Origin of the sequence: Citricoccus sp. NR2 (assembly GCF_027594385.1) — a bacterium.
In the GTDB taxonomy this organism is placed as follows: Bacteria; Actinomycetota; Actinomycetes; order Actinomycetales; family Micrococcaceae; genus CmP2.
In genome coordinates this window covers 2,281,857-2,397,199 of record NZ_CP115154.1, presented here as the reverse complement: position 1 = coordinate 2,397,199, position 115,343 = coordinate 2,281,857, and the positions used below count along the sequence as shown (strand labels likewise).

The 115,343-nt window shown below is 62.4% G+C and carries 103 protein-coding genes and 1 tRNA gene (2 of these 104 cut by a window edge); 67 read left to right on the top strand and 37 right to left on the bottom strand.

Translation table 11 applies throughout. From position 1 onward, the window contains the following. Window positions 1-1,251: the 5' portion of a DEAD/DEAH box helicase gene (locus O1A05_RS11180; protein ID WP_270105286.1), read on the bottom strand. 1,392 nt of this gene lie to the left of the window's left edge; 1,251 of the gene's 2,643 nt are visible here — the first part of the coding sequence; its start codon is at window positions 1,249-1,251; its stop codon lies beyond the left edge, outside the window. Window positions 1,252-1,342: 91 nt separating this feature from the next. On the opposite strand from O1A05_RS11180, the gene O1A05_RS11175 reads away from it, so the two are divergent. Further along, window positions 1,343-2,188, top strand: a complete 846-nt coding sequence (locus tag O1A05_RS11175) for a methyltransferase domain-containing protein (RefSeq protein WP_270105285.1) — start codon at window positions 1,343-1,345, stop codon at window positions 2,186-2,188. Window positions 2,189-2,211: 23 nt separating this feature from the next. Here the strand turns inward: O1A05_RS11175 and O1A05_RS11170 are convergent, their stop codons facing one another. Then, window positions 2,212-2,907, bottom strand: a complete 696-nt coding sequence (locus O1A05_RS11170; RefSeq protein ID WP_270105284.1) for an MBL fold metallo-hydrolase — start codon at window positions 2,905-2,907, stop codon at window positions 2,212-2,214. 217 nt (window positions 2,908-3,124) lie between these two features. Here O1A05_RS11170 and uvrA point away from each other — a divergent pair, with 217 nt between their 5' ends. From uvrA to secG, 11 genes are all read left to right on the top strand, one after another. After that, on the top strand, window positions 3,125-6,064 hold the full coding sequence (gene uvrA / locus O1A05_RS11165) for an excinuclease ABC subunit UvrA (protein WP_270107572.1): 2,940 nt from the start codon (window positions 3,125-3,127) through the stop codon (window positions 6,062-6,064). Between the two features lie 78 nt (window positions 6,065-6,142). After that, on the top strand, window positions 6,143-6,820 hold the full coding sequence (locus O1A05_RS11160) for a lysophospholipid acyltransferase family protein (RefSeq protein WP_431521092.1): 678 nt from the start codon (window positions 6,143-6,145) through the stop codon (window positions 6,818-6,820). A gap of 38 nt (window positions 6,821-6,858) precedes the next feature. Then, window positions 6,859-8,802, top strand: coding sequence for an excinuclease ABC subunit UvrC (uvrC, locus tag O1A05_RS11155; RefSeq protein WP_270105282.1), 1,944 nt, complete (start codon window positions 6,859-6,861; stop codon window positions 8,800-8,802). A gap of 4 nt (window positions 8,803-8,806) precedes the next feature. Continuing rightward, on the top strand, window positions 8,807-9,700 hold the full coding sequence (rapZ, locus tag O1A05_RS11150; RefSeq protein WP_270105281.1) for an RNase adapter RapZ: 894 nt from the start codon (window positions 8,807-8,809) through the stop codon (window positions 9,698-9,700). Beyond that, complete coding sequence (locus tag O1A05_RS11145; RefSeq protein ID WP_270105280.1) at window positions 9,697-10,737, top strand: gluconeogenesis factor YvcK family protein; 1,041 nt, start codon at window positions 9,697-9,699, stop codon at window positions 10,735-10,737. The genes rapZ and O1A05_RS11145 overlap by 4 nt, the downstream gene beginning before the upstream one ends. Before the next feature lie 52 nt (window positions 10,738-10,789). Beyond that, on the top strand, window positions 10,790-11,773 hold the full coding sequence (gene whiA, locus O1A05_RS11140; RefSeq protein WP_270105279.1) for a DNA-binding protein WhiA: 984 nt from the start codon (window positions 10,790-10,792) through the stop codon (window positions 11,771-11,773). A 150-nt stretch (window positions 11,774-11,923) separates the two neighbouring features. Continuing rightward, window positions 11,924-12,541: a superoxide dismutase gene (locus tag O1A05_RS11135; RefSeq protein WP_270105278.1), complete on the top strand. Its 618-nt coding sequence runs from the start codon at window positions 11,924-11,926 to the stop codon at window positions 12,539-12,541. Between the two features lie 192 nt (window positions 12,542-12,733). Beyond that, entirely contained in the window at window positions 12,734-13,741 is a 1,008-nt protein-coding gene (gene gap, locus O1A05_RS11130) for a type I glyceraldehyde-3-phosphate dehydrogenase (RefSeq protein WP_270105277.1), read from the top strand. Window positions 13,742-13,854: 113 nt separating this feature from the next. Beyond that, complete coding sequence (locus O1A05_RS11125; protein ID WP_270105276.1) at window positions 13,855-15,078, top strand: phosphoglycerate kinase; 1,224 nt, start codon at window positions 13,855-13,857, stop codon at window positions 15,076-15,078. A 12-nt stretch (window positions 15,079-15,090) separates the two neighbouring features. Beyond that, complete coding sequence (tpiA, locus tag O1A05_RS11120) at window positions 15,091-15,906, top strand: triose-phosphate isomerase (RefSeq protein WP_270105275.1); 816 nt, start codon at window positions 15,091-15,093, stop codon at window positions 15,904-15,906. 46 nt (window positions 15,907-15,952) lie between these two features. Then, the gene (gene secG, locus O1A05_RS11115) at window positions 15,953-16,204 is read left to right on the top strand and encodes a preprotein translocase subunit SecG (protein WP_270105274.1); all 252 of its coding nucleotides are present in this window, start codon (window positions 15,953-15,955) and stop codon (window positions 16,202-16,204) included. Between the two features lie 104 nt (window positions 16,205-16,308). On the opposite strand, the gene pgl is transcribed toward secG, so the two are convergent. The 6 genes from pgl to tkt form a co-directional block, all read right to left on the bottom strand. Beyond that, window positions 16,309-17,085 carry a 6-phosphogluconolactonase gene (gene pgl / locus O1A05_RS11110; RefSeq protein WP_270105273.1) on the bottom strand — a complete coding sequence of 259 codons (777 nt, stop codon included), beginning with the start codon at window positions 17,083-17,085 and terminating at the stop codon, window positions 16,309-16,311. Further along, a complete protein-coding gene (locus O1A05_RS11105) occupies window positions 17,075-18,016 on the bottom strand; it encodes a glucose-6-phosphate dehydrogenase assembly protein OpcA (protein ID WP_270105272.1) in 942 nt (313 codons plus the stop codon). Before O1A05_RS11105 ends, pgl begins: the two co-directional genes overlap by 11 nt. Beyond that, the gene (gene zwf / locus O1A05_RS11100) at window positions 18,016-19,560 is read right to left on the bottom strand and encodes a glucose-6-phosphate dehydrogenase (RefSeq protein WP_270105271.1); all 1,545 of its coding nucleotides are present in this window, start codon (window positions 19,558-19,560) and stop codon (window positions 18,016-18,018) included. Before zwf ends, O1A05_RS11105 begins: the two co-directional genes overlap by 1 nt. A 23-nt stretch (window positions 19,561-19,583) precedes the next feature. Further along, window positions 19,584-21,269 carry a glucose-6-phosphate isomerase gene (locus tag O1A05_RS11095; protein ID WP_270105270.1) on the bottom strand — a complete coding sequence of 562 codons (1,686 nt, stop codon included), beginning with the start codon at window positions 21,267-21,269 and terminating at the stop codon, window positions 19,584-19,586. Between the two features lie 61 nt (window positions 21,270-21,330). Next, entirely contained in the window at window positions 21,331-22,449 is a 1,119-nt protein-coding gene (gene tal, locus O1A05_RS11090) for a transaldolase (RefSeq protein WP_270105269.1), read from the bottom strand. Window positions 22,450-22,451: 2 nt separating this feature from the next. Next, window positions 22,452-24,590, bottom strand: a complete 2,139-nt coding sequence (gene tkt, locus O1A05_RS11085) for a transketolase (RefSeq protein WP_270107571.1) — start codon at window positions 24,588-24,590, stop codon at window positions 22,452-22,454. 215 nt (window positions 24,591-24,805) lie between these two features. Here tkt and O1A05_RS11080 point away from each other — a divergent pair, with 215 nt between their 5' ends. Next, window positions 24,806-25,786, top strand: coding sequence for a heme o synthase (locus O1A05_RS11080; RefSeq protein WP_270105268.1), 981 nt, complete (start codon window positions 24,806-24,808; stop codon window positions 25,784-25,786). Between the two features lie 211 nt (window positions 25,787-25,997). Here O1A05_RS11080 and O1A05_RS11075 read toward each other — a convergent pair whose 3' ends face one another. Genes O1A05_RS11075 through O1A05_RS11065 form a run of 3 tightly spaced genes read right to left on the bottom strand, consistent with a single transcriptional unit; the run spans window position 25,998 to window position 28,715 of the window. Continuing rightward, entirely contained in the window at window positions 25,998-27,041 is a 1,044-nt protein-coding gene (locus tag O1A05_RS11075; RefSeq protein WP_270105267.1) for a COX15/CtaA family protein, read from the bottom strand. A gap of 40 nt (window positions 27,042-27,081) precedes the next feature. Further along, on the bottom strand, window positions 27,082-27,861 hold the full coding sequence (locus O1A05_RS11070; RefSeq protein ID WP_333481982.1) for an ABC transporter permease: 780 nt from the start codon (window positions 27,859-27,861) through the stop codon (window positions 27,082-27,084). Continuing rightward, window positions 27,858-28,715: an ABC transporter ATP-binding protein gene (locus O1A05_RS11065; protein ID WP_333482018.1), complete on the bottom strand. Its 858-nt coding sequence runs from the start codon at window positions 28,713-28,715 to the stop codon at window positions 27,858-27,860. Before O1A05_RS11065 ends, O1A05_RS11070 begins: the two co-directional genes overlap by 4 nt. A gap of 267 nt (window positions 28,716-28,982) precedes the next feature. Between O1A05_RS11065 and O1A05_RS11060 the strand changes: the two genes are divergently transcribed. From O1A05_RS11060 to O1A05_RS11035, 6 genes are all read left to right on the top strand, one after another. Further along, the gene (locus tag O1A05_RS11060) at window positions 28,983-29,729 is read left to right on the top strand and encodes a helix-turn-helix transcriptional regulator (RefSeq protein ID WP_270105265.1); all 747 of its coding nucleotides are present in this window, start codon (window positions 28,983-28,985) and stop codon (window positions 29,727-29,729) included. 51 nt (window positions 29,730-29,780) lie between these two features. After that, window positions 29,781-31,241 (top strand): Fe-S cluster assembly protein SufB, encoded by a 1,461-nt coding sequence (gene sufB, locus O1A05_RS11055; RefSeq protein WP_270105264.1) that lies wholly within the window; start codon window positions 29,781-29,783, stop codon window positions 31,239-31,241. Between the two features lie 60 nt (window positions 31,242-31,301). Beyond that, window positions 31,302-32,522: a Fe-S cluster assembly protein SufD gene (gene sufD / locus O1A05_RS11050; RefSeq protein WP_270107569.1), complete on the top strand. Its 1,221-nt coding sequence runs from the start codon at window positions 31,302-31,304 to the stop codon at window positions 32,520-32,522. A gap of 58 nt (window positions 32,523-32,580) precedes the next feature. Further along, a complete protein-coding gene (gene sufC, locus O1A05_RS11045; RefSeq protein ID WP_270105263.1) occupies window positions 32,581-33,345 on the top strand; it encodes a Fe-S cluster assembly ATPase SufC in 765 nt (254 codons plus the stop codon). Between the two features lie 13 nt (window positions 33,346-33,358). Then, window positions 33,359-33,682, top strand: coding sequence for a metal-sulfur cluster assembly factor (locus O1A05_RS11040; RefSeq protein ID WP_270105262.1), 324 nt, complete (start codon window positions 33,359-33,361; stop codon window positions 33,680-33,682). Window positions 33,683-33,775: 93 nt separating this feature from the next. After that, window positions 33,776-35,374, top strand: coding sequence for an ABC-F family ATP-binding cassette domain-containing protein (locus O1A05_RS11035; RefSeq protein ID WP_270105261.1), 1,599 nt, complete (start codon window positions 33,776-33,778; stop codon window positions 35,372-35,374). A 6-nt stretch (window positions 35,375-35,380) separates the two neighbouring features. Here the strand turns inward: O1A05_RS11035 and O1A05_RS11030 are convergent, their stop codons facing one another. Further along, window positions 35,381-36,307 carry an SURF1 family cytochrome oxidase biogenesis protein gene (locus tag O1A05_RS11030; RefSeq protein WP_270105260.1) on the bottom strand — a complete coding sequence of 309 codons (927 nt, stop codon included), beginning with the start codon at window positions 36,305-36,307 and terminating at the stop codon, window positions 35,381-35,383. Window positions 36,308-36,578: 271 nt separating this feature from the next. Continuing rightward, entirely contained in the window at window positions 36,579-37,001 is a 423-nt protein-coding gene (locus O1A05_RS11020) for a DUF3099 domain-containing protein (protein WP_270105258.1), read from the bottom strand. A gap of 127 nt (window positions 37,002-37,128) precedes the next feature. Here O1A05_RS11020 and O1A05_RS11015 point away from each other — a divergent pair, with 127 nt between their 5' ends. After that, complete coding sequence (locus tag O1A05_RS11015; RefSeq protein WP_270105257.1) at window positions 37,129-37,860, top strand: beta-ketoacyl-ACP reductase; 732 nt, start codon at window positions 37,129-37,131, stop codon at window positions 37,858-37,860. Window positions 37,861-37,864: 4 nt separating this feature from the next. Further along, window positions 37,865-38,647, top strand: a complete 783-nt coding sequence (locus tag O1A05_RS11010) for an SDR family oxidoreductase (protein WP_270105256.1) — start codon at window positions 37,865-37,867, stop codon at window positions 38,645-38,647. Window positions 38,648-38,720: 73 nt separating this feature from the next. Here the strand turns inward: O1A05_RS11010 and serB are convergent, their stop codons facing one another. Next, the gene (gene serB, locus O1A05_RS11005; protein WP_270105255.1) at window positions 38,721-39,641 is read right to left on the bottom strand and encodes a phosphoserine phosphatase SerB; all 921 of its coding nucleotides are present in this window, start codon (window positions 39,639-39,641) and stop codon (window positions 38,721-38,723) included. A gap of 50 nt (window positions 39,642-39,691) precedes the next feature. Here serB and O1A05_RS11000 point away from each other — a divergent pair, with 50 nt between their 5' ends. The 6 genes from O1A05_RS11000 (at window position 39,692) to O1A05_RS10975 (ending at window position 44,057) form a co-directional block, all read left to right on the top strand. Beyond that, on the top strand, window positions 39,692-40,543 hold the full coding sequence (locus tag O1A05_RS11000; RefSeq protein WP_270105254.1) for an ABC transporter ATP-binding protein: 852 nt from the start codon (window positions 39,692-39,694) through the stop codon (window positions 40,541-40,543). 1 nt (window position 40,544) lies between these two features. Then, window positions 40,545-41,357, top strand: coding sequence for a sulfite exporter TauE/SafE family protein (locus O1A05_RS10995; protein ID WP_270105253.1), 813 nt, complete (start codon window positions 40,545-40,547; stop codon window positions 41,355-41,357). Further along, window positions 41,354-42,268 carry a TrmH family RNA methyltransferase gene (locus O1A05_RS10990; RefSeq protein ID WP_270105252.1) on the top strand — a complete coding sequence of 305 codons (915 nt, stop codon included), beginning with the start codon at window positions 41,354-41,356 and terminating at the stop codon, window positions 42,266-42,268. The genes O1A05_RS10995 and O1A05_RS10990 overlap by 4 nt, the downstream gene beginning before the upstream one ends. Before the next feature lie 139 nt (window positions 42,269-42,407). Then, window positions 42,408-42,779 (top strand): TIR domain-containing protein, encoded by a 372-nt coding sequence (locus O1A05_RS10985; RefSeq protein WP_270105251.1) that lies wholly within the window; start codon window positions 42,408-42,410, stop codon window positions 42,777-42,779. Between the two features lie 10 nt (window positions 42,780-42,789). Next, entirely contained in the window at window positions 42,790-43,776 is a 987-nt protein-coding gene (locus O1A05_RS10980) for a caspase family protein (protein ID WP_270105250.1), read from the top strand. Further along, window positions 43,776-44,057: a hypothetical protein gene (locus O1A05_RS10975; protein ID WP_270105249.1), complete on the top strand. Its 282-nt coding sequence runs from the start codon at window positions 43,776-43,778 to the stop codon at window positions 44,055-44,057. The genes O1A05_RS10980 and O1A05_RS10975 overlap by 1 nt, the downstream gene beginning before the upstream one ends. 144 nt (window positions 44,058-44,201) lie before the next feature. On the opposite strand, the gene O1A05_RS10970 is transcribed toward O1A05_RS10975, so the two are convergent. Genes O1A05_RS10970 through O1A05_RS15755 form a run of 5 tightly spaced genes read right to left on the bottom strand, consistent with a single transcriptional unit; the run spans window position 44,202 to window position 51,989 of the window. Next, on the bottom strand, window positions 44,202-47,138 hold the full coding sequence (locus O1A05_RS10970; protein WP_270105248.1) for a type I restriction endonuclease subunit R: 2,937 nt from the start codon (window positions 47,136-47,138) through the stop codon (window positions 44,202-44,204). Beyond that, window positions 47,138-48,313, bottom strand: coding sequence for a restriction endonuclease subunit S (locus O1A05_RS10965; RefSeq protein ID WP_270105247.1), 1,176 nt, complete (start codon window positions 48,311-48,313; stop codon window positions 47,138-47,140). Before O1A05_RS10965 ends, O1A05_RS10970 begins: the two co-directional genes overlap by 1 nt. Then, complete coding sequence (locus O1A05_RS10960; RefSeq protein ID WP_270105246.1) at window positions 48,310-49,803, bottom strand: type I restriction-modification system subunit M; 1,494 nt, start codon at window positions 49,801-49,803, stop codon at window positions 48,310-48,312. Before O1A05_RS10960 ends, O1A05_RS10965 begins: the two co-directional genes overlap by 4 nt. After that, on the bottom strand, window positions 49,800-51,350 hold the full coding sequence (locus O1A05_RS10955; RefSeq protein WP_270105245.1) for a type I restriction-modification system subunit M: 1,551 nt from the start codon (window positions 51,348-51,350) through the stop codon (window positions 49,800-49,802). The genes O1A05_RS10960 and O1A05_RS10955 overlap by 4 nt, the downstream gene beginning before the upstream one ends. A gap of 51 nt (window positions 51,351-51,401) precedes the next feature. Further along, on the bottom strand, window positions 51,402-51,989 hold the full coding sequence (locus O1A05_RS15755) for a recombinase family protein (protein ID WP_442867632.1): 588 nt from the start codon (window positions 51,987-51,989) through the stop codon (window positions 51,402-51,404). Window positions 51,990-52,202: 213 nt separating this feature from the next. On the opposite strand from O1A05_RS15755, the gene O1A05_RS10945 reads away from it, so the two are divergent. Together O1A05_RS10945 and O1A05_RS10940 are read left to right on the top strand one after the other, a co-directional pair. Next, entirely contained in the window at window positions 52,203-52,628 is a 426-nt protein-coding gene (locus O1A05_RS10945; RefSeq protein WP_270105243.1) for a TrmH family RNA methyltransferase, read from the top strand. Window positions 52,629-52,719: 91 nt separating this feature from the next. Next, window positions 52,720-52,977 carry a type B 50S ribosomal protein L31 gene (locus tag O1A05_RS10940; RefSeq protein ID WP_270105242.1) on the top strand — a complete coding sequence of 86 codons (258 nt, stop codon included), beginning with the start codon at window positions 52,720-52,722 and terminating at the stop codon, window positions 52,975-52,977. 128 nt (window positions 52,978-53,105) lie between these two features. Here O1A05_RS10940 and O1A05_RS10935 read toward each other — a convergent pair whose 3' ends face one another. Beyond that, window positions 53,106-53,606 carry a hypothetical protein gene (locus O1A05_RS10935; protein WP_270105241.1) on the bottom strand — a complete coding sequence of 167 codons (501 nt, stop codon included), beginning with the start codon at window positions 53,604-53,606 and terminating at the stop codon, window positions 53,106-53,108. Between the two features lie 94 nt (window positions 53,607-53,700). Between O1A05_RS10935 and O1A05_RS10930 the strand changes: the two genes are divergently transcribed. Next, a complete protein-coding gene (locus O1A05_RS10930; protein ID WP_270107568.1) occupies window positions 53,701-54,765 on the top strand; it encodes a lipoate--protein ligase family protein in 1,065 nt (354 codons plus the stop codon). Here the strand turns inward: O1A05_RS10930 and pepN are convergent. Then, window positions 54,731-57,394 carry an aminopeptidase N gene (gene pepN, locus O1A05_RS10925; RefSeq protein WP_270105240.1) on the bottom strand — a complete coding sequence of 888 codons (2,664 nt, stop codon included), beginning with the start codon at window positions 57,392-57,394 and terminating at the stop codon, window positions 54,731-54,733. The two genes, O1A05_RS10930 and pepN, sit on opposite strands and share 35 nt — an antisense overlap. Window positions 57,395-57,427: 33 nt before the next feature. Continuing rightward, window positions 57,428-58,621, bottom strand: a complete 1,194-nt coding sequence (gene glgC / locus O1A05_RS10920) for a glucose-1-phosphate adenylyltransferase (protein WP_270107567.1) — start codon at window positions 58,619-58,621, stop codon at window positions 57,428-57,430. A gap of 221 nt (window positions 58,622-58,842) precedes the next feature. Here glgC and glgA point away from each other — a divergent pair, with 221 nt between their 5' ends. Continuing rightward, window positions 58,843-60,048, top strand: coding sequence for a glycogen synthase (glgA, locus tag O1A05_RS10915; protein ID WP_270105239.1), 1,206 nt, complete (start codon window positions 58,843-58,845; stop codon window positions 60,046-60,048). 40 nt (window positions 60,049-60,088) lie between these two features. On the opposite strand, the gene O1A05_RS10910 is transcribed toward glgA, so the two are convergent. Then, window positions 60,089-62,167 carry an acyl-CoA dehydrogenase family protein gene (locus O1A05_RS10910; RefSeq protein WP_270105238.1) on the bottom strand — a complete coding sequence of 693 codons (2,079 nt, stop codon included), beginning with the start codon at window positions 62,165-62,167 and terminating at the stop codon, window positions 60,089-60,091. 28 nt (window positions 62,168-62,195) lie between these two features. Continuing rightward, the gene (locus O1A05_RS10905; RefSeq protein ID WP_270105237.1) at window positions 62,196-62,864 is read right to left on the bottom strand and encodes a TetR/AcrR family transcriptional regulator; all 669 of its coding nucleotides are present in this window, start codon (window positions 62,862-62,864) and stop codon (window positions 62,196-62,198) included. Window positions 62,865-62,944: 80 nt separating this feature from the next. Here O1A05_RS10905 and O1A05_RS10900 point away from each other — a divergent pair, with 80 nt between their 5' ends. The 3 genes from O1A05_RS10900 to O1A05_RS10890 all read left to right on the top strand — a co-directional run bounded on the left by O1A05_RS10900 (window position 62,945) and on the right by O1A05_RS10890 (window position 66,641). Then, window positions 62,945-64,273 carry an acetyl-CoA C-acetyltransferase gene (locus O1A05_RS10900; protein ID WP_270105236.1) on the top strand — a complete coding sequence of 443 codons (1,329 nt, stop codon included), beginning with the start codon at window positions 62,945-62,947 and terminating at the stop codon, window positions 64,271-64,273. Between the two features lie 72 nt (window positions 64,274-64,345). After that, a complete protein-coding gene (locus O1A05_RS10895) occupies window positions 64,346-65,704 on the top strand; it encodes a 3-oxoacyl-ACP reductase (RefSeq protein ID WP_270105235.1) in 1,359 nt (452 codons plus the stop codon). Window position 65,705: 1 nt separating this feature from the next. Next, window positions 65,706-66,641, top strand: coding sequence for a MaoC/PaaZ C-terminal domain-containing protein (locus O1A05_RS10890; RefSeq protein WP_270105234.1), 936 nt, complete (start codon window positions 65,706-65,708; stop codon window positions 66,639-66,641). Here O1A05_RS10890 and O1A05_RS10885 read toward each other — a convergent pair. From O1A05_RS10885 to O1A05_RS10870, 4 genes are read right to left on the bottom strand one after another with little or no spacing between them, the layout of a single operon-like run. Further along, window positions 66,628-67,863, bottom strand: coding sequence for a glycosyltransferase (locus O1A05_RS10885; protein ID WP_270105233.1), 1,236 nt, complete (start codon window positions 67,861-67,863; stop codon window positions 66,628-66,630). The two genes, O1A05_RS10890 and O1A05_RS10885, sit on opposite strands and share 14 nt — an antisense overlap. Further along, the gene (gene malQ / locus O1A05_RS10880; RefSeq protein WP_270105231.1) at window positions 67,860-70,028 is read right to left on the bottom strand and encodes a 4-alpha-glucanotransferase; all 2,169 of its coding nucleotides are present in this window, start codon (window positions 70,026-70,028) and stop codon (window positions 67,860-67,862) included. Before malQ ends, O1A05_RS10885 begins: the two co-directional genes overlap by 4 nt. A 45-nt stretch (window positions 70,029-70,073) precedes the next feature. Further along, complete coding sequence (locus O1A05_RS10875) at window positions 70,074-71,261, bottom strand: acyl-CoA dehydrogenase family protein (protein ID WP_270105230.1); 1,188 nt, start codon at window positions 71,259-71,261, stop codon at window positions 70,074-70,076. A 30-nt stretch (window positions 71,262-71,291) separates the two neighbouring features. Further along, on the bottom strand, window positions 71,292-72,629 hold the full coding sequence (locus O1A05_RS10870) for a M20/M25/M40 family metallo-hydrolase (RefSeq protein WP_270105229.1): 1,338 nt from the start codon (window positions 72,627-72,629) through the stop codon (window positions 71,292-71,294). Window positions 72,630-72,765: 136 nt separating this feature from the next. Between O1A05_RS10870 and O1A05_RS10865 the strand changes: the two genes are divergently transcribed. Further along, window positions 72,766-72,849: transfer RNA gene (locus tag O1A05_RS10865), tRNA-Leu, on the top strand. A gap of 176 nt (window positions 72,850-73,025) precedes the next feature. On the opposite strand, the gene O1A05_RS10860 is transcribed toward O1A05_RS10865, so the two are convergent. From O1A05_RS10860 to O1A05_RS10850, 3 genes are all read right to left on the bottom strand, one after another. After that, complete coding sequence (locus tag O1A05_RS10860; protein WP_270105228.1) at window positions 73,026-74,042, bottom strand: ABC transporter ATP-binding protein; 1,017 nt, start codon at window positions 74,040-74,042, stop codon at window positions 73,026-73,028. Beyond that, the gene (locus tag O1A05_RS10855; RefSeq protein WP_270105227.1) at window positions 74,026-75,495 is read right to left on the bottom strand and encodes an ABC transporter permease; all 1,470 of its coding nucleotides are present in this window, start codon (window positions 75,493-75,495) and stop codon (window positions 74,026-74,028) included. Before O1A05_RS10855 ends, O1A05_RS10860 begins: the two co-directional genes overlap by 17 nt. Before the next feature lie 86 nt (window positions 75,496-75,581). After that, on the bottom strand, window positions 75,582-76,628 hold the full coding sequence (locus O1A05_RS10850) for an iron ABC transporter substrate-binding protein (RefSeq protein WP_270105226.1): 1,047 nt from the start codon (window positions 76,626-76,628) through the stop codon (window positions 75,582-75,584). Window positions 76,629-76,729: 101 nt separating this feature from the next. Here O1A05_RS10850 and O1A05_RS10845 point away from each other — a divergent pair, with 101 nt between their 5' ends. Both O1A05_RS10845 and O1A05_RS10840 read left to right on the top strand, forming a co-directional pair. Beyond that, window positions 76,730-77,320: a response regulator transcription factor gene (locus O1A05_RS10845; protein ID WP_270105225.1), complete on the top strand. Its 591-nt coding sequence runs from the start codon at window positions 76,730-76,732 to the stop codon at window positions 77,318-77,320. Beyond that, a complete protein-coding gene (locus O1A05_RS10840) occupies window positions 77,317-78,645 on the top strand; it encodes a sensor histidine kinase (protein WP_270105224.1) in 1,329 nt (442 codons plus the stop codon). The genes O1A05_RS10845 and O1A05_RS10840 overlap by 4 nt, the downstream gene beginning before the upstream one ends. Here O1A05_RS10840 and O1A05_RS10835 read toward each other — a convergent pair. Further along, entirely contained in the window at window positions 78,642-78,881 is a 240-nt protein-coding gene (locus O1A05_RS10835; protein WP_270105223.1) for a DUF5703 family protein, read from the bottom strand. The genes O1A05_RS10840 and O1A05_RS10835 overlap by 4 nt on opposite strands. A 126-nt stretch (window positions 78,882-79,007) precedes the next feature. On the opposite strand from O1A05_RS10835, the gene O1A05_RS10830 reads away from it, so the two are divergent. The 3 genes from O1A05_RS10830 (at window position 79,008) to mshC (ending at window position 81,657) form a co-directional block, all read left to right on the top strand. After that, a complete protein-coding gene (locus O1A05_RS10830; RefSeq protein ID WP_270105222.1) occupies window positions 79,008-79,355 on the top strand; it encodes a hypothetical protein in 348 nt (115 codons plus the stop codon). Between the two features lie 83 nt (window positions 79,356-79,438). After that, entirely contained in the window at window positions 79,439-80,272 is an 834-nt protein-coding gene (locus O1A05_RS10825) for an undecaprenyl-diphosphate phosphatase (RefSeq protein WP_270105221.1), read from the top strand. 95 nt (window positions 80,273-80,367) lie between these two features. After that, a complete protein-coding gene (gene mshC, locus O1A05_RS10820) occupies window positions 80,368-81,657 on the top strand; it encodes a cysteine--1-D-myo-inosityl 2-amino-2-deoxy-alpha-D-glucopyranoside ligase (protein ID WP_270105220.1) in 1,290 nt (429 codons plus the stop codon). Window position 81,658: 1 nt separating this feature from the next. Here mshC and O1A05_RS10815 read toward each other — a convergent pair whose 3' ends face one another. Continuing rightward, on the bottom strand, window positions 81,659-82,555 hold the full coding sequence (locus O1A05_RS10815; protein ID WP_270105219.1) for a proteasome assembly chaperone family protein: 897 nt from the start codon (window positions 82,553-82,555) through the stop codon (window positions 81,659-81,661). Window positions 82,556-82,719: 164 nt separating this feature from the next. On the opposite strand from O1A05_RS10815, the gene O1A05_RS10810 reads away from it, so the two are divergent. The 16 genes from O1A05_RS10810 (at window position 82,720) to O1A05_RS10735 (ending at window position 101,188) form a co-directional block, all read left to right on the top strand. Continuing rightward, window positions 82,720-83,859, top strand: a complete 1,140-nt coding sequence (locus tag O1A05_RS10810) for a site-2 protease family protein (protein WP_270105218.1) — start codon at window positions 82,720-82,722, stop codon at window positions 83,857-83,859. Between the two features lie 40 nt (window positions 83,860-83,899). Next, window positions 83,900-84,976 carry a tRNA (adenine-N1)-methyltransferase gene (locus tag O1A05_RS10805; protein WP_270105217.1) on the top strand — a complete coding sequence of 359 codons (1,077 nt, stop codon included), beginning with the start codon at window positions 83,900-83,902 and terminating at the stop codon, window positions 84,974-84,976. 42 nt (window positions 84,977-85,018) lie between these two features. Further along, window positions 85,019-86,779, top strand: coding sequence for a proteasome ATPase (gene arc / locus O1A05_RS10800; RefSeq protein ID WP_270105216.1), 1,761 nt, complete (start codon window positions 85,019-85,021; stop codon window positions 86,777-86,779). Continuing rightward, window positions 86,776-88,491 carry a depupylase/deamidase Dop gene (dop, locus tag O1A05_RS10795; protein ID WP_270105215.1) on the top strand — a complete coding sequence of 572 codons (1,716 nt, stop codon included), beginning with the start codon at window positions 86,776-86,778 and terminating at the stop codon, window positions 88,489-88,491. The genes arc and dop overlap by 4 nt, the downstream gene beginning before the upstream one ends. A gap of 16 nt (window positions 88,492-88,507) precedes the next feature. Beyond that, window positions 88,508-88,696 carry a ubiquitin-like protein Pup gene (locus O1A05_RS10790; protein ID WP_270105214.1) on the top strand — a complete coding sequence of 63 codons (189 nt, stop codon included), beginning with the start codon at window positions 88,508-88,510 and terminating at the stop codon, window positions 88,694-88,696. Next, on the top strand, window positions 88,693-89,490 hold the full coding sequence (prcB, locus tag O1A05_RS10785) for a proteasome subunit beta (RefSeq protein ID WP_270105213.1): 798 nt from the start codon (window positions 88,693-88,695) through the stop codon (window positions 89,488-89,490). Before O1A05_RS10790 ends, prcB begins: the two co-directional genes overlap by 4 nt. Continuing rightward, the gene (prcA, locus tag O1A05_RS10780) at window positions 89,487-90,152 is read left to right on the top strand and encodes a proteasome subunit alpha (protein ID WP_270105212.1); all 666 of its coding nucleotides are present in this window, start codon (window positions 89,487-89,489) and stop codon (window positions 90,150-90,152) included. The genes prcB and prcA overlap by 4 nt, the downstream gene beginning before the upstream one ends. 33 nt (window positions 90,153-90,185) lie before the next feature. Further along, the gene (gene pafA, locus O1A05_RS10775; RefSeq protein WP_270105211.1) at window positions 90,186-91,607 is read left to right on the top strand and encodes a Pup--protein ligase; all 1,422 of its coding nucleotides are present in this window, start codon (window positions 90,186-90,188) and stop codon (window positions 91,605-91,607) included. 67 nt (window positions 91,608-91,674) lie between these two features. Then, on the top strand, window positions 91,675-92,727 hold the full coding sequence (locus tag O1A05_RS10770) for an FKBP-type peptidyl-prolyl cis-trans isomerase (protein WP_270105210.1): 1,053 nt from the start codon (window positions 91,675-91,677) through the stop codon (window positions 92,725-92,727). Between the two features lie 2 nt (window positions 92,728-92,729). Further along, window positions 92,730-93,125 (top strand): FKBP-type peptidyl-prolyl cis-trans isomerase, encoded by a 396-nt coding sequence (locus tag O1A05_RS10765; RefSeq protein WP_270105209.1) that lies wholly within the window; start codon window positions 92,730-92,732, stop codon window positions 93,123-93,125. A 62-nt stretch (window positions 93,126-93,187) separates the two neighbouring features. Beyond that, window positions 93,188-95,218 (top strand): helix-turn-helix transcriptional regulator, encoded by a 2,031-nt coding sequence (locus O1A05_RS10760; protein ID WP_270105208.1) that lies wholly within the window; start codon window positions 93,188-93,190, stop codon window positions 95,216-95,218. Window positions 95,219-95,301: 83 nt separating this feature from the next. Next, on the top strand, window positions 95,302-95,577 hold the full coding sequence (locus O1A05_RS10755) for a twin-arginine translocase TatA/TatE family subunit (RefSeq protein WP_270105207.1): 276 nt from the start codon (window positions 95,302-95,304) through the stop codon (window positions 95,575-95,577). Between the two features lie 45 nt (window positions 95,578-95,622). Next, on the top strand, window positions 95,623-96,471 hold the full coding sequence (tatC, locus tag O1A05_RS10750; RefSeq protein WP_270105206.1) for a twin-arginine translocase subunit TatC: 849 nt from the start codon (window positions 95,623-95,625) through the stop codon (window positions 96,469-96,471). A gap of 36 nt (window positions 96,472-96,507) precedes the next feature. Further along, on the top strand, window positions 96,508-99,393 hold the full coding sequence (locus O1A05_RS10745; RefSeq protein WP_270105205.1) for a DEAD/DEAH box helicase: 2,886 nt from the start codon (window positions 96,508-96,510) through the stop codon (window positions 99,391-99,393). Then, a complete protein-coding gene (locus tag O1A05_RS10740) occupies window positions 99,390-100,406 on the top strand; it encodes an amidohydrolase family protein (RefSeq protein ID WP_270105204.1) in 1,017 nt (338 codons plus the stop codon). The genes O1A05_RS10745 and O1A05_RS10740 overlap by 4 nt, the downstream gene beginning before the upstream one ends. 47 nt (window positions 100,407-100,453) lie before the next feature. After that, window positions 100,454-101,188 (top strand): polyprenol monophosphomannose synthase, encoded by a 735-nt coding sequence (locus O1A05_RS10735; protein ID WP_270105203.1) that lies wholly within the window; start codon window positions 100,454-100,456, stop codon window positions 101,186-101,188. 109 nt (window positions 101,189-101,297) lie between these two features. Here O1A05_RS10735 and O1A05_RS10730 read toward each other — a convergent pair whose 3' ends face one another. Genes O1A05_RS10730 through O1A05_RS10720 form a run of 3 tightly spaced genes read right to left on the bottom strand, consistent with a single transcriptional unit; the run spans window position 101,298 to window position 103,310 of the window. Then, on the bottom strand, window positions 101,298-101,642 hold the full coding sequence (locus O1A05_RS10730; RefSeq protein WP_270105202.1) for an RNA polymerase-binding protein RbpA: 345 nt from the start codon (window positions 101,640-101,642) through the stop codon (window positions 101,298-101,300). A gap of 57 nt (window positions 101,643-101,699) precedes the next feature. Further along, entirely contained in the window at window positions 101,700-102,788 is a 1,089-nt protein-coding gene (locus tag O1A05_RS10725; protein ID WP_333482017.1) for an SPFH domain-containing protein, read from the bottom strand. Between the two features lie 60 nt (window positions 102,789-102,848). Then, a complete protein-coding gene (locus tag O1A05_RS10720) occupies window positions 102,849-103,310 on the bottom strand; it encodes an NfeD family protein (protein ID WP_270105200.1) in 462 nt (153 codons plus the stop codon). A 100-nt stretch (window positions 103,311-103,410) separates the two neighbouring features. Between O1A05_RS10720 and O1A05_RS10715 the strand changes: the two genes are divergently transcribed. The 5 genes from O1A05_RS10715 (at window position 103,411) to O1A05_RS10695 (ending at window position 107,816) form a co-directional block, all read left to right on the top strand. Next, entirely contained in the window at window positions 103,411-105,483 is a 2,073-nt protein-coding gene (locus O1A05_RS10715; protein WP_270105199.1) for an oxidoreductase, read from the top strand. Between the two features lie 47 nt (window positions 105,484-105,530). After that, window positions 105,531-106,100: a maltokinase N-terminal cap-like domain-containing protein gene (locus tag O1A05_RS10710; protein WP_270105197.1), complete on the top strand. Its 570-nt coding sequence runs from the start codon at window positions 105,531-105,533 to the stop codon at window positions 106,098-106,100. Window positions 106,101-106,317: 217 nt separating this feature from the next. Further along, window positions 106,318-107,082, top strand: a complete 765-nt coding sequence (aroD, locus tag O1A05_RS10705; protein ID WP_270105196.1) for a type I 3-dehydroquinate dehydratase — start codon at window positions 106,318-106,320, stop codon at window positions 107,080-107,082. Then, window positions 107,075-107,464, top strand: coding sequence for a DUF3054 domain-containing protein (locus tag O1A05_RS10700; RefSeq protein ID WP_270105195.1), 390 nt, complete (start codon window positions 107,075-107,077; stop codon window positions 107,462-107,464). The genes aroD and O1A05_RS10700 overlap by 8 nt, the downstream gene beginning before the upstream one ends. A 70-nt stretch (window positions 107,465-107,534) precedes the next feature. Next, window positions 107,535-107,816 carry an Lrp/AsnC family transcriptional regulator gene (locus O1A05_RS10695; protein ID WP_270105194.1) on the top strand — a complete coding sequence of 94 codons (282 nt, stop codon included), beginning with the start codon at window positions 107,535-107,537 and terminating at the stop codon, window positions 107,814-107,816. Window positions 107,817-107,823: 7 nt separating this feature from the next. Here O1A05_RS10695 and trpD read toward each other — a convergent pair whose 3' ends face one another. Then, a complete protein-coding gene (gene trpD, locus O1A05_RS10690) occupies window positions 107,824-108,876 on the bottom strand; it encodes an anthranilate phosphoribosyltransferase (RefSeq protein ID WP_270105193.1) in 1,053 nt (350 codons plus the stop codon). A gap of 299 nt (window positions 108,877-109,175) precedes the next feature. Between trpD and ctaE the strand changes: the two genes are divergently transcribed. The 6 genes from ctaE to O1A05_RS10655 all read left to right on the top strand — a co-directional run. Next, window positions 109,176-109,814, top strand: coding sequence for an aa3-type cytochrome oxidase subunit III (ctaE, locus tag O1A05_RS10685; RefSeq protein ID WP_431521093.1), 639 nt, complete (start codon window positions 109,176-109,178; stop codon window positions 109,812-109,814). A 94-nt stretch (window positions 109,815-109,908) separates the two neighbouring features. Continuing rightward, on the top strand, window positions 109,909-110,709 hold the full coding sequence (gene qcrC, locus O1A05_RS10680; RefSeq protein ID WP_270105192.1) for a cytochrome bc1 complex diheme cytochrome c subunit: 801 nt from the start codon (window positions 109,909-109,911) through the stop codon (window positions 110,707-110,709). 70 nt (window positions 110,710-110,779) lie between these two features. Then, complete coding sequence (gene qcrA / locus O1A05_RS10675; RefSeq protein WP_270105191.1) at window positions 110,780-111,865, top strand: cytochrome bc1 complex Rieske iron-sulfur subunit; 1,086 nt, start codon at window positions 110,780-110,782, stop codon at window positions 111,863-111,865. Then, window positions 111,862-113,535, top strand: coding sequence for a cytochrome bc1 complex cytochrome b subunit (gene qcrB, locus O1A05_RS10670; RefSeq protein WP_270105190.1), 1,674 nt, complete (start codon window positions 111,862-111,864; stop codon window positions 113,533-113,535). Before qcrA ends, qcrB begins: the two co-directional genes overlap by 4 nt. Window positions 113,536-114,202: 667 nt before the next feature. Beyond that, window positions 114,203-114,391 (top strand): hypothetical protein, encoded by a 189-nt coding sequence (locus tag O1A05_RS15750; protein WP_442867631.1) that lies wholly within the window; start codon window positions 114,203-114,205, stop codon window positions 114,389-114,391. A gap of 184 nt (window positions 114,392-114,575) precedes the next feature. Then, window positions 114,576-115,343 (top strand): IS3 family transposase gene (locus tag O1A05_RS10655; protein ID WP_270105189.1). Its coding sequence is split into 2 segments (ribosomal slippage): window positions 114,576-114,849 and window positions 114,849-115,343, totalling 1,290 coding nucleotides; it runs 521 nt beyond the window's last position; the frame shifts between segments, so codons are not numbered across the junction.

Genomic DNA, 115,343 nt, shown 5'->3' with positions numbered 1-115,343 from the left:
CGTCGACTGCTTGATCCGTTTGTTGCGCTCCGCCTCATCCTTAATGTTGGCGAATTTCGCGGCCGCCTTCTTTTGGGCCTGAAGATTCTCGATGACGTGCTCGGGAGCTTGGACCACCACCGTGCCGGAGGTATCGAAACCGGCGCGTCCGGCTCGACCGGCAATTTGATGAAATTCCCGGGCGTTGAGGTGCCGCGTCCGCGTGCCATCAAACTTACTCAGTGCGGTGATCACCACCGTGCGGATGGGCACGTTGATCCCCACCCCCAGAGTGTCGGTCCCGCAGATCACTTTAAGCAAGCCATCTTGGGCCAAACGCTCCACGAGGCGCCGATATTTCGGCAGCATCCCGGCGTGGTGCACACCAATTCCAGCGCGGACCAGACGATTCAGAGTCTTTCCGAATCCAGCGGAAAACGGGAAGCCGGCGATTCTTTCAGCGATCGCGTCCTTCTCAGCCCGAGTCGTCACATCAACCGAGGACAAGGCCGAGGCACGTTCGATAGCGTCCAGTTGCGAAAAGTGCACAATATAAACCGGTGCCTGCTTCGTGCTCACCAGTTCCGCGATCTTGTCCTGAACTGGTTCCTCCGAATACTCAAAACTCAGCGGAATCGGACGTTCAGCGTGGGCAACGGTCACCGTCTCTCGACCGGTACGTTCCGTCAGGTCTTTCTCGAACCGGCTGGTATCACCGAGTGTGGCACTCATCAGCAGGAACTGTGACTGAGGCAATTCTAGTAAGGGCACCTGCCACGCCCAGCCACGCTGCGGATCCGCATAGAAATGGAACTCGTCCATCACGACCGCGCCAACGTCGAGACCGGATCCTTCCCGCAATGCTCCGTTCGCAAGAATCTCGGCAGTGCAGCAAATAATCGGAGCATCGCCGTTCACGGAAGAATCGCCCGTCACCATGCCCACGTTATCCGCACCGAAGACATCGACCAGGGCGAAGAACTTCTCCGACACCAGCGCTTTGATGGGTGCGGTGTAGTAACTGCGCCGTCCGTAAGACAGTGCGTGGAAGTGGGCGCCGAGCGCCACCATGGACTTACCAGACCCGGTCGGGGTTGCCAGGATGACGTTGTCCTCTTCCACCAGGTGAAGCATTGCTTCTTCCTGGGCCGGGTAGAGCGATATTCCGCGGGACTGCGTCCATTCGACAAATCGGCCGTAGATCAGGTCGCTACCGCTGGAAGCTGCATCGCGGAGTTCATCGGCGTCGGGAAGATAATCGAGGAGTCTCATCGCCACCCAGCTTATCCGGCACCGCGACTCCGTGTGACCTCGAGTGTCGCGGTCATCGGCAGGTAGCTGAAGACCGATATAGCGTGGTCCCATGCACGATTTCAACTGGGATCCGGCTCAGTACGCGAAGTTCTCCGACCACCGCGCCCGCCCGTTTAAGGACCTGACGTCCGTGATCGACGCGCCTAGTCCCAAGGTGGTCATCGACTTGGGCTGTGGACCCGGCACCATGACCCGCACCCTGGCTGAGCGCTGGCCAGACGCCGAGGTGATCGGATTTGATTCGTCGGAAGATATGGTTCTGGCCGCCCGCCGGATGCAGTCCGATGATCCTCAGGCCCCGAAGAATCTCCGTTTCGAGCACGCCAACGCCACAGAATGGATGCCAGACCATTCGGTCGACGTCGTCGTCTCAAACGCGATGCTGCAGTGGATCCCTCAGCACCGTCAGCTGATGAGCTCCTGGCTCAAGGCCCTGAAGCCGGGGGCATGGTTCGGGATGCAGGTCCCCGGAAACTATGCCGCGACCTCGCACGCCATGATCAGCGAATTGGCGCGACGCCCGGAGTACGCGGACGCCTCGCGCGGCACCTATACCCGCGAATCGATCTACACGCCGTTGGAATACACCGAGACCCTGATCGACGCCGGACTACGCCCCAATGTCTGGGAGACCACCTATTTGCAGTCGCTGCTGGGGGAGGAACCAGTCTACGCCTGGGTTCGTGGTGCTGCATTGCGCCCCGTCCTCCAAGGGCTCGCTGCCGCAGATGAACGCGACGGAACTCGGCTCGAAGAGCAGTACACACGGGAATACCGGGAAGCGATGTTGCGGGCTTATCCGCCCTATGAGGCACCCGACGGAACCACGCTCACGGTCTTCTCAATGCGTCGCGTCTTCGTGGTCGGTCAGAAAGTGCTCGACTACCAGATCTGAGACGAGAGTGGTTGGCGGGCGACCTACCAGCCGCGGGCCCGCCATTCGTCTAAGTGTGGCCGTTCTTGGCCGAGCGTGGTGCTCGCGCCGTGGCCGGGCAGCACGATGGTGTCGTCGTCATAGACGTCGAAAATCCGGGACGTGACATCGTCGAAGAGCTGCGTGAACCGCACTGAATCGTTCTGCGTATTACCTACACCACCGGGAAACAGCGAGTCGCCCGTGAACAGCACGGTAGGTGCATCGGCGTCGGGAACAAAGGCCAAGGCGACCGAACCGGGAGTGTGGCCCCGAAGCCCGATGATGTCTAACGAGATCCCATCAAAATGGGCGGCGTCGCCGTGATTCAACAGCACCTTCGGCGTCACCGATGTTTGTTCCTGAATTGCATCCGCGTCCGCGGTTCCCGCGGCCGTTGAGGTCTGGGTCTGTTCGGACACCTCGGCCAGCGCACGCACATGGTCCCAGTGCTGGTGAGTGGTGATGATGACGGCCAGGGTGGTGTGGCAGGGCGTGTCCACCGCTGCCGAGGCAAGGAGTTCCATGATGGCGGCCGGGTCGTCCGCAGCATCAATCAGCACCTGGGTTCCCGAGGTCTTCGACGTGATCAGATAGACGTTGTTGTCCATCGACGACACCGAACGTGTCCGGATCGTTACTTCAGGAAGATCCTGGACGACAGTGATGGGACCGGCGGTGCTGTGGGCTGACGAAGACATGAGACTCAGTGTAGAGATGGATCAGCCGCCCTGACTAGCTGGCCTGCGCTCCGTCCGGCGGTGTGCTGTTAGCGAACGACAGCACCACAGCACGTGCTCGAATGTGCGTTCGAAGTCTTGCTGGCATACAGTAGATGTTGTTCCACTTCTTTATCGATGCGAGGATCACGCTGTGACTGTCTCAACCACTCCATCACTTGATACCGACTCAGCGGCCCTGGCTTCCCGCCCGGAGGGTGCGCCTGCGAGTCGTCGGGGGAGTGCCACGCACGACCGGATCGTCGTCCAAGGGGCACGCGAACACAACTTGAAGAACGTCAACCTAGATATTCCACGCGACTCCATGGTCGTTTTTACCGGCCTATCCGGTTCCGGAAAATCATCATTGGCTTTCGACACGATTTTCGCCGAAGGCCAGCGGCGCTATGTGGAATCGCTGTCGTCGTATGCGCGTATGTTTTTGGGCCGGGTAGACAAGCCGGCCGTCGACTTCATCGAGGGCTTGTCTCCGGCAGTCTCGATCGACCAAAAATCGACCAACCGCAACCCGCGTTCAACCGTCGGCACGATTACCGAGGTTTTCGACTATATGCGTCTGCTGTGGGCGCGTATCGGCGTACCGCATTGTCCCGAATGCGGGGAACCTGCGAAACGCCAGTCGCCACAGCAGATCGTTGATCAGCTTTCTGAGTTGCCCACGAAAACTCGATTCCAGGTGCTCGCGCCGGTGGTGCGCGGTCGTAAGGGCGAGTTCGTGGACCTGTTCTCCAGCCTGTCTACGCAAGGCTTTTCCCGTGCCATTGTCGACGGCGAGATCGTGCAACTCACGGATCCGCCGAAGCTGAAGAAGCAGATCAAACACACCATTGCTGTGGTCATCGACCGTTTGGCAATGAAGGACGGTATCCGTCAGCGGCTCACCGATTCGATTGAGACGGCGCTGAAGCTGGCCGAGGGGCTCGTCGTCGTGGATTTCGTGGACATCGAAGCCACCGTCGACCCAGATCGTGCCAATGCGGGAGAGTTCCACGCCGTTGATGCCGACGGCCAACCCAAGTACCGCTCATTCTCGGAGAACCTGTCTTGCCCGAATGGACACGAACAGACCATTGACGAGATTGAACCGCGCTCGTTCTCCTTCAACAACCCGTTTGGCGCTTGCTCAACCTGCACGGGTATTGGCTCTCAGCTCCAGGTGGATGAGGAACTCGTCATTCCGGACGAAGACCTCTCTCTGGAAGGCGGGGCCATCGCCCCGTGGTCCATCGGCAAGTCAACCGCCGAATACTGGCAGCGCCTGATGGCCGGGCTAGCGGACGAACTGGACTTCTCGCTCAAAACCCCGTGGAAAGATTTGCCCGCTAAAGCCCGTAAGGCACTTTTGCACGGCAAGGACTACAAGGTCGTGGTCCAATACCGCAACAGATTTGGCCGCGAACGAAAGTACAGCACCGGTTTCGAAGGTGTCATCGACTACATCAAGCGCAAGCATCTCGAGACAGAGTCGGATCACGCACGTGACCGCTACGAGGCGTACATGCGCGAGATTCCTTGCCCTGCTTGCAAGGGCGCACGACTTAACCCCACCGCGCTTTCCGTGCTCGTGGGCGATAAGTCGATTGCCGAGGTATCGCGTCTTCCCATGGAAGAAGCCATTGCCTTCATGAATGATCTGGAACTCACCGATCGCGATCTTCGCATCGCGGACCAGGTCCTCAAGGAAATCAAAGCACGGTTGCGCTTCCTCATCGACGTGGGTCTCGACTACCTGAATCTCGAACGTCCTGCAGGAACCTTGTCGGGCGGCGAAGCCCAGCGGATTCGTCTCGCCACGCAGATCGGCTCAGGGTTGGTGGGCGTCCTGTACGTGCTCGATGAACCGTCCATTGGATTGCACCAACGTGACAACCGCCGCCTGATTGAGACCCTGATCCGATTGCGGGACTTGGGCAACACTCTGATCGTTGTTGAGCACGATGAAGACACGATTGCTGAGGCGGACTGGATCGTCGACATTGGTCCCCGCGCCGGCGAACAGGGCGGTGAAATCGTCCATTCAGGTTCGTTGGAAGGACTCAAAGCCAACGAACGCTCCGTCACTGGTGATTACCTTTCCGGACGCCGCAGCATTGCCGTTCCGGAGACCCGACGTCCCCTTGATCCACAGCGTCAGCTCACTGTGGTGGGGGCCCGCGAGAATAATCTCCAAAACGTCAGCGTCGATTTCCCGCTAGGTGTGTTCACGGCCGTCACCGGTGTGTCCGGCTCGGGCAAGTCGACTCTAGTCAATGAGATTCTCTACAAGGTTCTCGCCAATCAGCTCAATGGCGCTCGACATGTTCCCGGCCGCCACAAGCGCGTCACCGGTGTGGACCTGCTCGACAAGGTGATTCACGTTGACCAGTCACCGATCGGGCGCACCCCACGCTCCAACCCGGCCACCTACACCGGAGTCTTCGACGCGATCCGCAAGCTATTCGCGGACACCCCGGAAGCGAAAGTCCGTGGTTATCAGGCCGGCCGGTTCTCGTTCAACATTAAGGGCGGTCGCTGTGAGGCCTGTTCCGGTGACGGAACCCTGAAGATCGAGATGAACTTCCTCCCGGACGTCTACGTGCCCTGTGAGGTGTGCCAGGGGTCGCGCTACAACCGTGAGACGCTCGAGGTTCAGTACAAGGGCAAGACCATCGCCGAGGTACTCGATATGCCGATCTCGGAAGCAGCGGAGTTCTTCTCCGCATACACAAAGATCTCCCGGTATCTCGACACGCTGGTGGATGTCGGTCTCGGCTACGTGCGACTGGGACAACCCGCAACCACCCTGTCGGGTGGCGAGGCCCAGCGCGTGAAACTTGCCACGGAACTGCAGCGCCGATCCAACGGGCGCAGCATCTATGTGCTGGATGAGCCCACCACCGGGCTGCATTTCGAAGACATCCGTCGCTTGCTCGGTGTGCTCAATCGCCTTGTCGAGAAGGGCAACACTGTGGTCACCATCGAGCACAATCTGGATGTCATCAAGTCGGCCGACTATGTGATCGACTTAGGTCCAGAAGGCGGCTCCGGTGGCGGAACGATCGTCACCACCGGTACCCCTGAGGAAGTAGCCACGGTGGCTGAGAGCTACACGGGTCAGTTCCTCGCCGAAGTGCTCTGAGCTGCGCGGACCGAAACCATCCTCGGCGTGAGGCCGATAGGATGTAGTTGCACAAGATGAAGCGAGGAAAGGCCAGACGTGGCTCCTAGCAACGCCGTGCGGACTAGCGTGCGCACCATGTTGAAGACGACCTGCCGCCCCGAGGTGACGGGTCTCGAGAACGTGCCCGAGTCCGGGGGATTCATCGTCGCTTCCAATCACCTTTCGTTCTTCGATTCCGTGATCATCCAGGCCATGAGCCCGCGCATGGTGCACTTTTTCGCTAAGGCAGAGTACTTCAATCGCACCGGGATCCGCGGCCGAATGATGAAGGGGTTTTTCGAGTCTGTCGGCTCGATTCCTGTTGAACGTGGTGAGCAGGCCGCATCCGTTGCAGCGTTGGAAGAACTCGTTCAGCTCGTCGAATCAGGTCACGGGGTGGGCATCTATCCGGAAGGCACCCGCTCCCGCGACGGTCGTCTCTATCGTGGTCGCACCGGAGTTGGTTGGTTGGCACTCGCTACAGGTGCTCCTGTCGTGCCGGTGGGTCTAGCGGACACTGATCGTCTGCAGCCCCCAGGGCGGACCATGGCTCTGCCGCATAAATTCACGATGACCATTGGCAAGCCCATCCAGGTGGAGCAGTTGGGCCGCAAACACTCCTTGCCGGTCCGCCGACAAACCACGGAACGGATCATGGACGCAATCGCCGCGATTACCGGACAAGAACGCGTCGACCAATATAATTCGACTTCCCATCCCGATTCTTCGCGCTAGGCGGCGCCAACAGGGCCTCACAGCATTCCAGGAGCAGAGTGGCTGATCCAGCAACGTACCGTCCCGCAACGGGGGAGATTCCCACCCGGCCCGGTGTGTACCGCTTCAAGGACGATCAAAGTCGCGTAATCTATGTCGGCAAGGCGAAAAACCTTCGGTCACGACTGACCTCATACTTCGCTCGTCCGGAGACACTGCACGCCAAAACTCGCGCCATGGTTCACACGGCCGCCGGGGTTGAATGGACCGTCGTCGGCTCAGAGCTAGAGGCCATCCAGCTTGAATACACCTGGATCAAGCAATACACGCCGCGATTCAACATCATGTATCGCGACGACAAGTCATATCCGTACCTCGCGGTGACGATGGATGAAAAGTATCCGCGCGTGATGGTGATGCGCGGCGATCGTCGCAAAGGGGTGAAATATTTCGGCCCCTTCCACCCGGCCAAGGCTATTCGGGAGACCGTTGACCGTATGCTCCGCGTCTTTCCGGTCCGTACTTGCTCGGCTGGAGTCTTCCGTCGCGCAGAAATGTCAGGGCGTCCCTGTCTGATGGGCTACATCGACAAGTGCTCGGCGCCCTGTGTGGGCCGCATTTCTGTCGAAGACCACTACCGACTGGCTGAAGACTTCTGCAATTTCATGACGGGAAATGTCTCTGGATACCTGCGTGAACTTGAGGCCGAAATGAAGTCGGCCGTTGACGAACTGCGCTATGAAGATGCTGCACGCCGTCGCGATGACATCGCCGCATTGAAGCGCGTCTTCGAGCGCAACGCCGTCGTACTATCGGAGAATACCGAAGCGGATGTTTTCGCCTTCGCCGAAGACGAACTCGAGGCAGCAGTCCAGGTATTCCACATTCGCGGCGGAAGAATCCGTGGGCAACGCGGCTGGGTGGTCGAGAAGGTCGAAGAAACCACGAGTGAACAGCTCGTTCAGCAGCTGATCCAGCAGGTCTATGGTGATCTCGACGATGTCTCCCGCATTCCAGCAGAGGTCTTGGTCCCGGCCCTACCTTCAGAGCCAGAGGAGCTCTCCGAGTGGCTTACCGAACGGCGGGGGAGCCGAGTCGACTTGCGAGTTCCGCGACGCGGTGACAAAAAAGCTCTGTTGGAGACTGTGGCCGAAAACGCGGATTTGGCCCTCCGATCTCACAAGACCAAACGTTCCGGGGATATCACCACGCGCTCGGCTGCTCTGCGGGAACTCCAGGACGCGCTGGAACTCCCGGAACCCCTGCTGCGTATCGAGTGCTACGACATCTCCCATGTGCAGGGGACCAATGTGGTTGGCTCCATGGTCGTGGTGGAAGACGGCCTCCCACAGAAGTCTGCTTACCGAAAATTCGCTGTTACAGGTGATGCGGCCCGCGATGACACCACGGCCATGCATGACGTCCTCACAAGACGCTTCAAGAGCTATCTCCGGGAGCAAACAGAAACCCCCGAAGTAGTCAGCGGCGAGATCGACGAGGACGACACCAGCGAGAAGAAGAGATTTTCTTACCCACCATCACTCGTCGTCGTGGACGGTGGGCCCGCGCAGGTTTCGTCCGCCCAATCGGCCCTCATTGAACTTGGCGTCACGGATATTCCGGTCGTCGGCCTGGCGAAGCGCCTCGAAGAGCTGTGGCTGCCCGGAGAGGAGTTCCCGGTGGTGCTTCCACGCACCTCAGAAGGGCTCTACCTGCTGCAGCGGATCCGCGACGAATCCCACCGTTTCGCGATTTCGTTCCACCGTGACAAACGCTCAAAATCCATGGTTCAGTCCGCTTTGGACGAGATCCCTGGGTTGGGGCCAGCGAAACGAAAACTCTTGCTGAAGCAGTTCGGATCGATCAAGCGTCTGCGTGCAGCAAGCATCGACGAGCTCACGGCCGTCAAAGGAATCGGACCTCAATTGGCGCAAGCCATTCGAGAAAATCTCGGCACCAAAGACTCGGCGAAGAGCAAGGACTCGGCAGAGTCGGTAGGCTGACGGTATGACTGAAGAGCTGACACCGGTCAAACCGCCCACCAAGGAAGTCTTAATCGTCACCGGCATGTCCGGTGCCGGCCGAACGACGGCCGCGCACGCTTTGGAAGACCAGGGTTGGTACGTCGTCGAAAACCTACCACCCCAGCTGTTCAGCACCCTCGCCGCATTATTGGGCAAGAGCCCGGAGTCCGAGCTTAAGCTGGCACTGGTTGTCGACGTACGCACCAAAGAATTCTTCTACGACCTCCAGGAATCCCTGGCACAGCTCTCCACCGACGGCGTCGAATATCGAATTTTGTTCCTCGATGCCGCCGACGATGTGCTCGTCCGCAGGTTCGAATCCGGGCGACGGCCCCACCCCCTGCAGAGCGGGGGACGGATCTCTGACGGCATCGCTGTGGAACGCCGGGTACTCGCCGAGCTCAAGGAACAGGCCGAGCTCGTCGTCGACACCACGGAGATGAACGTCCATGCGCTTGCCAAATCCATGGTGGAGTTGTTCTCCGAGAACGGCCCGGTGGTGCTGCGGCTCAACGTGATGAGTTTCGGGTTCAAGTACGGCATTCCGCAGGACACGAACTTCCTGGCGGACGTCCGATTCATCACGAATCCTCATTGGGTGCCCGAGTTGCGTCACCTCACCGGTCAGGATGCTGCTGTTTCCGAATTTGTTCTGGTCCAAGAAGGGGCGGAGACGTTCGTTGATCGGTACGTGCATGCGCTCCAGCCCGTGCTGGAAGGCTACCGTCGCGAGAACAAGCACTACGCTACCTTCGCCATCGGCTGCACGGGCGGCAAGCACCGCTCTGTCGCGATCGCCGAAGCACTGGCCCACCGTCTGGGCCAGCAACCACGCGTCATGGTGAAGACTCACCATCGGGACCTGGGGCGCGAATGAGTCTGCATTTCACCGGGCAGCTGCCGCTGACCCCACTTCCGACCCCGGTGACTCGGCAAAGAAGCCACTACGACCCGGCCTTGTCCGTCACCGCACTGGGAGGCGGGCACGGGCTCTACGCGACCCTGTCTGCACTGCGACTCATTGCGGGTGAAATCACAGCCATTGTGACGGTGGCCGACGATGGGGGATCCTCCGGGACCATCCGTCAGGAGATGGACGTGTTGCCACCGGGCGACCTGCGCATGGCACTGGCTGCCCTCTGCGACGACACAGACTGGGGCCGCACCTGGCACGACACCCTCCAGTACCGGTTCAGCACCCGACCAGATTCGGAAGGAACCCTGAACAATCATGCCCTGGGCAATCTCCTGATCGTGGCCCTGTGGGAACAGCTGGGCAATCCGGTGGATGGGTTGCGCTGGGCCGGAGCTTTGTTAGGTGCTCGCGGATCCGTTTTACCGATGTCGACCGTGCCGTTGACGATCTCCGGCACGGTGCTGGCGGACCATGACAACGGCGGACTCACGACCCGAACCGTTTCTGGACAGGTCGCCCTCGCCACCGCAGCGGCTCAGGGTCGGGTAAGTCATATCTCGCTTTTCCCAGCGGATGCACCGGCCACACCCGAATCACTTGAGGCGATGGAGCTGGCAGACTGGGTCATACTCGGTCCCGGCTCCTGGTACACCTCCGTGCTTCCGCACCTGTTGCTCCCGCAGCAGCGTGATGCGGTATGCTCCACTCCGGCCCGTCGCGCCCTGGTGATGAACCTAGAATCGGATACCTCCGAAACCACTGGGATGTCTCCGGCCGACCACCTCAATGTTCTGCAAAGCTACGCACCCAATCTCACGCTCGACGTAATCATCGCCGACCCGGATGTGATCACCCAGCGTGACGAGTTCCGGGCCGCCGCTGAGGCGCTGAAGGCCGAGGTTGTCTTTAGTAGAGTGATGAGCAAGCAAAGCCCGGGCGTCCACGATCCACTACGACTGGCTGTTGCACTTCACGAAGCGTTTGACCGCTTCGACTGATCCTCCGGATTCAACTGGGTCCACGTCCATCGCAAGGAAAGCAGGCACAGGTATGGCATTGACCGCCGCCGTCAAGGAAGAGCTCGCGCACGTCAAGGCTCTGCGCAGCTCAGAACGACGAGCAGAGGTCGCTTCGACCCTGCGCTTCGCGGGCGGACTGTACCTGGTCAACAATCGGATCGTGATCGAGGCTGAACTCGATTACGAGGCCGCCGCAAAACGACTGCGGACGGCAATCTCCGAGGTATACGGCAACACCTCCGACATGGTGGTCGTCTCCGGTGGCAATCTGCGACGCGGATCCCGCTATGTCATTCGCGTGATTAAAGATGGTGCTGCCCTGGCGCGTCAGACCGGACTCGTGGACGCTCGTGGACGCCAGGTGCTGGGTCTTCCCGCGACCGTGGTGAACGGATCGGTGGCCGATGCCGAAGCTGTGTGGCGCGGAGCGTTCCTCGCTCACGGATCGCTGACGGAACCAGGGCGCTCTTCCGCACTTGAGATCACTTGCCCCGGTCCGGAGGCCGCGCTGGCTTTGGTCGGCTCGGCACGCCGGCTCGGAGTCATCGCCAAGGCCCGCGAGGTGCGGCAGGTGGATCGTGTGGTCATTCGTGACGGCGACGCCATCGCCACCATGCTGCGCCGGATGGGGGCCACGGACACCGTGAACATTTGGGAAGAACGCCGCACGCGCAAAGAGGTGCGCGCCGGAGCGAATCGTCTGGCCAACTTCGACGACGCCAATCTGCGCCGGTCCGCTCAGGCCGCCGTTGCCGCTGGCGCCCGCGTTTCTCGCGCGCTGGAGATTCTCGGGGATGACGTCCCTGACCACCTCAAGTACGCCGGTGAGTTGCGCATTGAGCACAAACAGGCTTCTCTCGATGAGCTGGGCCGCCTGGCGCAGCCCCCGATGACGAAAGATGCTGTGGCGGGCCGGATTCGTCGACTGCTGGCGATGGCCGACAAGCGTGCCGCGGAAGAGGGCATTCCGAACACCGACGACGCGGTCACCGCGGAGCTGCTCGACGACGAGTAATCTGCCCTGAATGCGCAGTGAGTTCAGTGTCACACCGCGACATTCAGCGTCGCTGAGAGCTGAACTCTTGACGACCCTCCCGGGGCAAGTGCCTAGTATGGGATAGACGCCTCTTCACAGGCATCAATCAATTCTCAACAAGGAGGAATTGTGGCTGAATTTACTCTGCCCGAACTGCCCTACGACTACGCAGCACTCGAGCCGCACATCTCGGCTCGCATCATGGAGCTACATCACGACAAGCACCACGCGACCTACGTGAAGGGCGCCAATACCGCTCTCGAAAAGCTCGCCGCTGCTCGTGAGGCCGAGGACTTTGGTGCTATCAACCAGCTGTCGAAGGACCTCGCCTTCAACCTGGGGGGTCACACCAACCACTCGATCTTCTGGAAGAACCTCTCCCCGGAGGGTGGCGACAAGCCGGAAGGCGAGCTGGCCGCCGCCATCGACGAGTACTTTGGCTCCTTCGACAAGTTCCGTGCCCACTTCAAGGCCGCAGCGCTGGGCATCCAGGGCTCCGGTTGGGCCATCCTGGCCTACGAGCCGGTGGGGGGGAACCTGGTCATCGAGCAGTTCTACGACCAGCAGAACGGTGTGCCGGTCGCGACCATTCCGCTGTTCCAGCTGGACATGTGGGAGCACGCTTTCTACCTCGACTACCAGAACGTCAAGGCTGACTATGTCGACGCCATCTGGAACATCGTGAACTGGGCCGATGTGGCCGAGCGCTTCGCAGCAGCTCGCTCCGGCGCTCAGAAGCTGGTCTGACACCCATGACCACCGAGCCCGGCCGACCTCCTTTCCACAGGCGGTCGGCCGGGCTCGCTTCATGACCGGCTACGCTGTCACCTGGGTCGCAGTACCCGGTCCTCTTGTATTTCCCTTCCTATCGTCTTCGGTCAACCGACCGCTGGACACCGCTGAGTATCACCCCGGAATCTTGCTGGAAAGGCTTTACACATGACAAAGATCGCCATCAACGGATTCGGTCGCATCGGTCGCAACGCACTCCGTGTGATCCAAGAGCGCCACCCCGAACTCGAGCTCGTCGCCGTCAACGACCTGGCCGCCCCCGAGGACCTGCTGTACCTCGTCAAGTACGACACGATTCTGGGCCGCTACCCCGGAGAGATTTCACTGGAAGAGCGACGCCTGAAAGTCGGGGACCGGAGCATCGCGCTCTTCCAGCAGAAGGACCCCGCACAGCTACCCTGGGCGGAGCTGGAGGTCGACATCGTCGTCGAGTGCACCGGCCGGTTCAACAAGGGACCAGAGGCGCACAAGCACATCGAAGCTGGAGCCCGCAAGGTCGTGCTCTCAGCACCCGGCAAGGAGGTTGATGGCACCTTCGTGATGGGTATCAACCACGAGACCTACGACGGCGCCAGCATGGACGTCGTGTCCTCGGCGTCCTGCACCACCAATTGCCTGGCGCCCCTGGTGAAGGTGCTGCACGACAACTTCGGCATCGTCGACGGCATCATGACCACGATCCATGCCTACACCGGGGATCAGAACCTGCACGACAACCCGCACCCCAAGGACCGTCGTCGCGCCCGTGCCGCCGCGCAGAATATGGTGCCCACCTCGACCGGCGCGGCCAAAGCCATCGGCGAGGTCATCCCCGAGCTCAGCGGCAAACTCGACGGCTTCGCCATGCGCGTTCCGACCGTTACCGGTTCCGCCACTGACTTGACGGTTGAATTGTCGCGCCACGCTGAGGTAGAAGAAATCAACGAGGCGTTCCGTCTGGCCTCGGAGTCGGCTGGCCTCAAGGGTCGCCTGGTGTACTCCGAAGATCCGATCGTCTCCACCGACATCATCACTTCGCCAGCGGCGTGTACCTTTGACGCGCCGTTGACGAAGAGCATCGGCAAGACCGTCAAGGTGATCGGCTGGTATGACAACGAATACGGTTACACCGTCCAGCTGATCGACCTGGTGGAATACGTCGCCGAGAAGCTCTGATCCTCGACACGAAGACAGCCCGGCTCCGCGCAGAGGCGCCGGGCTGTCTAGTATGGAGCAGGGATTCACCGCTTGGTACTCTGACCCCACATCACCTTATGGAGGACACCAGTATGCCCGCACAGACGCTCGACGACCTGATCGCATCCGGTGTCTCCGGACGCGCCGTGTTGATTCGGTCTGATCTCAACGTTCCGCTCGATGCAGAGCGCGTCACCGACGACGGACGCATCCGTGCTTCGCTGCCCGCCATTACCGCTTTGGCCGAGGCCGGTGCCCGCGTCATCGTGATGGCCCACCTGGGTCGACCGAAGGGCGCCCCCGAACCGCAGTACTCCTTGGCCCCCGTGGCCGCCCGCATGCGCGAGCTGTCCTCTCGCGAGGTCGCCCTGGCCGAAGACGTCACCGGGCCCTCCGCTCAGCAGCTGGCCGCTGGCCTCAGCGACGGCGAGATCCTGTTGTTGGAGAACGTGCGCTTCGACGCCCGCGAGACCTCCAAGGACGACGCAGCGCGCGCCGAACTGGCTGCGGAGATGGCGGCGCTCGCTCCAGGAGGCGCCTACGTGGGGGACGCTTTCGGCGCTGTGCATCGCAAGCACGCCTCCGTGTTCGATGTGGCCGCGTTGCTTCCGGCCGTACAAGGCCCGCTGGTCGCCACCGAGCTGACCGTGCTGAACCGGCTGACCGAAACCCCGGAGCGTCCCTACGTGGTCGCTCTGGGTGGTTCCAAGGTCTCCGACAAGCTCGCCGTCATCGACAATCTGATGGACCGTGCCGACACGCTCTTGATCGGAGGCGGCATGGTGTTCACCTTCCTGAAGGCACAGGGATACAACGTCGGGTCCTCACTCCTGGAAGAGGATCAGATTCCTGTCGTCACGGCATACCTCGAGCGGGCAAAGCAGGGCGGCTGCCAGATCGTATTGCCCACCGATATCGTGATGGCTGCTTCTTTCGCCGCCGACGCTGATCACAGCGTGCTGCCCGTGGATAGGCTGGAATCCGGGACGCACGGCGTGGACGCCCTGGGCCTGGATATTGGTCCCGAATCCGCACGCGCTTTCGCGGAGATCATCGCTTCGGCTTCCACCGTCTTCTGGAACGGTCCCATGGGCGTCTTCGAAATGGAGGCGTTCGCGTCCGGCACTCGTACGGTGGCCGAGGCACTGACCCAGGTGTCCGGTCTCAGCGTGGTCGGCGGCGGTGACTCCGCAGCAGCCGTGCGCGCACTGGGCTTCGCGGATGACCAGTTCGGACACATCTCCACGGGTGGCGGCGCCTCGCTGGAGTACCTGGAGGGCAAGCAGCTCCCGGGCGTACAGGCGCTGCAGGACTGAGCTGGAGGCAGAATGACGACGAAGAATAATGGCGCCTACGTGCGCACCCCGCTGATTGCCGGTAACTGGAAGATGAACCTGGATCACCAGCAAGCGGTGACCCTGGTGCAGAAGCTGTCGTGGACACTGAACGATGCCCGCCACGACTTCGACGAGGTGGAAGTGGCGATCTTTCCACCGTTCACCGATCTGCGCAGCGTCCAGACCCTGGTGATGGGGGACAAGCTTCCCCTGCGCTACGGAGCCCAGGATCTGTCCCCGGAAGATTCCGGCGCGTACACGGGCGACATCTCGGGCGCCTTCCTGGCCAAGCTGGGCTGCAGCTACGTGTTGGTCGGCCATTCGGAGCGGCGTAGCATCCACGGTGAGGACGACGCCCTCGTCCAGCGCAAGACGCAGGCCGCCCTCAAGCACGGTCTCACCCCGATCATCTGCATCGGTGAGGGGCTCGAGACGCGTCAGACCGGTGACCACATTGAGTTCACGCTGAGCCAACTGACGGCGGCGCTCAACGGGATTGAGGCCAAGGACGTGGCCGAAGCGGTCATCGCCTACGAACCGGTGTGGGCTATCGGCACCGGTGAAGTCGCCGGGCCGGAGGACGCACAGGAAATGTGTGCCGCCCTGCGTGCCCGCATTAAAGAACTGTATGACGCCGAGACCGCAAAGTCGGTGCGCCTGCTCTACGGCGGATCGGTGAAGGCTGCCAACATCGCCAGCATCCTGCGGGGACGTGACGTCGACGGTGCACTCGTGGGTGGGGCCAGCCTCGATGAGGCGGAATTTGCTAACATTGTTAGGTTCGAGCATCACCTGTTGACTGACTGACCGGCCTCAACAGTACCTGAGTCGGCAAAGGACGGAAGAATACTTCGTGGACATTCTCAAGCTAGTTCTGCAGATCGCACTGATCCTGATCAGTTTCTTGCTGGTCGTGCTCGTGCTCCTGCACAAGGGACGCGGCGGCGGCATGTCGGACATGTTCGGTGGGGGCGTTTCCTCCTCACTCGGATCCTCCGGCGTCGCTGAGCGGAACCTCACCCGGCTGACTGTGACCCTGGGCGTGCTCTGGGGCGGCATCATCGTCGTGCTCGGACTCATGATGCGCTTCTCGGGAGACTTCTAGGCTCAGCCTCGTCGTCCGCCCACCACGCGACAGACCCCGGGACCACTATGGTCCCGGGGTCTGTGCGTGTTCAGTGACCTTCAGCGGATTATCAGAGATGTCTGTCAGAGACCGGCCGCGGCGTCGTCAAGCCACCAGACGGTTTCCTGACGGCCTTGCACCAGGCTCGCGGGCAGACGCTGCGCATCACGTTCCCCGGCCTGCTGTGCTGCTCTGACGGATCCGACAGCATCGGCTTTATCGGCTCCCGCGACCACGAACCACACCCGGTCCGCGGTATTGATGGCCTCCACGGTCAACGAGACGCGCAACGATGGTGGTTTGGGGGAGTTCTCGACGGGGATGACGGTGGCGCCGAGTTCTGTGGGGCCGGAACGATCGGGGAACAGGCTGGCCACATGGGCATCAGGACCCACCCCGAGCAACAACACATCAAACCGGGGGAGCCGGGCGTCTGGGCCCGGACTCGTCGAGGCCGCCTCGGCCAGCGCCTCGGAGTAGCGACGGGCGGCATCTGCGATGTCTTTGGAGGCGTCAGGACCAGCCACACGATGTACCTGGGCCTGCCCGATCAGTCCTTCGGCCACCAGTTCATTCAGGACGCTCTGGTCGGCCTGCAGCGAATTGCGATCGCCATCGTTTTCCGGAAGATAGCGTTCATCCCCGAACCAGAAGTGCACGTTCGACCAGTCCAATGCGGTGCGGGCCCGCCGACGTTCGCTGAGAGCGGTGAGAATACCGATGCCGGTGGAACCACCCGTCAACACCACATGGGCGATGCCGCGTTGCTGGAGGGCGGATGTCACCACGTCGAGGAGAGACTCCGCTGCCTGGAAGCAGAGCTCGGCACGATCGGGGAACTGCTGCACGTCAACGTTCACTGGGGGCCACTACTTTCAGGTCGGTTCGGGGCAGTCCGCGCTGGAGCACTTCACCGAAAATGTCGTCGGGCCCCATGCGTCGCAGTTCCTCGGTCAGGCAGTCCTGGGCGGAACGGCGTGGCAGGGAGATCCGCTGCACCGGACGGTTCTGTTGATACAGCGACGCGACTGCTTGACCGGCGGGGCGTGCCAACACGATATCGCCTTCGGCGCGCACGAATCGCACGGACCGAATGCCTTGCCCCGGGGTGCGAGCCATCGTGACCGGCACCTGGAAACGATAGGTCAGCCAAGCGGCCAGCAGGATCGTGGAGGCGGAGTCCACGGCACCTTCCACGGTCACGGAACGCACGGTGCTGGCGTCGACGTCGTCGAAAATAGCGGCCAGCTGGATGCGCCAACCGGTGAGTCGTGTCCACGCCAGGTCGGTGTCCCCGGCCGAGTAGCCCTTCCGGAGCATGCGCAGGGACCCCACGACGTCGTGTCCCACGCTGGTATCCATGATGCGCCGGTGGGCAATGCGGCCCAGGGGAGAGGCGGCCGGCTCCTCGGGAATCTGATGGGTCCACCACACCACGATGGGAGCGTCCGGGAGCAACAGGGCGCTGACCAAGGATTCGGATTCAGTAGCGTTGGCCCCATGACCATAGAGCACCACCACGTCGGAGGCACCGGCGTCGCCGCCCACCCGAATCTGCGCGTCGAGGGTGGTCACGGCGTTCGGGTCACCGGCGGCGTAGACGATGACGCGGCAGGGGTGCTCGCGGGAGGCGGCGTTGGCTGCCTGGATGACCGATTCGGCGCGGTCAGCATCGGTCGAGACAATCAGGGTGAGAACCCGTCCCAGGGCGACTACGCCGCCGACTTCACGCAATCGGTCCATTTCCTTGACCAGCGTGGCGGTGGTGGTGTTCTGAAGATCCACAAGCATCAGGGCCTCCTCCAGACGCGTCCGTCACGTTCTAGCAGCGCGTCGGCGCTGGCGGGACCCCAACTACCGGGGGTATAGGGTTCCGGTTGATCCGGTAGGGAAGCCCAGTATTCTTCGAAGGGATCCAGAATCCGCCAGGACAGCTCCACTTCCTCGTGCCGGGGGAACAGCGGCGGTTCGCCGAGCAACACATCCAGGATGAGTCGCTCATAAGCTTCCGGAGAGTCTTCCGTGAATGCGTGGCCGTAGCCGAAGTCCATCGTGACGTCGCGGATCTCCAGCTGGGTGCCCGGCACCTTGGAAGCGAAGCGGATGGTCACACCCTCATCCGGCTGGACGCGGATCACCACGGTGTTTTGTCCCAGGTTTTCGGCATCGTGCTCTGAGAACAGCAGATTCGGTGCCTTTTTGAAGACGACGGCGATTTCGGTGACGCGGCGGCCGAGTCGTTTGCCGGCACGCAGGTAGAACGGCACACCATCCCAGCGCCGGTTCTTGATGTCGAGCTTCAGCGCGGCGTAGGTCTCGGTGGTGGATTCGGGGTTGAACCCCTCCTCTTCGAGGAAGCCCACGACCTTTTCGCCGCCCTGCCACCCTCCGGTGTACTGACCCCGGGCACAGGCGAGACTGAGATCCTCTGGCAGGGTGACCGCGGCGAGGGCCTTCTCTTTTTCGGCTCGCAGATGGTGCGCCTCGTACGACAGTGGCTCCTCCATGGCAGTGAGGGCGAGCAACTGGAGCAGGTGGTTCTGGATGACGTCGCGGGCCGCCCCCACCCCATCGTAGTAGCCGGCGCGCCCACCGATACCGATGTTCTCTGCCATGGTGATCTGCACATGGTCCACGTGCTGGGAGTTCCAAAGTGGCTCGAACAGGCGGTTCGCGAAGCGCAGCGCCAGCAGGTTCTGTACGGTTTCTTTGCCCAGATAGTGATCGATCCGGAATACGGCGTCGGGCTCGAAGACCTGCTCAATGACGTCATTGAGTTCGCGGGCACTGGCCAGATCGTGGCCGAAGGGCTTCTCGATGACAACCCGGCGCCAGGGGCGGTCGGCGGCGGGGCGGTCACTGGCCAGATCACGGCCAGCGAGCTCGTGGTCTACCAGCTGTTGGGAGACCTCGGCGAACCAGTCCGGCGGGATGGACAAGTAAAACGCGGTGTTGCCGCCGGTGCCGCGGCTGGATTCCAGCTCGGTGAGCACTTCGCCTAGTTTTTCGTAGGCGGCTGCGTCGTCGAACCCACCGGAGACGAAGCGGAATCCGCCGCGCAGCTGGTCCCATACGGTCTGGTTCCATTCGGTGCGTGCGGAGGCCTCTACGGAGGACCGCACCTGCTCGGTGAAGGCGTCGTCGTCCCAGTCGCGGCGGCCGAATCCGACCAGGGAGAACCCCGGCGGTAAGAGCCCGCGGTTGGCGAGGTCATAAATGGCGGGGAGCAGTTTCTTGCGCGCCAGGTCGCCGGTTACTCCGAACAGGACCAGGGCCGACGGCCCGGCGATCCTCGTGAGTCGACGATCGGCGGTGTCACGCAGGGGATTGATCACCGGTCAAGCCTACAATCCGCTACTCAGCCCTGAGAAATCCGCTGGGCCGCTTCCAGCACCTGCTGCAAACCGCGTTGCCGGTCTTGCACGTGCAGGCGCACCACGGTCATTCCGTGGTCGCTGAGCACGCGAGCATCACCGGCGGCTTGGGCGGTAATCAGCTGGCCGAAGCTGAAGGGTCGGCCCGGTACCTCAAGGTCGGCGAATGAGTCTCCGGTGATCTGGAGGAAGACACCGACCTTCGGTCCGCCTTTGTGGAACTGACCGGTCGAGTGCAGGAAGCGGGGTCCCCAGCCGAAGGTCACCGGACGATCTGTCGCGCTGGCGAGTTGGCCGCGCATCGCGGCCAACTCGCTGTTGTTGAGCCTGTCGAGGTAGGCCTGCACGCTGAGATATCCGTGTTCCGGAATCAGTTCCAGGGTGGCGCTGAGGACGTCGGCCAGCGCGGCCACCGTGCCGGCGGGCTCGCCCTGGGCCGGGGCAGTCACGGACCCGGGACCGAAGATCTCGATGCCGTTGACCTGGGCCTGGGCCACCTCCGGCTCCGGGGTTGCGTCAAGCAGCGCGCGGGCAGCCACCTTGGCGGACTCGACATCCGGCTGGTCAAAGGGGTTGACCTGCAGCAGGCGCCCGGCGATCGCTGTGGCGAATTCCCAGAGCAAGAACTGGGCCCCCAACGGACCGTAGACCTGGACTCCGTGCTCTGGAGCCTGGCGCTGAGCGGGGTCGACGTCGAAGAGTTCGGTCTGACCGTCCAGCGGGTGGTCGACGTCTGGAATGATCTCGACCTGCAGCAGATCGGCAGCCGACGAGGAGATCTCCGGGGCACCAGTCTCGACCACGACTGGAAGCAGGCCCGTGTCGTTTTTACCGGTGGATTCAGCGATGAGCTGCTCAGCCCAGTCACCGAATCCGGGTAGGCCCTGGTCAAGCACGGAGATGACGAGTTTGTCTCGCAACGGTGCCGTGCCGCCAATGGCCGCGCCGAGCCGCAGTCCGATGTTGTCGGTGTCGTCGGTGAGGAGCAGGTCGAGGACTTCTTCGGCCTCCTCGAGGAGCTTCTCGACGTCGACGCCGGCCAGGGCTGTCGGAACGATTCCGAACGCGGTGAGGGCCGAATAGCGTCCACCCACGGACGGGTCGGCATGGAACACCGCACGGTACCCTTCAGCGCGGCCCAGCTCATCGAGTGGAGAGCCGGGATCCGTGACCACGATGATGTGCCGGTTGGGTTGCAGGCCGGCGTCTTCGCACGCGCGGGCAAAGGCGCGACGCTGGGAGTCGGTCTCCACCGTGGAGCCCGATTTGGAGGCCACCACGAGCACGGCGTCCTTGACTCCGGCGGCCAGCACGTTGCCAATCATCTCTGGATCGGTGGAATCCAACACCGTGAGCTCGGCCCCGGCCGCCGCAGCAATCACTTCGGGAGCCAGCGAGGACCCGCCCATTCCGGCGAGGATGACCCGATGAATGTTCTCGGCGTGCAGGTCCGCGCGCATCTCGAACAGCTCGGGCAGGATGGCACGGGTTGCTTCAAACGGGTCCACCCAGCCCAGACGACGCGAGGCTTCCGATTCGGCCTCGGCGCCCCAGAGGGTGGCGTCCTGCTCGCCCAGCCGGGAGGCCACACGATCATTGACCAGGGTGGCGACGTGACGGTCGATCGCATCGGCGGCCGCGCCGGTGGCGTTAATACCCAGGGAGTTCATTGTCTGTCCTTTGTCGTTCAATCGGTCGAACGGTCTGCGGTCTCGGCGGGAAGGTCAGGGTCTAGCGGGCGGCGTCGAGTGACTGGGACAGTCGTCCAAGCAGTTCGTTCCAGGCGTCAACGAACTTCTGCAGGCCCTCGGTCTCCAGCACGGTGACGACGTCCTGGTAGTCAATGCCGAGACGGCCGAGCTCATCGAGAAGCTCATCGGCGTCGTCGTAGCCGTCCTGCACGGTGTCGCCCACCACCTCGCCGTGGTCCGCCAGTGCCTCGAGGGTCTTCTCCGGCATGGTGTTCACCGTGTTGGGTGCGACCAGGCCGACGACGTATAGAGTGTCGGGCAGCTGCGGGTCTTTGGTTCCGGTCGAGGCCCACAGCGGGCGCTGGACTGGAGCTCCTGCTGCCGCCAATAGCCGCCACCGCTCGGTGTCCAGGGCGTCGGTGAAGATCCGGTAGGCCAGGCGTGCGTTGGCCAGACCGGCCCTGCTGCGCAGGGCGGCCCGACGGTCGGCGTCGAGGTCAAGTTCATCAAGGCGGCGGTCGATCTCGGTGTCCACTCGGGAGACGAAGAAGGACGCCACGGAGTGAATGGTGCTCAGGTCGTATCCGGCGTCCCGGGCGCGCTCGAGTCCGATCATCCAGGCGTTGATCACTTCACGGTATCGGTTGAGCGAAAAAATCAGGGTGACGTTGACACTGATTCCGGCGGCGATCACCCCCGAAATCGCGGGGAGGCCTTCCTTGGTTGCAGGAATCTTGATCAGCACATTCTCGCGTCCCACCGTCTCCGCCAGACGCTTGGCCTCCTCTACGGTGGCTTCGGTTTCACGAGCCAGGCGAGGATCAACCTCGATCGACACCCGGCCATCGACGCCAGCGGTCTGCTGGTAGAGCGGGGCCATGACGTCGCAGGCGGCGCGCACGTCGTCCGTCGTCAGTCGGACCACCGCTTCATCTACGGTGGCGCCCTTCTGGGCCAGCTCCGCGATATCCGCGTCATAGCTGGTGCCCTGAGATAGGGCCGCCGCGAATATCGCCGGGTTCGTGGTCACGCCCGTGATGGTGCGGGTGTCGATGAGCTCCTGCAGGTTGCCGGAAGTGATGCGGTCGCGGGAGAGGTCGTCCAACCACAGGGACACGCCCGCATCGTGCAGGGCCTGGGTCCGGGAATTCTGCGTCATGTTCAGTTCTCCTTCTGAGCATCGGTGCTGTCGACAGTGAGATCACGTACAGCCTCCACAACAGCCTCAGCGGTAATGCCGAATTCGTCGAAGAGCCGCTGGTAGTCGGCGGAAGCACCGAAGTGTTCCAGGGACACGTTGGCGCCGCGGGCACCTGTGTATTTCTGCCAGCCCTGGCTGACGCCGGCTTCGATGGAGACACGAGCGGTACCGGCGGCGCCGAGCACGGACTCACGGTAGTCGGCGTCTTGTGCGTCGAACCATTCGAGACAGGGAGCGGAGACAACGCGGGTGGCGATGCCCTGAGCCTGAAGCTGCTCTCGGGCGGAGATCGCGAGCTGAACCTCGGATCCGGTGGCGATCACCACGGCATCCGGAGTCACAGCCGCACCGCTGGCGTCCTGAGCTTCGAGCAGCACGTAAGCGCCACGAGCAGTGCCGGAAGCTTCAGCGAAGCCATCCGTGCCGCGCGGGAAGATCGGCAGATTCTGGCGCGAGAGCACCAGTCCAGCCGGGCGGTCCGTGTGTTCCAGGATCGTCTTCCAGGCCCAGGCGGTTTCGTTGGCGTCGGCAGGACGCACGACATCGAGGCCGGGGATCGCACGCAGGCTGGCCAGCTGCTCCACCGGCTGGTGAGTGGGGCCATCCTCGCCCAAGCCGATCGAGTCGTGGGTCCACACGAAGATCGAGGGGACCTGCATCAGCGCGGCCAGACGCACCGCAGGTCGCTGGTAGTCGGAGAAAATCAGGAACGTTCCGGCGTAGGCCCGGGTCAGCATACCCAAAGAGATGCCGTTCACGATGGCGGCGGCAGCATGCTCGCGAATACCGAAGTGCAGGGTACGACCGTAGGGGCTGCCCGACCAAGTGTCGGTCTGACGCGCGGCGGGGATGAATGACGGCTCGCCCGCCATGGTGGTGTTATTCGAACCGGCCAGGTCAGCGGAACCGCCCCAGAGTTCCGGCATGACGCCGGCCAGCGCGTTCAACACCTTCCCGGAGGCGGCGCGGGTGGCCAGACCCTTCGCGCCGTCGCCGAAATCAGCCTCGAAACTCGGGAACGCCTCCGCGAAACCTGCGGGCAGGTCGCGGTTCCGCAGCCGATCGAACAGCTCAGCCCTTTCCGGGTTCTCGGCTCGCCAGCGCTGCAGGGACTGCTCCCATGCGGCACGGTAGTCCGCGGAACGGGCGCCCAGCTTACGGGCTTGCTCCAGCAGCCGGGGGTCAACATCGAAGTGTTTCTCGGGGTCGAAGCCTAGCGCGTTCTTCAGACCAGCGAGTTCTTCGGCGCCCAGCTTGGAACCGTGGATGCCCCCGGTGTTCTGTTTGGTGGGGGAGGGCCAGCCAATCACCGTGCGCAATACGATGAGCGACGGGCGCGTAGTCTCCTTCTTGGCAGCAACCACAGCGTCGTAGAGCTCGCGAGTGTCTTCGACGTAGGCGCCAGAAGCGGTCCAGTCCACTTCCTGCACGTCCCAGCCGTAAGCGCGGTACCGTGCGGCTACGTCTTCCGAGAAGGCCACATTGGTGTCGTCTTCGATGGAGATCTTGTTGTCGTCGTAGATGACAATCAGGTTGCCCAGTTCCTGAGTACCGGCTAGCGAGGAGGCTTCCGAGGTCACGCCCTCCTGCAGGTCTCCATCCGAGGCAATCACAAAAACGTGGTGGTCGAAGGGCGAGGTTCCCGCCGGTGCATCAGGATCGAGCAGACCGCGGACCCGCCGCTGCTCGTAGGCGAAGCCCACCGCCGAAGCGAGACCCTGGCCCAGTGGGCCGGTGGTGATTTCCACACCCTTGGTGTGGCCGTATTCGGGGTGGCCCGGGGTCAGTGAGCCCCAGGTTCGCAGTGCCTCAATATCGTCGATTTCCAGACCGTAGCCGGCAGCAAACAACTGCAGGTACAGGGTCAACGAGGTGTGGCCGGGGGAGAGGATGAAACGGTCACGTCCTGCCCAGGCGTCGTCCTGCGGATCAATGTGCATCAGGTTCTGGAACAGCTGCCAGGCCACCGGAGCCAGGGAGATGGCGGTACCGGGGTGACCGTGCCCGGCCCGCTCGACGGCGTCGCCGGCCAGGACTCGCAACGTGTCGACGAACCGGGCTTCGTCTTCGGTGTAGGAATACTCCCGAGCCGGAACCAAGCGATTCAACTGCTGCTGAGCGGACTGTTCGGGAGTCGAAGACGTCGTCACGAAGTTCCTCCTGTGGAGATGTTTGCGAACGGGTACGGGAACAGCTTATCGCTCTAACGGCTTCAGCACCCGAGTTATTCGACGTATCGTCGAGAAAGACGGCTACACTGGATAAGGCACGCGCGTCGTGCCTACTCACCTGCCACCTGCCCCGCGAGTTGTACATGTCTTCCTCTGTTGAATCCCCGCTGAATGAGACCCCGGTTGAGGCACCGGTTGGTCATCACGTCCAGAAGATCGGATTCAAGCGAAAGTTCGCCGCCTACGTCGCCCTGACGAAGCCACGCGTGATGGAACTGCTGCTGGTGACGACGCTGCCGACGATGATTTTCGCACAGCGTGGGTTCCCGGATGTCTGGGTGATGATCGCCACCATGATCGGCGGTGCGATGTCTGCGGGCTCAGCCAGTGCTTTCAACTGCTACATCGACCGCGACATTGACAAGGTGATGAAGCGTACGGAGAACCGTCCGCTGGTGACCGGCGACGTCACCCCGCGTGAAGCACTCATTTTCTCCTGGCTCATGGGCATCGCCTCGCTGTTCATCCTCGGATTTGGCGCAAACCTGCTGGCTGCCGCTTTGGGCGCTCTGGCCATCTTCTTCTACGTAGTGATCTACTCATTGATCCTCAAGCGCCGCACCGAGCAGAACATTGTGTGGGGCGGGATCGCTGGTTGCTTCCCGGTGTTGATCGCCTGGGCCGCTGTGCGTGACACCGTGGAATGGCCGGCCATTGTGCTGTTCCTCATCATCTTCCTCTGGACGCCGCCGCACTACTGGCCGCTGTCGCTGAAGTATAAGACTGACTACCAGAATGCGTCCGTCCCGATGCTGGGTGCAGTCGCCTCGGCGCGCGTCGTTTCCAGCCAGGTCGTGCTCTACGCGTGGGCCACCATTGCGTGTTCCCTGTTGCTGGTGCCCATGGGCTGGGCTGGGATCACCTACACCGCGGTCGCAGTGGTCGCCGGTGGCTGGTTCCTCTACGAATCGCACGTGCTCCACCGCGATGCCCAGCGCCCCGGGTTTACAGAGAAGAAGGCTATGAAGGTCTTCCACCTCTCCATCACCTACTTGACGCTGCTCTTCATCGCACTAGCCATCGACCCGTTCGTCGGTGAGCCCCTCATGCGCATCGGCGCCTGAGATTCCCGCTCTCCTTTGATCGCTGGGGTTTCCCTGGTGACGGATGGGCCGTTCTGAAGCTCCTCGGATACCCGTTGAACAGCCCATTGGCACCGCTGAGGCACGGTCACGTTGCCCGCCCACTGATGGTGGCCACGCCACGATATTCCTCAACTCAAAGCAAAAGACCACCTCGTTGATACGAGGTGGTCTTTGCTGTTGCTTATGCGCCCTATCGGGTAGACCGCACGTCCCCGGTGCCGCGATTTGCTACATAAGATGATCGTTGCCGATCCCACACCAGCGTCATCGCCCAGACGACGAGTCCCGAGCCCAGCATGTGCAGCAGCACGAGTCCAATAGGAAGCCCAGTGAAGTGCTGGATATAGCCGATGACGCCCTGCAGGATGACCGCGGCGAACATCAGCCAGGCGCTGCGTCGTTGGCTCGCCGAAGAGTTCATCCGTAGCACCAGGATGAGGAACAGCACCGTTGCTGCCACCATGAGGTAAACTGGGAAAGCGTGCATCCGGGTCACGATCAGGGGGTCGAATCCGTGGCGCGGAGCATCCGCGTCTCCGCCATGTGGTCCGGTGCCAGTAACAATGGTGCCCAAGTACAGCACCACCCAGCCGATAACGAAGATGGCCCAAGCTAGGCCCCGGCTCCACGTGGTGGTCTCCCCATCAACCACAGGGAGGTTGACGCGTCCCTCGCGTTGAGCTCGGACTTCGAGCGAAACCCGGTTCAACATCAGCGTCGCGAAACTGACCATGACCGTAGAAAGCAGGAAGTGGAAGGCCACGACCCAGGGATTCAACTGCGTTAACACGGTAATACCGCCGATGATGGCCTGCCCCGGAATACCGAGCAGCAGGCCCACTGCGATCCAGAAGACCTGCGGATGACTACGGCGTCGGTTCCACAGCACCATGACCATCGCCAGCGCAATCGCTGCCAGGACAAAAGTCAGCGTGCGATTACCGAACTCGATGATGCCGTGAATACCCATTTCGGGGGTGTTGGTGAACGATTCTGGGGTGCATCGTGGCCAGGTAGGGCAACCGAGACCGGACTGAGTGAGTCGGACGGCACCACCCGTAACGATGATGCCAATCTCGGAGATTAGCGAGGCCACCGCCAACCCGAGGGTCAGTTTTGTGAACGAGTGCGGCATGAACCGATCGGCCGTCTGGTCCACGGCGTTAATCACGCGACGCCACGGGCTAGGGCGTTCCACCAGTGCGTCTTTCAGAGGACCGGGTGTGTTGCTCACGGTGCGAATCACTGCTTTCTTGAAAAAGGGTTCGTGGCGCTCAACGCCACTTGAACCAGCGTACTGTTCCCGCCACGGCCACGGCGCCCCACAACACCAAGACCAACAGCGGCGTGAGGGCAAGTTCCCCATCGATCAATGCCGTCCGCAGACCGTTGCCCAGAGCAGTCGAGGGCAACAAGTGCAGAATGAAGGTGGCCGGGCCCATAGAAATGGGGAAGATGATTCCGCCGGCGGCGCCCAATACAACCCAAAGTAGGTTCGTCAGCGCCAGGGTTGCTTCTGGACGCACGGTACCGGCAATGAAGAGTCCGATGCCTGTGAAGGCGACCGCGCCGATGAGGATAAAGATCAGTGCGAAAACCGTGCCTCGCCATTCTGGCGACCAGCCCAAGAATCCGCCTATAGATCCCAGCACGATGAGCTGCACGACCAGCACCATCATCACGGCGAGAATCTTGCCGAGCAAAAGCCCCAGGGATCCCAGCGGCGTGGTCGACAGGTACGTGAGCACCCCGTAGCGACGGTCGAACCCTGTGGCGATGCCCTGGCCCGTCAGACCGGAAGACAACACGGCAAGGGCGAAAATTCCAGGAACCGCAACATCGACGCTGGAATGTCCCTGACCGTCGTCGAGCACACCCGTCACGGACAGTGCCACGAGGGCCATGATCGGGAGGATCAGCGCGACCAGTAGTTGCTCCCCGTTCGAGAGCGTGGTCCGCGTTTCGTAAGCACCTTGAGCCATAATCCGGCGTCCGGCGCTGGCTTGGTTGGGCCCCTCCGCTGGGGTGAAATCGGTCAGGGGAGTTTCCGTCACGGTCCCACCTCCCAGAAGACATCTTCCAAGGAACGTTCGGACATGGTCAGTCGTTCAGGCATCAGGCCTCGCTCGTGCCACCATTGCGCCAGGGCCACTAGATCTCGGGTACCCTGCACGCCAGATACACGGACCCTGGGCTCAGATCCGGCCGAGACCTGAGAGTCGACTACGGTCAGGGTTAGCCCCTGAGGCACCGTGGCCTCATCGTCTGGAGTGAGTCGCCGATCGATGGTGAATTCCACGGGGTTCTTTTCGCCGTTCGACGTCAGTTCGGCGACGGAACCAGCACGTTCAACAACACCGTGCTTAAGCAAGATGACCTCATCAGCGAGACGCTGAGCATCATCAAGCAAATGGGTCGTAAGAATGAGCGCCAGTCCCGCCTGCTTGAGCTCCTCGATGATGTCGAAGACGATCTTGCGGGAGATCGGGTCCAATCCCGCACTGGGCTCATCCAGGAAAACCACTGCGGGGCGGCCGGTCAGCGCAGCGGCCAGGGCCACGCGTTGCTTTTGCCCGCCCGAAAGTCGACGGATCGTCCGGTCGGCGAAGTCATCGATCCCGAGGCGTTCACTGAGGGCCCGAATATCTGCGGGGTGGCGGTACAAAGCGGCTATGTGACGCAGGAGTCGAGCCGGAGTAGCCGACGGCGGTAATCCGCCCTCCTGAAGCATGACACCCACCCGGCTACGCAACGCGGACGGAGCCCGCCAGGGATCTTCCCCAAGAAGGCGGACCGAACCGTGGCTGGGGCGATCAAGACCTTGGGAGATATTGAGCGTGGTGGTTTTTCCGGCGCCGTTGGGACCCAGCAACGCGGTGACACAGCCAGCGCGAGCTGTCAAGCTCACTCCGCGCAGAATTTCCACCCGGCCCGTGCGCGAATGAACCGACTTGTGTACATCGTCGAGATGCAGCAAAGCGGTACCAGGCGCCGGTAGGCGCAGATCAGCGGAGGTGGGTTGTCCGAGCACCCCCTTATGCTACCTACTCGCCGGCCAGCGATAGCGACAGTGAAGCCGTGACGTCGCCCATGTAGTTCGTCAACCGCATGGAAACAAGCCAGTATAGGTGGTCCTTACTTGGAACTGCTCGATTAATTAGAGAAGATAGGAGGCATGTATTCCCCTCATGTGCAGCCTGCGGTATCCGGGGCGTCGTCGGGATCTCGGGAGAGCACGCGCGACAACGTACTCAACTCGGTCTTGACGCACGGTCCCGTCAGTGCTGCCACGATTGGGGACCAGCTCCAGCTCACCGCGGCTGCGGTTCGGCGTCATCTGGACTCACTTGAGAAAGATGGCCTCGTCGAAGTTAAATCCGTGGCCGGGAGCAGGGGAGCCGGGCGACCGTCGCGTCGATATGTCGTCACTCAGCAGGGCCAGTCCCACCTGGGCGACGACTACCTAGACCTTGCTTCCGAAGCTGTGCGCCTCCTCCAGGAAATTTCTGGCGACGAGGCTATTCGCTCGTTGGCGCGCAAGCACTTCGCCTCGCTGGAGCAGCGGTTTAGCGAGCTCGTCCCCGAGGACGCAGATCTCACGGATCGCATTCGTGCCCTCACTCGCACTCTCGATGAAGCCGGATTCGCCGCTTCCACGCGTCGTGCCGGTCGTGGCGGCAAGGTGACCACCCTCCGGGCGGCACAGATTTGCCAAGGTCACTGCCCGATTCAAGAGATGGCCGGCGAGTTCCCCGAGTTCTGCGAGGAAGAAACCGAGCTCTTCGCACGTTTACTAGAGGTGGATGTGCGCAGGCTGTCCACCCTCCCCACAGGTGGCCACGTGTGCACGACACACGTCCCGCTGGGTCGCCGTGCCCATGCCAGCCTGATAGCACACACGGCTCAGCGCGCTGAAAAATAGCGCGCCCATCAGTTTCCCGACCACCTACGTTCGTTATCAAAGAGGTTGATTATGACTGATCAAGTCGCTCGCGAAACCGCCGATCCCGGCGTGATTCACGAGATTCTCGAGAAGAACCCCGAACTCAATGCCATCGGCGCCTATGAATACGGCTGGGCCGACAGCGACGCTGCTGGTGAGAACGCACGTCGTGGTCTCAACGACGAAGTCGTGCGTGACATCTCGGGTAAGAAAGACGAACCCGAGTGGATGCTGAAGACCCGCATGAAGGGCCTGAAGTACTTCGATCGCAAGCCCATGCCGACCTGGGGTGCTGACCTGTCGGGCATTGACTTCGACAACATCAAGTACTTCGTGCGCTCCACCGAGGGCCAGGCTCGCACCTGGGAAGACCTTCCTGAAGACATCCGTAACACCTATGAGCGTCTGGGCATCCCTGAGGCCGAGCGCGAGCGTCTCGTGGCCGGCGTGGCCGCCCAGTACGAGTCCGAGGTCGTTTACCACCAGATCCGTGAGGATCTGGAGCAGCAGGGAGTCATCTTCCTGGACACCGATACCGGCCTGAAGGAACACCCGGAGATCTTCCAGGAGTTCTTCGGCTCGGTGATCCCGGTGGGCGACAACAAGTTCGCCGCATTGAACACCGCCGTCTGGTCCGGTGGTTCCTTCGTTTACGTCCCGAAGGGCGTTCACGTTGAGATCCCACTGCAGGCTTACTTCCGTATCAACACGGAGAACATGGGCCAGTTCGAGCGCACTCTGATCATCGCGGATGAAGATTCCTACGTGCACTACATCGAGGGTTGCACCGCACCGATCTACCAGTCGGACTCCCTGCACTCCGCCGTCGTGGAAATCATCGTCAAGAAGAATGCTCGTGTGCGCTACACGACCATTCAGAACTGGTCAACCAACGTCTACAACCTGGTGACCAAGCGTGCCGTCGTTGAAGAGGGTGGCACCATGGAATGGATCGATGGCAACATCGGCTCCAAGGTCACCATGAAGTACCCTGCGGTCTACCTCACCGGTGAACACGCCAAGGGTGAGACGCTGTCCATTGCCTTCGCCGGCCAGGACCAGCACCAGGACACCGGATCCAAGATGGTCCACCTGGCACCGAACACTTCAAGCTCCATCGTGGCAAAATCCGTGGCCCGTGGGGGCGGCCGTTCCGCGTACCGCGGTCTGGTTCAGGTTGTCGAAGGCGCGAAGAACTCCGCCAACTCGGTGGTGTGTGACGCCCTCTTGGTGGACACCATTTCCCGCTCCGACACCTACCCCTACATCGACATCCGCGAGGACGATGTGACGCTGGGCCATGAAGCGACAGTGTCCCGGGTTTCCGAGGAGCAACTCTTCTACCTAATGTCCCGTGGGCTGGCTGAGGATGAGGCCATGGCCATGATCGTGCGCGGCTTCATCGAGCCCATTGCGCGCGAATTGCCTATGGAATACGCCCTCGAGCTGAACAAGCTGATCGAACTGCAAATGGAAGGATCGGTGGGCTAAACAGTGTCCCAGACGACCAACGACCTTGAGACCGGTGGCGCTGCGCCCTTGATCCCCGGGATGGGCGAAGAAGGCGAGCAGCTTTCCGCAGAAATCGCCGCCGCAACCCAGTCCGAGCACGCAGACCACTCCGTGAAAGAGAAGAAGCAGAAGTTCGGCACCTCGCGAGCTGATCGCCCGACCAGTTTCCACCTGGCCGACTTCCCGGTTCTGACCGGTCGCGAAGAAGACTGGCGCTTTACACCGCTAGAGCGCCTAGGCGGACTTGACCTGCCCGAGGGCGACGAGCAGCGCCTGCAGGGTGCCGCTCCGACCGTTGAGGTGTCCTCGTTGGAAGGGCTCACCGTCGAGACGGTGAGCCGCGATGATGCACGCCTGGGCCAGGCCATGACGCCGGAAGACCGTACCTCGGCCGCAGCCTGGGCATCGTTCTCGGAAGCTACCGTGATCACGCTGGGCGACGGCGTCGAAGCCGAGGAGCCGATCCGGATTCAGATCACCGGGACGGATGCCACTCCAGCTGCACAGCACATCCTGATCATCGCCGGGGACAACGCCAAGGCCGATTTCCTGATCACCCATCGTGGCAACGCGGTGCTGGCTCAGAACATCGAGTACGACGTGCGGGAAGGTGCCAGCATCAACGTCACCTCCGTGCACGCCTGGGATGCTGGAGCGGTCCAGACTTCCTCGCAGCAGGCTTCGCTGGCGAAGGACTCCGCCTACAAGCACATCGCCATCAGCTATGGCGGTTCCCTGGTGCGTCTGACCCCGACAGCTCGCTTCACGCAGCCCGGAGGCGAGGCCGAGATGTATGGTCTCTACTTCGCCGACGCCGGTCAGCACCTGGAGCAGCGACTGTTCGTGGATCATGCAGTCCCGAACTGCACCTCAAACGTGCTGTACAAGGGTGCCCTGCAGGGTCGTGACGCTCACACCGTGTGGGTGGGCGATGTGCTCATCCGAAAGGCGGCTGAAGGCACCGACTCCTACGAGAAGAACCAGAACCTCGTGCTCACCGATGGGGCTCGCGCCGATTCGATCCCGAACCTGGAGATCGAGACTGGTGTCATCGACGGCGCAGGCCACGCTTCCTCCACGGGTCGCTTCGATGAAGAGCAGCTCTTCTACCTCATGGCTCGCGGCATCACCGAGAAGGAAGCCCGCAAACTCATCGTGCGCGGCTTCCTGAACGAGATCATTCAGCGCATCGGCATCGACGACGTCGAAGCCGAACTCACCCAGGTCATGGAATCCGAACTCAAGATGTTCGACCGCTGACCGTCCTCGACACCCCCACACTTCCCGCGCTGGCTGCGCGGATCGACAAGGAGAACACATGTCAACCCTGGAGATCAAAGATCTGCACGTCTCGATCGAGACGGAAAATGGCGCCAAGGAGATCCTGAAGGGCGTGTCCCTCACCGTCAACTCCGGTGAGACCCACGCCATCATGGGCCCCAACGGCTCCGGTAAGTCCACCCTGGCCGCCTCCATCGCAGGCCACCCCCGCTATGAGGTCACCAGTGGATCCATCACCCTCGACGGCGAAGATGTCCTGGAGATGGGCCCCGATGAGCGCGCTCAGGCAGGCCTGTTCTTGGCCATGCAGTACCCGGTGGAGATCCCCGGCGTCACCATGACCAATTTCCTGCGCACCGCCAAGACCGCCATCGACGGTGAAGCACCGTCGCTGCGCCACTGGACCAAGGACGTCAAGACCGCCATGGAACAGCTGCGCATCGACCCCGCCTTCGCTGCCCGTAACGTCAACGAAGGCTTTTCCGGCGGTGAGAAGAAGCGCGTCGAGATTCTCCAGCTCGAGCTGTTCAAGCCGAAGATCGCCATCCTCGACGAGACCGACTCCGGCCTCGACGTCGATGCTCTGCGCGTCGTCTCCGAGGGCGTCAACCGCGCTCAGGACACCAACGGCATGGGCACGCTCCTCATCACCCACTACACCCGCATTCTCCGCTACATCAAGCCGGACTTCGTGCACGTGTTCGTGGATGGCCACGTGGCCGATTCCGGTGGCCCCGAGCTGGCAGATAAGCTGGAAGAGGAAGGCTACGTAGCTTACGAGAAGGCCGCAGCCAGCGCCTGATCTGGAGGACATCATGACTACAGCAGCACAAACTCCGATTGAGGATCTCGAAGAGGCCCTCAAGGACGTGATCGATCCGGAGCTCGGCGTCAACGTGGTTGACCTCGGCCTGCTCTACGGGCTGCACTACGCCGACGACGGCGCACTGCTGGTCGACATGACTCTCACCACCGCCGCCTGCCCGCTGACCGACGAGATCGAAGATCAGGTCTCCCGGGCCATCAGCACCATGGTGGACGAATGGCGCCTGAACTGGGTTTGGATGCCGCCGTGGGGTCCCGAACGCATCACGGAAGATGGTCGTGAGCAGATGCGGGCCCTCGGCTTCAACATCTGATCCGCACTAAGTCCGCACCACTCGGCAGGGCCGGTCCGCTCTCGGACCGGCCCTGCCGATGCCTTGAACACCACCAACGCTGAAGGAGTCACCGTGATCACGGTCTCAAACCTCGAACTTCGCGCCGGCGCGCGCGTCCTGATGGACGAGGTCAACTTCCGCGTCGACAAAGGCGACAAAATCGGTCTTGTTGGACGCAACGGGGCCGGCAAGACCACACTGACCAAGGTGCTCGCCGGATTCGCGCTCCCGGCTGCAGGTGATGTCAGTCGTAGCGGATCCATCGGCTACCTACCTCAGGACCCGGTGGTCGAGGACATGGAGCAAACCGCTCGCTCCCGCATTCTCTCCGCCCGCGAGCTCGACCAGGTGACTGAGAAGATGCGTCGCGCCGAACAAGACATGGCTCAGGGAACCGATGCCCAGCGGTCCAAGGCCATGGACCGCTACGCGAAACTCGAAGCCCGATTCACCGCCGCCGGTGGCTACGCCGCCGAATCCGAGGCAGCGACCATCTGTGCCAACCTCGCCCTACCAGATCGCGTCCTCAGCCAGCCGCTCCACACCCTCTCCGGCGGTCAGCGACGCCGGGTGGAACTGGCTCGGATCCTCTTCGGCAATGCCGACACGATGCTCCTGGACGAGCCGACCAACCACCTCGATCACGACTCAATCGTGTGGCTCCGCGACTTCCTTAAGTCCTACTCGGGTGGTCTGCTCGTGATCAGCCACGACGTGGCTCTGATGGAAATGACCGTCAACAAGGTGCTCTATTTGGATGCGATGCGCCAGACCATCGACGTCTACAACATGAACTGGAAGAACTACCAGTCCCAGCGTGAGCAAGATCAGGCGCGCAGGAAGCGTGAATTCGCCAATGCCCAAAAGAAGGCGTCCGCTCTTGTCGATCAGGCCAACAAGATGCGCGCCAAGGCCACGAAAGCGGTGGCTGCGCAGAACATGCTCAAGCGCGCCGAACGGCTGATGCGCGGCGTGGAAGGCGAACGTGCCCAGGATAAGGTCGCGGCCATTCGCTTCCCCGAACCCTCGCCCTGCGGCAAAACCCCCTTGAGGGCCTCGCACCTGTCGAAATCCTATGGTTCCCTCGAAATTTTCGCGGGCTTGGACCTAGCAATCGACCGTGGTTCACGCGTCGTGATTCTTGGCTTCAACGGTGCCGGTAAGACCACGCTGCTGCGCATGCTCGCCGGCATCGAGGACTCCGACACCGGTCAGATCGAGCCCGGCCACGGCCTGAAACTCGGTTACTACGCTCAGGAACACGAGACCCTCGACGGAGACCGCTCCGTGCTGGAAAACATGCGAACGGCTGCGCCGCAACTGGGGGACACCGAAGTACGTAACGTGCTGGGCTCGTTCTTGTTCTCCGGTGATGATGTCGATAAGCCCGCCCGGGTGCTCTCCGGCGGTGAAAAGACCCGACTCGCGCTGGCGACCCTGGTGGCGTCTTCCGCAAACGTCTTGCTCTTGGACGAACCCACGAACAACCTGGATCCCGCCAGCCGCGAGGAGATCCTCAACGCGCTGCGCACCTACGAGGGTGCAGTGGTGCTGGTGACTCACGATGAGGGTGCTGTTGAAGCGCTGGATCCGGAACGCGTAGTGGTACTACCCGACGGCGTTGAAGACTTGTGGAGTACTGAATACCAGGAACTGATCACGCTCGCCTGAGCGTGATCAGTCGCCGAGCATCGAATCTTCGATTTCTTCATCCGTAGGCTGATTACCACGACGTCGGGTGGCCTTCTTGCGCTCCATCCGGTGGGCCGAAATGAACCCCTGCTCCTCGGTGAATCCGTAGAGTTCGTCCTCGCGGTTCTGGATCGCCTTCTGACGGGCCATGTAGCCCCAGACCACGAAACTCATCAGCCCGAACGTGAACCACTGCATCGAGTACGACAGGTGCGGACCTTCGTCCTCGGTCGGCTGGGGCATCTGGGTCGGTGTTTCCTCGGCTTCGGGGGACTCGGCCGCCATCAGCCCATAAGCCGACTCCGCGATCGGGTAGTCGAGCTGATCGGCAATCGCCGGCAGATCGATCGACGCAACCTGTCCTTCGGGGGCGCTACGATCCTCGAGAGTTGGCTCGCCGGCCAGCGCGCGCACAATGATGGTGATGGTGCCCTCGGCCGGTTCCGGCACGTCGTCCGGACGACCGGGGGAGTTGCCGATGGGCAACCAGCCGCGGTCCACGATCAGAGTATCTCCCTCAACTGTGCGGAACGGAACGAGCACTTCGTATCCGGGACGACCTGAGTGCGGGCGATTGCGGACAATAAGGCTGTCTTCCACCAGGTATTCGCCTCGCACCATCACCGGCGTCCATTTCCGCTCCGCCCGGAAGTCGGTGAAAATGTCGGCGTTCTCGGAATAGGGGACCGGTACGGCATCATAGTTGCGCACGACCTTGTTGATCTCTTCGAGCGCCTGCATACGACGATCCATCTGCCACTGCCCAAGCATGGCGCAGGCAATGGAAAACACGACGCAGAAGATGAGGCCACCGATCCACGCACCGGAGATCAGAAAGCGAAAGTCCAGCTTGGGTTTGCGCGTCGTCTCGGCGGTAGCGTTCGGGCTGGAGGTGCCAGAATTCAGTGTCATCACGTCGTCTCGGTCAAGGGTTCACACGATTTGAAGAGTCCCCGGGAAGCCAGGTACTCGCACAGCCACTCCCGGTGTTCGTGACAGGCCAGCCACACCTTCCGGCGTTCCGGAGTGTGGATGCGAGGATTGTTCCACAACACCTTCCAGTGTGCCGCCTCTGTGCACCCACGACGTGAGCATTGCGGCGCGACTTCTTCTGGCTGCTGCCATGCCTCCGGGGACGAACCCAGGAGCCCTCCGAGCAGATCAATCTGCGGCCCCGGTTGCGTCATGGGTGCCCCCGCGGTGGTTGCTCGTCGTCGCGCGACCCTGCTTCCAGTTCACGGTGCTCGACGACGATTCCGGACACCACATCATCCTCCTCGTTACGGGGCGGTTGCGGCGTTGCCTGATGGGTTAGAGCGGGGGCGTCGACGGGGGACGGGGTCGTGCTGGTACGCACTTGACGGGTGTTGTTCGCCAGGACAACGGCTATGTAGGGCAGCACCATCGCGGCGATGAAGAAGGTCCAGCGCAACCAGCCTTCGGTGAAAACACCCAGAACAAAGCACACAGTACGGATGCCCATCTGGAACATATACCGGCGCATGCGCTCGCTCTGGTCTGCCGTCAGCGACGTCGAGGCACCGGAGATCTCGTAGACATCCGGGCGCGGATCGGGACCGCTGTGGCGCGGTGAGGTGGTCGGCACCCGGTCTCCAATGCTCGGCAATCTGACGGTGGGCTTCACCCATTGTTCCACTTTCGGCCGTACAGTGGTGGGAGATCATCCATGGACAAATCCATGAGACCCACCATGTCACTACAGGAGCATCGTGATGAGCACTGACCCGACCAACAGTCCCTCCCCGCGCACGGTTTTGGTCACCGGCGGAAACCGCGGCATCGGATTGGCGATCGCCCGGTCGTTCGCCGCCGCGGGCGACAACGTCGTCGTGACCTCCCGCTCAGGGTCGGCCCCCGAAGGCCTGGAAGCCGTTCAGGCCGACGTCACGGACGCAGCCTCGGTTGATCAGGCTTTCACCGAGGTCGAAGAGCGCTTCGGCCCCGTTGAGGTGCTGGTGGCCAACGCCGGAATTACCCAGGACCAGCTGCTCTTGCGGATGAGCGAAGAAGATTTCACGTCGGTTATCGACACCAACCTCACCGGCGCCTTCCGTGTACTCAAGCGCGCATCCAAGGGAATGTTGCGTATGAAGCGCGGCCGCGTGATTTTGATCTCCTCCGTGGTCGGCCTCTATGGTTCGCCCGGTCAGATTAACTATGCCTCGTCCAAAGCCGGCCTGGTCGGAATGGCCCGGTCGCTCACCCGCGAACTGGGCTCCCGCAATATCACCGCCAACGTGGTGGCTCCCGGCTACATCGACACGGAAATGACCCAGCAGCTCTCCGCAGAACTGCAGGACCAGTACAAGAAGGCCATTCCGGCCGGACGCTTCGCCGCGCCGGAAGAGGTCGCCGAAGTGGTTCGATGGCTCTCCAGCGACGCGGCGTCCTACATCAGCGGCGCTGTCATCCCCGTCGACGGCGGCCTGGGCATGGGACACTGAACCTATGAACGAAGCACAGCAGAACACTCAAGACCTCGCCGCCAAGGGCGCACTTGTGACTGGCTCCTCCCGAGGCATCGGCGCAGAAACTGCCCGCTTGCTCGCCGCACGCGGCGCCGGCGTGGTGGTCAACTACCGGCAGAAGGCTCCCCGGGCCAACAAGGTTGTGGCAGGTATCGAAGAGGCCGGCGGGCGTGCCGTAGCGGTAGGCGCCGACATCACCACCGAGGAAGGACGCCAGGCGATGATCAATGCCGCCGTGCAGTCCTTCGGCTCGCTGGATGTCCTCGTCCTCAATGCCTCCGGCGGCATGGAGTCCGACCAGGGCGAAGATTACGCACTGCGTCTGAACCGTGACGCTCAGGTGGCTCTGCTCGAGCAGGCCGCCGAGGTCATGCCATCAGGTAGCCAGGTCGTGTTCGTCACCAGCCACCAGGCACACTTCATCGACGACGTCCCCACCATGGACCTGTACGTTCCGGTCGCGAAATCCAAGCGCGCCGGAGAAGTCGCCCTGCGTGAGCGCATCCCCATGCTGGAAAAGCGCGGTATCCGCTTCACCGTGGTGTCCGGCGACATGATCGAAGGCACCATCACCGCCACCCTGCTCAACCGAGCCGAGCCCGGTGCCATTGAGGCACGTCGTGACGCCGCTGGTCGCCTGTACTCCGTCGAGGAATTCGCCGCCGAAGTAGCCGCCGTGGTCGGCCAGGATCTGCCCACCGGTCACACGGAATACGTCGGCGGTGCCGAAGACTTCCTCACCGCTGCCCGCAAGAACCAATAACGGATCGCCGGGAACTGAAGTCCACACAACAACACCGCCGTCGCGCATTTCAGCACGACGGCGGTGTTGTTTATCAAGGGTGGTTGAGTGAGAGCCCGAGCAGGGCCCGCACCACATCCAGACTCGGCACGTCCAAGCAGAGATCAGCATGCTCGCGCAGGGCTGGCTTCGCGCAGAACGCCACGGCGAAGCCTGCGGTATCTAGCATGTCGATGTCGTTGGCGCCGTCGCCCAGGGCCACCACCGCTTCCAGGGGGACACCCCGTTCCTTGGCCCATTGCTTCAGGCTCTCCCGCTTCGCTTGACGGTCAACCACGTCACCAGAGACACGACCGGTGAGCACCCCGCCGTCGATCTCGAGGACATTCGCCCGGTACCGCCACAATCCGGCCTGGGCCGCCAACGGTTCCAACACCTGCTCGAAGCCACCCGAGACCGCGCAGGCCGCGCCACCGGCGGCACGTACTGCGCTGACCAACTCGAGCGCGCCGTCGCTGAAGACCACCCGGTCCACGACGGCGTCGATCACCTCCACCGACAGCCCCGCCAGTGCCTCGACCCGATGATGCAGAGATTGCGCGAAATCCAGTTCGCCCCGCATGGCCGCTTCAGTCACTGCAGCCACCTCAGCCTCTCGGCCGGCGTGAGCCGCCAACAACTCGATGACTTCCTGCCGGATCAGCGTCGAATCGACGTCGAACACCAGCAGGGGAGCGTGTTCGGTGATCGCCGTGCGCACCGTTGCGGGCAGGAATGCCGCGTTCCAGCCGTCCTCCGTTTCCTGTGCCGCAAGCAACAGGGCCTCCTCGGCGTCCCATCGCCAACCGGTGAAGCCCACTCCGGAGACAACCTCGGCGGCCTGAGGCACTCCTGACGGAGCTACCGCATCCGGCGAGGTCGCGGGCGTAGCGGCCCGATAAACGAGCATGGTCCCCGCACTGAGATGGGATTGTGTTTCTGCTCGTGACGACTCATAAGGGCGATCTTGTGCCATGCCGTGGTCCTTTCCCGGTTTTCGGTGCTGTTCTAGCCTAATGTTTGAGTATGACCGAGTCTGCTTCTGCACCCACCCGTGCCGCCCACACCGTAGCTGCCCGTGACTATGTCGCTGCCGAGGACGCGGTGCTGGAGTATTCGCACGTCACGGTCCGACGCGGAACGAAAACCCTCCTGGATGACGTCAGCTGGACGGTGCGCGAGGGCGAACGCTGGATCATCATGGGGCCTAACGGCGCCGGTAAGTCAACCCTGATCAACATCGCCGCCACCCGGCTGTATCCCACCGAGGGCAACGTGGCAATCCTCAACGAGGTGCTCGGCGCGGTCAACGTCTTTGACCTGCGCCCGCTCATCGGATTGTCTTCGTCACTGTTGGCCGATCAGGTGCCCTTCCAGGAAACCGTGCTCGACGCCGTCGTGACCGCCGGTTGGGGTGTCACCGGACGCTGGAACGAGGAGTACGACAGCATGGACCTGGACCGCGCGCTCAGCCTGCTGCGCCGCTGGGGTGTGTCCGGACTCGCCGAGCGTCGCTACGGATCGCTGTCCTCCGGTGAACGCAAGCGCGTGTTGGCCGCTCGTGCCATGATGACCGACCCCGAGCTGTTGCTGCTCGACGAACCGGCCGCCGGGCTCGATCTGGCCGGCCGGGAGACGTTGATTCGCTCGCTTGCTCAGCTCGCCGCCGACGAGGTCGCGCCCACCCAGATCCTGGTGACGCACCACGTCGAAGAGGTCCCACCCGGTTTCACTCACGCCCTCCTCATGCGCGACGGCGCCGTGGTGGCCGCCGGACCGCTGGGGGAGACCCTGACCGAGGAACACCTCTCTGAGGCCTTCCGCCTGCCGTTGAAAGTGACCGAGCAGGACGGTCGCTACACGGCGGTGGCGCGCTGAGATGGAGTTATTTGGACTGGAATGGTGGCAGCTGCTCATCATCCTCCTCGCAGGATTCTGGGCGGGCACCATCAACTCCGTGGTCGGTTCCGGCACTCTGGTGACCTTCCCGGTGCTCGTCGCCATGGGCTACCCTCCGGTGACCGCGCAAATCTCGAACGCCATCGGCCTGGTGGCCGCAGGTGTGTCTGGAGTGTTCGGCTATCGTCGCGAACTGCGCGAATCCCGGCAAGTGTTGCCGATACTCACCTGCGCGTCGCTGCTCGGCGGCATCATCGGTGCACTGCTGCTGATCCTGTTGCCGCCCACCGTCTTCGGCTATGCCGCTCCGGCCCTGATCCTGGTGGCCCTGGCCTTTGTCATCTTCCAGCCGCGTTTGGCAGCCCTGGTGAAACAGCGCAAGTCCGCCGACGCCATCAATCCCACCATTGGTGATGTTCCTCAGCGACCCATCCAGCCCATTTTGTGGATTCTGATTTTCGCCGCGGGTATCTACGGCGGGTACTTCGTCGCCGCTCAGGGGGTGTTGCTCCTGGGTATCCTTGGTGTCTTCCTCGCCGGAAGCCTCGTGCACGCCAACGCGGTGAAGACCTGGCTGTCCTTGGCTGTGAACCTGATTGCCGCGGTCAGCTACCTGCTCTTCGCCTTCGACCGGATCGATTGGTCGGCGGTGTTGCTCATCGCGGTCTCATCGCTGATCGGCGGTCAGGTCGGCGCCCAGATCGGCCGACGGATTCCGCCGAACGTGCTGCGGGCCGTGATCGTGGTGATCGGCGTCGCTGGGCTGATCAATATGGTCTGGCGGTTGCTGTGAGCGACGGCGTATCCGCCGCGATTGAATTGAGCGACCCGTCAGACCCGCGGGTTGCGGCCTACTCCACCCTGAGCGACGCCGCCCTGCGCCGCACTACCGATGCCGAACACGGCATCTTCTTGGCCGAGTCCTCGGTGGTGGTTCGCCGAGCCCTGGCCGCGGGGATGCGGCCGGCGTCGTTCTTCCTGGCGCATCGGTACCTGGATTCCATGGCGGACGTCTTCGCCGCCCACCCAGACGTACCGGTCTACACCGGCACCGACGAGACGATGCAGTCCATCACCGGATTTCATCTGCACCGCGGAGCATTGGCCGCCATGTACCGCCCACAGGCTCGCAGCGTGGTGTCCGTGCTCGACGGGGCACGGCGGGTTGCGCTCCTCGATGACGTCGCTGATCACACCAACGTGGAGTGTTCCAAAGTATCCGCCGAATCTCCGCAGGTGGGAGGGTCGAAGCGCCGCTCGCGGATCGCGATCTTCGAGAACATTGTCGATCATACGAACCTTGGGGCTGCTTTCCGGTCCGCCGCGGCGATCGGCGTGGACGCCGTCCTCGTCACCCCGAGCTGCGCGGACCCGCTCTACCGCCGGTCGATCCGGGTCTCGATGGGTACTGTCTTCCAGGTCCCCTGGGCGCGCATCGACTCCTGGTCGGCGGACATCGACCTCATCAAGGAGCACGGGTACGTCGTGGCCGGGATGACGCTGGGGGAGGGTGCGATCACGCTTGACGAGCTGGTCGAGGAGGACCACCCGCACCTCGCGCTGGTGTTCGGTACCGAGGGTCACGGCCTGACGCGCCAGGCCGACCGTCGGCTCGACCGACGGGTGACGATCCCGATGATGCACGGGGTGGACTCGTTGAACGTGGCGGCGTCAGCTGCCGTGGCGTTCTATGCGACGCGGTGAGCGCCGCCCTGGCTCAGGACGCGGGGTGTAACAGCCACCTCCAGCCCGCATCGATGTCGGAGGTCATCGCTATGCTTAGGACAACGAGCTCCCGCGCGATCAAACTGACCGGGGCCCGTGCAGAATAGGAGAGCTGAGTATGGCCGAGAAGAAGATCGTGTTCGTAGCATTCGCAATTGAGGACGAACGTCAAAGAGATTTCCTGAAGGGGCAGTCTCTCAGCCCGCGGGCACCATATGAGTTCATTGACATGTCTGTGAAGGAGCCGTACGACTCGGACTGGGAGGAAAGGGTGCGTACTCGCATCCGCCGTTCTCACGGCGTCATCGCTCTCGTCAGCAAGAACTCACTTACCTCCAGCGGCCAGAAGTGGGAGATCCAGTGCGCCAGGGACGAGGGGAAGCCGCTGCTCGGCGTCTGGGCATATTCGAACGACCGCACCAGCCTCGCCGGCGTACGAACTGTCACATGGACTGACGCCCATATCGCTGGTTTCATCGACTCGCTCTGAGACGGTCGGCATGCGCAAGGCACTTATAGTCGGCATCGACTACTACGACCAGGTTGCCCCGCTTTCCGGCGCGGTGAATGACGCACTCAGCGTTAACGCGGTGCTTGAGCATCACGCAGATGGCACCCTCAACTTCGCGCAGCCCCGGCTGTTGACCGGCACGGGACCGAACTCGCCGGTGACGCGAGCCGATCTGCGTGCAGCAGTCAGGGAATTGTTCGAGGACGATGCGGACATCGCGCTGTTCTACTTCGCCGGCCACGGGTCGATCGACAGCACAGGCGGGTTTCTATGCGCGAGCGACTGCACAGCGGACGGCGATGGCATGCTCGCCCTGTCCGAGGTTTTGAAACTCGCCAGCGACTCGCGGGCGCGGAACAAGATAGTCATCCTCGACAGCTGCCACGGGGGCGTGGCCGGCGGCAGCGAGATCGCCGAGGACTACGCCGCACTAAAGGAGGGCGTGACCATCCTCACTGCGTCGACGGCGGATCAGTACGCCATGGAAACCAGCCAGGGCACCGGCGTGTTCACGAGCCTCATGGTCGACGCGCTCAACGGGGCGGGTGCGAATTTGGTCGGTGCCGTGACGCCGGGAAGCGTTTACGCGCACGTGGACCAGTCCCTTGGCCCATGGGACCAGCGGCCAGTATTCAAGACGAACATCAAGAAGTTTGTCTCGCTGCGAACGGCGGACGCTGCCGTTGAGCTCGGCGACCTTAAAATGCTCACGCGGCTGTTCGAGGATCCCACGCTTCGGCTCCCGCTCGACCCCACCTACGAGCCGGACCGGTCCGGTAGAGAGTCTGACTCGATCCCAGATCCCCACCCCGCGCGCAACGCAGAGTTCGCCGTGCTCCAGGCGCTCGCCAGGGTGAACCTCGTGCGGCCAGTCGGGGCGACGCACATGTACTACGCCGCTATGGAGTCGAAGTCATGCGAGCTGACCGTCCTTGGCCAGCACTACTGGCGGCTCGTGGACCGCGGGCTAATCTAATGCCGTCGTCCCGCCGTATTCGCGAGGTCTTGGAGAGCGAGGAGACGATCGAGCGGCTTGCTGCGATCGAGCACCTGAGGTGGGCGCATTGGCAGCGCTACCTCCACAGCCGGTGCGAGAGCCAGGCTGACGGCTCCCTCGTGATCCCCGCTGAACTGGTGGCACGCTGGGAGTCGCAGATCGACACGCCGTATACCCACCTGACCGAACCGGAGAAAGAGAGCGATCGTGAGCAGGTGTGGAAGTACCTGTCCACGGTGATCGAGACACTGACGAACTGACTTGGCGGTGGTGTGGCTCCGCGTGGTCCGAACGGCACGATTCGGACCGCATGCAGAGTTGAGACTCTTACCGGGCACGGAGAAGCGGCTGCTTAGCTTCAGCGGCTGGGGGCTTCGCGGGTCTGGGATGCACCTCATCGATCTCTAGTAGTACTCCCGGACGTAGCCGAGGGCTTTCTCGAAGACGTCGTTATCGCGAATCTTGAATTGGACGTAGAGGGTCTTCCGAAGTGCTTGGCGCACCTCTTGGTCGCCGCGGATCGTGGACTGCCACCCCTCGAAGCGGACCCCACGGACGACCTCGTCGATCCGGTTGACGACGTTCTCGACGATGATCGGGGTCTGATCGCCCTTGAGAGCGTCGAACAGCTCGGTTAGTGCCGCCTTGCCCTGCTCTTCGCGGGGCACCTCATCGGCTGCTTTCTCGGCAGCAACGGTGTCGCGGGCGAGTTCGAGAAGCTCTCGGAGGAAGTCGAGGCTGGACTGTTGGATGTCGGCGTAGCGCTCGCGCAGGTCGTTGAGTCGCTGGCCGAGTTCGACGAAGACCGGGTTGTGCAGGTGCCGGGCGATGCGTGCGGTGATCTGACGCTCGATTTCTTTGGTGGGGATGTCGGTGCCCCGACCGGTCATGAGGTCTTCGATCGTCTGAGCGTCGAGCACGATCGTCTCGGTGTTCTGCGGGATCTCGACGGCGACGTGCTCGTTGATCAGGTCGATTGTCTTGGCTCCGAGCGCGTGCCACACGAGTCGCCCCGTGATGTCTGAGGGGCGGACCGACTCGTAGACGTCCGTGAGCCAGCGGTAGTCGTCGCGATGCTTGCCCAGCATGGGGTCCGGACTGAGTGCCTCCCACAGCTGTGACACCACGCTGTAGGCGGCTCCGAAGGCGTCCTTCGTGACGTCGTCGGCGATCGCGGATTGCGCCTGGACGAGGCCTTCGTACCCGCCGACCGTGCGGTCGACCCCGGGGAAGAACGCGAGCGCGGCAGCCATGGCCGGCGCGAGCTGAGCCTTCAGTTCCTCGATGTTGGAGACGACCTCCCGGACAGCCCGCTCATCGAAGGAGAGGGATCGGGCGACGTCGTCGAAGATGCCGAGGTAGTCGACGATCAGGCCGTGGGTCTTGTCCGGCGGGTACACGCGGTTGGTGCGAGTGATCGCCTGGAGCAGAGTGTGCTCCTTCAGCGGCTTGTCCAGGTACTGGCAGTAGAGGATCGGAGCGTCGAACCCGGTCAGCAGCTTCGCCGTCACGATGATGATCTTGAGCGGGTCGGTCGGGTCATTGAACCGCGCGACAACCTGCTCCAGCTCCTCGGCACCTGGGGTCCACCTGGCCCAGTCGGGCGAGTCACCTCGGGTCTTCGACATGACGATGGTCGATGCCTCCGGCCCAAGGTGCTTGTCGAGCTCGTTCTTGTACGCGACGCAGGAGACCTTGTCATACGCGACGACTTGCGCCTTGAAACCCTGCGGCTTCACTTTGGATTGGAAGTGGGCGGCGATGTCGGCAGCAATCTTCGCGATGCGCGAGGGCGTCTTGATGAGTACCTCGATTGAGGCTGCCTTCTTCGAGAGGGTGATCTTGTCGCTCTCGGACAGGTCGCGATCCGTGGCGAGTTCCTCGAACGCCGCGTCGATGGACTCCTGGTCGATGTGGATTTCTGAGAGTCGTGGTTCGAAGTGCAACGGAAGGGTCGCGCCGTCGCGGATGGAGTCCTGGAAGGAGTACCGCGATAGGTAGCCGCCCTCGTCCTCGGGTGCACCGAACCATTTGAAGGTGTTGCGGTCGCGCCGGTTGATCGGCGTGCCCGTCAGGCCGAAGAGGTACGCGTTGGGCAGGGCCTCACGCATTTTCTGCCCGTAGTCGCCCTCCTGCGAGCGATGAGCCTCGTCGACCATGGCGATGATGTTCTGCCGGGCGTCGAGGACGCCGGATGCTTCGCCGAACTTGTGGATCGTGGTGACGATGATCTTCCGCGCACCCTGACTGAGTAGCGTCTGGAGCTGCGCCCGGGAGTCGGTGGAGACCAGCCCTGGAACATCGGAGGCGTTGAAGGTGCCCGTAATCTGGGTGTCGAGGTCGATGCGGTCGACCACGATCAGGATCGTCGGGTTGGTCAGCTCGGCCATCGCGCGCAGCTTGAGCGCAGTGAAAACCATGAGCAGTGACTTGCCCGAGCCCTGGAAATGCCAGATCAGGCCCTGCTTGACCCTGCCGAGTAGGACTCGGTCGACGATCAGGTTGGTCGCCTGGAACTGCTGGAACCGTGCGATGATTTTGATCTTGCGGTGCTTCTTGTCAGTCGCGTAGAGGGTGAAGAACCGCAGAAAGTCGAGCACTGCACGAGGAGCAAGGACGCCTTCGACGGCTTCTTGCACTGCTACGAGCCCGATCTTCGCCGGCGCATCCTCATCGGTGGGGTCTTCGCGCCAGGGGCCCCAGAGCTCGACCGGCATGCCGATGGTGCCGTAGCGGAAGTCCTTGCCCTCGGTTGCGAAGGAGAAGACGTTGGGCACGAAGAACTGTGGGACGCTTTGCTCGTAGTCATCGTGGATCTGCGCGGCCCCGTCGATCCAGGTGTAAGCCGGCCGAATCGGCGTCTTCGCCTCACCGACGACCAGGGGCAGCCCGTTGCACCACAGCACGAGATCGAACCGCTTCTCGAGCCGACCCTGTTTGAAGGTCACCTCGGTCGAAACGATCCACTGGTTCGACGAGTCCTCGTCGATATGGTCGAAGTCGATCAGCCGAACCGTGGTGTGTTCGCCGTTCGGCCCGAACGGCATCGACTTCTGCCCGGTCAGCCACGCCATGAACTCCTCGTTGGCGACCACCGGGTGCGGGCTGTTACGCGCCGCGATCAGGATCGCGCGGAGGTTGTAGATGACCTCGTCCGCCTTCGCTGGATCAGACTCGATCTCCGGGTTGAGATTGATCAGCGCACCTTTGAGAACACCTTCGAGCAACACCTCGTCGGTACGACGCGGCAGTTCGGTGCCCGGCACGAACTCGATATCGATGGACGTAACCAGGTCGCGGATGAAGTCGCGGACGGAGTTCGCTTCGTTGAACTGCGCCATCAGTTACCCCTAAAGATCTCGTCAAGGAGCGATGCACGGACCGATTCGAGGGCGATCGCCTCAGCATCGGTTGCCGTCACGCCGTCCCGGACCAACTCGAGTTCATTCAGAAGCTCGGCTTGTTCAGCGACACTGAAGCGAGGGATCGAGAGGCTGCGAATCTGCGACTGAGAGATATTCTTCATCGCAGCCCCGGTCCCAGTAGCCATCGCGTTGATGGCGGCGCGAGTGCGGCGCGTAAGGAGGAACTCTCGGAGGAAACCGGCGCTCGCAAGCGCAGGATCTACCTCCAAGCGGAGAGTTTTGTCGCTCAGCATCAGGTTCGGGTAATCCGCGTCGACAATCGCCGGGCGTCCGACGTATGCAGAGGTGTTTGCACGGGTGATCAGCAGGTCACCCGCACGAACCGCAAAATGCGGCATAAAGCTAGCTTGGTCGAGGAGCTCCTTATTTTCCGATCCAACGAATCCTTCGGCTCCTACTGCACTGACTTTAAGAACCCCACATGTGTCAGACGCAGCCGGCGCAGTGCCAGCAGCGAGACTGCGGCCAGCCGTGATCCCAGTGATGGTTTCGCCTAGGGTCGCGGACCAAGGACGAGCCTCAAATCTCTGGTCTCGGACCAGTTGCGCCAGCGCGACAGTCGCAGCACGCTGTTTGTCAAGCTTCCGCTTCTGGGTTTCGGTAGCCCAGAGGAGGTCGGCGATTCGCTTCTGCTCGTCGAGTGCTGGGAGATCGAACTCGAAGTCCTTCAGATCACGCCAGTTCGTGCGCGGTGACAGCGAGCCGGCAGATGTGCCGAGAGCATGCTCAAAAAAGCCGTTCGACTGGACTAGGAACGGAAGCAGGTCTCCGCGAAGCTGCGTCTCATCGGCCTCGAAGGTGTAGATGTCACCGGAGCAGATGGCGTCGAATTCGGCGTAGGCGACCTTGCGCTGGTATGCGCGACGCTTACCGAAGAGCGTCTGTCCGGGCTTCACGCGTCGCGTGAAGGTGGTGCCGTCCTCTGTAGAACTCCACCGGCTGACCTTCAGCTCGCCCGGGTCCATATGCTCCATCGCAATGATGCGGTCGATACCGGCCAATTCGAGATCTCGGACGGTCTCATTGACGTTGCGCACCACGTCGCCGAAGGAGACACGCTTCCAGTTCGACTTGTCGAGGTTGAGGCTCACGCGGTCACCTCCGCTCGCAACAGCGCGAGAACGTCAGCGACTGATTCATCGGATACTTGGGCGGCAGCTCGCCACTGGTCCACGGCATCGCTGACATCGACATGCTCACCGACTTCCTTTGCGGATTCTCCGGAAACGTATAGCGGGATCGCGAGGCTGTGGTTCTTCTCTGCAATCTGGTCAAGGGGGGCCACAGCTGCGAAGCCGTCCTGTGGCTCGAAGCCGCGGTAGGCGTCCAGGATCTTCTGTTGGTGCGACTCGCGGAGGAAGGACTGTGCCTGTTCGCGGGCGACCTCGTTCACGGCGTTGATGAACAGCACCTTGCCCTGGTGCTTGGTGGGCTTGGCTGCGCGGAGCGTGACGACCACGGCCTCCATAGGACTGTTGTAGAAGAGCCCTGCGCCGAGCCCGAGGACGCACTCGATCAGGTCGGATTTCACCAGTGCTTCACGCAGGGCTGCCTCTTCGCGTCGGAAGAGCACGCCGTGGGGGAAGAGGATCGCAGCGCGGCCCGTATCGGGGTCCAGACTCTTGGCGATGTGCTGGAAGAACGCGTAGTCGGCACGTCCTTGCGGCGGGATGCCCCAGACGTTACGGCCGTACGGGTCCTTGGCGAACGCGGTGCGGTTCCACACCTTGATGGAGTAGGGCGGGTTTGCCAGCACGACGTCGAACGTCTGCAGACGGCCCTTGCCGTCGAGGAATGCCGGTCGGCTGAGGGTGTCGCCGTGGGCGATGTGGCCGTCTGTGATGCCGTGCAGGAACAGGTTCATCCGTGCGATGGCGGATGTTCCGTAATTGAGCTCCTGGCCGTAGAGGCGCAGATTCCGCCACTCCTTGCCCTGCCGCTTCAGTTCGGCGGCGGTGGAGATGAGCATGCCGCCCGTGCCGCAAGTGGGGTCGTATACCGACTCACCCGGCTGGGGCTCGAGCATCATCGTCATCAGGTGCACGAGCGTGCGGTTGGTGTAGAACTCCTGCGCGGTGTGACCGGAGTCGTCCGCGAATTTCTTGATCAGGTACTCGTAGCCGTTGCCGAGCTCGTCCTCGGGCAGGTTGGCGATCGAGAGCGTCTTGGTGGAGAAGTGCTCGATGAGGTCGGCCAGAGTCGAGTCTGGGAGCAGGTCCTTGTTGCCCCAGTCGCCGTCGCCGAAGACGCCGGGGAGTGTGTCGGGGTTGGCCTTCTCGATGGAGCGCATGGCGTGCAGGAGTGCCGCGCCGATGTTCTGCGTGACGCCGCGGATGTCTTCCCAGTGGCAGCCGTGTGGGATGGCGAAGCGGTGGTTCTCTGGGAGGTCGGCGAGCTCCTCGTCTTCGTATACATCCATCGCAGCGGCGTGCTCCTCGTCGTAGACGTCGGAGATCCGCTTCAGGAAGACCAGCGGGAAGATGTACTGCTTGTAGTCGCCCGCGTCGATCAGCCCACGGAGCACGATCGCCGCGCCCCACAGGTAGTTCTCGAGTTCGCGCTGCGTGATTCTGGTGCTCATACGGACAGCCCCCACTTCGCCAGCTCGGCCTCCAGCGCAGCACGCGTCGTGGTCGCCTCGGCGTGCGCCGTTTCGAGATTCGCGAGAGCGTCCGCGAGCGTGAGCTTCTCGCCGCTGTCAGGAGGCGCGACGTACAGCGGGATGTTGAGGTTGTAGTCGTTGCTCTCGATCTCGGCCAGGTCGACGACACGGGAGCGGCCCTCGATGTCAGCGTAGATCTCATAGGCGTCGAGGATCTGCTGGGCATGCTCGGGTTCGAGGGTGTTCTGGTTGCGTCCGCGCTTGAACAGGTCTTCACCGTTGATGAAGAGCACCTTGCCCTTCTCGTCTGGTTGCTTCTCCTGTCGAAGGATCAGCACACAGGCTGCGAGGCCCGTGCCGTAGAAGAGGTTGGGGGCCAACCCGATGACCGCGTCGACGAGGTCTGACTTGAGCACGTGGGTGCGGATCCGCGCCTCAGCGCCCTGCCGAAAGAGTGCCCCCTGGGGCAGGACGACGGCGACACGGCCCGTCTTCGGTTTCGCCGAGGTGAGCATGTGCTGGACCCAGGCCCAGTCGGCGTACCCCTTCGGCGGGACTCCACCAAGTGCGTTCCGTCCCCACTTGTCGGACGCCCACTCCGGCTCACCCCAGTTCTTGAGCGAGAACGGCGGGTTGGCGACGACACAGTCGAACTGCGCGAGGTTGTTGCCCGTGTAGAAGGCTGGGTTGCGCAGCGTGTCCTCGCGGACGATCTTGAAGTCTTCGACGCCGTGGAGCAGCAGGTTCATTCGCGCGATCGCCGAGGTCGCTAGCACCTTCTCCTGGCCGTAGAGCTTGCCCCACAGGGTTTTGGGGCTGCCGCCGGCATCTTTCACGTGCTCGATGACCTCGATCAGCATGCCGCCGGTGCCACAGGCCGGGTCGTAGACCGTCTCACTCTCGGTGGGATCGAGGATGTTGACGAGCAGGCCGACCACCGAACGCGGCGTGTAGTACTCACCGGCCTTCTTGTTCGACTGGTCGGCGAACCGCTTGATGAGGTACTCGTACGCGTTGCCGAACACGTCGGGCGGGACCGCGGCGTTGGTGAGTGCCTTGCTCGAGAAGTGCTCGATGAGGTCGGCGAGCTTGCGATCGGGCAGCTTGTCCTTGTTGGTCCAGCTGGCGTTGCCGAAGATGCCGTAGAGCGTCTCGGGGTTGGCCTTCTCGATCTCACGGAAGGCGGTCTGCAGCGCGGTGCCGATGTTCTCGGTGTGGCTGCGCACGTCGTCCCACAGGCTGCCCTCGGGGATGGCGAAGCGGTGGTTCTCCGCGAACAGGGCGAACTCCTGGTCGCCCCCGGACTCGTCGAGGGCTTGGGCGTACTCCTCGAGGTAGACGTCGCTGATCCGCTTGAAGAACATCAGCGGGAAGATGTACGCCTTGAAGTCGGCCTGGTCGATGCTGCCTCGCAGAAGGTCAGCCGCGGCGGCTAGGTACTGCTCAAGCTCCGCCAGCGTCAGCGGATCGCTCCCACCGTGGGGTGGCAATGCCCGCGCTGCCGCGCGTGCCTCATCCTCGGTCATCCGTCTCCTAGCTATTGCTCCACCACGCGATAAAGGCGCTACCGACTCAGCTCATGGCCGAGGGGACAACGTCCCCTGACTACACCCTAGTTGCGTCAGCACGCGGTGGGTGGTTCCGATCGACACGCCAGCGCTTCCGGCGATGCTGCGCAACGACTCGCCTCGATCTCTTCTCATCCTAATCTCGAGCTGCGTCTCGTCACTAATGATGCGTGGTCGACCGTGGCTGACTCCTTGTTCCCGCGCTGCTTGGATGCCGGCCCGGATGCGGGAGCTTTGGAGCTCTCGACGGAGTTGCCGGAGCTCGCGGCTGTCAGGGAGGAGCTCAGAGTCTCCGGTGTGCTCGCCCGCGGCGAGGCCGTTGAGGACCTTCACTATGACCCCTCGGTCAACCAGGTCCAGTAGTGTCTCGAGCCCGTCGACCGTGCTCGTGCTCAGGCTTCGTGCGTGGGTCACGGTAAGCACATCTCCGTCGCCGACCTCCGCCACAGCAGCGAGGAGCCCGGGGCGGTTATTGATCAGGCGTCGACGCGATGCTGTCTGCTCGAAGAGACGCGAGCAGATCGGCTCGAGTGCTTGCCGTTGCAATCTCGCTTCCTGAGAGTCTGCCCCGTCCCGGACGAGTCCTATGAGCGCCATCAGCCCAAGCTCAGGTCGCTGCTGCGCAGTCGCAGCATGGCAGTGCGTGGGGGAGTGAGGTGCATAGGGTTTATTGAACACTCCTAGTCGGCCGACAATGACGACCGAGTGGCCGTAATTACCTTCTGACCTGCGGAGACGTAATGCTCAGTTCATCGGTGCGTCGACCGGAAGGAACCGAGCTCACGGGTCCGAAACACTCCAGAACACTTTGTGACCGCCTCCAATGTGGGTGCCATCTTCCGTTCCGCCACCGGAATGGGCGTCGACGGCATTCTGCTCAGCCCGCGCAGCGCAGACCCGCTCTATCGACGCGCCATCCGGGTATCCATGGGCACCGTGTTCTCCCTGCCGTGGGCCCGCGTCGAGCACTGGGAGGACACCCTCGCCGGCATGTCCGATACCGGGTGGACCGTGGCCGCACTGGAGCTCACGGAGCAATCCGTCGATCTTGACGACCCGACCCTCGCCGCCCGTGACCGGCTCGGACTCGTGCTGGGTGCGGAGGGAACCGGGGTCAGGCCCGAGACCTTGGACGCCTGTGACGTCCACGTGAAAATCCCGATGTATCGGGACGTCGACTCCTTGAACGTGTCGGTGGCCGCCGCAGTCGCGTTTTGGCAACTGCGTCCTGTATAGTAGCTAGCTGGTCGAGAATCCCTTCCGGCCGAAACCACACGTCTCTTTCGTGCCTCTGGCAAAATCCAGGCGCACCAGCGAAGGATTACTCATGAAGACTGATATTCACCCGGATTACCAGCTGGTGATCTTCAACGATCTGGCCTCCGGCGAGAAGGTGCTGACCCGCACCACCGCCACTTCGGACAAGACCATGGAGTGGGAAGACGGCAACACCTACCCCGTGATCGACGTTGAGATCTCGGCAGCATCCCACCCCTTCTACACCGGCAAGCAGCGCATCATGGACACGGCTGGCCGTGTCGAGCGCTTCAATGCTCGCTTCAAGGGCTTCGGCGGCAAGAAGTAGTCGCCGTATCCGGCATCAGTCCGGATCAACACGCTGTCCACGGCGGTCGCTCTCATCGCGAGAGCGGCCGCCGTTGTCGTGGGCACCGAGATGTCCTGGTTGTCCTATGTGATTTCCGCGGAACGTCGCTACTCACCCAGCACGGGGTAATACCCAGTGCCCTGAGCGTGATCCTCATCGTGCGTACGCACCGGACCACCGGGTCGAGAATCCAGCCAAGCGAACACCGCTGCCATCGACATCGAGAAAACCATGATGACGGCGGCCGGGTTCGACACGGCAGACTCCGCACCCTGCCAGCCTTCGCCGAGCAATACCGAGACCACGGCGGTCGGCCCTGCAGCCTCATCGGGCAGGAACAACCCGAGGACCAAGCCCCACCCCAGGGCAAAGAAGAACCAGGCGGATGCCCGCGCGCTGATGACCTGCTTCCGGCGCAGCGGCACCGCCAGCGCCATGATGCCAGCGATCAACAGCACCGGAACCAGAGTCAGCACGTAAATCAAAACATGCGATCCATCGGTGCCAACCAGGTGTCGGGAAAAGCCGACCCACGCGGCCACCGCCGCCAGTGCTGGCCAGCCCACGGTTTGGGTGAACCGTCGCCAGGCGGACACAGGGCGGTTCACAGGCACAGTCGCAGGAGGTGTATCAGGTTCCGTGGGCATGACCCATATTCTATCGATCGATCTGTCGTAGTCTGGACGGGTGACTGCAGATTCAATGTCCTTACAAGACCGCCACGGCGAGTACAAGGTTCCCGGCGGCAAGCTGGTCATTGCCGACCTGAGCGTCCGCAATGAACTCATCGAGTCCGCCCGCATTAACGGGGACTTCTTCCTCGAACCCGACGAGGCCCTCGACGACATTAATGCCGCGATACGCGGGATGAAGACGGACACCTCGCACGCCGATCTGCGCGCCGCCCTGGACGCATCCTTGCGTGACGACGCGGTGCTGTTCGGTTTTGATACCGCAGCCATCGCCACAGCCGTGCGCCGCGCTACCGGGTATGCCACCCGCTGGCAGGACCACACCTGGCAGATCATCCGTCCCACACCGCTGCCCATCATGACCCAATTAGCACTCGACCAGATCCTGACCGAGGATGTCGCAGCCGGTCGCCGCGCACCGGCCATGCGACTGTGGCAGTGGACCCACCCGGCCATCGTCATCGGTTCTTTCCAGTCCTACGTCAATGAGGTCAATCCCGAAGGCGTCGCCAAACACAACGTCACCGTGGCCCGCAGGATCTCCGGCGGGGGCGCCATGTTCATGGAGCAGGACAACTGTGTCACCTATTCGCTCTACGCCCCCCTCTCTTTGGTCGACGGCATGAGCTTCAGCGATTCCTACCCGTTCTTGGACGCCTGGGTGATGCAGGCGCTGGCGGACATGGGGGTGGAGGCGTACTACAAGCCACTCAACGACATCGCCACCCCGCAAGGCAAGATCGGCGGTGCCGCACAAAAGCGACTTGCGCGCGGGGGACTGCTGCACCACATCACCATGAGCTACGACATCGACGCCGACAAGATGACCGAGGTGCTGCGCATTGGTCAGGAAAAGCTCTCCGACAAGGGCATCCGTTCAGCGAAGAAGCGGGTCGATCCATTGCGCCGCCAGACCGGGCTCAGCCGCCAACAGATCTGGGACGTCATGATCAACGAGTTTCGGACCCGCTACGGTGCCGAGGTCGTCGAGCTCGACGATGACCTAGTGCAGCGTGCCGAACAACTGGCAGAAGAGAAGTTCAACCGGCCGGAGTGGACGCACCGCGTTCCATGAGCTGAGCGTGCACCGCTCGGCGCAGATCCTCGAGTTCTTCGATGATCACCCGGCGTAGCGTGTGCGCAGCCTGCGAGTGTTCGTCCAGCCACGACTGGCCGGCCACCACCACAGGATGCTCCTCGGCCACCGCGACCCCGTCCGCCTCTGCATCGTGGTATCCGGGAAACAGCCCCTCGATCGTGCGGGTTGCAATACCGATGGAGCGTCGCGTCCAAATCTTTTCCAGACTCGACCAGAATTCCGGTTCGAATCCCGAAATCAACTCCGGTCGCGACGCGGTGACGCCTTCCGCCGTTGCCGACAGCAGGTCATTGGACAGCGTCTGCCCTTCCGCGTCGATGCCCGTGAGCACCGCATGCCAGGCGGCGTCCCTCACTGTGGCGATGGGCTGGGAGCTCACCGCCGTACGGTGCCAAACTCGGGTCATGGCATCGACCTTGACCTCCAGCTCGGTGTCCAGGCGTGCCTGATCCACTCGACCTTGTGCAGCCAGGGCAATCAGGGCAGCCCAGCGCACCTCATCGTCCACGCGCAACCCCGGCGCCGAAACCCACCCCTGTTCGCGAGCGGTGCTGGCGAGCTGCTCCATCTCGTCCAGCAACACCCCGGATCCGCGTGCCAGCAAAGTCAGAGTTCTCACCGCCGAACGCTGCCGGTCGGACCCGTCACCCAGCTCCGTCAGCGAGGACAACAACACGGCACCCCAGCGTTGCGCCCACTCTGCTCTGCGCTCAGCAGGAAGATACCGGTGAAGCGCGGTCACACTCTGCCGTAGCACGCCGGCGTGTAGCCCCACATCATGTAGCTCATCCGAGACCGCCACGACCCCTTCGAGGTAACGCTCCGCCGGCATCCGTCCGTCACGCACGGCATTCCACAGCGATGCCCATACGGTGGCCGAAGCCAGCGGGTCGGCAAGTGGGTGCTTCAGCACGGCAGCTAACGAGTCTTCGTCCAGATGCACGACGGCGTAGCTCAGGTCATCATCGTTGAGCAGGATCACCCGGTCTGTTGCGGCGCTGATATCCACCTCGGTGATCGGCTGCGCGGCGGCTCCGACCGTAAGTTCGTAGCCGTGTTGGGCCGTCCGGGTGAGCGCCCCCTCGTCGTCGAGCTCGTACCGGCCCACCCGGAACGTATGCGGACGTTGCGGGGCCTCGCCACCACGGGGATCTGGGTTCTGTTGGTGCACCACGGCTCCCGTGCCGTCCTCGGACCATGACAGGTGAGTTACCCCAGCGGCCTGCAACCACACGCGAGACCAGTCCTGCATCGGCCGTCCCGAAGTCTCGGAGAGCACCGCGAGAAAATCGTCGAGGCTGGCGTTACCCCATCGGTACCTTTCGAAATATATCCGTGACGCCGCATTGAAAGCATCTTCGCCCACGTGAGCCACGAGTTGTTTCAACACGGAAGCACCCTTGGCATAGGTGATGCCGTCGAAGTTCTGGCGCGCCGCCTCCAGGTCAGTAATATCAGCAACGATCGGATGCGTGGTCGAATACTGGTCCTGTACATAGGCCCACGCTTTGCGGCGGTGGGCGAACGTGGCCCAAGCACCCTCGAACCGGGTGGCCCGGTCCACCGCCAAGGTACCCATGTAGTCGGCGAAGGACTCTTTCAGCCACAGATCGTCCCACCAACGCATGGTCACCAAGTCTCCGAACCACATGTGTGCCATCTCGTGCATGATGGTGGTGGCCCGGGCCTGCCGTTGTGCTTCGGTCGCCTGTGAGGTGGGGATATAGTGCTCGGTGAAGGTTACCAGTCCCGGGTTCTCCATCGCGCCGAGGTTGTATTCGGGCACGAACGCCTGGTCGTACTTCCCCCAGGGATAGGCCACCCCGAACAGATCGTGGAAGAAATCCAGCCCGGACCGAGTGATCGCGAAAATCTCCTCGGTATCAACGTGTTCGGCCAGCGAGTCACGGGCGAAGATGCGGAGATTGATGGGATCCGCACCGGACTGTGGGTGCCCGTCCCATCGATCTGTCCACTGCCGGTAAGGCCCGGCCAACAGCGTGGTGATGTAGGTGGATTGTGGGGGAGTCGCGGCAAAGTCCACGGTCGCCACACCCTCGTGGATCGTGTGCGACATCTCGTCCTGGTTGGAGGCCAGCACCCAGTCTTCCCGACCCTTCAGGTGGAAGGTAAAGCGGGCCTTGAGATCCGGTTGCTCGAAATTCGGAAACACCCGCCGCGCATCGGCCGGTTCGTACTGGGTATACAGATAGACCCGCCCATCTCCTGGGTCGCGGAAACGGTGCATGCCCTCGCCCGACGTGGAGAAGTAGCTGGCGGATTCGATTCGTACCTCGTTGTGTTCCTGCAGTCGAGGCAGCAAAATACGCGCGGCCCCCACCGCGGTCTCCAGCGGCAGTTCCTTACCGTTGAGCACCACTCGGTGCACCTCGGCGTGGAGGGAATCCAAGAACGTGGTGGTGCCGGGGACATGGCAGTCGAATCGGATCACCGTGGCGACAGGGTAGGTGTCCTCGTCCAGATTTTCGGCCCGACTCAGATCGACGGTGACATCGTAGTCAGACACGGTGACCAGTGTTGCTCGGGTCTCCGCCTCATCGCGGTGCAGGTTTTTGTGATCCAGATCAAGCTCAGGGGAGGTCATCCCTCTATTGAACCATCTCTACACGACGGCGAATCAGGCCCCCGGCTCAGCTGTGATGGCGTGGTTCTTCGCCACCACTGTCAGCCCGGACTCCGTGACCGTGAACCCGCGTGCTTCATCTTCCTCACGGTCGAATCCGATGCGCACTCCCGCCGGAATTGCCACGTTCTTATCGACGATGGCGTTGCGCACTTGGGCGCCCTCACCGACGAGGACGTTATCGAGGAGCACCGATTGTTCAACCCATGCATCGTGATTGACCCGTGCCGAGGTTGACAGCACCGACTGTGCGACAGTGCCCCCGGAAATCACCACCCCCTGGGACAGAATGGAATCGACCGCCGTGCCCGGCCGCTTCGTCGCAGAACGCACCAGCTTGGCCGGTGGGGAGATCTGTTGCCGGGTAAAAATCGGCCATTCGTCGTTGTAGAGGTCGAATTCTGGCCAGGGGCTCACCAGGTCCATGTGCGCCTCATAATACGAATCCAAGGTCCCGACGTCGCGCCAGTAATGTACGCCCGCGTCTTGGCCGGGTACATCGTTGTGGGTGAAGTCGTAGACGCCGCACGAGCCTTTCTCCACAAACCAGGGGATGATGTCTCCACCCATGTCGTGCTTGGTGTCCTCGGTGGCGGCATCCTTGTTTAGGGCTTCCACCAAAGCGTCCTTCGTGAAGACGTAGTTACCCATCGAGGCAAGGAATTGGGTGGGGTCATCGGGCAGGCCCGGCGTGGACTTCGGCTTCTCCACGAAACGGGCGATTTTGCGGGGGTCTGTGGAATCCGTTTCGATGACGCCAAACGACGAAGCGTATTCCAGCGGCTGACGCACTGCCGCCACGGTGGCATGGGCGCCGGAGTCTATGTGTTGCTGCACCATTTGCTCGAAATCCATACGGTACACGTGATCCGCACCGATGACCACGACAATATCTGGGCGAGCATCGGAGATGAGGTTCATGGACTGATAGATGGCGTTGGCGGAGCCGAGGAACCATTCCTTGCCACGACGTTGCTGGGCGGGCACCGAGGCAACATAATTCTGCAACAGCGTGGACATACGCCACGTCTCGGAAATGTGCCGATCCAGTGAATGCGACTTGTACTGGGTGAGGACCACGATCTTCAGGTAATGCGAGTTCACCAGATTCGACAGCGCGAAATCGATCAGCCGATATTGACCGGCGAACGGCACAGCCGGTTTGGCCCGGTCAGCGGTCAACGGCATCAGCCGCTTCCCCTCGCCACCGGCGAGAACGATTGCTAGTACCTTCTTCTGTGCCACTGCACTCCTCAATCGTTTCAAGGGATCCTTCAGGTTGAGAGTATCCAGCCACCATCGTTTTTGCCATAGTTCAACCGCGTTTATTCACATGACTTCGTCGTAACGGCACCGCGCGCGTCGCCGGAAGCTATCGGCGCCATGAGAGCGTGGCATACGGTGGGATCGTGAGAATCGATATCGTCACCAAAGAGTTCCCTCCAGAGATCTACGGCGGGGCTGGCGTCCACGTTGCCGAGCTGTCACGCGTGTTGGCTTCACACGTTGACCTCCACGTTCATACCTTCGGCGCACCCCGCGACGCCGACTACCACGGGGCTTCTGTCACGAGCTATCAGACGCCAGAGACGCTGGCTTCGGCGAATGCTGCCGTGCAGACCCTGGGCACCGACGTGGGCATGCTCTCTGGATTCGACGGCACCGATCTCATACACACCCACACGTGGTATGCCAACATGGCCGGCCACCTCGGCGCGCTACTCTACGATATCCCGCACGTTCTCTCCGCCCATTCCTTGGAGCCGTTGCGCCCGTGGAAAGCTGAGCAACTCGGCGGTGGCTACCGACTGTCGAGTTGGGCTGAGGCCACCGCCTATGATTCGGCCGCCGGGATCATCGCGGTATCCGAGGGCATGCGACGCGACATTATCAAGGCGTATCCCGGGGTGGACCCCGAGAAACTCCACGTGGTGCACAACGGCATCGACACCACCATCTGGACACCACAACATGACGTGGACGCACTCGAGAAGCGTGGCATCGACCCGCATCGGGAAACGGTGGCGTTCGTCGGTCGAGTGACACGACAAAAGGGTGTTCCTTACCTGCTCCGAGCTGCCCGCCTCTTGGACTCGAGTGTGCAGCTCGTGCTCTGCCTGGGAGCCGCTGACACGCCTGAACTCGCAGCCGAAGTTAATGCGCTCTTGGACGAACTGCGTTCCCAGCGTGACGGAGTCTTCGTTATCGAAGGCATGGTGCCCCGCGCCGAGATCACCCAGGTGCTTTCCCAAGCCACCGTGTTTGCCTGCCCCTCAATCTATGAACCGCTGGGCATCGTCAATCTGGAAGCGATGGCTTGCGGCACAGCCGTGGTAGCCTCAGCCACCGGTGGGATTCCCGAGGTTGTTGAAGACGGCGCTACCGGCATGCTGGTGCCCCTGGATCAGGTGGACGACGGATCCGGCACCCCCTTGGACGAAGAACAGTTCGTGGCCGATTTCGCGGCTGCACTCACAGAGGTACTTTCCGACCCTGAACACGCTCAGCAGATGGGGGAGCGCGGCCGGGTGCGAGCCCAGGAATACTTCTCTTGGGAGTCCATTGCCGAAAAGACGGTCAATGTTTATCAAACAGTGCTGGGGCAGGATCGGTGATCCTGCCCCAGCAACCGGCGTTTAATCCGCGAGTTCGCGTTTAGCGCTTCCCAGCCTTGGCCTCCGCTTTGCGAGCTGCCTTGGCTTCGGCCTTCCGGCGTGCGTTGAGCACCTTCTCATCCAGCGGTGCGTTGCCGTCAGCGCGCAACCGACGGAAGTACTCCGCGGCTTCTTCCTGACGAACCTGTTCTTCCCCAGTAGCCACATCCATACGAAGGTGGTCCTGTTCGAAGCCGAAGGAGTCCACCAGATCCTGCGCGTAGGGACGCAGTCGAGCCGCGAGACGGTTCGTGTAGCCGCGCAGAGTGCGTGCACGCTGCTGAGAGATGCGACCGTTCTCAATGAACCACCCCAGGTCACGCTCGATCTCGTTGAGAACGAATAGGTCCCGAAGCCACATCATCACGGTGCGAGTGTCTTCGTCCTCGACCTGGTCCAGGGCCTCCGTGAAGGTCTCCCACTGCAGCAGAACGGCTTGCGCCTTGGCTGCATCAATGAGCTGGAACTGGTTTTCATTGAAGACGCGCGCCTGCTCCGCCTGCGACTTCTTGGCGACGGGCATCATCGCGGTGCCGATCTCGGTGACATGCACGCGAACCCGGTCGGTAAGCAGGGCACGCTGCACCTCAGGATCCTTGAACCAGTTCGCGGATTTCCGCTCCGAACCCACATCCTGAACGGTCTGCACTACGCGGCGCAGGCCGGAACGCTGCACTACGGCTTCCGAAGCGCGATCGGCGACGAACCGAGACAGTACGCCCACGGACATGCTCGACAGTTCCTGGGAGAAGTCGGTCAGCAGGCGCTTGCCAACCAGCTGGAGCAGCACATTGTTATCGCCCTCGAAGGTGACGTAGATATCCAGATCTGCGCGCAGGCTCGCAAAACGGTTCTTCGCCATGAAACCAGCACCACCGCAGGCCTCGCGTGCCTCCTGAAGTGTATCGAGCGCGTTCCAGGTGGTCATCGGCTTAATTGCAGCAGCCAGCGTCTCGAGCTCCTGGCGGTTATCGTCATCGTCGGCGGCACCGGAAAACACCTCATCGAACTTCTCGAGCAGGGTGTTCGCTGAGAACATGTCGGCGTAGGTCCGGGCCAAACGATCGATCAGCCGTCGCTGGTGTAGCTGGTAGTCCAGCAGCACTTCTTCTTCGGTGTCCGAGCTAGCGTTGAACTGACGACGCTGGTTTCCGTAGGTAATCGCGCCCGTCAGCGCCAAGGCGGAGGTCACTGCCGATGACATCGACAGTGAGACACGACCCTGCACGAGTGTGCCCAGCATCGTAAAGAAGCGGCGCCCGGGGGACTCGATGGGGGAAGTGTAGACACCGTCTTCGTCGACGTTGCCGTAGCGATTCAGCAGGTTGGTGCGCGGAATGCGCACGTGGGTGAAGTGCAGGCGACCGTTGTCGACACCATTCAGTCCACCTTTAACGCCATCGTCTTCGCCGCCCACACCGGGCAGGAATTCGCCGTTGTCGTCACGAATCGGAACGAAGAAACAGTGAACGCCGTGATTCACTCCCTGGGTGATCAGCTGAGCGAAAACTACGGCTGCGCGACCGTGCAGGGCAGCGTTGCCGAGGTATTCCTTCCACGCCGCCTTGAAGGGTGTGTGAATCTCAAATTCGTCCGACTCTGGCAGGTAGGTAGCGGTGGTGGCCAGCGAGGCGACATCAGAGCCGTGACCGATCTCGGTCATGGCAAAGGCGCCAGGAAGGCTCAGATCCATAATCTGTGGCAGCCAAGCCTCGTGGTGCTGATCGGTACCCAGGTGCAGAATTGCGGCGCCAAACAGGCCCCACTGCACGCCCGCCTTGATCTGCATCGACGGATCGCCCAGCACCAGCTCGCTGAAGCCGGCAATATTGCCGCCGTGGTTGTCCTCGCCACCGAAGCGGGAAGGGAAGGCCTTCTGCACTGCGTGTTCGTCAACCAAAGCCTGAAGCTGGCCCAGAGTCCGCTCACGGTGCTCGGTGTAGGGCTGTCCCTCGATCTTGTGATACTCGGGATTCTTCATGCGATCGCGTGAATCGCGGCGTTCGTCGGCCCAGCGGCCCAGCAGTAGATCCTGGACCAACTGCTGGTTGATGTTGAGCTGAGAAGCGTTGGGTGACATGGGTTGCTCCTTAAAAGTTAGCGGTCGTTCAAGCGTGTCTGGGTGGTGTAGTGGGGTGGTTCGTGTGGGAGGGCTGGAATCCCTGCACCAGCCAACGGGTGATATAGCGGGCCAGCTGCGGGGCGGTGGGCCGATCCTCGTGTGGAGGTTCAGTCAGCCACTGCTCACCGGCGTGGCGGATAAATCCGATCGCGGCGGTCGACCAATATGTGGCGGACACGCGAGCGGCCATGCTTTCGCGGTGCTCGGGCTTCGTCTCGACCACGAATCGTTCGTGGATCGTGGACATTACTTCGGCGATACCGGAGAAAAACTCTGAAGTTTCACCATCGGACTCCGTAGAGAACGTGTAGACGTTCGGTGAGGATTCGGCGAGTTCCAGGTAGATCCTGATCATGGTCTGCAACGCTTCGAGCGGGTTATCCTTGCCTCGAGCAGCGCGGAGCAACTCGGTGGCCACGAACTCTGTGGCCTTTTCGCCTACGGCGCGCTGTAGCCCATTTTTATCTCCGAAGTATCGATAAAACACCGATTTCGATGTTCCTGCATGCGCAGCGATTTCGTCCATCGACGCGGATGGACCGAGATCGTGCACGGCAGCGCGAGCGGATTTGATGAGTTCATCACGGCGCTCACGGCGGTGCTGGGCCCAGCGCGTGTTACGGCCGTCCGAATTGATCGCCTCATGAGTGTTCACGATACTCAGCGTATCAGGTACGCTGGATTTCAGTAATAGCCATCACAGTTTCCGACCATATTCGTTGACAAGGAGTCTCCGTGACCGAGAACAAGAACAATCAGCAGGCAGACGTTGCAGGCGGCGCCGTCCGTCCGGCCGTGATCGTGGGTGGCAACCGCATCCCCTTCGCACGTTCCAACGGCAAGTACGCCACCGCTTCCAACCAGGAGATGCTCACCTCCGCACTCGACGGTCTCATCGCGCGCTTCGGGCTGCAGGGGGAGCGCCTGGGTGAGGTCGTGGGAGGCGCAGTGATGAAGCACTCCAAGGACTTCAACCTAACGCGCGAGTCGGTGCTGAGCACCAGCCTCGATCCCACCACCCCGGCCCACGAGGTGCAGATCGCCTGCGCCACCGGTATGGAGGCTATCGGTGGACTGGCAAATAAGATTCGCCTCGGCCAGATCGAAAGCGGTATCGGGTCCGGCGTGGACACCACCTCCGACGCACCACTGGTCTTCAACAGCAAGGCTCGCGCCATCTTCATGGAGCTGGCCCGTGCCCGTTCCACTCAGGACCGCATCAAAGCCGCTATCAAGCTGCGTCCCGGCCATTTCGCTCCCGACGCTCCCGGAGCCGGCGAGCCTCGCACTGGAATGAGCATGGGCGACCATCAGGCCCAGACCACCCTGAAGTGGGGCATCACCCGCCAGAGCCAGGACGAGCTCGCCGCGGCCAGCCACCAGAACCTGGCTAAGGCATACGACGAGGGCTTCTTCGACGACCTGATCACCCCGTTCCGCGGCCTGTCCAAGGACAACAATCTACGCCCCGACTCCACGGTGGAGAAGCTGTCGGGCCTGAAGCCAGCCTTCGGTAAGGAGCTGGGGGATCAGGCCACGATGACGGCGGGCAACTCTACCCCGCTGACCGACGGTGCAGCCGCGGTGCTGGTGTCCAGTGAGAAATGGGCCCAGGATCGGAACCTGCCCATCCTGGCAGAATTCGTCGACTACGAGACGGCTGCGGTGGACTTTGTTGACGGCAACGAGGGTCTGCTGATGGCACCGGCTCAGGCCGTACCGCGGATGCTGGCTCGCCAGGGTCTGTCTCTGCAAGACTTTGACTACTACGAGATCCACGAGGCTTTCGCCGGCACCGTGCTGTCGACTCTGAAGGCTTGGGAGGACGAGGACTACTGCCGCAATCAGCTCGGACTCGACGGTGCCCTGGGTTCCATCGATCGAGCCAAGCTCAACGTGAAGGGCTCATCGCTCGCTGCGGGACACCCTTTCGCGGCGACCGGGGCCCGCATCACCGCCTCGCTGTCCAAGATGCTTCACGAGAAGGGCGCCGGCTCGCTCGGCCTGATCTCGGTGTGTGCCGCAGGCGGGCAGGGCATCGTGGCCATCCTGCGCGGACGCTGAGCTGAGAACGCTTTTCGACCGCTTCGCTTCATCGACATGGGTCTGACAAGGCTCTAGCAAGGAAGGACACACGTGAGTCCCAAAGATTCTTACTCCCAGTTCGTCAACAACCCCCTCGGCGCCAAGGTCGCTTCGACGTTGGGTCTGCCACAACCGGTGGCATTGCGCCGGTACACCCCCGGTGAAGCCCTGGCGACCGGTCCCGTCTTGGTGATCGGAGAGTCTGAGGGTGCCAACACGATTGCCGGCTGGCTGGTCGACCACCGAGTGGATGTACGGCGCGATCCGGGCCTGAAGGAGAAATTCTCCGCCATCCTGGTCGTGCTCGACGAAGCACAGCGTCCCGAAGAGGTGTCCGCGCCGCTGCGCACAGCCGGGGCCGCCCTGCGCCGTTTGGCTAGCTGTGGCCGCGTCATCGTGGTGGCACGCGACCCCGAGTCCACGGACACCGCCGCACCGGCATATCGTGCCACCCATCGTGGTATCGCCGGGGCAACCCGCTCCATGGCGCAGGAGATGCGGCGAGGGGCCACCGCCAACGGTATTCTGCTGGCCGACGGCGTCAGTGCTTCTTCAGCGTCGGCGCTGGGTGCGGTGCGGTTCCTACTCTCGGGACGCAGTGCCTACGTGAGCGGACAGTTTGTGCGCGTTGGTAGCGAAGCCGGTGCTGTTCCCGCGGATCCTGCTCGACCGCTGGCGGGCAAGGTTGCTGTGGTGACCGGTGCGGCACGCGGAATAGGTGCGTCCATCATTAACTCGCTACATCGCGATGGAGCGCAGGTGGTCGGCGTTGACGTGCCGGCCGCTGGCGATCAGCTGGCCGCCGTCGTGAACCGTCTCAATGGCACCGCCCTGCAGTTGGATATTACGGCTGATGATGCGGGTCAGCGGATCATCGAGCACTGCCGTGATCGATACGGCCGCCTCGACATTGTGGTGCACAACGCCGGTATCACCCGCGACAAGCTACTGGCGAACATGGATGCGGCACGCTGGGATTCGGTGATCGCCGTCAACCTGACCTCACAGTTGCAGATGAACGAGGCGTTCCTGGCCGACCGGGGCGCGACCGTCTCCGAACAACTGCGGATCGCCACGTTGGCATCGACTTCGGGTATTGCTGGCAACCGGGGTCAGTCCAACTACGCCATGTCCAAGGCCGGCGTCATGGGGATGACCGAGGCCACGGCGCCGCTGCTGGCCTCCACGGGTGGCAGCATGAACGCGGTGGCGCCCGGCTTTATCGAGACCGAGATGACCGCCAAGATTCCGGTGGCGACCCGCGAGGTGGCGCGTCGGTTGAATTCTTTGCGCCAGGGCGGAAAGCCGGAGGACGTGGCTGAGACCATCGCTTTCTTGGTGTCCGACGAGGCAGCCGGTATCAACGGGCAGACACTGCGCGTGTGCGGCCAAGCCATCATGGGGGCGTGAGATGAGCGCAGAGATCTCGAGCGCCGGTCGCTCGTTCCGCACGCTGTCCGAACTTCCCGGTTTGGGTGGTGCGTACCGCGATGCGGTGACCACCATGGCCCGCCGGAAGGTCACCGGTTCCCGAACGCCGCGGCAATTGCCGACCCGGGGCGTGCGGATCAGCGGACACCGGTTTACGCAGGACGACGTCGACCGCTACGCGAGCCTGTTCGCGCCCGTCGCCGACGGGGTAGTTGCCTCGGTGGGTGTGCACATCGCCGCGTTCCCGCTGATGATGCATTTGATGTCGCAGTCGGACTTCCCGTTGCCGTTGCTGGGACTGGTGCACACCGAGAATGCGGTGTCGCATCATCGCCCTGTGCGGGTGGAGTCGCCGGTGGACGTGGAGGTCTGGGCCGAATCGTTGGGTGGCCACCGCGCCGGCACCACGGTCGAGATCCACGCCCGCGTCGCAGACAGTGCCACCGGCGAGACGCTGTGGGAATCGGTGTCGACCTATTTGGCACGCGGCGTGCGCTTGGTCGAGCCGGGAGAAGCCGAGGGCTCCCGTGGAGCCGGTGGTTCTGCGAGCGACCGGACAGCGGAGTTGCCGGCGAAGACCGGGCAGTGGAAACTTCCGTCGTCAACGGGGCGCGACTACGCAGCTGTTTCTGGGGACTTTAACCCAATCCACATTAACCCGCTGACGGCGAAGGCGCTGGGTATGCCGTCGATGATCGCCCACGGCATGTACCTGGCCGGGCGGATGCTCATCGGCCGCGAGCCGGCCGAGGCTGGGTTCCGCTGGGATATTGAGTTCAAATCCCCAGTCGTGCTGCCTGCCACGGTAACGGTCGGTTACACCAGCGACGTCGCCGATGCACAGACCTTGCGGTGCACCGGGTGGAACGCGCGGAAACAGAAACCGCACTTCTTCGGGACGATTACCCGAGCCTAAGTAAGCGGGTATACAGGGCGGAGAGTTGTTGAGCACTTGCCGTCCAGCTGAAACCGGCGGCATGGTCCAGCGCTGAGACACTCAGTGCGGACCATGCCGCTGCGTCGTCTGCAATAGCCAACAGTGCTTCGCTCCACGACCGCGGCGACAGATCAGCCACCAAGCGTCCGCTGCGCCCGTGCTCCACGGCCTGGGTGAGTCCACCAACCCGATGCGCCAACACCGGAGTACCGCACGCCTGGGCTTCCACCCCGACCAGACCAAACGACTCAGAATAGCTGGGCATCAGCTGCACGTCGGCGGCACGCATGAGTCGGGCCAGCCGCTCGGGGCTCAGCGGGGGAGTAAAGGAGCACGCGGAGAGCACGCCGCGCTGCTGTGCCAGGTGTGCCAGGTCGAGTTGCCGGGCTCCGGATTGGGCGCCGGTGAAGTGGACATCAAATTCGTCGAGTCGGTGGTGCACGCGATGAATGAGTCCGAGGGCCTCGATGATGACGTGCGGCCCCTTGTGCGGCTGAAATCGACCGGCGAAGAGTAACCGCAACCGGTGTTCGTCGTCGGTGGGCCACTCACGGGCGCCGTCGGGTCGGAAGATGTGGTGGTCGACCCCGGGCGGGATGACGTGGATGCGATGGTCGGTGGCCGAGCAGTATGCAATGAGTTCGGCTGACTCAATCGTCGTGTTCGAGATCAGCACGTCGGCGCGCAGGCCAATCTCAGTTTCCGCGCGGAGACGCTGCTCCGGCTCGTCGGCGTCGTCGTCCCGCGCATTCTTCACGGCGCCGATGGTGTGCATGGAGTGCAGCCACGGCCACCCTAGGGCGGCGGCGATCGTGACACCGGCCTTCCCGGACATCCAGTAGTGGCTGTGCAATACCGCAGACCGGCCGGCGGACGTCAGGTCCCTGACCTGCGCGGTGGCGGCCATCGCGAAGTCGGGAAGCCACGCCATCTGTTCCTCTTTGGTGGCCTCACGGGCCGGGCCGGCGGTGACGGGGATGACCTGCACCCGGGGACTTTCGGGCAAGGCGACGGTGCGCTGCTCGGAGGAAGTACGCCGAATGAGCACGGCGACGTCGTGACCCAGATCGGCCAGGGCGGCAGAAACCCGGCGCACGTAGACGTTCATGCCGCCGGCGTCACCCTGACCTGGCTGTTCCAGGGGTGAGGTGTGGTAACTGAGCATCACCACCAGCGGCAGCTGCGGATCCTGGGGCGTCACCGGGCTCCTCGCACGGATTCATTCACGGTGTCCAACAGCCGGGCCACCCGCGGCAGGCTACTGAGGGCATCAACGAGGACCGGTTCTCCAGCGTCGTCGCTAAGCGGAACGCACCAGTTCGGGTACTGCTCCTGCAGGGTTCCGGGCTGATTCTGAATCCGGCGGTCGCCGACGGCATCGGTCAGCGACACGCTCAGCAGCACGGCCGGCGAGGACGCGACATAGCGGTGCAGGCCCAGGATCACCGTCTCGATCTCTGCTTCGCTCCAGCTACTCGGGGCGCCGTCCGGGATCTCGTCCAGCGCTCCGGCAGCCACCAGGGCGCGGAGCACCTGGTCGAGCTGCGCGCGGAATTCGCGACGCTCCTCGGTGGCAGACCGCGTAAGCAGGCGAAGTTGTTCCCGCAGGTGCAGGTGCGCCTCGGTGAGGTAGCCCGCGGTGGGCGGCAGGTCGTGGGTGTTCACCGCAACCAGCGTCTGCTCACGGTAGCTCTCGGGCGGGATGGGGCCATCGTCGTCGTGCTCAAACCACACGATGGAGGTTCCCAGGATGCCGCGGGAGGCCAGTTCCTGCTGAAACCAGGGTTCCACCGTGCCTAAGTCTTCACCCACGACGACGACATTGGCGCGTTGGGCTTCCAAGAGCAGGATGCCGATCATGGCCTGGGGATCGTAGCGGACGTAGGCGCCCTGCTGGGGGCCGAAGCCTTGCGGGATCCACCACAGGCGGGAGAGTCCGAGAATATGGTCGATGCGCACGGCCCCGGCCTGACGCAACACGGTGCGCAACAAGGTCCGATACGCCTCATAGCCGGTTTCTTCCAGGGCACGCGGGTTCCAGGGGTGCTGTGACCAATCTTGACCGAGTTGGTTGTACATGTCCGGGGGCGCACCGACCGACATCTCGTCGATCAGCGCCTCACCGTACAGCCACCAGTCCGCGGTGCGGCGGTTTGCGCCCACGGCCAAGTCCACCATGACTCCGGTGCGCATACCGGCGTCTCGCGCTCGGGTCTGGACGTCGCGCAGCTGAGCATCGCACAGGAACTGCACCCAGCGGTGAAAGTCCAGCTCTTCGGCGTGCTGCTCCGCCAATTCAGCACGTTCGGCGGCCCCCGCGGTTCGCGTTTGCTCCCACCGCGGATCTTCGGGGGCCAGGATTCGGCGTAGCGCGGACCGGAGCGCGAAACGGTCAAGGAACACCCCGACGTCATCGCGGAAGCGCCGATAGGCTTCCGTGCGCTCGGGAAGATCCTGCCGGTGGTGGTACAACAGGCGCAGCGCGGCCAATTTTGCTTCCAGCACGGGATTCCGGTCCAGAAGCTCGGTGCTGGTGTTCCGATCACGCAAGGGTGCCCCTAGGGCATCGATCTGAGCCCGGATCTCGGCCTCAGCCCCGCGGTATTCCGGCAGGCTTTCGAGGTGGAGGTAGATTGGGTTCAGGAAGCTGCGCGAGGTGGGGGAGTAGGGGGAGTCCACCACGGGCGGCAGCGGTTCGGTGGCGTGCAGGGGGTTGGTCAGCACAAAGTCGCCGCCGTGATCTGCGGCGAGACGGCAGAGCTTCTCCAGGTCGTTCCAGTCGCCGAGACCCCAGCTGTCGGTAGAGCGGGTTGAATACAGCTGGGCAGCCAGCCCCCAGCCCCGGTCTGGCCTGTAGGCGTCGGCCGTCGTCAGGCGTTCGGGGACCACGATGAGGTGGCCGGTAGCGGTGGTTTCGCCTTCCACGGTGGCTACCAGGAGGTGGTACCCCAGCGGTAAGTCTGAGGGGATGCGGAAAGTGGTCTGGAAGCGTTGGACACCTGAGGACCACACGGGTTCGGTGAAGTCGCCCACTGGAACCAGCGACACGACAGTACCGGTTTCCAGTTCCAGATGTACCCCGATCGTTTCACCCTCGAGAAAGTGAACCGGGACTTCGGTTTCGTAGTGCTCGGTGACCACAGTGGTGGGCGGGATCACCCAAGACCAGCGGTCCAGCGCGCGGGCGTCGATGGCCTGCTGCAGGCCAACGGGACCGTCCGCATCGACGCGTTGGCCGAGTGCGGCGAGCACGGCGACGAGGGTCGCGTCGTCGACGGTCTGGACAGAGCCGTCCTGCCCCTGATACGTGGTGGAGATGCCGTGCGCTTCAGCCAGCTCACGCAGCAATCGTGCCGTATCGCTCATCGGTGCCAGCCTCTCTCACGACCGTTCGGGCGGGGACTATTTCAATTATGACTGATCATCCGCGTCATCGCGGAGCGGACCCAGAACGAACGTGGCCAACGTGCGGCGTGCAGAATCCTCGTTGGAAGGGTGGAAGCCCCCGGCCCGGACGTCGCGGTAGAGACGACTGAGCTCATGACGACGATGGAACCCTTGCCCGCCGACGACCTGCATCGCCGTGTCCACCTGCTGCTGGGCCACGCGGACGGCCAGAGTCTTCGTCGTCACCAACCGGGGAAACCATTCGGCACCCCAGTTCTTTGCCGTGGCGATCGCGTGAGTCACCTGGGTGAGTTGGGCGTCGAGGCCGATGGCGCGGAGAGTCGCCTCGCCCAGACGATCCCGGGTCACCGGATCCTGGCTGAAAGCACGCCCTGTGGAACTGAGGATGCGCTGGTCGGCGCCGTCCACAGCAAGGTGCAAAGCCCGGTCGGCGATCCCTGTGTACACCGATGCGATCAAGGTGAGGAAGGAAGCGAAGATCCCGAAGGTCAGGCCGTCTTGGTTCGGCCCGGCGGGAATGCGCCGGATGATCCGCTCCGCTGGAACCTGCGCCTCGTTGAGACGGGTGGCGTACGACTGCGTGGCCCGCATACCCAGCATGTCCCAGGAGCTCGGATCTGCTGCAGTTCCACCGGCATCTCGGTCAAGTATGCCGAACACGAGTTGGTCACCGTCCGGCGTCTTGCCGAAGATCCCCAGGCGCGTCCAGACGGGTGAGAGCGAGGTGAAAATCTTGGTGCCGGTAAACGTGTATCCCCCGGAACCATCGGGCGTGGCCGTGGTCATCGAGTCGAAGAGGACCTCATCGTTGCCGGGCTCGGAGATCCCGAAGGCAAAAATCTCACCACGCACTGATTCCTTCAGAATGAACTGCAGGCTCTCGTCCCCGCGATCCGCAAGAATGCGGGCCACTCCGTTCCACACCAGGTGCATGTTCACGGCCAACGCGGTGGCTGGTGCGGCAGCGGCGAGTCGACGCTGCGCCGCGGAAACGGTGTCCATGTGCCAGTCCAGACCGCCCTGCTCCGTAGCGGCAAAGGCCGAAAGATATCCGGCTCTCTGGAGTTCGGCCAGGTCCTGATGAGGAAACGTGTTGTCGTCGTCGTGCTGGGGCGCACGCTCGCGACAGCGTTCTAGCAGTTCGGTGGTAAGGACCTGCGAAATCTGTTCGTCATGATCGGAGGTGAACACAGTGGTGATCCTTGACGTGGTGGGACGTGATCAGCGGGTGCCGGGCTCGAGGATGCGGTACAGGGTACGGCAGCCAAACGTCAGCGAGGCCACCGGAATCCGCTCGTCGATTCCGTGGAAAAGCGCCGGGAAGTCCAGATCTGCGGGCAGGCGCAGTGGCATGAAGCCGTAGCCCGTGATCCCCAGCCGGGACAGCGCGTTGTTGTCGGTGCCGCCGGACATCATGAAAGGCAACACCACTGCATCCGGGTCTTCCTGGCGGATCGAATCGACCATCAGGTCTACCAGGTCGCCAGAGAAAGGCACCTCGATCGAGGGTTGTTGGTGCTCGACGTCAATCTCGACTCCTTCGCCGGCCAGATCGCGCAACGTCTGCAGCACATGCTCGTCGTCTCCGGGCAACACCCGGGCGTCCACAGTGGCGCTGGCCTTGCCCGGAATGACGTTGTGCTTATATCCGGCGGTCAGACCGGTGGGGTTGGAGGAATTGCGCAGAGTGGATCCGACGAACCGAGAAGCTGCCCCCAATGCTTTCAATTGCGGCTCGGGATCGTCCTGGTTGAAGTCCACGCCCATGATTTCGGCGACCTGTTCCATCAAGTCCCGGGTGGTCTTCGTGTACTGCAACGGCCATTCATGCCGGCCGATCCGCTCGATCGCCCCGGCCAAACGCGTCACGGCGTTATCAGGGTGCACCCCGGAGCCGTGCCCGGGCGCCCCGATCGAGGTGAGGTTGAGCCAGGCAATGCCTTTCTCCGCGGTCTGGAGCAAATAGGCGCGTTGCCCTTCGATGTCGGCGGAAAAACCGCCCACTTCACTGATCGAATCGGTAGCGTCGGCAAAGAGCTCGGGACGCTCTCGAACCCACCACTGGGCGCCATAGTTTCCGCCGGCCTCCTCGTCCGCGAAGAAGCAGACGATGAGTTCGCGTCGAGGACGCTGTCCGGTGCGGTGCAGATGCTGCAGCACCGCGAGAATCATCGCGTTCATGCCCTTCATATCGACCGCACCGCGTCCCCAGATCATGTCGTCGATCAGCTCCGCGCCGAACGGATCCACACTCCATTCATCGGCATCGGCGGGAACGACGTCAAGGTGACCGTGCAGGATCAAGGGCGGTGCCGAGGTGTCCCATCCCGGAAAACGACCGATGACGGTGGCACGGCCCGGCTCAGATTCCATGATCTCGGGATTCATCTCCAACGAGGACATGATCGCAGCACAATACTCGGCAGCTTCGCGTTCGCCACGCGCACGATTAGCACCGAAGTTCGTGGAGTCGATGCGAATCAGTTCCCGGGTCATCCGGACCACGTCGTCACGGAACGAGGAGTCATTCGGGGCAAAGGGGGAAGGCTGCTGAGTCATGCTTCCACCCTAACCAGACACGCCACCCGATGACAGTGGTCATGACCAGCCCAAGATCCGTGCTAGAGTTGTCTCCGCTGCCTGAGCTTCGAAGTCGAAAACGACGAGCTATACCGAAGCAACAGGATCGACACTCGCGCGGGTGGCGGAATTGGCAGACGCGCAGCGTTGAGGTCGCTGTGTCCGCAAGGACGTGGGGGTTCAAGTCCCCCTCCGCGCACTGAAAAAACCCCGGTTTTCCGGGGTTTTTTCATACCCATGTTGACAGAACCACCAAATCTGTTGACACGGACCCCGAAAACCGGCGGTCGGACTCACCACCCGATTTCATCCGCCAACACGAGTTGCTCGCCGCTCACCACGGCGCCGCCGAGTGGCGCTGTCTACTCGTGTAGATCAGTTCCTGAACGCCCTCACTGGGCCGTCCACCGTAACTCGCACCCTGGTCCCGATGGCCGGTGCCGCGTTCCCCACCAGCCGGAGTCGAGCTTCGATGTCTTGGTCGACACTTCGAAGGGTCACGAGGCTGTCATGACCGAAATATCGGATGGCGACAATCATCGCTTCCGTTCCCTTGTTGGTTGATAGTCGGAGCTGCTCCGGACGTACCAGAACAGTGACGTTCCCTGGTTCCTGCTCCGCATGTGCTGCGGGTCCGAACGGCGTCATAGCAGTATTTCCGTCCGTCTGCGTTTCGAAGAGATTGGCCTCGCCGAGGAATCTCCCGGTCCAAACATCTACGGGGTGCGCGTAGACCACCCGTGGGGAACCGGCCTGGGTGACCCTCCCGTTGGCGACCACGACGAGATGTCCGGCCATGGACATCGCTTCGCCCTGATCGTGGGTCACCAGCAATGCTGTGGTGTGAGTCTCGCGGAGGGCACTCATCACGCCGTCCCTGACTTCGACCCGCAGTCCAGCGTCGAGTGCGGAAAAGGGTTCGTCCAAGAGCAGCAGGCGAGGCGCTGGTGCGAGCGCACGTGCCACGGCCACCCGCTGTGCTTGCCCACCCGAGATCTGGTGGGGGAGTCGATCGGCCAGCGTCCCCAGATCGAGAAGATCCAGCATCTCGTTGATGCGCTGGTCACGTGCGTTGGGGCGTTTTACCCCAAAACCGATGTTTTCTTTGACCGTTAGATGTGGAAACAGCGCGCCGTCCTGCGGTACCAGTCCGATACGCCGATGTTCAGGTGCCATGCCGTCGAGGCGTTCACCTCCGAGCACAATCGTGCCGCGAACATCAGCATGCAGTCCGGCGATGGCGCGCAGAAGTGTCGTCTTGCCGCTTCCACTGGGGCCTAAGAGGGCGCCCAATTCACCAGCCGGAACCTGGAGACTGATCCGATCCAGGATTTGTGTGCGCTGTGGACCGGAACCATGCCAGGCACAGAGGGTGTCAACGTCGAGTTCCATCGAGCTCCGTCCGGGAGAGGAAGTAGGTGGGAATACAGGCGATGAGAACCAGGGCGATCGCGTAAGGGGCCGCCGCCGCGTAGGAGGACATGTTCGTGTGACGCCACAGCTCGGTTGCCAAGGTATTAGCGCCGATGGGCAAAAGCATCAGCGTTGCTGGAAGCTCTTTCATCGCCGTCACGGCGACGAGCAGCCCTCCCGTGGCGATGCCCGGTGTGGAGAGCCGGGCTGTGATGGTCGTCCACGTATGTAGCGGTCCGCGTCCCAGGGTCCGGGAGACCTCTTCAAGCGATGCGGGTACCTGAGCGATGGCGGATCGTGCCGACCCGATGGCCTTGGGTAGAAAGATGACGGCATACGCCACGCTGAGTGCCAGGGCCGTTTGATACAGCACCGGTACAACATTGAGCGTGAAGAAGACTAACGAGAGGCCTACGACGAGACCGGGGATCCCGTTGCCGAGATAGGCCACCGATTCCAATGTGGCAATGGATCTGCCTCGATAACGTGCTGCAAGGACGGCAATAGGCAGCCCGAGCAGGACGGCGATCAGGGCTCCGGTCAGACTCAGCGAGAGCGTGGTGCCCATGCTCTCGAACAGGCGGCTCCAGTCGGTGGCAGCGGAACGACTTTCCCATCCCCGACGTGTCAGTGCATAGGCCGGTATTCCTAGAGAGACGAGGCTGACGCAGCCGAGACCGGCGACGGACACCAGTTGGACCCGTTTCGTGTTAAGTCGCCGTGGTCTGACGATCTGAGATGCTGGTCGGCCGCCTCGCGACGCGCGCCGTCTCATCATGCGCTCCATAAGAACGAGGGCGAGAGCGAGCATCACCAGGATCAACGCCGTCGCTGCTGCCAAGGTTCGGTTGAGCCCACCTTCGAACGCGGCATAGACAGCCCACGTGAGGGTCTGGACACGGAACAGTGACGGCGATCCGAAATCCGAGAGGGTATAGAGCCCGGCCAATAGTGCCCCTGCGAGTGCCGCGGGGGCCACCTGAGGGAGCAACGCCGCCCGGAAGGCACCCAATGGCCCCCGTCCGAGGGTCCTCGCGACGTCCACAGCACGCTGATCCGCAAGATAGAACGCTGCGGCGACAGGAAGGGTGACGTAGGGCGTGCAGGCCAGGATCATCACCAACGTGAGGGGCCAGAATCCAGACAGCGCAGGCCAGGTGGAGATCCAGGAATAGGCCATCACGTAGGAGGGAACCGCCAGGGGGAGGGCCGCGAGCGCCCGCCAGAGTCCTGGGAGCGGCAACGCAACCCGTGCCAGGACCCACGCCATCGGAATGCCCAGCACGAGGCTGCCCAAGGCCACCAGCAGCGATAGTCCCAGCGAGGTGAGGACCAGTACGAGAGTTCGCTCGCGCACCACCGCATCAATCACTTGTTGAAGGTCGGCCTGAGCCAGCCGGATCACCAAGTACGCCAGGGGAACGGCAGCCACCGCAGCGGTCGTCGTGCCGGCTAAGAGCAGCAGGAGGGGAGGCCGCCTCCTCGGCGACCTCCCCGTGCCAGATTCTGCATGCATGGTCAGAGCAGGCCGACCTTCTGCAGCAGTTCCAGGGTGCCATCAAGGTCGGCCAGTTCGGAGAAGTCCAGATCCGGTCCGTCCAACTCGTCGAGGCTCGGAACATCAGCGGGGGACGGGCCGTCCGGTAGCAGTGAGTATTCGCCGGCTTCTTCGACGAAGTGCTCCTGAGCTTGCTCACTCACCAGGTACTCCACGAATTCCTGTGCTTCGTCAGAGTCTTCTGCTGAGGCCAACACGCCTGCACCAGTGACATTCACGAGTGCACTGACGGTGCCGGGCTCACCGAACTTGAGCTGTGCGCGCATCGACTCCGGTCCGCCGGCTTCGGCCGCAGCAACCACCCAGTAGTAGTGGTTGACCAAGCCGACGTCCAGGGCACCGGTGTTGACGGCCTCGACGATGGGACCGTTGCGATCAAACACCTCGGTGTCGTTGTCGATCATCCCCGTGAGCCATTCCTCGGCCACGTCTTCACCTTCTAGCACGCGCATGGCGGTGACGAACGACTGGAACGAAGCATTGGTGGGTGCGAACCCGACTCGACCCTGCCATTCGGGCTCGGTCAGCGCGTGAACATCGCTAGGAACCTCATCTTCGCTGACTGACTCAGAGTCGTATAGCAGGACCCGGGCGCGACCCGTGAGTGCCACCCAGCTATCATCAGCGGCGCTGTACTGTGGGTCCACCGCGCCTGTGATCTCCTCAGGCAGGGGAGCGAGAAGGTCCGCGTTCGCGAGTTCGCCCAAGGCTCCTGCCTCCTGGGACAAGAAGACCTGTGCCGGGGTGCGCTCGCCCTCTTCCAACAGCTGAGCGGCCATTTCGATGCTGTTGGCGTACCGGACCTTGACCTCGATGCCTGATTCCTCCTCGAACTTCTCGATGATCGGGCCGATCAGGCTCTCATCGCGGCCGGAATAGACAATCAGTGATCGGTCCTCGTCAGAGCCATTCGAAGTCGATTCTGCGTCGCCTGCGCACGCAGACAGGGCAACGGCCGAAGCCGCCACAGTGGCGATCAGCGCGAGACGGGTACGTGAACGATTCATGGAAAATTGGTGTCCTTCGTGTGAGTGCGCCGGCACGAGACCTGGCAGATAAGGTAAGCATAAGCTTGTTGCGACACGCGTCATATCCCTAAACTGGGGGAATGCTGTCGCCTGTCCTCGTCGTCGATGATCATCAGACTTTCGCGGACTTGATGCGCCTGGGAATCGACAGTCAAGTCGATTTAACGTGCGCTGGGGTCGCCAGCGGGGTGCGTGAGGCTCTGGAGCTGGCCCGGACCGTACGTTTCGACGCCGCCGTGGTCGATCTCGGCCTCCCCGACGGTGACGGAGCAGATCTGGTTGCCGATTTGGTGCGGCTGGCGCCTCACGCCCGGATCATCGTCCTCACCGCCCATCCCCGTTCGGATGTCTCCCGTCGCGCGATCGAGAATGGCGCCTACTGGGTGCTTCCTAAGCGGGGACGCCTCGAGGATGTTCTGGTCGCCCTGCGTGAAGATCGGCCGGGTCCGGCGCCGGTACCCGATTGTGCGCTGTCACCACGGGAACGCGACGTCGTCGCCCTCCTGGCCGAAGGACTTGACGCACAGGAGATCGCCGCCCGGCTGCATTTATCGATTTACACCGTGCGCGATCACATCAAAGCGATCTTCCCCAAGCTGGGTGTCCACACACAGGCGGGCGCCGTAGTAGCTGCCGCTCACGCAGGGATCATCGTTCTGGAACCACGATGATCACTCGTCAGGTCCGCCAAATGAACCGGACTACACGGCGAGCCATTCTCCTGCATACCGCTTCTACAGTCGCCGTCACGGCTGCCATGGCGGTGGCCTCCTCGCTCATTTCGACAGCGATCGCGGTCGAGGCAGCGCGGAGCAACGCGAAAGTAATCGCCGACACCGTGGCTCATGCGGTGGTTGCACCCCTGACCCTGGTCGACCTGGTCGGACCCAACGCCGAAGATCCGGAGCGGATCGCCGACGAGTTCGAGGCCTTCATCGACGGCGGGGTTCTGGAACGCGTCAAGATCTGGCAGTTAGTCGGCGATGAAGCCGTGGTGATTTACTCCGATGAACCGCGCAACGAGGGCGTGCGTCGAGCGGTGGATTCGGAGCTGGGAGCTCGTCTTGACCGGGGCGAGGTCGTCCTTCTCGATGTCCCCGATGATGCCGAGCATCAACACGAACAAGGCAACGATGACCTCCTCGAGGCGTTTATCGGTTTCACGGATGCCTCCGGTCACGCGATGCGACTGCAGCTCTACTTGGTCTCCACGGAGTCTGACTCGCTGGCCGCAATGCTCGGCGTCGTGTTGCCGATCTCGATTCTGGGACCGGCAGTGTTGGGCGCCGCCACGTTGCCCCTGGCACTGCGCCTGGCTCGGCAGTTGTCCCGGAGGGAGGAGGAGCGACAGCAGTTGCTCCACGCCGCCCTGGCCGCATCCGACCGAGAGCGACACCGACTCTCGGCGAGACTGCACGATCACGTGATCCAGGATCTTGCCAGCTTAGGATTGACCCTCGAACGACTCGGTGTGGAATCTTTTTCGCACGACAGGGCCGCCACGGAACTGCTCCAGCGTGCCGGTGAATTACTCGATACCGATATCGAGCACCTGCGCACCCTTTTGAGCGAGATCGCGCCGTCGGAATTCAACGAGTCCCTGGAAACAGCACTGGGCGAACTCACCCGTGATCTGACCTCCGGCCGCGTGCGCATCGATGTTGATCTCGATCTGAAGGAGCCGGTGGGAACCGAGGTGGCCACCTTGATCTACCGGGCAGCACGAGAGTTGGTGCGCAATGCCCTCGACCACGGCTCTCCGGAGACGGTGCGCCTCGACCTGCGATCCGACCACGACGGGGTCAACCTGTGCATCACGGATGACGGCGTCGGTTTCGACCCGCAGGAGCCAGCCCCGCCAGGACATTTCGGCATAAGCCTCATCCGTCATGCCGTCACAGACCGCGGGGGTTCCCTCGACATCTCCAGTGATGAGCACAGGACACGAGTCGAGGTCCGGGTTCCCCGCGACGAACCGTCACGGCCGGCGGGCTAGTCCCGATCCAGCGTCGGCTGGACGCGCATCATCTTGCGTCGCAGCCAGAATCGCCGTCGTCCACCTCGGTACAGGATCGAACGCTGCAACTCCCAGCGGCCGTACTCGGCGTGCTCGACCAGTCTGCGGCGTGCGGTGGCCAGGGATTCTCTGGGGCCCACCGAGATCACCAGATACTCCCAGTCTTTGACTTTCTGGATCGATTCCACCGAGCTGACGTGTAGATCCTCCCGCACAGACACTGTCCTTTCCATCGTGTGCCCTCAGGCTACCGCGGTCAGTACCAAGACGCTCGTTTCTCCGAGCAATCACCACCGTCATGACCTCTTCTCCTGCGACGGTCCACCGGCTACGGTGTAACCATGAGCACCGATCCGCGCATCGCCCTTGATTCCCTCGTCTCCGCGCTCCACGAGCATTTGGCTGCTGCCTCGGCCAAGCGCAGCGATTCAGATCCTGTGCTCGACGCGGCCTATCAAACCCTCGCCGACAGCTTCGAGGCGTATGAGGACGCCCTCTATGAAGCCACCGGCGAGGTCACTCCGCTGGACCTCTTCGACGATGATGACGACGACGAGGACAGTGACGACGAAAACGACGAGGACGACGAATTCGATCCGAACGAGTTGTCGACGGATCACGACGATGACGACCTCGATGACGATGAACTCCTGGCGGCCGAAGGCGAACGTGGCAGTTCAGGGGTCTGACCTCGGCTGAGAGTCGCGTGAGTTCAGCCTCATCCGGTGCGCCGCGGTCTGCGCGACACTGGATCGTGGCGTAGTGTGGCGCTGTGAGTTGGATTGAAGCGATTATCCTGGGGCTGGTCCAGGGACTGACCGAGTTCCTACCCATCTCGTCGTCAGCGCATCTACGCATCGTGGGGGAATTCCTCCCCGGTGCCTCAGATCCGGGCGCGGCTTTTACTGCCATCACCCAGATCGGCACCGAGCTTGCTGTGCTCATTTTCTTCTGGCGCGACCTCGTGCGCATCATCACGCAATGGTTCAAATCATTGACGGGAGCTGTCCCGCGGTCCGATCCCGATGCGCGCATGGGGTGGCTGATCATTATCGGTTCCCTGCCGATCGCGGTGCTGGGTCTGCTGCTCGAGGACTACATCGACACCAGCTTCCGCTCGCTGTGGATCGTGGCCACGATGCTCATCGTCTTTGGTGTGCTGCTCGCCGTGGCCGACACCCTGGGGCGTCAGGTCAAGCCGCTCACCGATCTCACCTGGCGCGACGGTATCCTCTTCGGCTTCGCCCAGGCCCTCGCCCTGATCCCCGGGGTCTCGCGCTCGGGTGGAACTATCACCATGGGGTTGGCGCTGGGCTATACCCGACCAGCTGCCGCCCGGTATGCGTTCCTGCTTGCTGTGCCGGCCGTGTTCGCCTCCGGTTTCTACAAGCTGTTCGGCGCTCTGACGGAACCTAATGTGGATGCCCCCTACTCGATGATGGAGACCTTCGCCGCCACCGTCGTCGCTTTCATCGTCGGCTATGCGGTCATCGCGTGGTTGATGCGCTTCATCTCGAGTCATTCGTTCCGCGGATTCGTCTGGTACCGGATTCTGCTCGGCCTGGCCATTTACTTGCTGTTGGGCTTCGGCGTCATCAACGCGTAGTCCTTCCAACGGCAATAGCCGGTTCCGTAGGCTGAACTTCAGCACCCCTTTCACCACTTGATCCACCACTTGCTTCAAGGAGCGAAAACCTTCCCATGCGTTCTTGGCCGACGACCGACATCCCTCAGCTACCCGTTCTTCCCAATGCGCTACGCATCTGGGACACGGCATCCGGGGCACTGCAGCCAGCGGGTACCCAGCAGGAGGCTTCGCTCTATGTTTGTGGAATCACTCCCTATGATGCGACTCACCTGGGACACGCCAATACCTACGTGAGCTTCGATTTACTGTTGCGCTATTGGCGCGCCAGCGGCCTCAGAGTCAGCTATGTCCAAAACGTCACCGACGTCGACGATCCGCTCCTGGAACGTGCCGAGGCCACGGGCGTGGATTGGCGCGAACTGGCCGAATCGCAGACCGATTTGTTCCGTGCCGACATGGAAGCCCTCAACGTGATCGCCCCCGACCACTATCTGGGAGCGACGGAAACCGTGGACTGGGTGGTCGACGCGGTGTCGACCCTGATCGACAAGGGTGTGGCTTACCGGGTGCCGGCGGATCCGAAGGATGATTCCTCCGTGGATGGCGATGTTTACTTCTCGGTGGATACCGCCGAAGCACAGACCTCTTGGACACTCGGTTCCGTGGGTGGTCTCAGCCTCGAGGACATGACCGAGGTGTTCCCGGAGCGCGGTGGTGACCCGCAGCGTCCGGGCAAACGCAATCCTTTCGACCCCTTGCTGTGGCGGGCCGCCCGTGAAGGCGAACCGGTGTGGGACGGTGGTCAGCTCGGCCCCGGACGCCCCGGTTGGCATATTGAGTGTTCCTGCATCGCCCGACGGCTGCTACCTGCCCCCTTCTCGGTTCAGGGTGGAGGCGCCGATCTGCGTTTCCCACACCACGAATTCTCAGCGGCCCACGCAACCGCCGTGGACGGTAAGCCCTTGGCGGAGTCCTTCTTGCACGCCGGCATGGTGGGCCTGGACGGCGTGAAAATGTCCAAATCCCTGGGCAATTTGGTGTTGGTTTCGCAGTTACGCCGGCGGGGCGTCGAGCCCGTGGCGATTCGCGCTTTGCTGCTCAGTCACCATTACCGCACGGACTGGTCATTCACCGAAGACGAACTCGGCCAGGCCCAAGCCCGGGTGGAAGGCTGGCGCTCAGCACTGGGCCAGCCCGCTGCCGCACAGGGGTCCGCGCTCTATGCCCAACTACACGATGCCCTCTCGGACGATCTCAACGCACCGGCGGCGCTGCTGCACGTGGATGCATGGGCCGAGCGCGTCCACAACGGCGAGACCGAAGGTGTCGCTGCAACCTCAGACCAAACGGTCGAGCCGACGGTGGCTGAGGTGCTCAACGGTCTCCTCGGCCTGGTGCTGTGATTCAGCCTTGGTCTCGACGCTTCAGATAGCGTTCAAATTCGCGGGCGATCGACTCGCCACTCGCTTCCGGTAGCTCTTCAGTGTCGCGGGCTTGTTCTAATCGACGGATATAGTCCGCGATCTCCGGATCCTCATCGGCGAGCTCGTTGACTCCGCGTACCCAGGCTGCGGCGTCGTCAGCACGCTCTTGCAGGTTCAGCCGCACGTCGACGAGCTGTTCCAGTTCCTTCAGCAGTGCCAGCTGAGCCTTAGGGGAGGGCGACTGGGCCACATAGTGTGGGACCGGTGCCCACATGGACACGGTCGTGGTGCCCACCTTCTCTGCCGTCGCACTAATCACCCCAACGATGCCGGTCGGGCCCTCATAGCTAGGTGCACGGGCCCCGACCGCGGTACGTACGGCGTCGTCGCCGGAGGTCAGGGTCGGACTCAGGGGGCGAGAATGGGGCGTGTCGGAGAGCAGCGCCCCCACGAGCACGATGGCGTCGATGCGGTGTTCGGCCGCTGTGGTGAGTAATTCGGCGGTGAAGGACTTCCACCGGAAGTTCGGCTCGACGCCCAGCATCAAGAACAGTTCCGCAGGGGTGTCCGGGGACTGACACTGCAACAATCGTGTTTGCGGCCAGGCAATATCACTACGACCGTCCGCCAGCCGCGTCACCACGGGCCGATTCACCTGGTAGTCGTAGTACTCATCGGCATTGAGCACGGAGACTTGTTGCGCATCGAGTTGTCGCCCGACTTCTTCAACAGCGTCCGTGGCTGCCTCTCCCGCGTCATTCCACCCTTCGAAGGCAACCAGCAGAATACGGGGCCGGTGAGTAACCTCAGGATCGGCGAGCAGGTGATCGACCAGAGACCGGTGCTCGGCGGCGGAAGGCTGGTTGTCGTCCGTCATACACATCCCCGTGCTCGTCTGCTTGTCGTTCACCTTCACCCTAGCCCTCTATCGCGGCAGAAGTCAGCATGTGGGCTGAACTAGACTTGGTGCATGGTTCCATCGCCGTCCTTCGCACCGACGCCCGCGAACCGCGCAGAGAGCTACCGATGAGATTCCGAGGGGTGCCCCTGACCATCTCATGGTCCTGGCTCGTGTTCGCGGCCGTCATCACCATGCTGTTCCTGCCGACAGTGCGAGCAGTGATGCCCGCGGCTTCCACCGTCGCACATCTGCTGGTGGCTCTGTGCTTCGCAGGACAGCTCCTTCTCATTGTCATTCTGCACGAGGCGTCCCATGCCGTGGCCGCCGGAATTTTCGGCTGGCCGGTGCACCGCATCCATGTCTCACTCTGGGGCGGGGAGACCCGCTATTCCGTGGGCGACACTGGAGCACCCGCTACCCCCGGCCGCATGCTGGTGGTGGCGTTGGCCGGACCTGCCGCCAATGTGGCCGCAGCCGGGCTCGGCATCGCGCTGACCTACCTGTGGATCCCCGGAGCAGCCGGGTCGTTGCTGTTGCTTTATTGGATCTACGCAAATTGGTTGATTGCTGCGTTCAATCTGCTGCCCGGTCATCCGCTCGACGGCGGACGGCTGGTGGAGTCCGCCGTCTGGAAGGCCACCGGTGACCCGCACCGCGGCCGTCTCGCAGCCGGCTGGGCAGGCCGCGGTGTCGCCGTCGCGGTGGCCCTGGCCGGACTGCTCTTTCCGTTGCTTCGCGCTGGTGAGCTCGACCCGTTCTATCTGTTGATTGGAATGTTGATGGCGGTGTTCCTCTGGAGTGCCGCGTCCGGGGCCATTCACCAATCGCGTTCCGAACTGACCGCGCGTCGGATTTCTGCTGAGATGCTGATGCAAGCCGCCGTCACGGTATCCATCCGTGCAACCGTGGCTGATCTCATGCGCACCCAAGTCTGTGGGGCTGACCCGGAAACGGGCCAAGACACGGATCCGCCGGTCCAGGTGATCGTCCCGGACGGCACCAGTAGTCGACCCGTGGCGCTCGGGCTGGTGGATCCTCGCGCCGTGGCCGGCGTTGATCCTGCCGAAGCCGATGTGACCCCGGTGATGTCGGTGGCGCGTGAGGTGAACCCGTATGCCGTGGTGCCCTTCACGGCGACCGGAATGCAGCTGATGCGCCGCAGCGAGGAAACCGCTCCTTCACCACTGATCGTCTATGATGACCGAGCCGGAATCGTCGGTGTGATTTACCGCGCCGATCTACTGCAGCTGCTGGCCTCGCCGGTGCTGCGCCACGGCTGAACCCCCGCACGCGCCCTTTCGAGAGGACACCGCCTCCACGATGACCAACCCACCTTTACCCACACCGCGCCCCACTGTTGGTTCTTCTCTGCGCCGCGGTCCGTTGCGCGCCGGGGAGCGCGTGCAGCTCAAAGATGATCGCGGCCGGCTCAATACGATCACTTTGGTGTCCGGCGGACAGTTTCACAGCTACCAGGGTGTGATTCACCACGACGATCTGATCGGTGGCCCGGAAGGTGTCGTCGTCCAGAACTCTGCGGGCCGTGACCACCAGATATTGCGCCCCCTGCTCAATGACTTCGTGCTGTCCATGCCGCGCGGGGCCACCGTGGTGTACCCGAAGGACGCCGCCCAGATCGTCCAGCTCGGGGACATCTACCCCAGGGCACGTGTGGTGGAGGCCGGCGTGGGTTCAGGGGCACTGTCGATCTCGTTGTTGCGCGCGATTGGGGACCAGGGTCAACTCACCTCCTATGAACGACGCGAGGATTTCGCCGAGATCGCCCACGGCAACGTGACAGCGTTCCTGGGGGAGGAGCACCCGGGCTGGCGGATTCGACTTGGTGACTTCCAGGATGTCGTCGTCCAGGATCACGAGCCGGGCAGCGTCGATCGCGTCGTGCTCGACATGCTCGCCCCCTGGGAATGTGTGGATGCCGTGGCTCAGGTGTTGGCCCCCGGCGGGGTGTGGGTGAACTACATTGCCACCGCCACCCAACTCTCCCGGGTTGCTGAAGCCATCCGGACGGACGGACGCTTTACCCAGGTGGAGGCTTCCGAGACCATGGTGCGCGGCTGGCATCTCGACGGGCTGGCTGTCCGCCCAGATCACCGCATGGTGGCCCACACCGGATTCCTGCTCGTGACCCGCCGTCTGGCGCAGGGGGAGGAAGCGCTGAAGCTACGCAAGCGCATCAAGGCGTCCGAATTCAGTGAGGTGGACGTCGAAGCCTGGACCCCTTCGGACCCACAGGCGTGGACTCCGCAGGCGGTGGGGGAGCGCCCCACGAGCGAAAAGAAAGCTCGCAAAGCGGGACGCGACGCACAGAGGATTGCCGACCATGCTCAGCGTGCAGCGCAATCACGTGGAGACGAGACACACACCCGAGTAGACTGATGGGGCAGTAAGTCATCCCTCAGCAGTACAGAGAAGGTGCTCGTGACGGAATCGTTCACATCGCAGGACCATCCTGTCGCCCAGCAGGACAGCGCGCAGTCTGAGCTGCAGCGCCAGTTCGACGCGACCAAACGACGTCTGGCGACCCTGATCGAGAAAAACCGCCAGTTACGCTCGGAAATGAACACCGCAGCCCGCAACAACCGCCGCATGGTGGAGTTGCTCAACACGACCCGTGACGAGATCACCACGCTGAAACAGGCGCTGGATCTCTCCGCCGAGCCGCCCTTTGGCTACGCAACGGTGTTGGAAATCCACGAAAAGCGTGATCCGGTCGAGGGAGTGGAGATCGCTGCCGCCGCCCAGGGCGGGGTGGACGTCATCTACAACGGGCGGAAATTGCGCACCTCGCTGTCACCGCTGGTGGAACGCAGAAACGTCACCTCCGGCACCGAGGTGCTACTCGATGAGTCGCTGAACATCATCGCGGTGCTGGAAGCCGGGCAGACCGGTGACCTCGTACGTGTCAAGGAAGTTCTGGAGTCGGGTCTGCTGGTGGTCATCGGCCGTGCCGACGATGAGCGCGTGGTTCGTCGTGCACACCGGCTCATCGATCAGGCCATCCGGGTCGGCGACGCTGTAACAGTTGATTTCCGTTCCGGCTATGCACTGGACCTGGTTCCCATGACCGAAGTCCAGGATGTCGTCCTAGAGGAAGTCCCCGACGTCACCTTCGAAGATATCGGCGGCCTGACCGAGCAGATTGAGCAAATCCGCGACGCCGTGGAAACTCCCTTCCTTCACCCCGAGCTCTACCGTGAGCACGGGTTGAATCCGCCCAAGGGCATTCTGCTCTACGGTCCACCCGGAACCGGCAAGACACTGATCGCCAAAGCGGTGGCGAATTCCCTGGCGCGCCGTAGTCAGAGCGCTCATCGCAGCTCCTTCTTCCTCAACATCAAAGGTCCTGAGCTGCTGAACAAGTACGTCGGTGAAACGGAGCGCCACCTGCGTACGATTTTCGCCCGTGCCCGGGAAAAAGCCGCCGATGGCCACCCGGTGGTCGTGTTCTTCGACGAGATGGAATCCCTCTTCCGGACCCGTGGCTCCGGAGTGTCCTCCGATGTTGAGACGACCATCGTGCCCCAGCTGCTTGCCGAAATTGACGGCGTGGAGCGGCTCGATAACGTCATCGTCATCGGTGCCTCGAACCGTGAGGACATGATAGATCCGGCCATTCTGCGCCCCGGTCGACTCGACGTAAAGATTCGCGTGAACCGGCCGGACGCGGAAGGGGCTCGCGAGATCCTGTCTCGGTACCTCACCCCGGACCTTCCCTTGCACCCGGACGAACTGGCTGCCCACGACGGCGACCGCGCCGAGACCGCTGCCTCGCTGCGGGAGGCCATCGTCAATGCCCTCTTCGCCAAGACTTGGGCCACTCGTTACGCCGAGCTGACCTTCGTCACCGGAGAGGTACGCACCCTACATTTCGGTGACCTGGTATCCGGCGCAGTACTGGCCAACATTGTGGACCGTGCGAAAACGGCGGCCATCAAGGAGCATCTGGCCGAACGCGCCGAATCCGGTGCGGCCAGCGCCACCAAGGGCATTCGGAGCCGGCACGTGCTCCAGGCAGTCTCCGCCGAATTCAGGGAGCAAGAAGATCTGCCCAATACCAGCAGCCCCGAAGAGTGGGCACGGATTTCCGGACTGGGGAACAAGCAGGTGGTGAAGCTACGCATGCTCTCCCAGGATCTGCCAGCCTCACCGCATGAAGCCACCCAGGCAGCCACTCAATGACCCCTCAGCCGTCCCCGAACGCGAGCCATGCTTGGCGTGGGCTTCCGGAGATCATCCCCGCCGAAGCCGCGGCGCGGATTCCCGATGGGGCCGACACCGCCGGGTGGGGCGTTCACCGCGTCATGGGGCTAGAAACTGAGTTTGGCATCCATGCCCCAGCGCAACCCGGGGCCGGTCATTCCGTGCTGTCCATCGAATTGGTCAATGCCTACGGCCAACGCATCCGGTCCGGTGGCGGTTCCGTGGCCGGTACCGAATGGGACTATGGCGAAGAATCACCGTTGACCGATGCCCGTGGCTGGCAGCTACCCCGGTCCGCAGCGCACCCTACCCAGCTCACCGACCGGGCTCTGACCGATAATGACGGGCAGCCGGTGCATCTGTTGCTCAACGTCTTGTTGCCGAACGGGGCCCGGTTCTATGTGGACCACGCCCACCCTGAATACTCTTCCCCAGAGACCACGAATCCCTGGGACGCGATGATCTGGGACCAAGCGGGAGACCGCATCGCTCAGGCCGCAGCCGACCAGATCGCCCTGGCCGAAGGCGCCCCCGAAGTGTTGGTCTACAAAAACAACACCGACAACAAGTCGGTGTCCTATGGCGCCCACGAGAACTACTTGATCCCGCGCAGCCTCGATTTCGAGGACCTCGCGCGGCAACTCATCCCGTTCTTCGTCTCTCGTCAGGTGATCTGCGGCGCCGGTCGCGTCGGGCTCGGCCAGACCGGAACCCGTGCCGGGTTCCAGATTTCACAGCGCGCCGACTTCTTCGAAGAGGAGATCGGCCTAGAGACCACCATCCGACGTCCGATCATCAACACTCGAGATGAGCCACACGCCGCCGCCGAACGCTACCGGCGTCTCCACGTCATCATCGGGGACGCGAACCTGTCACAGACCGCTACCTGGCTGCGTTGCGGGATGACCGCTCTGGTGCTCTCCATGATCGAGTTGGGCACGTGCCCCCGCATCCAACTGGCTGATCCGGTGACGGCGCTCCAGACCATCAGCCACGACCCGACCCTGCAGGCAACGGTGACCGTCTACGGGCGCGGCGAGCACACGGGGGTCGACCTGCTGGAAATCTATCTTGAGGCGGCCGAGGCCCACGTTGAACGCTTCGGCATGACCGATCGGCAGACCATGCAGGTTCTGCGCAGTTGGCGCGAAATCCTCGATCAGCTTCGCATCGACCCCCTGGCGCTCTCCGACCGTCTGGACTGGGTAGCCAAGTACCAATTGCTCTCGGGCCTGCGCGACCGGCACGGCCTGGACTGGGACCACCCGAAGCTGGGCATGCTCGACCTGCAATACGCCGATCTGCGTCCCGGAAAGGGTCTCTACCAAGCCCTGGTCCGCCGGGGCTCCATGACCACCTTGGTCAACGAGGACACGATCTCCCGTGCCGTGCAGTTCCCGCCCGACGACACCCGGGCTTGGCTCCGCGGTCGGGTCATCGACTTGTTCGAGCCCCATCTGGCCGGAGTGAGCTGGGATACCCTGGTCCTCAGACCTCACCGCGAAGGCCGCGTCCACCGCTATGCGCTCCGGGAGCCCCTGCGCGGGCGAGCCGCCGACGTCGGCGCACTGTTGGCCGCCGACGTCCACCTCGACGCACCAGAAACCAGCGACGCCGCACTGACCCAACTGATCAACATCCTGGAACGGCTCACGGAAGCCGCACCAGCCCCGGGCTTCATCAAGCCCTAGAACCGAAGGAGACCCCATGTCACAGCAGAACTTCTCATCCAACACCTCGCGCGACGACGACCAGCCCACCCCGGAAGCCGCTCCCGCCGCACAGGCGCAGGTGCCCAGCAACGATCTCGACTCCCTGCTTGACGAAATCGACACCGTGTTGGAATCCAACGCCGAAGAGTTCGTGCGCGGATTCGTCCAGAAGGGCGGCCAGTGACCTCGCTGCCGCACACCGGAGCCGCACCAGGTTTGGAGGCGTCCTTCCTCGCCCACCTGCAGCAGCACCAGCCGCAGTTGGTTCCGGCCCCGGTGACGGGGCTCGCCGAAACACCGGTTCCCCACGCCACCACGATCGTCGCTCTGTTGTATCAGGGCGGCGTCATCATGGCGGGGGACCGACGCGCCACCATGGGCACCACCATCGCCTCATCGCGAATGGAGAAGGTCTTCCCGGCGGACACCCACTCGGTGGTCGGGGTATCCGGTGCCGCCGGTATCGCTCTGGACATGGCGCGTCTTTTCGCTGTTGAGCTCGAGCATTACGAGAAGATCGAAGGCACCGAACTCTCCCTGTTGGGTAAAGCTAACCGCCTGGCGGCCCTGGTACGTGCGCAATTACCGGCCCTGAGCCAGGGACTCGTCGCACTGCCACTCTTTGCCGGCGTCGATGCCATCACCGGTGCGGCCCGGATTATCAGCTTCGACATCACCGGCGGGCGTTACCAGGAGCACCATCACCACACCATCGGCTCCGGTTCGCCCTATGCTCGCGGCTCACTGAAAAAGCTGTGGTCGCCCGGGCTCGCCGAAGAGGATGCCCTGCGCGTGGCTGTGCACGCCCTGATTGATGCAGCTGACGACGACGCTGCCACATCCGGGCCCGACTCACGCCGCCGCATCTGGCCGGTGGTGTACACGGTGACCGCGGACGGAAATGAACGGGTCGACGAGGCACGTGTTGCTGCCGTCGCCGAACAGATTATGGACCAGCGGGGAGACGATCGATCATGAACCAATCGTTCTATGTCTCGCCACAGCAGCTGATGAAGGACCGCGCGGATTTCGCCCGGCAGGGCATCTCTCGCGGTAAGCCCGTTGTCCTGGCCTCCTGTGCTGCGGGCATCGTGCTGGTCACTGAGAACTCCTCGACTTCTTTGCGCAAGCTCTCCGAAATCTACGATCGCATCGGCCTGGGTGCTGTCGGACGCTACAACGAGTTCGAAGCGCTGCGTCAAAACGGGGTGCGCTATGCCGATACCCGTGGTTATGCCTACGACCGTGCCGATGTCACCGCCCGGGGTCTTGTCAGCCACTACGCGGGGATCCTCGGCGAGCTATTTCTCACCGGCGCGAAACCCCTGGAAGTCGAAATCGCCGTGGCTGAGGTGGGTGCGAGTCTCGACGACGATCGACTCTACCGGGTCTCCTTCGACGGTACCGTTACCGAATCCACTCCGGTAATCGCCATCGGCGGAGGAGCGGAGCAGCTTCAGCAGCGGCTCTCCTCAGAGTGGGACTCTCAGCGACCTCTCGACGACGCCATCACCGCCATCCAGTCGGCCTGGACAGACGCTACCGGTGAGATGGCGTGGGAAACAGCCGTATTAGACCGTGACCGTGCCGCAGTCGGCGGTCGCAGCTTCCGACGGCGAACGCGCCACGGCAGTCACTGACACGGATTCACTGAAGTAGCAGAGGAGCACGCAATGGATCGACGGATCATGGGGGTGGAGACCGAGTTTGGCATCCACTATTCCCACCCGGGCACCAAACCGCTGACCCCGGAGGAAGTAGCTCGGTACCTCTTCCGTCCCGTGGTCGAGTGGGGGCGCTCGTCCAACGTGTTCATCCCCAATGGCTCGCGTCTCTATCTCGACGTCGGATCTCACCCGGAGTACGCCACCGCGGAGTGCTCCACGCTGCCCGAGCTGATCGCCACCGATAAAGCCGGCGAACTCATCATGCATCGGCTCGTCGCTCAGGCCCAGGAGCAGATGCGCGAAGACGGTTTCGAGGGCACCATCTACCTCTACAAGAACAACGCTGATTCCCAGGGCAACTCGTTTGGTTCCCACGAGAATTATCTGTTGCAGCGCTCCACGGAATTTCGGCGCCTCTCGGAATCGCTCATTCCGTTCTTGATTACCCGCCAGCTGATGTGCGGTTCCGGGGCAGTCATCGCCGACTCCACACGAATCAATCCCGATAGCCACCCCGGTATCCCGGAGACCCCACATTTCGCTTTCTCCCACCGGGCTGACTACGTGCAGGAGGGGATTTCGTCGTCGACCACGCGTACCCGCCCCATCATCAACACCCGTGATGAACCGCACGCCGATGCCTCCCAGTACCGGCGCCTACACGTGATCGTGGGCGACTCGAACATGTCGGAGACGACTCAGATGGTCCGCTTTGGCTCCACTGATCTCATGCTGCGCATGATCGAGGCCGGGGTACCGCTCAAAGACTTCCAGCTTGACCACCCGGTGCAGGCCATCCGTCAGGTCTCTCACGATCTCACCGGCACTGCGACCTTGAGGTTACGTAACGGTCGACGCATGTCGGCGCTGCACCTCCAAGAACATTTCCTGGACCACGCCCGTACCTTCATCGACCGGCACGGCGCCCATCATGAGCATGTGCCCGCCGTCCTCGAACTATGGGAACGCGCTCTGGCGGCGGTGCGCACCCAAGATTTTTCCGATATCGACACCGAAATCGATTGGGCGATCAAGCACCGGTTCTATCAGCAGTACGCCGCCCGCCACGGGCTGGGCTGGGATGCGGCACGGCTGGCGCAGCTGGACTTGTCCTACCACGATATTGATCCCGACCGCGGACTGTTCAACCTCTTAACCCGCCGCGGTGCCGCCGCGCGTTGGGTCACCGACGCCGATATTGAATATGCCGCCGAGAACGCTCCGGCGAGCACGCGCGCTGCGCTCCGCGGCCACTTCATCCGCACGGCACGCGAGCGCGGTCTGGAATACACCGTGGACTGGACACACATGAAGCTCAATGACAAGCCGATCTGCACGGTGATGGTGAAGGATCCCTTCGCGGTGACCTCCGATCAGATGGAACACCTCTTGGAATGCTTTCCCCGCTGCGCGACTCCTTTAGAGTAATCACAGGCGAAACATAGCTTCCACTGAAACGCTTTCGATACATCGCAACCAAACGACAAAGGACACCATGGCACTGAAACGCCCCCGCACCCGCCGCCTCGCTTTAGCGGCGGGCACCACGCTCACAGCCCTGCTGCTGTTCACCGGCTGTTCGTCGCCGCAAGGCACCGGCGATGTCGAGGCTCTCGACGTGGTCGATTTCTCCGTCAACGAGGACGGCGGCCCCGAAGTATCGCTCGACGGCGAAATCACTGCCCAGGAAACCTCCTCGCGTGTGCTGCACGAGGGCGATGGGGAGCACATCGAAAACGGCGAGATCGCCCTGGTCAGCACCGCCCTGGTCGATGCCGAATCGGGCGAGGTCAGCGCCGAGAACTTCACTGCTTCCACCGAGGCCGTCATCGTCAACGACACCCTGCAGGAGAGCAATGATGTGCTCTACAACATCCTGACCGAGAACCCGGTCGGTACGCAGATCGCCTACTACGTGACCAGCGCGGCCGAGGACGAGGAAGCCACCGCTGCCAATTCCCAGCTCATGGTCTTCGAAATCGCGGGCAAGACTCAGTCACACGCCGACGGCGAAGTCGTTCCGGAAGACGAGCTCAACAGTGATCTTCCCAGCGTCACGCGTGATGAAGAGACCGGTGAGCCCACCATCGCCACCCCCGAAGGCGCTGCCCCCTCCGCGCTGGTCACCGACGTACTGATCCAGGGCGACGGCGAAACCGTGGAAGCCGACGACTACGTCACTGTCCAGTACCGCGGCGTTTCCTGGTCCAACGGCGAAGAATTCGATTCCTCCTGGTCGGGCGGAGCACCCTACTCGGCCTCGCTGAGCCAGATGATTTCCGGCTGGCGAGACGGCCTTACCGGCCAACAAGTCGGTTCCCAGGTGCTCATTTCTGTGCCCCCGGCCGAAGCCTACGGCGAACTGGACGAGGACGCCGAGGAAGGCACCCAGCACGAGCTGGCCGGTGAGACCCTGGTCTTCGTCGTCGATATCCTGCATACCCAGCACCCGATGCCGGCCGAAACCGATGACACCACGGAGTCTGAAGACGGCGCCACGGAAGAACCATCCGAAGAAGCAACCGACGAGTCCACCGAGGAGAACTGACCATGTCATTCGGACAGCGCAACTACGATCGCACCCGCCCGGAGATCGAATTCCCCGGCGATACCCCGCCCAGTGACCTTGTCATCGAGGACCTGATTGAAGGCACCGGCGCCGCGGTGACTCCCGGCGACGCCATCTCCTGCCACTATGTCGGCGTGGCCTGGTCCACCGGTGCCGAGTTCGATGCCTCGTGGAATCGCGGCACCCCACTGTCGTTCACCGCGGGCATTGGCCAGGTCATCAAGGGGTGGGACGACGGACTGATCGGTATGAAGGTCGGTGGCCGCCGCCGCCTGGAGATCCCCCCGCACCTGGCCTACGGCGATCGTGGCGCGGGCGCCGATATCGGCCCCGGCGAGACCCTGATCTTCGTGGTCGATCTGGTCGAGGTGAACTGACCATCACTCGTCCTCGCACCCCGTCCGCCACCACCAGTCGCAGCGCCGAACGCATCATCTCGGTGCTGTGGCTTCTGCTGACCCATGAGCGGACGGGGTGCACCAAGGATTTCCTCCGAGAACACGTCGATGACTATCGGGACTTGGCCTCGGAGTCCGCGTTTGAACGCAAATTCAGCCGGGACAAGCAACTACTACGGGATGTCGGGTTGCCGCTGCAGTCCAGGTCCACGCCGGCCGGACAAACGGTCTACACCATCGACCAGTCCCAACTGTTTCTCCCGCAGATTGACTTCACCGCTGACGAAGAACGAGCCCTGGCCCACGTGTCCGGGCTGTGGGGCAATGACAGCGATCAGACCTCCGTCTCTCGTGCGCTCAGTCGGTTGCAACAGTACCCTGGACTCCTGCTGGCGGGACGCGGCGCCGTGGAGAAACTGGATGTCCCCGATGATGCCGAGCCCGCCGAGATGGAGCACTCCACCGGGGTACACGTGCGTGCACAGTTGGCCCGCACCGATCGGCTGGTCTCGGATCTGGCTGAGGCCTGCCGGCAACTCGGGTGGGTCAGTTTCGACTACCGGAAGGTCGGAGCCGCCGCCGTCGAGCAGCGCCGGGTGCGTGCCTGGAGTCTCGTCGCCGCAGCAGCACATTGGTACCTCGTCGGATTCGACGCCGACCGCGGTCAGCAACGAATGTTCCGTCTGGACCGCGTCGAGGCCCCCAGCGTGCGTGCCCGGACCCAGGCACCGGATCTCCGGACCGCACAGGATTCGGCGCCGCCGCCCAATTTCAATCCGAAAGCGCTGCGCAAACAGTTGCTTGGCGAGTCTGCCGTTCAGCATTCCGAGCTGCTCATCCGCACCGAGGCGGCTTCCTCCCTGCGCGTGATGGGCCGAACAGAACCGCACTCCCGGAATGGTTGGGAGCTCCTGCACGCCACCTTTACCCGCCGTCGCAGTTTTCTTTCCGCCATCGCCGCCGCCGGCACCGACGTGATCGTCCTCGATGACGACCTCCGAGCAGAACTGATCGACACCCTGGAACGCGTAGCGGCACTACATCGCTCCGCGACCCCGTCCCTGGAACTCGCCCCACCGCCCAAGAGCCGAAACCGGGCCTCTGATGCCGCGGTCATCACGCGGATGATCGACATCATCACCGTGCTGAACAAGCATCCAGAAGGGCTACAGCGCACCGAGCTCATCGCACGACTGAACACCACCGATTCACTGCTCGACCACGATCTTCAGATTCTGCGGTTCTGTGGCCTCCCGGAGCGTTACGCACCGGGAGAGCAGTTCGATGTGATCGAAGAAGGCGACCATGTGGCCCTGCGGCAAGCAGACGAACTAGCGGCCCCGCTGCGACTCAGCACACCGGAGGCACTGGCGATCGTGGCCGGCCTGCGATTCGTGGCCGACTACCCAGGCATGTCGACGGAGACCGTGCGGGGGGCCCGCTCGGCGCGAGACAAAATCCTCGAACTGCTCCCCAGCTCCGAGGTCGAGGTCGTCCACGCCTCCGCCGAGGTGGACCCCGCGCACACCACCAAAGTTTCGCTCTTGCTGGATGCGATCCGGCAACGGCGCGTCCTCGACGTCGACTATTACTCCATGTCCCGGCATGAGCTCACCCACCGTGAACTGGAGCCGCTACGAGTAGTGCAGATGGCCGAGCGCACCTACCTTCAGGCCTGGTGTCGCACCGCGTCGGCCCTACGTGTGTTCCGACTGGACCGCCTCGGCGACGTCACCGTCACGGACCACGTCTTCGACGTCCGGCCCGCGGCCGCCGATCTGCCGCCCATCCGCCTGACGCCTAACACCGCTGGCGGGGCCGAAGCGACCCTGTGGTTCTCTTACCGGCTGCGCGATCATCTCGATGACTTTGTGCCCCTCGCGGTCGCCGAGCTCCCGGATGGCTCCGTCGCCGGACGCACCAGCCTTCAGCACCCCCAAGTTGCGGTGTCGCTGGTCACCGAGCACCCGGGGGAGACCCGCGTGCTCGCCCCCGCTTCGCTGATTGAGCATACCCTCGCCCATGTGGACGCGGCTCTGGGTCATCACCAAAGCTGGCAGACACACCACTAGGTTGCCGACAGCGCTTCTACAGGTTGGACATAGAGCGGTGACCTACACTGAACACTAGATTTCGTCGTTGAAAGGAACCCATCATGCCTCGCGGTTGGCCCTTGGTCATCATCATCATCCTCGCCCTCTTGCTCTTCGCCGCACCGAAGCTGCCCGCCATGGCACGCAACCTGGGGCAGTCCATGCGCATCCTGAAGTCCGAGGTGAAGCAGATGCGCACCGAAGATGACGACAAGCCATCGTCCTCGTCTTCCCGCACCGACGCGGTGGAAGGCACCGTCGTTGACCACGACCAGCCGCGCTCCACCAGTGAGAAGTCCTCCCGCCCGGAGGCCGACGGCACAGGGAAGTCGAAGTAGCACTGCTGAGCCGCACCATCCCGCAGACTTCCTCGCAAACACGTCATGACTAAGCCGTCCACCACCCCGCCGTCACGTCCTGAACGCACGCGCAAACCTAAAAACCCGGAAGGGCAGATGTCGCTGCGCGCGCACCTCAAGGAACTACGCAACCGGCTGATCAAAGCCGGCCTGGCCATCGCCGTGGCCACCATTGGTGGGTTCTTCCTCTACAAGCCGGCCTTCAGCGCGCTCACCGAACCGGTGACCTCGCTGTCAGTCGACGGCACCCAGACCGAGGTCGTGTTCAGTTCGGTTGCCCAGCCCTTTGACATCATGCTGCAGGTGGCCCTGTTTATTGGCCTGGTGGTGTCTAGCCCGGTGTGGCTCTACCAGCTCTGGGCGTTCATTGTCCCGGGGCTACAGAAAAACGAGAAGCGCTACGCCCTGGCGTTCATCGCCGTCTCAGTGCCCTTGTTCGTCGGGGGAGTGTTCCTCGGTTGGATCGCCCTGCCCCAGGCACTGCAATTCTTTGTGTCACTGACCCCCTCCGGCGCTTCCAACTTCATCCAAGTCGACGTGTACGTGCCCTTCGTGCTGCGACTACTGCTAGCTTTCGGCGTCGCCCTGTTGCTGCCGGTGCTGCTGGTGGGACTGAACATGCTGGGAGTGCTCTCAGGCAAGACCATCCTCAAGCACTGGCGTATCTCCGTGTTCGTCATCGCCGTCATCGCCGCCATGGGTGCACCCGGCGGAGACATCATGACCATGTTCTACTTAGGCGGGCCGATGGCGATTCTGTTCGCCATCGCTCTCGGTCTGTGCCTGGTGATGGACCGGCGCCGTGCCAAGAAGCTGAAGCGACAAGCCGATACCCAAGAAAAACACACGCCGACCCCACTCTCGGAGATCTAAGCACACCACGACGCCGTCATCGCTTAAGCTGAGAAGATGAGCACCTCCTCCGGCATCGACGATGACCAGCGCAGTCCGGCCGAACGATACGCTCAGGCCCGACAGCGTGCCGCACAGGACCGCACCGATCTGGGACGCTTCGCCGCCACCCTCGACTTTGAACTCGACGACTTCCAGCGCGAAGCCTGCCAACATCTGGAACAGGGCAGCGCCGTCTTGGTGGCAGCACCCACCGGGGCCGGCAAGACGATCGTGGGCGAATTCGCTATCCACCAGGCCCTGAGCCAGGGCAGCAAAGCGTTCTATACGACACCGATCAAGGCGCTCAGCAACCAGAAATACAGCGAACTCGTGGCGCGCTACGGTACGGAGCACGTGGGGCTGCTCACCGGAGACACCGCGGTAAATCCGCACGCCGAGGTGGTAGTCATGACCACCGAAGTGCTGCGCAACATGATCTACGCCGATTCTTCGTCGCTCACCAACCTCGCCTATGTGGTCATGGACGAGGTGCACTATCTCGCCGACCGATTCCGTGGAGCGGTCTGGGAAGAAGTCATCATTCACCTTCCCGAACGAGTGCAGTTGGTGGCACTGTCCGCCACCGTCTCCAATGCTGAGGAATTTGGTGCCTGGCTCGACACCGTGCGCGGCTCCACCGCCGTCGTCGTGTCCGAACACCGACCGGTACCGCTGTGGCAGTACGTGATGGCAGGCTCTCGTCTCTACGATCTTTTCGCCAGTGAGGTCAGTTTCGACGACGCCGCAGCCCTCGAAGACCATGACGACGCCAACCGGCTCGTGCTGAACCCCGAGCTCGCCGAGCTGGCGGAACAGCAGCAGCGTTCCCACCAGCGCTCCGATTGGGGACACGGCAATCGTTCCCGCCCACGCGGAAGACGCGGGGCGCGGGGACGGGGCGGCCCAGCACGTGATGGCCACCGAAACAGCAACCGTGAGGGCAATCGGGGCCCGGACTTGCGCGTCTCCCGCCCCGCATTGGTGCGCACCCTGGAACGCGAGGGATTGTTACCGTGCATCGACTTCATTTTTTCACGCGCAGGATGTGACGCTGCCGTGGAGCAGTGCCTGGCCTCCGGGCTGGATCTCACCAGCCCCGCCGACAAGCGCCGCATCGCCGAAGTGGTGGATCGCGCCGGAGAAACCCTGCCGCCCCAGGATCGCGATGTACTGGGCTTCTGGGGCTGGCGCGACGGGCTGCTGCGCGGGTTCGCATCCCACCACGCCGGGCTACTGCCGCCTTTCAAGGAAGTGGTGGAGAAACTCTTCGCCGCCGGGCACCTCAAAGTCGTGTTCGCCACCGAAACCCTGGCGCTGGGCATCAATATGCCCGCCCGCACCGTCGTCATCGAAAAACTGGTCAAATTCAACGGCGAATCGCACCAGGACATCACGGCGGGCGAGTACACCCAGCTCACCGGGCGCGCTGGCCGACGGGGCATCGACGTCGAAGGGCACGCCGTGGTGCTCTGGCGCCCCGGGTTGAATCCCTCCGCTGTGGCCGGTTTGGCCTCACGCCGGACGTATCCGCTGAATTCTTCTTTCCGGCCCACGTACAACATGTCAGTGAACCTGTTGGCCCAGTTCGGGCGGCAGCGGGCCCGCGGCATCCTGGAATCGTCCTTTGCGCAGTTCCAGGCGGACCGCTCCGTGGTCGGACTGGCCCAGGAAGTCCGTACCCGCGAGAAGTCGCTGGCCGGATACGAACAGTCCATGCGCTGTCATCTCGGCGACTTCACCGAGTACGCAAGACTGCGCAAAGAACTCTCCGACCTAGAAAAGCGCACGTCAAAGTCCCGGCATCGTGCCCGGCTCTCCGCGGTCAAGGACTCATTGAACGAACTCATGGTCGGCGACATCGTCGAGATCCGCGGGGGCCGCCGACTCGGCGAGGCCGTGGTGGTCTCTGCGGCAGGCAACCCGAGCCATCCGCGGGTCGGGGTGATCACCCAAAAGGGGCAGCTTCGTCGGTTGGGCATCGATGACCTCGATGAACCGGTGGAGCCCTTCGCCGGGGTATCGCTGCCGGAGAATCTCCCCTTGAAGTCTCCCACCCAGCGCAAGGACGTGGCCGCTAAGATGCGCGCGGCAATCCACGAACACCGTCCCCCGGCCGGTGGGCGCAGGGTGGGTGCCTCGTTCCAGTATCTTGACGATGATTCCGATCGGATCGAGGAGGTGCGCCACCAACTCCAGTTGCATCCCTGCCACGGATGTTCCGAGCGGGAAGACCACGCCCGCTGGGCCGAACGCTGGTGGAAGCTACGCCGCGAGACCGACTCGCTGGTCTCGAAGATCTCCGGGCGGACCAACACGATCGCCAAGACCTTTGACCGGCTGATCGACCTGCTCACCCTGTACCGCTACATCGACAACGGGGCGGTCACCGAGCGCGGTCACACCCTGCGCCGCATCTACGGAGAGCGTGACCTGCTGGCTTCCATGGCCATCGAAGACGGCCTCACCGAAGGGCTCGGCCCCGACGAGTTGGCCGGGCTCGCCGCCATGCTGGTTTATCAGGCCAAAACCGACAACACGGGCGGGATCGTGCGCATGCCCACCGACCGGCTACAACACGTGGCCGACGTCGTCGACGAGCTCTGGTTCACCCTGCAACAGGACGAAAAGGCAGCCCGTCTCGAGGTTACCCCGGAGCCCAACACCGCACTGGTGGGACCCATGGTGCGGTGGGCGCGCGGACATGATCTGACCCGCACCCTGCGCGGCGCCGAACTAGCGGCTGGCGATTTTGTCCGCTGGGCGCGTCAGGTGATCGACGTCCTGGACCAGTTCGCCCGCATTCCCGGCCACGAGAATTTGGCGCGGCGCTGCGAGCAGGCCAAGCAACGTGTGGACCGCGGCATCGTGGCGTACTCCTCCGTAGGTACAGTGGATTCATGACCTCCCTGCTCGCCGTCAATGGCTTTATCCACTCCGTTTCCGACCCTTACGCCACCGCGATCCTCATCGACGACGGGGTGGTGGCCTGGGTCGGTGCCGACGACACCGCAGAGAAAGTCGCCGCAGCTCAGGCCCCGAACGCCCAGCTGGTGGACCTGCACGGCGCCCTGGTCGCTCCGGCGTTCCTTAACTCCTTCACCACGGAGGATTCGGTCACTGGGCGCGCCGAGTACGGGGAGGTGCTCTACACCACCACGGCCGTGCGGCCCTCCGCCCACGCGGTGCCCTATGTTCCCTTGGACCGGGCCGATGCCGATACCCAATCGCATCTCTACGTGGACCTCAACGACGTCTCGCATGTGGATGCTGCCCTGCGCCTGAGCCGGGCCGATCGTCGTCAGTTGCTCTTCCATTCCCATCGCGAAGACCAGCTCGCCGCCTTGCTACCGTTGCTCGTCGACGACCGGGCTCAACGTCAGTTCCCCGGTTCGCACCGTTTGATTCTCGGACATCTTATTACTGACGACGACGTCTCCCAGCTGAACGGTCTCGGTGTCTCCGTCACCGTGGTACCCAGCCCTGAGACCGAAACCATCACCGCACCGGTGGCCTCCCTGTTATCTGCCGGCATCCCCGTATCATTGGGCACCGGAAGCACCCCGCACAGCCTGTGGCACGGCGTTCGCTCTCTGCTGGAGCATCAGGATCCGGATCAACGCGTCTCCGCTCGCGCCGGATTCACCGCAGCCACCCGTGCGGGCGCACGTGCACTGCCCGCAGACCTGGCCCAGACCTGGATGAACGCCAGTCGGCTTGCCCCTGGTTCGCCCGCACATCTGAATCTCTGGCGCGCCGATGAACTCAGTGTGCAGGCACCCGACGGCCGTGTCTCTGGGTGGAGCACAGACGCCCGCGCTGGCACCCCGTTGTTGCCCGTCCTGGGCGGTGACACTCCGTTGCCTCAGCTGATCGCGCACCTGCATGAAGGCAACCTGAAGTTCGGCACCCTATAATAGGCAGTTGCTGTGGCCGTCTACGGTCGATCATCTGAAGGAGTCGCATGCGCGTATTGACCATCATCCCCACCTACAACGAGCGGGAATCGCTGCCATTGACGTTGAACCGTCTGCGCAATTCAGTACCCGAGGTCGACGTCCTCGTGGTCGACGACAACTCGCCGGACGGCACGGGGGAGTGGGCCGAGGCCCGGGCTCAGGAAGATGACCAGGTCTTCGTGCTACACCGCAAGGAGAAGAACGGACTGGGCGGCGCCTACATCGCAGGATTCGGTTGGGGTCTTGCCCGCGGCTATGACGTTTTGGTAGAGATGGACGCCGATGGCTCGCATCAGCCCGAGCAGCTTCCGCGCTTGCTCGATGCCATCGATCACGCCGACCTGGTGATCGGCTCGCGCCGCGTTCCCGGGGGCAAGATGGTCAACTGGCCAGCCCACCGCAAACTGATTTCCATGGCCGGGTCCTTGTACCCGCGGCTCATGCTGGGGCTGAAGCTCAGCGATGTGACCGCCGGCTACCGCGCCTACCGGGCGGACACCCTGCGCGAGATTGATCTGAGTGCTGTCCAGTCCAAGGGCTATGGCTTCCAGGTCGACATGACTTTCCGCACCGCCCGCCTGGGCAAGCGCATCGTCGAAGTCCCGATCACGTTCGTGGAGCGCGAGTTCGGTGAGTCGAAGATGAGCGGAAACATCATCACCGAGGCCGTCACCAATGTCACCAAGTGGGGCCTGCAGGCACGCTGGGAGACCCTCAGGTCGCGTCTCGGCCTCCGCTAAATTTTCAGGCGAACGTCGCCACGCAGAAGGCCCGTTCCCTCCACTAATTCCGTAGGGGGAACGGGCCTTCTGCGATCTCGGCGGCTAGGCCGCCCGTAGGTCTCGCGTATTAGCTGACTTTTTCGCCGCGACGCTCGCGCAGCTTATTGAGCTGACCCTCCAGGGCCTGCTCCAGCTCTTCAACGCTGCGGCGCTCCAGGAGCATGTCCCAGTGCGTACGGACCGGCTTCGTGTTCTCCGGCTCCGGCTTTTCGCCATCAACGAGGAGGGCTTCCTTACCGGTCTTCGTCGTCCACGTCGCCGGAATCTCGGCTTCCGCGGCGAAGGTCACAAAGACCTGCTCGCCGTCCTCGCAACGGTATTCGATCCGCTGACGAGCCGCCGGCTCGACACCGGCCTCGGTCTCCATGGACTGCGAACCGAGGCGCATTCCGCGCAGGCTACGATCACTCATTCGAGCTCCCTTCCTCTACCAGCGTTCTAGTATAGCCGTTTCAGCGACCCTGGCGGGTCAGTTATTCCCTAGTTCCTTGGGCGGCTCGGTGTGGGAGACATCGTCCACGACCGAATCGGCCAGGGCATCCTCCAGACTCGTTTCCTGGAGCTTCGGCGCCTTCGGAGCGATATCGGCAATCTCAGCAGCCGTCGTAGGCTTCGACCGACGTTCACGACGCTCGCGCCGGGTCTCGGCATCCTCCTTTGAGGAGCTGTCGTCGCCACCGCCTGCATTGCGCTGAGCGTCCAGGGGGTTCTCGCCTCCGGAGAAGGCCGAGCCCAAACGGTTGATCGCGTCGGTGAATTCGGAGGGGATGATCCAGAGCTTATTGGAGTCACCTTCGGCCAGCTTCGGCAGCGTCTGCAGGTACTGGTAAGCCAACAGATCCGGGTCGGGACGGCCGTCGTGAATCGCTTCGAACACCGAGGTGATGGCTTCGGCTTCGGCGTTGGCCCGCAGAATCTGGGCCTGAGCATCACCTTCAGCGGCCAGAATTGCAGCTTGGCGGCTACCTTCCGCGGTCAGGATTTCAGCCTGCTTGGTGCCTTCCGCTGTCAGAATGGCCGCGCGACGGTCGCGCTCAGCGCGCATCTGCTTCTCCATGGAGTCCTGGATCGACGGTGGCGGGTCAATGGCTTTGAGCTCCACCCGGGACACGCGCAGACCCCACTTGGTGGTGGCCTCATCAAGCACCCCCCGCAGCTGCGAGTTGATCGAATCGCGGCTGGTCAGGGCCTCTTCGAGGTTCATCCCGCCGACCACGTTACGCAAGGTGGTGGTGGTGAGATTCTCGACGGCATGAATGTAGTTGGCGATGCCGTAGGTGGCGAGCTTGGCGTCGGTCACTTGGAAGTACACGACCGTGTCAATTGACACCACGAGGTTATCCTCCGTGATCACCGGTTGCGGAGGGAAGGAGACGACCTGCTCCCGCATATCCATCAGCGGAAGCATCCGGTCCACGAAGGGAATGATCATGGTCAGTCCCGCACCCTGAGTGCGTTGATAGCGACCAAGTCGTTCCACGATGCCCGCGCGGGCCTGGGGCACGATCTTCACGGCGCCGACGATGATCGTGATCACAAGTATCGCTATGACGACCATCGCGATAATGATGGCGAGTTCCAAAGCTGATCAGCTCCGTCCTGTTGTGTTGTCTTATGACTAGGCAGTGAGTGGCGGATCGATGCTGACCCAGAGGACAGCGCCATCGACGCGTTCGATGTGGACGATCTCGCCGGGGGAGACGGACCGATGACTGCTTGTGCGCGCCGACCAGACCTCACCATCGACGCGCACCTGACCGGTGGCATCGGTGATCGGCTCGACGACAGTGGCCTGTTGGCCCAGCAGCGACTCCACACCGTAGTCAGGCTTCTCTTTCGACTCTTTCAGATGGCGCAGAGCAACCGGACGCACGGCGAACAGCAAAATGATGGCCACCAGGGCACCAACGCCGATTTGGGCCCACACGGGAGCGCCAGCAAGTGCAGCGACGGTGGCGGCGGTGGCTCCACCGGCCAGCATCAGAAAGATCAGGTCCAGAACGGTGATCTCCACAATCACCAGGAGAACGGCGATGGACAGCCAGGCTAGCCACATATTCTCGGCGAGCCACTCGAACATCGCTACATTTCCTCCTAAAGTAGGCGTACATCACATTTTCCGTGTTGGACGCTTGTCATTGCAAGGGTTCAAACCCGACATCGCACCGAGAGTGACATTTATGACACACCTGGCGACGGCACCTCGCTCCACGACCTTCCCCCTGCTCAGCCGCGGAATCACCGTGGGCCCGCTGGATCTTCCGCACCGCATCATCATGGGATCGATGCACACCGGACTCGAGGACCGGGCGGAGGATTTTCCGCAGTTAGCCCGGTTCTATGCCGAACGCGCCCGCGGGGGAGCGGGACTGATGATCACCGGGGGATTCTCTCCGAATGACGCCGGGCGTCTCACCGCCGACGGTGGCCGCCTCGCCAACGCGGACGATGTTCAATCGCATCGACTCATCACGGAGGCGGTACACCGAGACGGCGCGAAAATCGCCGTCCAGCTGCTGCACGCCGGTCGCTATGCCTTCCATTCGGGCGCGGTATCCGCCTCGGCCACACATGCCCCGATCAACCGGTTCCCGGCCCGGGAACTCTCCAGCGGTGAGGTCACACAGACGATCGCCGATTTTGTGGCGTCGGCCCGACTCGCCCTCGAGGCTGGATATGACGCCATTGAGATCATGGGCTCCGAGGGCTATCTGATCAATCAGTTCCTGTCGGGCACCACCAATCTTCGCGACGACGATTGGGGCGGGGACGCCGAACGTCGACGGCGCTTCGCACTGGAGATCGTGCGTGGTGTGCGCGAGGCCGTAGGGGACCGGTTGGCCATGATCTTCCGACTCTCCGTGGTGGACTTGGTCCCCGGCGGCCAGACCGCCGAGGAGGTTCTCTCTCTGGCCACCGAGCTCGAAGCAGCGGGCGTCGATCTCATCAACACCGGTATCGGCTGGCACGAATCCCGGGTCCCGACCATCGTGACCTCCGTGCCCCGGGCCGCTTTCGCTGATTTCACGGCACGCATCACGAAGACGCTCACTATTCCCGTGGCGGCGTCGAACCGGATCACGCTGCCTGAAACCGCCGAGCAGTTGCTGGCAGACGGTACCGCCACCATGGTCACCATGGCGCGACCGTTCCTGGCGGATCCCAGTTGGGTCAGCAAGACCCTGACCGACCGGCCCGAGACCATCACGCCCTGCATCGGCTGTAACCAGGCCTGCCTGGATCATTCCTTCACCGGCAGGACAGCCACCTGCCTCGTCAACCCGGCAGCAGTCCGGGAAGAAGAGTTCACCCTGCGCCGCACCAGCACCCCCGGCGCCACACTGGCTGTTGTGGGTGGGGGACCAGCAGGAATGAACGCCGCGATCACCGCAGCACAGCGCGGTTTCGACGTGGTCCTCTTTGAAGAACGCCAAGAACTGGGCGGTCAGTTCCGTCTGGCTCGCGCCATTCCAGGCAAGGAAGAGTTTGCAGAAGCGCTGCGCTACTTCCACGTCATGCTCGAGCGCCTCAACGTCGATGTCCGTCGTGGACACCGGGCGAAAGCTGACGAGCTAGCCAAATTCGATCACGTCATTCTGGCTACCGGTGTCCGACCGCGAGCATTAGAGATCCCTGGAGCCGATGCTCCACGGGTCCATAGCTACGATGCGGTGATCCGAGGCGAAGTAACGTGCGGTTCCTCCGTGGCCATCATCGGCGCCGGCGGTATCGGTTTCGACGTCGCCGAATTCCTCATCCATGATCACGGCTCGGTTCAGCGGCCAGCACCGGTGCCATCCGCCGACGAACTCCAGGAATGGTTTAACTCCTGGGGCGTCGATTCCACCTTTTCCACTCCCGGTGGCGTCACCATGCCTGCTCCACGTCCCGCTGGACGAACCATCCACATGCTCCAGCGCAAAACCACCAAGATGGGAACCGGACTGGCACCGACCAGCGGCTGGGTTCACCGCGCCGTCGTCAAGGGTGCTGATGTGCAGTTCCATACCGGTGTGGTCTACGAAAAGATTAGTGAGCATGGACTGCACGTCACCATCAACGGGGAACCCCACGTTCTCGACGTCGACGACATCGTCGTCTGCGCCGGACAGGAATCGGTACGCGACCTCGAAGATGATCTGAACGCCAGGGGAGTTGTACCACAGGTCGTCGGGGGAGCTAACGTAGCCGCTGAGTTGGATGCGAAGCGCGCCATCGAAGAGGCCACCCGGGCCATCATTGACTTGGATTGAGCACGGCTGAACCTGACTTCTCGGATGGAGATCCGTACACTGGCACAATGGCCATCATCTATAACGCTGAACTGCAGCCGACGAAAGCCGAGCTGCTCACACAATGGCTGGACCGTATGCACTGGGGCGGATCAGGGGATCTCGAAGTGCTCGGATCCTACCGATTTGACGATGCCGAAGGTGAAGTGGGACTTGAAGGTTTCATCATCCGCCGTGATGAGCTCACGTTGCATGTTCCGCTAACGTACCGCGGAGCGCCCCTAGAAGCCGCAGACCAGTACCTGGTGGGCGAGATCGAGCATTCCGTCCTCGGCCGACGCTGGGTATACGACGCTATGGCCGACCCCGTGGCGGTGCATATTCTTAACCGCGCGTTGGCTGGCGAGATTCCGCAGGCAGAGCTGTATTTCTACGATGAGGCTGGTCAGTTCCTCGGCTCAGAACCGAACACCGTCTCCGTCCTAGTCCGGGGTGACATTCCAGAAGGTTGGGGCAACGTCGCAGCACATCACGTCCTGAACCTCGAAGACGACGACGCCGTGTCGACCGAGGGTCGCCAGCTCGTGGCCACATGTGGCGACGGCAGCGCAGTGATCTTCTCACTGATTGACGCCTGACCTCAGGAACCAGCCACCATTTCTGAAGCGCATCCTGCAACCATTATCAAAGCGCCGATAATCTACATTATGTCAAGTAGTGCAGAATTATGGCCCACCTCTCACAAAACAGCCACGCTCCCGTAACAAGGGACATGGTCATCGAGACAATCGTGCTCCTGTCGCCGTTCACAACAACCTAGACTGGAGTGCAAACGCATTCACTGTCAGGAGCGCTATGTCCAAAAAGACTCTCAAGGTCGGCCAGATTCGCCTCGGCGCAGAACGCCCCGCGATCATCGTGCCCATCACCGCCACAACGGCAGAATCTATTTACACTGAGGCAAGCCTGATCTCCAACGATTTTTCGTTCAAGGCAGTGGACATTATCGAGTGGCGCATCGACCATTTCGAAGAGCATAGGGACCTCCACGCCATCACGAAGATTCTGGACGCCCTGAGGTCTACATTCCCAGAACAAGTACTCCTCGCGACGTTCCGCACCTCGGACGAAGGTGGCGCAGCAGAGATCTCCCCCGGGGATTATCTTTCCCTGGTGAACCATGTCAGCGCATCCGGATTCGTCGACCTCGTGGATGTCGAGTACCGGCGCGATAATGCCGCTCAGTGCATCGATGCTGCTCATAAGCACTCTGTGCGTGTTGTCGGCTCGAACCACGATTTCTTCGGAACCCCGGATGAACAGGAAATCGTTTCCCGGCTGAGCACCATGAGTGACATGGGGTGCGACGTTCCCAAGATCGCCGTCACTCCCCTCTCCCCCGAAGATGTTCTCGTACTGCTGTCCGCAACCATCTCCGCGGGCAAGAACCTTGACCGTCCGATCATCACCATGTCCATGAAAGAAGCCGGCATGGCGTCACGCCTCGCCGGCGGAGTATTCGGCTCCTCGGCCACCTTCGCGACCATTGGTGCAGCTTCGGCCCCAGGTCAGATTCCCGTCGCAACCGTATCTGCCGTCTTGGACGCCATTCATGCGTGAAACCGGCAAGATGGCTAGCGCACTAGCGGTCGATGTCGCGCTGATTGTTCTCTTCGCTGTTTTGGGCCGACGTTCGCACGACCTCGGTCTTGATTTTTCCGGAATCCTCTTTACCGCTGCACCGTTCTTGCTTGCGTGGCTCGTCAGCTCGTTGGTGACACGCACGTGGCGCACCTGGCACCGGATGTGGCCAAGTGGAATCGTGGTCTGGACCCTCACGGTCGCCGGCGGCCTCTTGCTGCGCGTCACCGTCTTTAACGAAACCGCGGCGGTGAGTTTTCAGATAGTGACGGCATCAGTATTGGGCGTCTTTCTCCTCGGCCGACGCGGCGTGACTGCACTCTTGACTCGCACAGCCCGTAGAGCCGACTCACGGTCGTAGACTGACAGAGACAAAGACGACCCGAGTGACGGGCGACCGCCCCATTCGCACGAAGGTGAAGGAGCAATTCATGGTGACGGCATTTGTGATGATCAAGACCGATCCGGATAGGATTCCAGAAATTGCGTCAGAGCTGGCGGATCTTGAAGGCATCACGTCCGTTTATTCCGTGACGGGTACCTGGGACCTGGTCGCTATGGCTCGAGTGCGCGAATTTGAGTCGCTCTCGGACGTTATTGCCGATCAGCTATCCAAGGTGTCAGGGGTTCAGGCAACCGAAACCATGCTCGCGTTTCGCGCCTACTCAAAGCACGACCTCGAAGAAGGCTTTGCCCTGGGCTTCGATGGCTAATGAGCCATCAGGCTTGTGAGGCTTCGACCCACGACGCAAGCACTTGGGCCGCTGCCCCGGAATCAATAGATTCCGCGGCACGGTCCATGTTTGTGCGAATCCTGTCTAGCACCGGACCCTCATGGGCTTCATCGAATGCAGTCAGTCCCGCCGCAGCGTTCAAAAGCACAGCGTCGCGAACCGGACCAGGTTCTCCACGCAGTAGACCTTCCACGATGGTCGCGTTGTGCTTGCCGTCCTTGCCCGCCAAAGCTTCGACGGGTTGCAGGGCGATCCCAAAGTCCCGCGGATCCAGAACGTGCTCCGTGACAGATCCGTCTCGAACTTCAAACAGGGTCGACTCACCCGATGTCGTGATCTTGTCACGACCATCAGAGCCACGGAATACCAGCCCACGTGTCCCCCGATCGGCCAACACGCCGGCAATAATAGGTGCCATACGCGCATTCGCACAGCCCAGAGCCTGCGCAGCAACACGCGCGGGGTTGGACAGAGGACCCAAGTAATTGAATGCGGTCGGTACCCCAAGCTGCTTTCGAGCCGGAGCCACATATCGCATGGACGGGTGATACTCCTGAGCGAACAGGAACGTAATGCCCGCTTCGTGAAGGCACTTTCCTGCTTTATCTTTCGACATCGATAGGTCTACGCCCAGCGCCTCGATCACATCGGCAGCACCCGCAGTAGATGAAGAACCGCGGTTACCGTGTTTGATCACTCGAGCACCGGCGCCGACTGCCACCAATGACGACATCGTCGAAAGATTCACGGTGCCAAGGCGATCTCCCCCGGTACCGACGATATCGAGCGCCTCAACGCCGTAGTTCACCGGAACGGCTTGATCGAGCATGGTGTTCGCCATGCCCAGGAGTTCGTCAACGGTCTCCCCTTTCGCCGCGAGTCCCATGAGGAATCCCGCCACCTGCGCGTCCGTAGCGTTCCCCGTCATCATCTCGCGCATAGCCCAAGAAGAGGTTTCAACGCTCAACCCCTCCCCCGCTAGCAATGCGTTAAGTACGGTGGGCCACGTCGTGCTGAAAGCGGTAGCTGAACTGTTCACAGGGTCATCCTAGTCCCCTATAGCCATGATGAGTTGAGCTTGTCGAACAACTACCTCTTCGTCCGGACATACCATGAGACCGACGGAAACATAAGGTTATCCTAAGTCCAAACGGCACTGTAATCATGCCTAAATATCTGCAAGTTTCTTGTCACGCAGCCAAACTTGGCGACTTGCTAGGAAAAACCTGGGAATTCGGGCAATCCTTCGACCGCCGGTCATTTCGACAGTGAGTAGAAATAATTCCGACACTCGCGTTGCATTGGAGAACTGGGCACGATTAGGGCCATAATGAATGGGTGACAACGACTACTCATGCCATCTCGCACCCCTCGACAGGGTTTCCGAGCCGCCCGAACATGGTGTCCGTCGGCACCATGGTGTGGCTGTCATCGGAAGTCATGTTCTTCGGCGGTCTCTTCGCAATGTACTTCACGCTGCGCTCGACCTCTCCCACCCTGTGGGAGGAAAGCTCAGCCCTCCTTGACTGGCAACTCGCCCTGGCCAACACGATCATCCTCGTGCTTTCCTCGGTCACTGCCCAGTTCGGCGTTTTCGCCGCCGAGCGTCTTCAGCCGCGACGTGCAGGCGGAATTCTGGACGTCAAACGATGGGGCATGGTCGAGTGGTTCATCCTGACCTTCATCATGGGCGCCATCTTCGTATCGGTTCAGTCATACGAGTACGCAGTTCTGGTCTCTGAAGGAATTACGATTCCAGCGAACGCATACGGTTCGGCCTTCTATATCACCACCGGCTTCCACGCGTTGCACGTAGCCGGCGGCTTGGTTGCCTTCCTCTTCGTCATCGGACGTGCTTACCTTGCTAAGCGGTTCGGGCATCACGAGGCCACCAGCGCCATCGTCGTGTCCTACTACTGGCACTTCGTCGACGTCGTCTGGATCGTCCTGTTCGCCATCGTCTACTTCCTGAGGTAGCGACCTCAACTCCGGAACCATCACTACGCACCTGAGGTCACCGGATACGGAACGTCACACCTATTCGGTTTACACAACGTAAGGAACCATCACCGTGAAGGCTCTTTCACAGAACCGGCGCCATCCGGTCGTCGGCGTGGCCCTCCTCCTGCTGGGTCTCCTCCTCACCGGAGGTCTCTACTCGCTGGCCACGAATATGAATGCAGCGGGCGCCAATACGGCATCGCAATACTCCTCTAGCGACATCGCTGACGGCGAGCAGCTCTTCAATGCGAACTGCGCCACCTGCCATGGTATTGGCGCTACCGGCACGGACGCCGGACCGTCGCTGGTCGGCGTTGGAGCCGCCTCCGTTGACTTCCAGGTCGGCACTGGACGTATGCCCATGCAGATGCAGGGACCGCAGGCACAGCTGAAGCCGCCACAGTTCAACGAAGAGCAGACGGCCCAGCTTTCTGCATACGTCGCCTCGCTCGGCGCGGGACCCGCTGTTCCTGAAGACGAGTACCTGGACGTCGACCACGAAGACGTTGACATCGCCCGCGGTGGCGAACTCTTCCGAGTGAACTGCGCCATGTGCCACAACGCGGCAGCCTCAGGCGGTGCTTTGACTCGCGGTAAGTACGCACCGACTCTTCACGGTGTTTCCGAGAAGCACATTTACGAAGCCATGGCCACCGGCCCGCAGAACATGCCGGTGTTCTCAGACACGAACCTCACCCCTGAAGACAAGCGCGACGTCATCGCGTTCCTCAAGGAAATCGAAGCTCAGGGCTCCCCCGGTGGTTTCCAGCTGGGCTCGCTTGGTCCGGTGTCTGAAGGTCTGTTGATCTGGACTCTGGGTCTCGGCTTGGTGATCGGCTTTATGGTCTGGCTGACCTCACGCTCATCGTGATGATCCAGACCCTGATCACCCCCAAGACCTCACACACAATTTTCATCACTCAAGTAAAGGATTCAGATCTATGAGCGAGCATCGCCAAGGAGGGCCCGAAGATTCGGGAGCCGTTGAGCGCGCTGGCCATGTCGAGCAAGGGAAATACGCCATCGACAATCCAGGGCTCCCTCCTCACCGCCCTCGGCTGGCCGACGAGGATCCCCGTGCCGCCAAGCGGGCCGAACGTCAGGTTTCTGTGCTGTTCGTGCTCTCTATCCTGGGTACGCTAACCTTCTTCATCGGGTACTTCGTTGTCGGCCAGATCGGTCCCGACACCCCGTTCTCGACCATTCGGTTGCAGAACACACTGCTGGGTCTGGGTACCGCATTCTCGATGCTTGGAATTGGTGTTGGTATCGTGCACTGGGCCAAGACCCTCATGCCCGACCATGAGTGGGTTGAAGAGCGCCACGAGATCCGTACCGAAGAGGATCGTCAGATCGCCGAAGGCATGATCAATGACATCCTGGATGAGTCTCAGATCAAGCGTCGCCCGCTGCTGCGTAACACCTTGATCGGTGCCATCGCATTGGCCCCCCTGCCCGCTGTTGCGATCTTCCGCGACTTGGACAACACGGACAACCGCAGCGATCTCGCCGAGGAGAACTTCGGTGTCGAGCGCCTACGCCACACCATTTGGGATGAGGGTGTCCGCCTGGTCCGCGACCCCAGCGGTACTCCGATCAAGGCTTCAGACGTCGCTATCGGTAACGCCATGCACGTCATCCCCGAATCACTTTTGGGCCGCACCCACGACAAGCTGAATCAGAAGGCTAAATCGGTTGTGCTGTTGATGCGTTTGAACCCCGAGAGCCTTCAGATCTCCGAGGGACGCGAAGACTGGAACGTCGACGGCATCGTCGCCTACTCCAAGATTTGTACCCACGTTGGTTGTCCTGTTGCGCTCTACGAGCAGCACACTCACCACCTACTGTGCCCTTGCCACCAGTCGACCTTCGACCTCACCCAGGAATGTAAGGTCATTTTCGGTCCTGCAAGCCACGCGCTTCCGCAGCTTCCGATCACTGTCGATGAAGAGGGCTTCCTGGTCGCTCAGAGCGACTTCCATGAGCCTGTTGGACCTGTTTACTGGGAGCGTGACCCGAACCGATGAGCACCACTCAGGAATACAAGGCCTCGACTTCGACGGGGCGTATCGCGAACTTCGTTGACACTCGTGTTGGCGCCTCCGGCATCGTCAAAGAATTCGGGCGGAAGATCTTCCCGGACCACTGGACTTTCATGTTTGGTGAAGTCGCCCTTTACACCTTCGTCATTCTGGTGCTCTCCGGCACCTTCCTGACGTTTTTCTTCGACGCTTCCATGTCCCACGTGACCTACGAGGGCTCCTACAAACCGTTGTATGGCATGGAAATGTCCGCAGCCTACGCATCGACGCTGGACATCACCTTCGATATCCGCGGCGGTCTCTTCATGCGCCAGGTCCACCACTGGGCAGCGCTGCTGTTCGTCGCTTCGATGTCGGTGCACATGCTGCGTGTGTTCTTCACCGGTGCATTCCGCCGTCCTCGTGAGCTGAACTGGGTTGTGGGCTGTACACTCCTCGTACTTGGTCTGGCTGCCGGCTTCACTGGTTACTCACTCCCCGATGAGGTGCTCTCCGGTAACGGTCTACGTATTATCGACGGCATTCTCAAGGCCATTCCGGTAGTAGGCACCTACATCTCCTTCTTCCTGTTCGGTGGGGAGTTCCCTGGCTACGACGTGATCGGTCGCCTCTACGCGCTGCACATTATGGTCATCCCAGCGATCATCATTCTGATGATCGCGATCCACCTATTCATGGTGGTCGTGCACAAGCACACTCAGTACCCCGGACCGGGTCGAACCGAAAACAATGTAGTCGGATACCCTGTGGGTCCCGTCTACGCAGCCAAGGCCGGCGGCTTCTTCTTCATCGTCTTCGGTATCGTCGCTCTGCTCTCAGGGTTCTTCACCATCAACGCGATGTGGAACTACGGCCCGTACGACCCGTCCCCGGTGCAGGCAGGTACACAGCCTGACTGGTACATCGGCTTTGCCGATGGTGTGCTCCGTCTGATGCCGGGTATGGTCGGTGACGTCTCCTTCTTGGTGCATGTCCCCATGCCGTGGGGCACCAATGCTCTCCCCCTTGGTGTTTTGATTCCGCTGGTGCCCGCTGGTCTACTCTTTGTTGGCCTGTTCGCATGGCCGTGGATTGAGCGCTGGATTACCAAGGACAACAAGGAACATCACATCCTGGATCGTCCTCGCAACGCCCCCACCCGTACGGGTATCGGTGTTGCTGGCATCGTCAGCTACTGCGTGATGTGGGCAGCTGCGTCATCTGACCTCATTGCTACACACTTCATGGTGGCTCTGAATGACGTAACCTACATCCTCCGTGCGCTGTTCTTCCTCGGTCCGATCCTTGCCTTCATCATCACCAAGCGGATCTGCCTGTCGCTGCAGCGTAAGGATCGAGAGATCGTGCTTCACGGTCGCGAGGCTGGCGTCATTGAGCAGACTCCGGAAGGCTCCTTCTCGGAGCGCCACGAGCGGCTCGACGACTTCAAGCTGTACCGCATGGTCAGCTACGAGCCGAACAATCCCCGCCCTGCGCAGGCTAACCGCAAGGGCAAGATCTCATGGGCCGAGAAGCTGCGCGCCGGGCTCAGCAAGTGGTTCTTCCAAGACCGTGTCGAACCCGTGACCCGTGAAGAGCTGGCCGAAGCAAAGTCTCACGATCACCATGCGGAAATCGATGCAAGCGATCACTCGAACGGGCAGATCGACCGCTAAGAGCTAACCGAACTCTCAACTGAGTTCGTCTTCGAGGCCTCCAGCCTAGTGCTGGGGGCCTCGTTTGTTTCCGGACGAACGCACACACTGACCGCCCTGTTACACGTTGGACAGCGCTCTGTCTCCGTGGGGCCTCCCGAACGGAGAATCCACGACTATAGACCACCGGTCGTTATACATCCTTTGCGGCTGGAACTACCCTCCGCTCTTAGGCAATCTCAGTGCGTGTCCACTTTCCAGACGTTGGCTGGCGTCCCCTTTTCGGCCGTCGTCGACACGCGAGAGGATATTTTGGCAGGTGTTCCGTGGCCAGTGCTGCACGCACTGTATTTTTCGCTCTGCCGATTCGGCGTGAGAATTCTTTGAGTGGCACTTTCAACGGCGGTTGAAAAGAGGACACTATTCGACGTTTGAAAACTGGACACTCTGACAGGTCCAGGTTGTGATGTTGGTGTTCTTCTCAAGGAGTTGGAGCCGTGCTGGGTCTTGTTCCGTTCTGTTGAGCAGAGAGGATAGGAACTATGGCCAAGAAGTACAGCCCGGATTTCAAGGAGCGGGCGATCAGGATGTTAGAGGATCACCAGCGGGTACACGCTTCCTCGTAGTGGGGTGCCGCTGAGGCAGTGGGCCCAAGCTGGGGGTTTCCCCGCATACTGTCTATGGGTGGATGAAGCAGGCGCGTAAGCAGCTGGTGAGGGAGCAACACTCCACCACCGCAGGTGAAGGTCCCACTGAGGCTGAGAAGCGTATCGCGGCCCTTGAGGCTGAGAATCTCGAGCTACGGCGGGCCAATGAGATCCTGAAGTCCGCCTCGGCGTTTTTCGCCAAGGAGCTCGACCGTCCCACCACGAGATGATCCGGTTCATCGACGAGGACAAGGATCGTTTCGGGGTCGAGCTCATCTGCCGCGTTATGGATGGGGCAGAAGGTGGGTTCATCACCTCACGCGGTTATCGGGCCGCCAAAACACGGGTCCGGTCAGCCAGGGTGAACCGTCCTAGGTTTGATGCCGCTTCCTTTTGAGTTGAGAGGATGGCGTCATGCCTAAGAAGATTGATCCCGCGCTCCGTGAGCGTGCTGTTCGGCTGGTGTTGGAGCATCGGGCGGAGTACCCATCGACGGCGAAAGCGATCGCGGCGGTCGCCCGCCAGGTCGGGGTGGGGACTGAATCACTGCGCCGGTGGGTGGTTCAGGCTGAGATTGATGCTGGTGATCGTGAGGGTCAAACCAGTGAAGAGCATGCTGAGATTCGCCGGTTGAAAGCAGAGAATCGGCGGCTGCGTGAGGATGTTGCGATTTTGAAGTCCGCGGCGACTTTCTTCGCGGGGGAGCTCGACCCCCGCAACCGCTCTTGATGGGATTTATTGACCAGATGCGAGCCGAGGGGCATGCAGTCGAGTCGATCATTCGCGTCCTGCGTCAGCAGGGTGTGAAGATCGCTGCGCGCACCTACCGGTCGTGGAAGGCCGGCCGGGTCAGTTCCCGGACGGTGACGGACGCTCTGGTCGTGGATGCGGTCCGGGACGCTGCATGGACGACGGTGAAGCGTGCTGATGGGACCGAGTACCGGCGTCTGGCCCCGGAAGGGCTCTATGGGCGGAAGAAGATGACCGCACTGATCCGCCGTACGAGCCTGCCGGAGGCCTCTCGTGGCGCCGTGGACCGGGCCATGCGGGTCCTTGGCCTCGAGGGCGTCACTCGGGCGAAAGCGATTCGCACGACGATCCCGTCGAAGGACGGTGTTCGTGCCGGGGACTTGCTCAACCGTGACTTCACCGCTCCGCACCCGGATCACACATGGGTCATGG

Excerpts from the sequence above, each read along its gene's own strand:
- O1A05_RS10940 (WP_270105242.1), top strand. The coding sequence starts at position 52,720 with ATGAAGACTGATATTCACCCGGATTACCAGCTGGTGATCTTCAACGAT.
- O1A05_RS10870 (WP_270105229.1), bottom strand. The coding sequence starts at position 72,629 with ATGACTCAGCAGCCTTCCCCCTTTGCCCCGAATGACTCCTCGTTCCGT.
- O1A05_RS10840 (WP_270105224.1), top strand. The coding sequence starts at position 77,317 with ATGATCACTCGTCAGGTCCGCCAAATGAACCGGACTACACGGCGAGCC.
- O1A05_RS11175 (WP_270105285.1), top strand. The coding sequence starts at position 1,343 with ATGCACGATTTCAACTGGGATCCGGCTCAGTACGCGAAGTTCTCCGAC.
- O1A05_RS10970 (WP_270105248.1), bottom strand. The coding sequence starts at position 47,138 with ATGGCGCAGTTCAACGAAGCGAACTCCGTCCGCGACTTCATCCGCGAC.
- rapZ (WP_270105281.1), top strand. The coding sequence starts at position 8,807 with ATGACTGAAGAGCTGACACCGGTCAAACCGCCCACCAAGGAAGTCTTA.
- O1A05_RS11015 (WP_270105257.1), top strand. The coding sequence starts at position 37,129 with ATGAGCACTGACCCGACCAACAGTCCCTCCCCGCGCACGGTTTTGGTC.
- O1A05_RS10955 (WP_270105245.1), bottom strand. The coding sequence starts at position 51,350 with ATGACCGAGGATGAGGCACGCGCGGCAGCGCGGGCATTGCCACCCCAC.
- O1A05_RS11010 (WP_270105256.1), top strand. The coding sequence starts at position 37,865 with ATGAACGAAGCACAGCAGAACACTCAAGACCTCGCCGCCAAGGGCGCA.
- glgC (WP_270107567.1), bottom strand. The coding sequence starts at position 58,621 with ATGCCGTTGACCGCTGACCGGGCCAAACCGGCTGTGCCGTTCGCCGGT.
- gap (WP_270105277.1), top strand. The coding sequence starts at position 12,734 with ATGACAAAGATCGCCATCAACGGATTCGGTCGCATCGGTCGCAACGCA.
- O1A05_RS11145 (WP_270105280.1), top strand. The coding sequence starts at position 9,697 with ATGAGTCTGCATTTCACCGGGCAGCTGCCGCTGACCCCACTTCCGACC.
- O1A05_RS10975 (WP_270105249.1), top strand. The coding sequence starts at position 43,776 with ATGCCGTCGTCCCGCCGTATTCGCGAGGTCTTGGAGAGCGAGGAGACG.
- sufB (WP_270105264.1), top strand. The coding sequence starts at position 29,781 with ATGACTGATCAAGTCGCTCGCGAAACCGCCGATCCCGGCGTGATTCAC.
- O1A05_RS10860 (WP_270105228.1), bottom strand. The coding sequence starts at position 74,042 with ATGGAACTCGACGTTGACACCCTCTGTGCCTGGCATGGTTCCGGTCCA.
- O1A05_RS10805 (WP_270105217.1), top strand. The coding sequence starts at position 83,900 with ATGACCAACCCACCTTTACCCACACCGCGCCCCACTGTTGGTTCTTCT.
- O1A05_RS11040 (WP_270105262.1), top strand. The coding sequence starts at position 33,359 with ATGACTACAGCAGCACAAACTCCGATTGAGGATCTCGAAGAGGCCCTC.
- aroD (WP_270105196.1), top strand. The coding sequence starts at position 106,318 with ATGTCCAAAAAGACTCTCAAGGTCGGCCAGATTCGCCTCGGCGCAGAA.
- O1A05_RS10745 (WP_270105205.1), top strand. The coding sequence starts at position 96,508 with ATGAGCACCTCCTCCGGCATCGACGATGACCAGCGCAGTCCGGCCGAA.
- O1A05_RS10985 (WP_270105251.1), top strand. The coding sequence starts at position 42,408 with ATGGCCGAGAAGAAGATCGTGTTCGTAGCATTCGCAATTGAGGACGAA.
- O1A05_RS10845 (WP_270105225.1), top strand. The coding sequence starts at position 76,730 with ATGCTGTCGCCTGTCCTCGTCGTCGATGATCATCAGACTTTCGCGGAC.
- O1A05_RS10995 (WP_270105253.1), top strand. The coding sequence starts at position 40,545 with ATGGAGTTATTTGGACTGGAATGGTGGCAGCTGCTCATCATCCTCCTC.
- O1A05_RS10695 (WP_270105194.1), top strand. The coding sequence starts at position 107,535 with ATGGTGACGGCATTTGTGATGATCAAGACCGATCCGGATAGGATTCCA.
- O1A05_RS10930 (WP_270107568.1), top strand. The coding sequence starts at position 53,701 with ATGTCCTTACAAGACCGCCACGGCGAGTACAAGGTTCCCGGCGGCAAG.
- O1A05_RS10815 (WP_270105219.1), bottom strand. The coding sequence starts at position 82,555 with ATGACGGACGACAACCAGCCTTCCGCCGCCGAGCACCGGTCTCTGGTC.
- dop (WP_270105215.1), top strand. The coding sequence starts at position 86,776 with ATGACCCCTCAGCCGTCCCCGAACGCGAGCCATGCTTGGCGTGGGCTT.
- O1A05_RS11060 (WP_270105265.1), top strand. The coding sequence starts at position 28,983 with ATGTATTCCCCTCATGTGCAGCCTGCGGTATCCGGGGCGTCGTCGGGA.
- sufC (WP_270105263.1), top strand. The coding sequence starts at position 32,581 with ATGTCAACCCTGGAGATCAAAGATCTGCACGTCTCGATCGAGACGGAA.
- O1A05_RS11095 (WP_270105270.1), bottom strand. The coding sequence starts at position 21,269 with ATGAACTCCCTGGGTATTAACGCCACCGGCGCGGCCGCCGATGCGATC.
- qcrA (WP_270105191.1), top strand. The coding sequence starts at position 110,780 with ATGAGCGAGCATCGCCAAGGAGGGCCCGAAGATTCGGGAGCCGTTGAG.
- O1A05_RS15755 (WP_442867632.1), bottom strand. The coding sequence starts at position 51,989 with ATGGCGCTCATAGGACTCGTCCGGGACGGGGCAGACTCTCAGGAAGCG.
- tal (WP_270105269.1), bottom strand. The coding sequence starts at position 22,449 with ATGACGCAGAATTCCCGGACCCAGGCCCTGCACGATGCGGGCGTGTCC.
- O1A05_RS11000 (WP_270105254.1), top strand. The coding sequence starts at position 39,692 with ATGACCGAGTCTGCTTCTGCACCCACCCGTGCCGCCCACACCGTAGCT.
- O1A05_RS10960 (WP_270105246.1), bottom strand. The coding sequence starts at position 49,803 with ATGAGCACCAGAATCACGCAGCGCGAACTCGAGAACTACCTGTGGGGC.
- sufD (WP_270107569.1), top strand. The coding sequence starts at position 31,302 with ATGGGCGAAGAAGGCGAGCAGCTTTCCGCAGAAATCGCCGCCGCAACC.
- O1A05_RS11080 (WP_270105268.1), top strand. The coding sequence starts at position 24,806 with ATGTCTTCCTCTGTTGAATCCCCGCTGAATGAGACCCCGGTTGAGGCA.
- O1A05_RS10850 (WP_270105226.1), bottom strand. The coding sequence starts at position 76,628 with ATGAATCGTTCACGTACCCGTCTCGCGCTGATCGCCACTGTGGCGGCT.
- O1A05_RS11170 (WP_270105284.1), bottom strand. The coding sequence starts at position 2,907 with ATGTCTTCGTCAGCCCACAGCACCGCCGGTCCCATCACTGTCGTCCAG.
- serB (WP_270105255.1), bottom strand. The coding sequence starts at position 39,641 with ATGGCACAAGATCGCCCTTATGAGTCGTCACGAGCAGAAACACAATCC.
- whiA (WP_270105279.1), top strand. The coding sequence starts at position 10,790 with ATGGCATTGACCGCCGCCGTCAAGGAAGAGCTCGCGCACGTCAAGGCT.
- O1A05_RS10730 (WP_270105202.1), bottom strand. The coding sequence starts at position 101,642 with ATGAGTGATCGTAGCCTGCGCGGAATGCGCCTCGGTTCGCAGTCCATG.
- O1A05_RS10980 (WP_270105250.1), top strand. The coding sequence starts at position 42,790 with ATGCGCAAGGCACTTATAGTCGGCATCGACTACTACGACCAGGTTGCC.
- O1A05_RS10700 (WP_270105195.1), top strand. The coding sequence starts at position 107,075 with ATGCGTGAAACCGGCAAGATGGCTAGCGCACTAGCGGTCGATGTCGCG.
- O1A05_RS15750 (WP_442867631.1), top strand. The coding sequence starts at position 114,203 with ATGAAGCAGGCGCGTAAGCAGCTGGTGAGGGAGCAACACTCCACCACC.
- pafA (WP_270105211.1), top strand. The coding sequence starts at position 90,186 with ATGGATCGACGGATCATGGGGGTGGAGACCGAGTTTGGCATCCACTAT.
- O1A05_RS10740 (WP_270105204.1), top strand. The coding sequence starts at position 99,390 with ATGACCTCCCTGCTCGCCGTCAATGGCTTTATCCACTCCGTTTCCGAC.
- O1A05_RS11125 (WP_270105276.1), top strand. The coding sequence starts at position 13,855 with ATGCCCGCACAGACGCTCGACGACCTGATCGCATCCGGTGTCTCCGGA.
- O1A05_RS10770 (WP_270105210.1), top strand. The coding sequence starts at position 91,675 with ATGGCACTGAAACGCCCCCGCACCCGCCGCCTCGCTTTAGCGGCGGGC.
- O1A05_RS10710 (WP_270105197.1), top strand. The coding sequence starts at position 105,531 with ATGGCCATCATCTATAACGCTGAACTGCAGCCGACGAAAGCCGAGCTG.
- O1A05_RS10725 (WP_333482017.1), bottom strand. The coding sequence starts at position 102,788 with ATGGTCGTCATAGCGATACTTGTGATCACGATCATCGTCGGCGCCGTG.
- mshC (WP_270105220.1), top strand. The coding sequence starts at position 80,368 with ATGCGTTCTTGGCCGACGACCGACATCCCTCAGCTACCCGTTCTTCCC.
- O1A05_RS10720 (WP_270105200.1), bottom strand. The coding sequence starts at position 103,310 with ATGTTCGAGTGGCTCGCCGAGAATATGTGGCTAGCCTGGCTGTCCATC.
- tpiA (WP_270105275.1), top strand. The coding sequence starts at position 15,091 with ATGACGACGAAGAATAATGGCGCCTACGTGCGCACCCCGCTGATTGCC.
- O1A05_RS10890 (WP_270105234.1), top strand. The coding sequence starts at position 65,706 with ATGAGCGCAGAGATCTCGAGCGCCGGTCGCTCGTTCCGCACGCTGTCC.
- O1A05_RS10910 (WP_270105238.1), bottom strand. The coding sequence starts at position 62,167 with ATGTCACCCAACGCTTCTCAGCTCAACATCAACCAGCAGTTGGTCCAG.
- pepN (WP_270105240.1), bottom strand. The coding sequence starts at position 57,394 with ATGACCTCCCCTGAGCTTGATCTGGATCACAAAAACCTGCACCGCGAT.
- O1A05_RS10735 (WP_270105203.1), top strand. The coding sequence starts at position 100,454 with ATGCGCGTATTGACCATCATCCCCACCTACAACGAGCGGGAATCGCTG.
- O1A05_RS10830 (WP_270105222.1), top strand. The coding sequence starts at position 79,008 with ATGAGCACCGATCCGCGCATCGCCCTTGATTCCCTCGTCTCCGCGCTC.
- O1A05_RS10765 (WP_270105209.1), top strand. The coding sequence starts at position 92,730 with ATGTCATTCGGACAGCGCAACTACGATCGCACCCGCCCGGAGATCGAA.
- qcrB (WP_270105190.1), top strand. The coding sequence starts at position 111,862 with ATGAGCACCACTCAGGAATACAAGGCCTCGACTTCGACGGGGCGTATC.
- O1A05_RS11030 (WP_270105260.1), bottom strand. The coding sequence starts at position 36,307 with ATGACACTGAATTCTGGCACCTCCAGCCCGAACGCTACCGCCGAGACG.
- O1A05_RS11105 (WP_270105272.1), bottom strand. The coding sequence starts at position 18,016 with ATGCTTGTGGATCTTCAGAACACCACCACCGCCACGCTGGTCAAGGAA.
- O1A05_RS10715 (WP_270105199.1), top strand. The coding sequence starts at position 103,411 with ATGACACACCTGGCGACGGCACCTCGCTCCACGACCTTCCCCCTGCTC.
- O1A05_RS10790 (WP_270105214.1), top strand. The coding sequence starts at position 88,508 with ATGTCACAGCAGAACTTCTCATCCAACACCTCGCGCGACGACGACCAG.
- tatC (WP_270105206.1), top strand. The coding sequence starts at position 95,623 with ATGACTAAGCCGTCCACCACCCCGCCGTCACGTCCTGAACGCACGCGC.
- O1A05_RS10755 (WP_270105207.1), top strand. The coding sequence starts at position 95,302 with ATGCCTCGCGGTTGGCCCTTGGTCATCATCATCATCCTCGCCCTCTTG.
- malQ (WP_270105231.1), bottom strand. The coding sequence starts at position 70,028 with ATGAGCGATACGGCACGATTGCTGCGTGAGCTGGCTGAAGCGCACGGC.
- prcA (WP_270105212.1), top strand. The coding sequence starts at position 89,487 with ATGAACCAATCGTTCTATGTCTCGCCACAGCAGCTGATGAAGGACCGC.